The 99,989-nt window shown below is 69.4% G+C and carries 103 protein-coding genes and 1 pseudogene (1 of these 104 running past the window's edge); 55 read left to right on the plus strand and 49 right to left on the minus strand.

The features are described 5' to 3' along the window. Positions 1–251 carry the start of an NUDIX hydrolase gene (locus H483_RS39935; protein ID WP_017835154.1) on the minus strand. 403 nt of this gene lie to the left of the window's left edge, so the window shows 251 of its 654 coding nt (coding positions 1–251); it begins with the start codon at positions 249–251; the stop codon falls past the left edge of the window. Between the two features lie 190 nt (positions 252–441). On the opposite strand from H483_RS39935, the gene H483_RS39940 reads away from it, so the two are divergent. The 5 genes from H483_RS39940 to H483_RS40440 all read left to right on the plus strand — a co-directional run bounded on the left by H483_RS39940 (position 442) and on the right by H483_RS40440 (position 5,465). Next, positions 442–708, plus strand: a complete 267-nt coding sequence (locus H483_RS39940) for a hypothetical protein (protein ID WP_152427816.1) — start codon at positions 442–444, stop codon at positions 706–708. A gap of 418 nt (positions 709–1,126) precedes the next feature. Beyond that, the gene (locus H483_RS20780) at positions 1,127–1,459 is read left to right on the plus strand and encodes a putative quinol monooxygenase (RefSeq protein WP_031264354.1); all 333 of its coding nucleotides are present in this window, start codon (positions 1,127–1,129) and stop codon (positions 1,457–1,459) included. 71 nt (positions 1,460–1,530) lie between these two features. Further along, positions 1,531–3,069, plus strand: a complete 1,539-nt coding sequence (locus tag H483_RS20785) for a CCA tRNA nucleotidyltransferase (protein ID WP_017835156.1) — start codon at positions 1,531–1,533, stop codon at positions 3,067–3,069. Then, positions 3,066–4,346: a glycosyltransferase 87 family protein gene (locus H483_RS20790; RefSeq protein WP_017835157.1), complete on the plus strand. Its 1,281-nt coding sequence runs from the start codon at positions 3,066–3,068 to the stop codon at positions 4,344–4,346. Before H483_RS20785 ends, H483_RS20790 begins: the two co-directional genes overlap by 4 nt. 105 nt (positions 4,347–4,451) lie before the next feature. Next, the gene (locus H483_RS40440; RefSeq protein WP_052308358.1) at positions 4,452–5,465 is read left to right on the plus strand and encodes a hypothetical protein; all 1,014 of its coding nucleotides are present in this window, start codon (positions 4,452–4,454) and stop codon (positions 5,463–5,465) included. Here the strand turns inward: H483_RS40440 and H483_RS20795 are convergent. Next, positions 5,355–6,800 carry an MFS transporter gene (locus H483_RS20795; protein WP_017835158.1) on the minus strand — a complete coding sequence of 482 codons (1,446 nt, stop codon included), beginning with the start codon at positions 6,798–6,800 and terminating at the stop codon, positions 5,355–5,357. The two genes, H483_RS40440 and H483_RS20795, sit on opposite strands and share 111 nt — an antisense overlap. A gap of 73 nt (positions 6,801–6,873) precedes the next feature. On the opposite strand from H483_RS20795, the gene H483_RS20800 reads away from it, so the two are divergent. Then, positions 6,874–7,506 carry a YqgE/AlgH family protein gene (locus tag H483_RS20800; RefSeq protein WP_017835159.1) on the plus strand — a complete coding sequence of 211 codons (633 nt, stop codon included), beginning with the start codon at positions 6,874–6,876 and terminating at the stop codon, positions 7,504–7,506. Here the strand turns inward: H483_RS20800 and H483_RS20805 are convergent. Further along, the gene (locus tag H483_RS20805; protein WP_017835160.1) at positions 7,484–8,062 is read right to left on the minus strand and encodes a DUF4188 domain-containing protein; all 579 of its coding nucleotides are present in this window, start codon (positions 8,060–8,062) and stop codon (positions 7,484–7,486) included. The genes H483_RS20800 and H483_RS20805 overlap by 23 nt on opposite strands. Positions 8,063–8,152: 90 nt before the next feature. Between H483_RS20805 and H483_RS20810 the strand changes: the two genes are divergently transcribed. Further along, on the plus strand, positions 8,153–8,818 hold the full coding sequence (locus H483_RS20810) for a MerR family transcriptional regulator (protein WP_202959085.1): 666 nt from the start codon (positions 8,153–8,155) through the stop codon (positions 8,816–8,818). A 43-nt stretch (positions 8,819–8,861) separates the two neighbouring features. Continuing rightward, complete coding sequence (locus H483_RS20815; protein WP_238556189.1) at positions 8,862–10,067, plus strand: MFS transporter; 1,206 nt, start codon at positions 8,862–8,864, stop codon at positions 10,065–10,067. A 31-nt stretch (positions 10,068–10,098) separates the two neighbouring features. Here H483_RS20815 and H483_RS20820 read toward each other — a convergent pair whose 3' ends face one another. Genes H483_RS20820 through H483_RS20830 form a run of 3 tightly spaced genes read right to left on the minus strand, consistent with a single transcriptional unit; the run spans position 10,099 to position 11,794 of the window. Then, complete coding sequence (locus tag H483_RS20820; protein WP_017835163.1) at positions 10,099–10,494, minus strand: VOC family protein; 396 nt, start codon at positions 10,492–10,494, stop codon at positions 10,099–10,101. Beyond that, positions 10,491–10,922 carry a VOC family protein gene (locus H483_RS20825; protein WP_017835164.1) on the minus strand — a complete coding sequence of 144 codons (432 nt, stop codon included), beginning with the start codon at positions 10,920–10,922 and terminating at the stop codon, positions 10,491–10,493. The genes H483_RS20820 and H483_RS20825 overlap by 4 nt, the downstream gene beginning before the upstream one ends. Beyond that, positions 10,919–11,794 (minus strand): AraC family transcriptional regulator, encoded by an 876-nt coding sequence (locus tag H483_RS20830; protein ID WP_141244267.1) that lies wholly within the window; start codon positions 11,792–11,794, stop codon positions 10,919–10,921. The genes H483_RS20825 and H483_RS20830 overlap by 4 nt, the downstream gene beginning before the upstream one ends. A 64-nt stretch (positions 11,795–11,858) precedes the next feature. Here H483_RS20830 and H483_RS20835 point away from each other — a divergent pair, with 64 nt between their 5' ends. Both H483_RS20835 and H483_RS20840 read left to right on the plus strand, forming a co-directional pair. After that, positions 11,859–12,563, plus strand: coding sequence for an AzlC family ABC transporter permease (locus H483_RS20835; protein WP_031264360.1), 705 nt, complete (start codon positions 11,859–11,861; stop codon positions 12,561–12,563). Then, positions 12,560–12,910: a branched-chain amino acid transporter permease gene (locus tag H483_RS20840; protein ID WP_238556190.1), complete on the plus strand. Its 351-nt coding sequence runs from the start codon at positions 12,560–12,562 to the stop codon at positions 12,908–12,910. The genes H483_RS20835 and H483_RS20840 overlap by 4 nt, the downstream gene beginning before the upstream one ends. Positions 12,911–12,969: 59 nt before the next feature. Here H483_RS20840 and H483_RS20845 read toward each other — a convergent pair whose 3' ends face one another. Continuing rightward, entirely contained in the window at positions 12,970–14,214 is a 1,245-nt protein-coding gene (locus H483_RS20845; RefSeq protein WP_017835168.1) for a cytochrome P450, read from the minus strand. Between the two features lie 85 nt (positions 14,215–14,299). Here H483_RS20845 and H483_RS20850 point away from each other — a divergent pair, with 85 nt between their 5' ends. Further along, positions 14,300–14,740, plus strand: coding sequence for a MarR family winged helix-turn-helix transcriptional regulator (locus tag H483_RS20850; protein ID WP_017835169.1), 441 nt, complete (start codon positions 14,300–14,302; stop codon positions 14,738–14,740). Positions 14,741–14,875: 135 nt separating this feature from the next. Here the strand turns inward: H483_RS20850 and H483_RS20855 are convergent, their stop codons facing one another. Then, complete coding sequence (locus tag H483_RS20855; RefSeq protein ID WP_017835170.1) at positions 14,876–15,301, minus strand: hypothetical protein; 426 nt, start codon at positions 15,299–15,301, stop codon at positions 14,876–14,878. Between the two features lie 76 nt (positions 15,302–15,377). Next, positions 15,378–15,668 carry a hypothetical protein gene (locus H483_RS20860; protein WP_017835171.1) on the minus strand — a complete coding sequence of 97 codons (291 nt, stop codon included), beginning with the start codon at positions 15,666–15,668 and terminating at the stop codon, positions 15,378–15,380. 88 nt (positions 15,669–15,756) lie between these two features. On the opposite strand from H483_RS20860, the gene H483_RS39470 reads away from it, so the two are divergent. The 3 genes from H483_RS39470 (at position 15,757) to H483_RS0118910 (ending at position 18,229) form a co-directional block, all read left to right on the plus strand. After that, complete coding sequence (locus H483_RS39470; protein ID WP_193746827.1) at positions 15,757–16,110, plus strand: hypothetical protein; 354 nt, start codon at positions 15,757–15,759, stop codon at positions 16,108–16,110. A gap of 468 nt (positions 16,111–16,578) precedes the next feature. Beyond that, a complete protein-coding gene (locus tag H483_RS20865; protein ID WP_031264362.1) occupies positions 16,579–17,280 on the plus strand; it encodes a type 1 glutamine amidotransferase domain-containing protein in 702 nt (233 codons plus the stop codon). Positions 17,281–17,284: 4 nt separating this feature from the next. Then, positions 17,285–18,229 (plus strand): alpha/beta fold hydrolase, encoded by a 945-nt coding sequence (locus H483_RS0118910; RefSeq protein WP_017835175.1) that lies wholly within the window; start codon positions 17,285–17,287, stop codon positions 18,227–18,229. Here H483_RS0118910 and H483_RS20870 read toward each other — a convergent pair. Then, entirely contained in the window at positions 18,162–19,145 is a 984-nt protein-coding gene (locus tag H483_RS20870; RefSeq protein ID WP_017835176.1) for a bile acid:sodium symporter family protein, read from the minus strand. The two genes, H483_RS0118910 and H483_RS20870, sit on opposite strands and share 68 nt — an antisense overlap. 106 nt (positions 19,146–19,251) lie before the next feature. Here H483_RS20870 and H483_RS20875 point away from each other — a divergent pair, with 106 nt between their 5' ends. Next, the gene (locus H483_RS20875; protein WP_017835177.1) at positions 19,252–19,635 is read left to right on the plus strand and encodes a YidH family protein; all 384 of its coding nucleotides are present in this window, start codon (positions 19,252–19,254) and stop codon (positions 19,633–19,635) included. Then, positions 19,632–20,000, plus strand: coding sequence for a DUF202 domain-containing protein (locus H483_RS20880; RefSeq protein ID WP_017835178.1), 369 nt, complete (start codon positions 19,632–19,634; stop codon positions 19,998–20,000). The genes H483_RS20875 and H483_RS20880 overlap by 4 nt, the downstream gene beginning before the upstream one ends. Before the next feature lie 87 nt (positions 20,001–20,087). Here H483_RS20880 and H483_RS20885 read toward each other — a convergent pair whose 3' ends face one another. The 3 genes from H483_RS20885 to H483_RS20895 all read right to left on the minus strand — a co-directional run bounded on the left by H483_RS20885 (position 20,088) and on the right by H483_RS20895 (position 21,897). Beyond that, a complete protein-coding gene (locus H483_RS20885) occupies positions 20,088–20,666 on the minus strand; it encodes a hemerythrin domain-containing protein (protein ID WP_031264364.1) in 579 nt (192 codons plus the stop codon). Positions 20,667–20,824: 158 nt separating this feature from the next. Beyond that, a complete protein-coding gene (locus H483_RS20890) occupies positions 20,825–21,370 on the minus strand; it encodes an SdpI family protein (protein ID WP_031264365.1) in 546 nt (181 codons plus the stop codon). After that, positions 21,367–21,897 (minus strand): MarR family winged helix-turn-helix transcriptional regulator, encoded by a 531-nt coding sequence (locus H483_RS20895; RefSeq protein ID WP_017835181.1) that lies wholly within the window; start codon positions 21,895–21,897, stop codon positions 21,367–21,369. Before H483_RS20895 ends, H483_RS20890 begins: the two co-directional genes overlap by 4 nt. 96 nt (positions 21,898–21,993) lie before the next feature. On the opposite strand from H483_RS20895, the gene H483_RS20900 reads away from it, so the two are divergent. Then, a complete protein-coding gene (locus H483_RS20900; RefSeq protein WP_017835182.1) occupies positions 21,994–22,482 on the plus strand; it encodes a DoxX family protein in 489 nt (162 codons plus the stop codon). A gap of 269 nt (positions 22,483–22,751) precedes the next feature. Beyond that, on the plus strand, positions 22,752–25,778 hold the full coding sequence (locus H483_RS20905; protein ID WP_031264367.1) for a leucine--tRNA ligase: 3,027 nt from the start codon (positions 22,752–22,754) through the stop codon (positions 25,776–25,778). A gap of 220 nt (positions 25,779–25,998) precedes the next feature. Here the strand turns inward: H483_RS20905 and H483_RS20910 are convergent, their stop codons facing one another. Genes H483_RS20910 through H483_RS20920 form a run of 3 tightly spaced genes read right to left on the minus strand, consistent with a single transcriptional unit; the run spans position 25,999 to position 27,826 of the window. Next, on the minus strand, positions 25,999–26,388 hold the full coding sequence (locus tag H483_RS20910) for a hypothetical protein (RefSeq protein ID WP_017835184.1): 390 nt from the start codon (positions 26,386–26,388) through the stop codon (positions 25,999–26,001). 2 nt (positions 26,389–26,390) lie between these two features. Continuing rightward, on the minus strand, positions 26,391–27,287 hold the full coding sequence (locus H483_RS20915) for an SDR family NAD(P)-dependent oxidoreductase (protein ID WP_017835185.1): 897 nt from the start codon (positions 27,285–27,287) through the stop codon (positions 26,391–26,393). After that, a complete protein-coding gene (locus tag H483_RS20920) occupies positions 27,284–27,826 on the minus strand; it encodes a nuclear transport factor 2 family protein (protein ID WP_017835186.1) in 543 nt (180 codons plus the stop codon). The genes H483_RS20915 and H483_RS20920 overlap by 4 nt, the downstream gene beginning before the upstream one ends. A gap of 24 nt (positions 27,827–27,850) precedes the next feature. On the opposite strand from H483_RS20920, the gene H483_RS20925 reads away from it, so the two are divergent. Beyond that, positions 27,851–28,285: a nuclear transport factor 2 family protein gene (locus H483_RS20925; RefSeq protein ID WP_017835187.1), complete on the plus strand. Its 435-nt coding sequence runs from the start codon at positions 27,851–27,853 to the stop codon at positions 28,283–28,285. A gap of 7 nt (positions 28,286–28,292) precedes the next feature. Here H483_RS20925 and H483_RS20930 read toward each other — a convergent pair whose 3' ends face one another. Continuing rightward, complete coding sequence (locus H483_RS20930) at positions 28,293–29,669, minus strand: lipase family protein (RefSeq protein WP_017835188.1); 1,377 nt, start codon at positions 29,667–29,669, stop codon at positions 28,293–28,295. 394 nt (positions 29,670–30,063) lie between these two features. On the opposite strand from H483_RS20930, the gene H483_RS20935 reads away from it, so the two are divergent. Further along, on the plus strand, positions 30,064–30,786 hold the full coding sequence (locus H483_RS20935) for a hypothetical protein (protein ID WP_052308359.1): 723 nt from the start codon (positions 30,064–30,066) through the stop codon (positions 30,784–30,786). Positions 30,787–30,801: 15 nt separating this feature from the next. On the opposite strand, the gene H483_RS20940 is transcribed toward H483_RS20935, so the two are convergent. From H483_RS20940 to H483_RS20950, 3 genes are all read right to left on the minus strand, one after another. Continuing rightward, positions 30,802–31,710: a hypothetical protein gene (locus H483_RS20940; RefSeq protein WP_017835190.1), complete on the minus strand. Its 909-nt coding sequence runs from the start codon at positions 31,708–31,710 to the stop codon at positions 30,802–30,804. An 18-nt stretch (positions 31,711–31,728) separates the two neighbouring features. After that, complete coding sequence (locus H483_RS20945; protein ID WP_017835191.1) at positions 31,729–32,598, minus strand: alpha/beta fold hydrolase; 870 nt, start codon at positions 32,596–32,598, stop codon at positions 31,729–31,731. A gap of 279 nt (positions 32,599–32,877) precedes the next feature. Beyond that, positions 32,878–34,095 (minus strand): S9 family peptidase, encoded by a 1,218-nt coding sequence (locus tag H483_RS20950; RefSeq protein ID WP_017835192.1) that lies wholly within the window; start codon positions 34,093–34,095, stop codon positions 32,878–32,880. Positions 34,096–34,205: 110 nt separating this feature from the next. On the opposite strand from H483_RS20950, the gene H483_RS20955 reads away from it, so the two are divergent. After that, positions 34,206–35,099, plus strand: a complete 894-nt coding sequence (locus H483_RS20955; RefSeq protein ID WP_017835193.1) for an SDR family NAD(P)-dependent oxidoreductase — start codon at positions 34,206–34,208, stop codon at positions 35,097–35,099. 36 nt (positions 35,100–35,135) lie between these two features. Here H483_RS20955 and H483_RS20960 read toward each other — a convergent pair whose 3' ends face one another. The 5 genes from H483_RS20960 to H483_RS20975 form a co-directional block, all read right to left on the minus strand. Next, positions 35,136–35,711 (minus strand): hypothetical protein, encoded by a 576-nt coding sequence (locus H483_RS20960; RefSeq protein WP_052308361.1) that lies wholly within the window; start codon positions 35,709–35,711, stop codon positions 35,136–35,138. Beyond that, entirely contained in the window at positions 35,708–35,851 is a 144-nt protein-coding gene (locus tag H483_RS39475; protein WP_017835195.1) for a hypothetical protein, read from the minus strand. The genes H483_RS20960 and H483_RS39475 overlap by 4 nt, the downstream gene beginning before the upstream one ends. A gap of 52 nt (positions 35,852–35,903) precedes the next feature. Next, on the minus strand, positions 35,904–36,794 hold the full coding sequence (locus H483_RS20965; RefSeq protein WP_017835196.1) for an alpha/beta fold hydrolase: 891 nt from the start codon (positions 36,792–36,794) through the stop codon (positions 35,904–35,906). A 65-nt stretch (positions 36,795–36,859) separates the two neighbouring features. Then, positions 36,860–37,708: a hydrolase gene (locus H483_RS20970; RefSeq protein ID WP_017835197.1), complete on the minus strand. Its 849-nt coding sequence runs from the start codon at positions 37,706–37,708 to the stop codon at positions 36,860–36,862. After that, positions 37,705–37,887 (minus strand): hypothetical protein, encoded by a 183-nt coding sequence (locus tag H483_RS20975; protein ID WP_017835198.1) that lies wholly within the window; start codon positions 37,885–37,887, stop codon positions 37,705–37,707. The genes H483_RS20970 and H483_RS20975 overlap by 4 nt, the downstream gene beginning before the upstream one ends. Positions 37,888–38,034: 147 nt before the next feature. On the opposite strand from H483_RS20975, the gene H483_RS20980 reads away from it, so the two are divergent. Continuing rightward, positions 38,035–38,637, plus strand: a complete 603-nt coding sequence (locus H483_RS20980; protein ID WP_017835199.1) for a GyrI-like domain-containing protein — start codon at positions 38,035–38,037, stop codon at positions 38,635–38,637. Between the two features lie 17 nt (positions 38,638–38,654). On the opposite strand, the gene H483_RS20985 is transcribed toward H483_RS20980, so the two are convergent. Beyond that, positions 38,655–40,088, minus strand: a complete 1,434-nt coding sequence (locus H483_RS20985; RefSeq protein ID WP_017835200.1) for a sugar porter family MFS transporter — start codon at positions 40,086–40,088, stop codon at positions 38,655–38,657. A gap of 177 nt (positions 40,089–40,265) precedes the next feature. Here H483_RS20985 and H483_RS20990 point away from each other — a divergent pair, with 177 nt between their 5' ends. Both H483_RS20990 and H483_RS20995 read left to right on the plus strand, forming a co-directional pair. Further along, the gene (locus H483_RS20990; protein WP_017835201.1) at positions 40,266–40,640 is read left to right on the plus strand and encodes an SgcJ/EcaC family oxidoreductase; all 375 of its coding nucleotides are present in this window, start codon (positions 40,266–40,268) and stop codon (positions 40,638–40,640) included. 191 nt (positions 40,641–40,831) lie between these two features. Further along, positions 40,832–41,113, plus strand: coding sequence for an Lrp/AsnC family transcriptional regulator (locus H483_RS20995; RefSeq protein WP_017835202.1), 282 nt, complete (start codon positions 40,832–40,834; stop codon positions 41,111–41,113). A gap of 49 nt (positions 41,114–41,162) precedes the next feature. On the opposite strand, the gene H483_RS21000 is transcribed toward H483_RS20995, so the two are convergent. The 3 genes from H483_RS21000 to H483_RS21010 all read right to left on the minus strand — a co-directional run bounded on the left by H483_RS21000 (position 41,163) and on the right by H483_RS21010 (position 43,615). After that, the gene (locus H483_RS21000) at positions 41,163–42,236 is read right to left on the minus strand and encodes a 2-dehydropantoate 2-reductase (protein WP_017835203.1); all 1,074 of its coding nucleotides are present in this window, start codon (positions 42,234–42,236) and stop codon (positions 41,163–41,165) included. Between the two features lie 72 nt (positions 42,237–42,308). Then, positions 42,309–42,983: an SDR family oxidoreductase gene (locus H483_RS21005; protein ID WP_017835204.1), complete on the minus strand. Its 675-nt coding sequence runs from the start codon at positions 42,981–42,983 to the stop codon at positions 42,309–42,311. Positions 42,984–43,048: 65 nt separating this feature from the next. Further along, entirely contained in the window at positions 43,049–43,615 is a 567-nt protein-coding gene (locus tag H483_RS21010) for a MarR family winged helix-turn-helix transcriptional regulator (RefSeq protein WP_238556191.1), read from the minus strand. A 103-nt stretch (positions 43,616–43,718) separates the two neighbouring features. On the opposite strand from H483_RS21010, the gene H483_RS21015 reads away from it, so the two are divergent. Beyond that, a complete protein-coding gene (locus H483_RS21015; protein WP_017835206.1) occupies positions 43,719–44,531 on the plus strand; it encodes an alpha/beta fold hydrolase in 813 nt (270 codons plus the stop codon). Between the two features lie 72 nt (positions 44,532–44,603). Here the strand turns inward: H483_RS21015 and H483_RS21020 are convergent, their stop codons facing one another. Next, positions 44,604–46,739, minus strand: coding sequence for a PhoX family phosphatase (locus H483_RS21020; RefSeq protein WP_017835207.1), 2,136 nt, complete (start codon positions 46,737–46,739; stop codon positions 44,604–44,606). A gap of 216 nt (positions 46,740–46,955) precedes the next feature. Here H483_RS21020 and H483_RS21025 point away from each other — a divergent pair, with 216 nt between their 5' ends. From H483_RS21025 to H483_RS21045, 5 genes are all read left to right on the plus strand, one after another. After that, positions 46,956–48,011 carry an ABC transporter ATP-binding protein gene (locus tag H483_RS21025; protein WP_031264370.1) on the plus strand — a complete coding sequence of 352 codons (1,056 nt, stop codon included), beginning with the start codon at positions 46,956–46,958 and terminating at the stop codon, positions 48,009–48,011. 250 nt (positions 48,012–48,261) lie between these two features. After that, positions 48,262–49,536 carry an ABC transporter substrate-binding protein gene (locus H483_RS21030; protein ID WP_017835209.1) on the plus strand — a complete coding sequence of 425 codons (1,275 nt, stop codon included), beginning with the start codon at positions 48,262–48,264 and terminating at the stop codon, positions 49,534–49,536. Positions 49,537–49,653: 117 nt separating this feature from the next. Beyond that, positions 49,654–50,643, plus strand: a complete 990-nt coding sequence (locus H483_RS21035) for a carbohydrate ABC transporter permease (RefSeq protein ID WP_017835210.1) — start codon at positions 49,654–49,656, stop codon at positions 50,641–50,643. Between the two features lie 128 nt (positions 50,644–50,771). After that, a complete protein-coding gene (locus H483_RS21040; RefSeq protein ID WP_081615063.1) occupies positions 50,772–51,617 on the plus strand; it encodes a carbohydrate ABC transporter permease in 846 nt (281 codons plus the stop codon). Positions 51,618–51,624: 7 nt separating this feature from the next. After that, positions 51,625–51,849 (plus strand): hypothetical protein, encoded by a 225-nt coding sequence (locus H483_RS21045; protein WP_017835212.1) that lies wholly within the window; start codon positions 51,625–51,627, stop codon positions 51,847–51,849. 288 nt (positions 51,850–52,137) lie between these two features. On the opposite strand, the gene H483_RS21050 is transcribed toward H483_RS21045, so the two are convergent. The 3 genes from H483_RS21050 to H483_RS21060 form a co-directional block, all read right to left on the minus strand. Continuing rightward, complete coding sequence (locus H483_RS21050; protein ID WP_017835214.1) at positions 52,138–52,938, minus strand: LLM class F420-dependent oxidoreductase; 801 nt, start codon at positions 52,936–52,938, stop codon at positions 52,138–52,140. Positions 52,939–53,056: 118 nt separating this feature from the next. Next, positions 53,057–53,527 carry a DUF4334 domain-containing protein gene (locus H483_RS21055; protein WP_017835215.1) on the minus strand — a complete coding sequence of 157 codons (471 nt, stop codon included), beginning with the start codon at positions 53,525–53,527 and terminating at the stop codon, positions 53,057–53,059. Next, positions 53,524–54,666 (minus strand): acyl-CoA dehydrogenase family protein, encoded by a 1,143-nt coding sequence (locus H483_RS21060; protein WP_017835216.1) that lies wholly within the window; start codon positions 54,664–54,666, stop codon positions 53,524–53,526. The genes H483_RS21055 and H483_RS21060 overlap by 4 nt, the downstream gene beginning before the upstream one ends. Before the next feature lie 114 nt (positions 54,667–54,780). On the opposite strand from H483_RS21060, the gene H483_RS21065 reads away from it, so the two are divergent. Both H483_RS21065 and H483_RS21070 read left to right on the plus strand, forming a co-directional pair. Further along, the gene (locus H483_RS21065) at positions 54,781–56,277 is read left to right on the plus strand and encodes an aldehyde dehydrogenase family protein (RefSeq protein ID WP_017835217.1); all 1,497 of its coding nucleotides are present in this window, start codon (positions 54,781–54,783) and stop codon (positions 56,275–56,277) included. Positions 56,278–56,284: 7 nt separating this feature from the next. After that, on the plus strand, positions 56,285–57,292 hold the full coding sequence (locus H483_RS21070; RefSeq protein ID WP_017835218.1) for an oxygenase MpaB family protein: 1,008 nt from the start codon (positions 56,285–56,287) through the stop codon (positions 57,290–57,292). Between the two features lie 34 nt (positions 57,293–57,326). Here H483_RS21070 and H483_RS21075 read toward each other — a convergent pair whose 3' ends face one another. Continuing rightward, positions 57,327–58,646 (minus strand): TetR/AcrR family transcriptional regulator, encoded by a 1,320-nt coding sequence (locus H483_RS21075; protein WP_017835219.1) that lies wholly within the window; start codon positions 58,644–58,646, stop codon positions 57,327–57,329. A 160-nt stretch (positions 58,647–58,806) separates the two neighbouring features. On the opposite strand from H483_RS21075, the gene H483_RS39480 reads away from it, so the two are divergent. From H483_RS39480 to H483_RS38360, 5 genes and pseudogenes are all read left to right on the plus strand, one after another. Next, a complete protein-coding gene (locus H483_RS39480; protein ID WP_017835220.1) occupies positions 58,807–58,968 on the plus strand; it encodes a hypothetical protein in 162 nt (53 codons plus the stop codon). Next, positions 58,965–59,954 carry a nitronate monooxygenase family protein gene (locus H483_RS21080; protein ID WP_017835221.1) on the plus strand — a complete coding sequence of 330 codons (990 nt, stop codon included), beginning with the start codon at positions 58,965–58,967 and terminating at the stop codon, positions 59,952–59,954. The genes H483_RS39480 and H483_RS21080 overlap by 4 nt, the downstream gene beginning before the upstream one ends. After that, the gene (locus H483_RS21085; RefSeq protein ID WP_017835222.1) at positions 59,951–60,742 is read left to right on the plus strand and encodes an enoyl-CoA hydratase; all 792 of its coding nucleotides are present in this window, start codon (positions 59,951–59,953) and stop codon (positions 60,740–60,742) included. Before H483_RS21080 ends, H483_RS21085 begins: the two co-directional genes overlap by 4 nt. A 39-nt stretch (positions 60,743–60,781) precedes the next feature. Beyond that, the gene (fadD5, locus tag H483_RS21090) at positions 60,782–62,377 is read left to right on the plus strand and encodes a fatty-acid--CoA ligase FadD5 (protein WP_017835223.1); all 1,596 of its coding nucleotides are present in this window, start codon (positions 60,782–60,784) and stop codon (positions 62,375–62,377) included. Between the two features lie 41 nt (positions 62,378–62,418). Continuing rightward, positions 62,419–62,976, plus strand: a pseudogene (locus H483_RS38360) (MlaE family ABC transporter permease); the annotation flags it as partial. A gap of 83 nt (positions 62,977–63,059) precedes the next feature. Here H483_RS38360 and H483_RS21100 read toward each other — a convergent pair. Continuing rightward, entirely contained in the window at positions 63,060–63,818 is a 759-nt protein-coding gene (locus H483_RS21100) for a GntR family transcriptional regulator (RefSeq protein WP_193746828.1), read from the minus strand. Between the two features lie 123 nt (positions 63,819–63,941). On the opposite strand from H483_RS21100, the gene H483_RS21105 reads away from it, so the two are divergent. Genes H483_RS21105 through H483_RS21130 form a run of 6 tightly spaced genes read left to right on the plus strand, consistent with a single transcriptional unit; the run spans position 63,942 to position 74,158 of the window. Further along, positions 63,942–64,742, plus strand: coding sequence for a crotonase/enoyl-CoA hydratase family protein (locus tag H483_RS21105; protein ID WP_031264374.1), 801 nt, complete (start codon positions 63,942–63,944; stop codon positions 64,740–64,742). A 58-nt stretch (positions 64,743–64,800) separates the two neighbouring features. Further along, the gene (locus H483_RS21110; protein ID WP_031264375.1) at positions 64,801–67,386 is read left to right on the plus strand and encodes a carboxylate--amine ligase/circularly permuted type 2 ATP-grasp protein; all 2,586 of its coding nucleotides are present in this window, start codon (positions 64,801–64,803) and stop codon (positions 67,384–67,386) included. Between the two features lie 58 nt (positions 67,387–67,444). Continuing rightward, on the plus strand, positions 67,445–70,063 hold the full coding sequence (locus H483_RS21115; RefSeq protein ID WP_017835228.1) for a carboxylate--amine ligase/circularly permuted type 2 ATP-grasp protein: 2,619 nt from the start codon (positions 67,445–67,447) through the stop codon (positions 70,061–70,063). After that, positions 70,056–71,933 (plus strand): prolyl oligopeptidase family serine peptidase, encoded by a 1,878-nt coding sequence (locus H483_RS21120; RefSeq protein ID WP_017835229.1) that lies wholly within the window; start codon positions 70,056–70,058, stop codon positions 71,931–71,933. Before H483_RS21115 ends, H483_RS21120 begins: the two co-directional genes overlap by 8 nt. Beyond that, complete coding sequence (locus H483_RS21125) at positions 71,911–73,101, plus strand: M20 family metallopeptidase (protein WP_017835230.1); 1,191 nt, start codon at positions 71,911–71,913, stop codon at positions 73,099–73,101. Before H483_RS21120 ends, H483_RS21125 begins: the two co-directional genes overlap by 23 nt. Before the next feature lie 52 nt (positions 73,102–73,153). Beyond that, complete coding sequence (locus tag H483_RS21130) at positions 73,154–74,158, plus strand: iron-containing redox enzyme family protein (protein ID WP_017835231.1); 1,005 nt, start codon at positions 73,154–73,156, stop codon at positions 74,156–74,158. A 323-nt stretch (positions 74,159–74,481) separates the two neighbouring features. Here H483_RS21130 and H483_RS21135 read toward each other — a convergent pair whose 3' ends face one another. The 5 genes from H483_RS21135 to H483_RS21155 form a co-directional block, all read right to left on the minus strand. After that, positions 74,482–74,730, minus strand: coding sequence for a CDGSH iron-sulfur domain-containing protein (locus H483_RS21135; protein WP_305809406.1), 249 nt, complete (start codon positions 74,728–74,730; stop codon positions 74,482–74,484). Further along, on the minus strand, positions 74,714–75,382 hold the full coding sequence (locus H483_RS21140) for a HemK2/MTQ2 family protein methyltransferase (RefSeq protein ID WP_017835233.1): 669 nt from the start codon (positions 75,380–75,382) through the stop codon (positions 74,714–74,716). Before H483_RS21140 ends, H483_RS21135 begins: the two co-directional genes overlap by 17 nt. 97 nt (positions 75,383–75,479) lie before the next feature. Further along, complete coding sequence (locus H483_RS39485; RefSeq protein WP_031264376.1) at positions 75,480–76,037, minus strand: hypothetical protein; 558 nt, start codon at positions 76,035–76,037, stop codon at positions 75,480–75,482. 23 nt (positions 76,038–76,060) lie between these two features. Further along, positions 76,061–77,149, minus strand: a complete 1,089-nt coding sequence (locus H483_RS21150; protein ID WP_017835234.1) for an inositol-3-phosphate synthase — start codon at positions 77,147–77,149, stop codon at positions 76,061–76,063. Next, positions 77,146–77,697 carry a PadR family transcriptional regulator gene (locus H483_RS21155; RefSeq protein WP_017835235.1) on the minus strand — a complete coding sequence of 184 codons (552 nt, stop codon included), beginning with the start codon at positions 77,695–77,697 and terminating at the stop codon, positions 77,146–77,148. Before H483_RS21155 ends, H483_RS21150 begins: the two co-directional genes overlap by 4 nt. Before the next feature lie 330 nt (positions 77,698–78,027). Here H483_RS21155 and H483_RS21160 point away from each other — a divergent pair, with 330 nt between their 5' ends. The 12 genes from H483_RS21160 to dnaB all read left to right on the plus strand — a co-directional run bounded on the left by H483_RS21160 (position 78,028) and on the right by dnaB (position 90,100). Then, a complete protein-coding gene (locus H483_RS21160; RefSeq protein WP_017835236.1) occupies positions 78,028–78,426 on the plus strand; it encodes a DUF5318 family protein in 399 nt (132 codons plus the stop codon). A gap of 142 nt (positions 78,427–78,568) precedes the next feature. After that, on the plus strand, positions 78,569–80,827 hold the full coding sequence (locus tag H483_RS21165) for a transglycosylase domain-containing protein (protein ID WP_017835237.1): 2,259 nt from the start codon (positions 78,569–78,571) through the stop codon (positions 80,825–80,827). Between the two features lie 28 nt (positions 80,828–80,855). Then, positions 80,856–82,457, plus strand: a complete 1,602-nt coding sequence (locus tag H483_RS21170) for a glycosyltransferase family 87 protein (RefSeq protein ID WP_238556192.1) — start codon at positions 80,856–80,858, stop codon at positions 82,455–82,457. After that, complete coding sequence (locus H483_RS21175) at positions 82,454–82,645, plus strand: hypothetical protein (RefSeq protein ID WP_017835239.1); 192 nt, start codon at positions 82,454–82,456, stop codon at positions 82,643–82,645. The genes H483_RS21170 and H483_RS21175 overlap by 4 nt, the downstream gene beginning before the upstream one ends. A 156-nt stretch (positions 82,646–82,801) precedes the next feature. Continuing rightward, positions 82,802–83,389 carry a LuxR C-terminal-related transcriptional regulator gene (locus tag H483_RS21180; protein ID WP_193746829.1) on the plus strand — a complete coding sequence of 196 codons (588 nt, stop codon included), beginning with the start codon at positions 82,802–82,804 and terminating at the stop codon, positions 83,387–83,389. Continuing rightward, positions 83,386–84,579 carry a hypothetical protein gene (locus tag H483_RS21185; protein WP_017835241.1) on the plus strand — a complete coding sequence of 398 codons (1,194 nt, stop codon included), beginning with the start codon at positions 83,386–83,388 and terminating at the stop codon, positions 84,577–84,579. Before H483_RS21180 ends, H483_RS21185 begins: the two co-directional genes overlap by 4 nt. Beyond that, on the plus strand, positions 84,576–85,604 hold the full coding sequence (locus tag H483_RS21190; RefSeq protein ID WP_031264378.1) for a hypothetical protein: 1,029 nt from the start codon (positions 84,576–84,578) through the stop codon (positions 85,602–85,604). Before H483_RS21185 ends, H483_RS21190 begins: the two co-directional genes overlap by 4 nt. Before the next feature lie 207 nt (positions 85,605–85,811). Then, positions 85,812–86,105, plus strand: coding sequence for a LuxR C-terminal-related transcriptional regulator (locus tag H483_RS21195; RefSeq protein WP_238556193.1), 294 nt, complete (start codon positions 85,812–85,814; stop codon positions 86,103–86,105). Between the two features lie 190 nt (positions 86,106–86,295). Beyond that, positions 86,296–86,583 (plus strand): 30S ribosomal protein S6, encoded by a 288-nt coding sequence (gene rpsF / locus H483_RS21200; RefSeq protein ID WP_031264380.1) that lies wholly within the window; start codon positions 86,296–86,298, stop codon positions 86,581–86,583. An 89-nt stretch (positions 86,584–86,672) separates the two neighbouring features. Continuing rightward, a complete protein-coding gene (locus H483_RS21205) occupies positions 86,673–87,233 on the plus strand; it encodes a single-stranded DNA-binding protein (RefSeq protein ID WP_017835245.1) in 561 nt (186 codons plus the stop codon). 116 nt (positions 87,234–87,349) lie between these two features. Then, positions 87,350–87,802 carry a 50S ribosomal protein L9 gene (gene rplI, locus H483_RS21210; protein ID WP_017835246.1) on the plus strand — a complete coding sequence of 151 codons (453 nt, stop codon included), beginning with the start codon at positions 87,350–87,352 and terminating at the stop codon, positions 87,800–87,802. A gap of 507 nt (positions 87,803–88,309) precedes the next feature. Further along, a complete protein-coding gene (dnaB, locus tag H483_RS21215) occupies positions 88,310–90,100 on the plus strand; it encodes a replicative DNA helicase (protein ID WP_193746830.1) in 1,791 nt (596 codons plus the stop codon). A 281-nt stretch (positions 90,101–90,381) separates the two neighbouring features. On the opposite strand, the gene H483_RS21220 is transcribed toward dnaB, so the two are convergent. The 9 genes from H483_RS21220 to H483_RS21255 all read right to left on the minus strand — a co-directional run. After that, positions 90,382–91,965, minus strand: a complete 1,584-nt coding sequence (locus tag H483_RS21220; protein ID WP_031264381.1) for an NAD(P)/FAD-dependent oxidoreductase — start codon at positions 91,963–91,965, stop codon at positions 90,382–90,384. 541 nt (positions 91,966–92,506) lie between these two features. Continuing rightward, complete coding sequence (locus tag H483_RS21225) at positions 92,507–92,824, minus strand: multidrug efflux SMR transporter (RefSeq protein WP_017835249.1); 318 nt, start codon at positions 92,822–92,824, stop codon at positions 92,507–92,509. Continuing rightward, the gene (locus H483_RS21230; protein WP_017835250.1) at positions 92,821–93,186 is read right to left on the minus strand and encodes a multidrug efflux SMR transporter; all 366 of its coding nucleotides are present in this window, start codon (positions 93,184–93,186) and stop codon (positions 92,821–92,823) included. The genes H483_RS21225 and H483_RS21230 overlap by 4 nt, the downstream gene beginning before the upstream one ends. Further along, positions 93,183–93,710, minus strand: a complete 528-nt coding sequence (locus tag H483_RS21235; RefSeq protein WP_017835251.1) for a TetR/AcrR family transcriptional regulator — start codon at positions 93,708–93,710, stop codon at positions 93,183–93,185. Before H483_RS21235 ends, H483_RS21230 begins: the two co-directional genes overlap by 4 nt. Before the next feature lie 148 nt (positions 93,711–93,858). Then, positions 93,859–94,863, minus strand: a complete 1,005-nt coding sequence (locus H483_RS38070) for an AraC family transcriptional regulator (RefSeq protein ID WP_017835252.1) — start codon at positions 94,861–94,863, stop codon at positions 93,859–93,861. A gap of 122 nt (positions 94,864–94,985) precedes the next feature. Beyond that, entirely contained in the window at positions 94,986–96,614 is a 1,629-nt protein-coding gene (locus tag H483_RS21240; protein ID WP_017835253.1) for an NAD(P)/FAD-dependent oxidoreductase, read from the minus strand. 106 nt (positions 96,615–96,720) lie between these two features. Next, positions 96,721–97,581, minus strand: coding sequence for an NmrA family NAD(P)-binding protein (locus H483_RS21245; protein WP_061917307.1), 861 nt, complete (start codon positions 97,579–97,581; stop codon positions 96,721–96,723). A gap of 119 nt (positions 97,582–97,700) precedes the next feature. After that, a complete protein-coding gene (locus H483_RS21250; RefSeq protein ID WP_017835255.1) occupies positions 97,701–99,194 on the minus strand; it encodes an FAD-dependent monooxygenase in 1,494 nt (497 codons plus the stop codon). A gap of 82 nt (positions 99,195–99,276) precedes the next feature. Beyond that, positions 99,277–99,989: AMP-binding protein (locus H483_RS21255; RefSeq protein ID WP_031264386.1), on the minus strand; the 713-nt coding region annotated here is incomplete at its 5' end.

The following is a 99,989-nucleotide window of genomic DNA, read 5'->3' on the forward strand; positions in this document are numbered from 1 at the left end:
TCGATGGTGCCGAGCGGGGCCAGCACGGTGCCGTCCACGCCGGTCTCCTCCAGGACCTCGCGACGCGCTGTCTCCTCCACGGTCTCACCCGGTTCGATGTGTCCCTTGGGCATCGACCACAGCATGCGCCCCCGCCGGTCGAGGCGACCGATCAGAGCGACCTCGAGACGGGAGAGGTCCGGTTCCGCGCCGGCCGCGGCCGCCTGTCCGAGACCACGCACCACGAGGCCGCCGGCGGAGGTCTCGAGCACCGTCCGCAGTCGTTGACCGTTCCGGGGGTGTCGTCCTCCCCCGCGACCTCCCCGGGGGTTCTTGGTCCCTGTTCCCTTCGTCGCTGTTCCCTTCGCGCCTGTCCCCTTCGATGCGGGCATCTTCGACCCGGGCTTCCCACCCGGTGTGGAACCGGGTCGGGCAGTGCCTTTCGTGCCTTTTGCGCCCTTCGTGCCCGTCTTGGCCGGGGTCGCGGAGCGGGAGGGGTTCGCGGGCGCGGACTGGGCGGATCCGGATCTGGGCCGGTTCTGGCCGCGGGGAGTGCGCGAGGACGGTCGCGCCGAGGTCGCGCCTGCGGCGCCGTCACCGGACCTCACCGTCTGGGTCGACTGCGCGGGAGCGCCGCCCTCCGTGCCGGGGGTGGTGCGCTGGGCCTCGGGCGTCCTGCCCTGCCCGCCCCGCCGTCCCCGGCCACCGCGGCGTCGGCGCCGACCCTGACGGGGTTGCCCGCCGCCGGACTGCTCGCCATCGGACCGCCCGCCGTCCGAGTGCGCGTGGTGGCCGGCGTGCGCGGGGTGGCCGGATCTGCCGGACTGCTGTCCCTTGCCGCCGTGGGCGTCCCGGTTCTCCTGGCTCTTGTCATGCCCCTGCGCTGGCCGCTGTCTGTCCGAACGCTGGCCAGCGCCCCGCTGAGAACCCTGACCAGCGGGTTCGGCCGCTGGTGTTCCCGATCCGGCGGGCCGACGAGCACGCCGACGCCGCGGCGGGTTGGCGCGCGGTTCGTCGGGGCGTTCGGCTTCGGACACCCATCGATGCTACCGGCCGGTGTCGTGTGTTCCGTAAATCGTCGGCGTGCCGCCCGTGGATCGGCTCAGGCCCCGCGGCCACGGCGGGGGCCACGGATAGAGTCCGCATCATGAGCTCCGGATCCGCTGGCCACGCCCTGATCCTCCGCCACCGGGCAAGACCTGAGCGTCGTGACGAGCTGGTCGAGGTGTGGCGACGGCACATGCCGGACGCGGTGCAGGCGAACGACGGGCACCGGGCGTATGTGATCTGCGCGTCCCACGCCGACCCCGACGTCCTGGTGGTGTTCCAGCACTTCCGCGACGCCGCCGCAGCACAGGAGTTCCTGGGCAACCCCGCCTACCTGGCGTACCTCGAGGAGGCGGGGGACCTGCTCAGCGGCCCCCCGGAGGTCGAGGCAGTGGAGCCGCTGTGGTCCAAGGCGGGCGGACCGACTCGGTAAGGTCTTTCGCTGTGACAGCCCGCAACCCCCACCCAGATCCGCGCGCCTCATCGGACCGACACGACGCGGCGGTGTTCTCGGGGCTGCAGGACGGCCCGGGCACCCCGCCCGACCCCACCGACTCCGAGGAGCGGCGGGTTCGGCTCCTGGCGGGCGCCCAGACCACTCTCAACGATCACGCGGACGTGCTGGCCCCTCTCGCGTCGGCGTTCGCCGAGGCCGGTCACGAGCTCTTCCTCGTCGGCGGGAGTGTGCGCGACGCCGTTCTCGGCCGACTCGGCACGGACCTGGACTTCACCACGGACGCGCGGCCCGAGACGGTCCGCGGAATCCTCGAGACCTACGCGGACACGGTGTGGGACACCGGGATCGAGTTCGGCACCCTGTCGGCGGTCAAGCACGACGTTTCCGGTGTCGAGCAGCAGATCGAGATCACCACGTTCCGAGCGGACTCCTACGACGGGGTGACCCGCAACCCCGACGTGGTCTTCGGGGACAGCCTGGAGGGAGACCTGGTCCGTCGCGACTTCACGGTCAACGCCATGGCGGTGCGGCTGCACCCGGACGGGCGTCACGAGTTCTGTGACCCCCTGGACGGGATGGAGGCCCTTCTCGCGGGTGTCCTGGACACCCCAGCGGCCCCGGAGCAGTCGTTCTCGGACGATCCGCTGCGCATGCTCCGGGCCTGCCGGTTCGTCTCACAGCTGGGTTTCTCCCTCGCGCCCCGGGTGTTCCGGGCGATGTCGGAGATGACCGCCGAGATCGACAGGATCACCGTCGAGCGGGTCCGCGCGGAGTTGGACAAGACCATCCTGGGTGACTATCCGATCGACGGGATCAACATGCTCTGTGAGGCCGGGTTGGCCGACCGCGTGTTGCCCGAGGTGCCGGGGATGAAGCTGGAACGCGACGAGCACATGCAGCACAAGGACGTGTACTGGCATTCGCTCACCGTGCTCAAACAGGCCATCGACCTCGAGCCGGAGGGGCCGGACCTCGTGTTGCGCTGGGCCGCGCTGCTGCACGACGTGGGCAAGCCGGCCACGCGCGCGGCCAAACCCGGCGGCGGTGTGACGTTCCACCACCATGAGGTGGTGGGCGCCAAGATGGTGCGCAAGCGCATGCGTGCGCTCAAGTACTCCAAGCAGATGATCGAGGACGTCTCGGGGCTGGTGTTCCTCCACCTGCGCTTCCACGGGTACGGCGAGGGGCAGTGGTCCGACTCCGCCGTGCGCCGCTACGTCTCCGACGCGGGCCACCTGCTCCCCCGACTCCACCGGCTGGTGCGCGCGGACTGCACCACGAGGAACAAGCGCCGCGCGGCCAGGCTCCAGGCCAGCTACGACTCCCTCGAGCACCGCATCGCCGAGATCGCGGAGAAGGAGGATCTGGCCCGCGTCCGGCCGGACCTCGACGGCAACGAGATCATGCGGTTGCTCGATCTCAAGCCCGGGCCGGACGTCGGCCGGGCCTGGGCCTTTCTCAAGGAGCTGCGCCTGGACCGCGGCCCACTGGACCGCGACGAGGCGGAGGCCGAACTCCTCCGGTGGTGGGCCGAGCGGAACAGAGGCCCGCGGAATGAAGGCCCGCAGAACGGCGACCCGGCGTGATCGGCGGCGCGGTCGATCGCTATCTCCACTCGACCGCGGGCAGGGCCGTGGCCGCCGTCCTGGCCACGGTCGGCACGGTCCTCCACACGGTCGGCATCCCGGGCCTCCAGCAACTCCCCCCGTACCGCATCGACCTGGACGTCTACCGGGTCGGCGGGCAGGTCTTCCGGGACGGCGGCGATCTCTACGGCGAACTGCCCCGGTTGGCGGAGGGGGCGCACCTGCCCTTCACCTATCCCCCGCTCGCGGCCCAGATCTTCGCCCTGTTCACGCTGGTCCCCCTGGCGGTGGCCTCGGTCATCATCACGCTGGCCACCATCGCGGTGCTCGCCTTGGTGGTGCAGCTGGTCCTCAGCCGCACCTGTGATCGTCCGGTCCGCGAGTTGTGGTGGCTCACGGTCGCGGTGATGGCCGTGGCGTTGTGGTTCGGACCGGTTCGCGAGACGATCGGGTTCGGGCAGATCAACGTCTTCCTCATGGCGTTGGTGCTGGTGGACGTGATCCGTGGCCGGGGTCGCTGGTGGGGCGGGGTACTCACCGGCCTGGCGATGGCGATCAAGCTCACCCCCGCGGTGTTCCTGCTGTACTTCGTGCTGCGTCGCGACTGGAGGGGTCTGGGGACCGCGGTCCTCGCCGCGCTCGCCTTCACCGGCATCGGTCACCTGATGACCCCGGCCGACTCGGCCCGCTACTGGTCGTTCGCGATCCGCGATCCCGCCCGAATCGGCGCACTGTCGTTCTCCTCCAATCAGTCGGTCAACGGGTTCGTGCACCGCCTCGGACTCGAGGGTTCGGCGGCATCGGTGGCGTGGTTCGCGGTGTCCGCGCTGGTGGGCCTGGGTATCGCCTGGGTGGCGTGGCGGCTTCTGCGCCACGGGCACGAGGTCGCCGCCGCGGTCGCGGTGGGGTTCGTCGCCCTGTTCTGCTCGCCGGTGTCGTGGGGGCACCACTGGGTCTGGTCGGTGCCGGCCGTCGTTCTCACGGTGGTGTGGGCGGCGCGCGCGGCCGAGAGGGACGACGACGACGAGCGTGGCTGGCTCGTCCTGGCGGGCACCGGCCTCGTGGTCTTCCTAAGCACACCACAGTGGTGGTTCCCCCATGACGAGGGGCGTGAACTCGCGTGGGGCCCGATCCAGCACCTCGTGGGCGACGCCTACCTCCTCTGGGCGTTGGTCTTTCTCGTGGTCGTCGGCCTCCGGGCCGCGCGGCTCGGAGCTCCCGACCTGCACGGGGACCCGGACAGGCCGGTGCTCCTCGTGCGCCGCGGCTCCCGCTGAACGATCGGTCAAGAGCCTCGACCCCTCTGTGGAAGGAGGCCGGGTTGTCCACAGATCGCCGCTCGGTACTGGCCCGGGCCACCTGGCCGCGACACCATTTCGGCCATGGACTACTTCTTCGGAGACGGCGTCGGTGAGCCGACGCACTGGCAGGGCACGCCCGACCTCACCCTCGGGACCGGTGCCGCGGACGCGTTGTGGCTGGACTTCGACGGCGACGGGCACGCCGACGACGCCCTATGGGACTCGACCGGCGACGGGATCGCCGACCGCGTGGTGACCGACGTGGGCACCGGCGCCCAGGAGGTCTACTCGGACGCGGGGGGCCGCGGGGTGTGGGACGTCTTCGCGGGCGGGGCCGGTGCGCTGGCCGCGGGATCCGTGGGTGCGGGCTCTGCGGGTGTGGGCTCTGTGGGCGGCGGTTCCGTCGGCGCGGGTTCTGTCGGCGGGGGTTCGGTGGCCGGTGGTTCTGTCGGCGGTGGTTCTGTCGGTGGGGGTTCGCTGGCGGCCGGGTCGCTCGTGGCCGGCGCCGCGGGAGCGGGTGCGCTCGTCGACGGCGCGGTGGCGGCCGGTGCGGACGCCCTCGGCGCGCTCCCGGACTGGGGCGCTCTGCTCGCGGACGCGGTCGGATCCCTCGATCACGGTTCGCTTGAGTCGGAATGGGCCAGATGGACGGCTCCCCCGGTCATCGAACCGGCTCCGGGGCCACCGCCCGCACCCGCCGATCAGGTCCCGCCTCCCGCTCCGGCGCATCCGGGCCCCGTGCAGGGCGGAACTACTCCGGATCCCGCTCCCCCGATCGTCGAAGCAGATGGTTCGCTGACGGTGGACACCGGCAGTGGGCTGATGTCGGTCATGGACGCGAGCGGAGACGGCCACCTGGATGTCGCACTCCCCCACGGTTCGGTCCATGTGGGCTCCATCGACGCCGGCGCGCTGGGCGCGGGATCCGTGGCGGCCGGGTCCGCCGCGGCGGGGTCGGCCACCGCCGGCTCGGTGGGGGCAGGGTCAGTCGGCGGAGGCTCGATCGGGACGGGTTCTGCGGGTGTGGGCTCTGTGGGAATGGGCTCTGTCGGTGGCGGCTCGGTGGCGGCCGGGTCGCTCGGCTTCGGCTCCTGATCGGAGGCCCATCGCGACGGCGATCATCGCCGCCACGCTGTAGAGGGCGACCGGAACCAGCATCAGGAGCACCGAGCGGCCGTCGGCGGGGACAAAGGGCAGGACGACGACCATCCCCACGACGAACGCTGAGTTGAACAGCGCGTCCTGCAGTGCGAACACCCCGCCCCGACGGGCGTCCGGGACGTCGGTCTGCATGGCGTTGTCGGCGACCAACTTGACCACTTGCGCGCCCAGGCCCAGTGCCAGGGCCCCGGCCACCAGGGCGGTGGGGTCGAGTGTGGGCCCCACCGCCAGCTGGGCCACCCCGGACACGGCGGCGCCGGCCGCGACGACCAGGATCCGGCGGGCGCGGGCGATGGCCCACGGGGTCACCACCGCGGCCAGTCCCATCCCGGCGGCGACAGCCGCGGACAGGAGCCCGAAGCCGCCCATCCCGGCGACCACCGGGCCCCCTCCCCCCTCGGACTCCACATTGCGCAGTAGCAGGACCGCGAGCATGGTGGTGATACCGAAGGCGGCCCGACCGAGCGTCACGCCGGCCAGCGCGGCCCAGACCAGGGTGGTGGAGCGGGCGGCGCGAACGCCCTCGGCCAGTCCCCGGGCGAACAGCCCCAGTGCATCCCGGGCCACGCCGTCACCGGAATCCGTGGTGATTTCCTCGTCGTCGGGCCCGAGGTGCCGCGGGGGCAGCGCCAGGATGGCCCACACCCCCAGGACGGCGGTGATCACGGCGGGCACGAGCGTCCACGAGACGGCTGCGTCGCCGGCGCCGAGCACCGCGAGCACCGCGAACGCCGCGACCGCACCGACCGCGGTCACCACCGATCCGACTGTGACGAGAATCGAGTTCGTGGCCGCGAGGATCCGCTCCGGCACCACCCGGGGCATCGACGCGGTCATCCCGGTGTTGATGAGCCGGCCGAGTCCGATCGCCACCAGAGACAGGCCGAACAGAGCGGCGAGCCCTGCACCCGAATGCACGGCGCCGACGGCGATCAGCGCGATCGTGGCGATGATCGCGACCGTCCTGATCAGCGCGGCCACCGCCACCACGACCCGTCTGTCCCAGCGGTCGAGGGCGGCGGCGGCGAACGGGCCGACGATCGAGTACGGCAGCAGCATCACGGCGAACCCGCCCGCGATCGCGGCCGGGGTCGTGGCGGACTCGGGGCTGAAGAGCACGATCCCGCCGAGCGCGGCCTGGTGGATCCCCTCACTGAGCAGGGCGGCCAGGCGCGCGGTGGACAGGCGGCCGAGACCATCGGACTCCCGCAACGCGGCGATCAGGCGACCGCGCGTCGTGTCGGCCGGTCCTGCGGTCGGAGAGGTCACGGGAGCCACCGTAGCGAGACCTGATCGAGGGGACGTGGATGTGGGCGAGCGGCGGCGCGGGCATCATGGTCGCATGGACACGGGACCGGACGATCTGAGCGGCGGGGGCCTCTTCGGTGACCGCCTCTACGACGCGATGGACAAGCGCGATCCCGTCGCCGGTTCGCTGCTCATCGCGGCGCCCGACATGCCGGACCCCAACTTCAAGCGGGCGATCATCTACGTGATCGAACACGACCATTCCGGTTCTCTGGGAGTGGTGATCACCCGACGGAGCGAGACGCCGGTCGAGACGATCCTGCCCGCGTGGGCGGAGATGTGTGCGCCACCAGCGGTGTTCCACATCGGGGGGCCGGTCAAACCGGACACCGGCATCGCCCTGGTGGTGCTCGGGTCGGGGGTCGACGCCGAGACCTCCTCGGGTCTGCAGCAGATCGAGGGACGGGTCCACGTGGTGGATCTCGACAGCGATCCCGACCAGCTGCGGGACAACGTCGAGGGGATGCGGGTCTTCGTCGGCTACACCGGATGGGCGCCCGGGCAGCTGCAGGGGGAACTGGATCGTGGCGACTGGTACGTGGCCCCCAGCCTCCCGAGTGATCTGCTCGCGCCGTCGCACGTGGACGTCTGGGGCACCGTGCTGCGCCGGCAGGAGATGCCTCTCCCCCTCTACGCCACCTTCGTCAGCGACGGGGACGTGAACTGATCTGTCGGGCTTCGGTCGTCGGGACTCTCCTCCCGTTCAACCGCTCGCGCGCGGAGGTGCCGCGCCGATCGAGTGGGATGGTCCCCGTCGCGGCGGCGAGCCCCACCCGAGCGCCATCTCCGTAGAAGGTCTCGATGCCCCCCTCATCCACGACGTAGGTCTCGTGCCAGATCCCCACGGCGCCGGGGTTTCTCCGGGCCCTGGCGTTGAAGTCGCGCCACGCAGGCATGTGCGCTCTATCTGTGTCTCGTGCGTACGAATAGAGCTGGTCGACGGAATCCCAGTACTGGACGACCCAGGGGCCGTTCGCGCCGAGCAGGGTCTGAGCCCCGAGGAACCCCAGGTCCTCGGCCTCTCCCCGGTCGGCCGACACGCGATTGCGATCGAGTTCGGCGAGCATCCTGGGCATCGCGCGGAACACGGGCAGCCACAGGTCGGGGCGGAAGGGGCGATGAATTGTCATGCCGATGTGAAAGACGACGAGGCCGCCGTCACGGGCGTGGGTCACGGGCCGTGGCCGCTCTGGGGTCGTGCGGGTGGACGATCGCGTGGTCATGACAACTCCTCCCGATGCTGTCTCGGCGCCGTGCCGATGACAGTTGGATACTTCGAGTATCCATTGTTGGATACTGCTACTATCCAGTAGTTGAACGTCGTTGTCGAGAGGGGCGGAGTGAGGATCTCGGAACTCGCCGAGGTCACGGGGAGCACCGTGACGACCCTGAAGTTCTACCTGCGACGGGGTCTGCTCCAGCCCGGGCATTCGGTTACTCGCACCCAGGCCGAGTACGGCGCCGAGCACGTCGAGCGGGTGCGGTTGGTCAGGGCGCTATCCGAGGTGGGCGGCTTGGACCTGGCCGCGGTGGGTCGAGTATTGGAGGCTATCGGGGCCCCCGATGTCGGACGGTTGGACGTGATGGCCACCGCCCAACACGCGCTGTCGGGAGAACGTGGGCACGAGAGCGCGGGTGAGGGTGACGACGCGCCCCGCGGTGATGAGCGCACGCGCGCCTGGATCGCCGCCCGCAAGTGGCAGGTAGATCTCCGCGATGCCACTGTCGATCGACTCTCCGAGGCGTGGGGTGCCTGTGACGACGCCGGGATCGGGTTGGACGAGGGTCGACTGGACGCCTATGCCGACGCCGCCGAGCGGATCGCCCGCATCGATGTCGCCTCGGTCCCGCCTGAGCCGGCGGCGGCGGTGCGACAGGTTGTGCTCGGAACCGTGCTCGTCGAGCCCGTCCTCGCCGCGTTGCGCTTGCTCGCCCAGCAGCACATGGCAATCACCGGCGGCGCTGATCCCACCAAGTGAGATCCGATAGTCATATAGTAGGACGGAGCGTACCGTCGTCCTGGTGAGAACCGGACCCGCTGACGTCAATAGTGTGGCACCCCGCCACTGGGCGATCCTCGCGGTCGGTACTCTCGCCGCCTCCTCGGCGTCGGTGTTCGTGGCGGGTGTGGCGTTCCTCCTGCCCTTCCTGCACACGGAGGTCGGCCTGTCGCTCCCCGCGGCGGGTGCGCTCGTGGCGCTGCCCTCGGTGGGGACCGCGCTGACCCTGGTGGCGTGGGGGTGGCTCGTCGATCGGACCGGAGAGCGGCTCGTGCTCGTGAGTGGGTCCGTCCTCACCACGGCCGCCCTCGCAGGCGCCCTTGTCACCCCGTCACTGGGCCTGCTCGCGGCGTGCTTCCTGCTCGCGGGCGCGGCCTCGGCCTCGGCCTCCTCCGCGAGTGGTCGACTCGTGGTGGGGTGGTTCCCCGCGCGACGACGGGGCATGGCGATGGGCGTCCGCCAGATGTCTCAACCCCTCGGGGCGGCGATTGCAGCGATGTCGATGCCCGCGCTGGCAGCCTCGCACGGTCTGCGTGCAGCCCTGGCGGTCCCCCTGGTCATGGCGGGGGTCTCGGCGATCGCCGCCCTCGTCGTCGTCACCGATCCTCCCCGACCGGACCGCGACGATCCGGAGTCCGCCCCACTCGCCACCTCGCCCTACCGGGCCGCCTGGTACCTGCAGCGGATCCATGGTGTCTCGGTGTTGCTCGTTCTCCCCCAGGCGCTCATGCAGTCATTCATGCTCGCGTGGCTGGTCCTCGGGCACGGGTGGTCCCCCGTCTCGGCGGGCGCGGTGGTGACGGTCGCGCAACTCCTGGGGGCGGTCGGGCGGATCGTCGCAGGCGTGATCTCCGACCGCGTGGGCTCGCGACTGACACCGCTTCGCGCAGTCGCCGTATCGGTCTCCGCGGGCCTGTTCGCCCTGGCGGCCGCAGAGGTCGCCGGCGCACCCGGAGCCGTCGCCGTGGCCCTCGCCGTCGTTGCCGCGGTGCTGGCCGTGGCCGACAACGGCCTCGCCTTCACCGCGGTCGCCGAGCACGCCGGTCCGCACTGGAGTGGGCGCGCCCTCGGCGTTCAGAACACCGCGCAGTTCCTCGCCATCTCCGCGGTCACCCCGGTGTTCGCGGCTGGGATCGACCGGTGGGGTTACGGGCCGGTCTTCGCCGGAGCCGCGGTGGTCGCCGCTCTGGCGGTGCCCATCGTGCCACGCGTCGATCGGTCCCGGTGAGATCGACCGGAAATCGCGGTGGCCGCGCTGGTCACCCGGTGTGTGCGTGGTCCTCTCCCGCGAGGACCACGCGATAGCCGTCCGGATCCCGCAACCAGATCTCGTGGTGACCGGCGTCGGGATTGAACCGGAAAGGATGGTCGACCTCGACCGTCGAGTCCTCGATCCTCGTCAGTGCAGCGTTTAAATCGGTGACCTCAAACCACACCACCACCCCGTTCCCTACCGGCACGGATGGGTCGGCGAGCGGGCCGTGGTTCCGGTCACCGGCGCGGGAGTGGAGCTGAAGAACAACGCGACCGCCCGCGACGATCTGCTCGTAGGCGACGCCACCGTGGCCGCTCTCGGCACCCAGGACCCGCTGGTACCAGCGACTCGAGGTCGGAACGTCGGCCACCACCAGTAGAGGCCGCGGCCGGACGTTCACGTGCTCGCGTCCGGTGCCGGCTGCCCCCGGTACTGCCCCACCGACCACACGTTTCCCTCGGGGTCGCGCGCGGAGAAGGTGTGGTCGCCGTAGTCGGTGTCGTGCAATTCCATGACGAGCTCGGCCCCCGCCGCCAGGGCGCGCTGGTAGACGGCGTCGGAATCGGCCGTCACCACGTACGCGAGACCCGTCCCTGGTGGTGTGGCGTGTGGGTCGTCGTCCGCTCTCCCGCCGTCCCCGAGCATGACGCCTCCGCCCTCCGGCCAAAGCAGTTCGGCGTGGACGATGCGGCCGTCGTCGGTGTGCGAGACGGTCTCGACGAAGCCGAGTGTGGTGACGAGCCAGTCGATGACGAGGCGGGAGTCGGTGCAGCGGAAGCAGTGCCAGACGGTGGGCGCGGGTTCGGCGCCGGGTTCGTGAGTAGTCATGCCGGTGAGTCTCCTCCGTGGACCGGTGGCCAGGCTTGGATGTTTCGGAACTCCTCGGCGATCCAGTTGGTCGGTGATGTGCCCGCGTAGCGGCGGTAGGCGGCGTCGAGGTGGGCGTGGTCGGCGTACCCGTGGTCGTGGGCGAGGTCGGCCAGTCGGAGCCCGTCCGGCCGTGGCCCCGAGGCCCGACGAACAACCTTTCTCAAGGCGGAGTGGGCTGCCTCGAACCGCAGCAGATCGGCGAGCTCCTTGGTCCCGATTCCCAGCTCAGCCCTGCAGAGCGTCGACAGATGCCGGGGCGTGACCCCGACCTCGGAAGCGACGTCTGCCACCCGCATCCGGCCACCGGACCGCTCGAGCAGGCGCCACGCGCCCACCACCTCGCGGCGCGGCCCGGGCACGCGTTCGTGCCTGCCCGCCGCCGAGGCCAATCCCGCGGCCACAAGCTCCGCCCGGTCACGGGGATGAGCGGACGCGACCCGCGAGTGCAGTGCCCGGATCCGCGACCCGAGGACGTCCTCGCCGTCGTGGGTGAGCTCGGAGAGGGCTGCCGCAGGTACCCCGAGCAGGCGCCGGGCGGCGAGGGGGTGCACCTCGACCTGGACCCCTTCCTCGCGGTCCGGTCGTTGCAGATAGACGGGCCGGGTGTGAAACCCGCCGATGCACACGTCGTGGCGCACCCCCTCCTGACGAGCCCACTCGGCGTAGGAATACGAGCACAACAGCGGAGAATCCGTGGCGACGACCAGGGTCAGAGACGAGGACGGCAGTCCTCGGTGGGGAGGCCGTTGCGGCCGCGGGCCGATCCCCTCCACGGCATAGGGGATCAGCCGCCTGACCCCGGGCGGCGGAGTGGCCTCGCGCACGCTCACGGCACCCAGTGTGCCGCCTCCCGTCGGGGGTGGCCAGACCCTCGCGGTCGCTACACTGCTCGGCGTGCCGTCCGCCCCCTCTACCAGTGCAGAGATCCGCAAGGGTCTGGCTGACTGCTCGACCGTTGGGCTGGGTCTGGTCCCGCTGGGGCTGGCGTTCGGGGTGCTGCTCACCCAGGCGGGATTCGCGTGGTGGTGGGCGCCGGTGTTCTCGGTGGTGATCTACGCCGGCTCCATGGAGTTCCTGGCGATCGGATTGCTCGCGGCCGTCACTCCCCTGTACTCGCTGGCGGCGGCGGCGTTCCTCGTGAACTTCCGTCACGTGTTCTACGGGCTCAGCTTCCCGTTGGAGGCGATCCGCTCGCGACTCGGTCGGCTCTACTCGGTGTACGCGCTCACGGACGAGGTCTACGCGATCACCGCCACCAAGAGGCGCAGCGAGATGACCGGGCCGCGGACGCTGACCATCGCGATCACCTGCCAGACCCTGTGGGTGGTGCCCGGCGTCGTCGGCGCGCTGATCGGCACAGCCCTGCCGGAGGGGTTGGATGGTCTGCAGTTCGCGTTGACCGCGCTGTTCGCCGTTCTCGCGGTGGACGCGTGGCGCGCCTCGGGAGATCTACCGGCGCCTGTGATCGGGCTGGTGTGCGGTCTGGTGGCGGCGTGGCTCGCGCCGGACCAGATGCTGATCGTCGGGTTGTGCGCCTTCGTGGTGGTGTTGATCGCGCGGTACGCGTGGGCGGCCCGCGAGGGGCGGGAACCGACGTGAACTCTGCGGTGACCGACGTCCCCGTGCCGGGTGCCGGCTACCTGCTCGCCGGGTTGGGCGTGATATTCGTCGTGACGGTGGCACTGCGCGCCGCTCCGTTCGTCGCGCTGACCAGGCTCCGCGACTCGCGTCTCGTGCGCTATCTGGGTCGCACGATGCCAGCCGGTGTGATGGCCGTGCTGGTGGTCTACACCCTTCGCGACACCACTGTCGAGCTCGGTTCCTGGCTGCCCGCCGCCGCGGCGCTGACACTCACGCTGACCGCGCACCTCGCATTTCGGCGCGCAGCGGTGAGCATCATCCTGGGAACGGCGACCTACATGGTCCTTTTGGCCGCGCTCGGGTGAGCGTGGCCCGGCCTGTCCCCCGCCGCCAGTGCCACCGCCAGCGTTCGGCGAGTCGCTGCTCAGTGGGCCACGGGGCAGGCGCCCAGCTCCACCTTCCACTCGGTGAGGCCGTTGAGCCACCCGGACCGCAGCCGGGTGGGTTCGCCGAGTGAGGTCAGGTCGGGGAAGAAGTCGGCGACGGCGTTGAAGATCAGCTCGAGCTGCATCCGCGCGAGATTGGCGCCGAGGCAGTAGTGGGGACCCTGCCCACCGAAGGTCACGTGCGGGTTCGGGTCGCGCAGGATGTCGAACGTGAACGGGTCCTCAAACACGTCCTCGTCGAAGTTGGCCGAGCCGTAGCAGATCAGCACGCGGTCGCCCTTGGCGATGGACACGCCGCCGATCTCGACGTCCTCCATGGCGGTGCGCTGGAACTGGGTGATCGGAGACGCCCACCGGAGGATCTCGTCATACGCCGTCTCGGGCCGGTCGCGCTTGAACAGCTCCCACTGGTCGGGGTTCTCGAGCATGGCCACCATCCCGTGGGTGGTGGCGTTGCGGGTGGTTTCGTTTCCGGCCACCGCCAGGAGCGTGACAAACCAGCCGAACTCGTCGGCAGAGAGGTGCTCGCCGTCGACGTCGGCCTGGACGAGCTTCGTCACGATGTCGTCTCGCGGATTGGCGGCCCGGTCCTCGGCCATGGCGTTCGCGTACCCGATGAGTTCCATGGACGCGATGGCGGGAGCGTCCGGGTCGCCGCCGGCGTCGTAGCTGGTCATGATGTTGGACCACTCGAAGATCTTGTGGCGGTCCTCCTGCGGCACGCCCAGCAGATCCGCGATCGCCTGCAGCGGGAGCTCGGAGGCGATCGCGGTGACGAAGTCGTCGGCGTTCGACTCGGCGGCGGCCGTGACGATCTGACGCGCCCTGTCAGCGAGCTCGTCCCGCATCCCGGCTACGCCGCGGGGGGTGAACCCGCGGGAGATGATGCGCCGGTGCTTCTTGTGGATCTCGCCGTCCTCGTTGACGAGCATCTCCCGCTGGGCCTCGATGATCGAGCGGTCGGTGCCCTCGGAGAACCGCGGGATCATCGTGTTCTCCCCCGCGGAGAACAATTCTCCGGTGAGGCGCGAGATCTCCTTGACGTCGGCGTGCCTGGTCACCAGCCAGTAGTGGTCGTCATCGAAACCGTCTGAGCCGGGTCGCTTGTCGACGCGGCGGATCGGCTCGGACTGCCGGAGCTGGCGCCACTCCTCATGTGGGAGCCGCTTCTCGAACAGGTCCGGGTTGGTGAAGTCGAATCCCGCCGGGATAGTCACGTTCACGGTGTCTCCTGCGCCTCGTCCCCCGCCGGGGTCGGCAGGTGTGGGAAAGGTGAATAGTGGTAACTATATACACGTGGCGCTATCCGTGAGTGAGATTCTCGACCGCGCGTTGATGCTGGCCGAGGAGATGTCGGGCTCGATCGAGCGCGCCGCGGCGAACTATGGACTCACCGTTCCTCGGCTCGAGTTGCTGTTCGTGCTGGGCCTCGAAGGCGAGTGCAAACAGGTGGAGCTGGCGACCTTCCTCGACTGTTCTCCGCGGCAGGTCACCGCACTCGTCGACGGTCTGGTCGCGAGCGGCCACGTGGTCCGGACCATGCCGGCGGACGACCGGCGGGTCCGCCTGGTCAACCTCACCGACGAATCGCGACGGATCGTGGATGAGGTCGTGTCGGCGCGCGTCGCCCTGGCGGAGTGGCTGTTCGAGGGGCTCGACGACGACGATCTGCAGACGTTCGGCGCCGTCTCGGAGAGGCTGGTGTCCCGGATGGGTGGGCGGGCCCTGAGTCGGCTCTCAGCCCAGTAGTCAGGGCTGCCGAGTCAGTGCTGTGCAGGCCGTGCAGCCGGTGGCCTCCCGGGCGTATTCGACGAAACCGCGGGACAGGTAGTTCGGCATCGCGGCAGGGGAGTCGTCCACGCAGGTGTGCAGCCAGACCCTGCGTCACCCCTGGACCTGCCACGCGATCCGGGTGACCTCGGAGAGGAACCACCCGCCCAGACCTAGGCCGGCGAATCGGGGGAGCAGCCCGAAGTAGACGATCTCGACATCAACGCCGTCCCCAAGGTCGTCGAGGTCTGCACCCGGTTCGTCCCCGCACGGGCTCATGCGCAGTTCAGCGAATCCGGCTGTCTCGCCACCCCGGCGCGCTCGGAAGGTGGTGACGCAGGGGTCAGCGCAGTAGGAGGCCCAGCGTCCGTCCGACCAGTCGAGTCTGTCGTTCCACTGCCAGTCGGCGCCGATCTCGTGGTACATCTGCGAGTTGAAGGCGGGCTCGGCCGGGAAGACCCGGGAGATCGTCAGGTCCGCGCGGCGAGCCGGGCGCAGCCACGAAGCGTCCGTCTGCTGCAGGTAGGTCACGCTGCTCATCGCGCTAGTCAAACACCGCAGCCCTGCGGCCACCCAACCGGAGTCGGAGGCCGCAGGGCGCGGGTGGTGCTGGAGTTCAGTTGACGGTGAGGTGTACTCCCGGGATGTTGAGGCCGTTGACCGCTCCCGCAACAGCGGCCGCGCCATTGTTGAAACCATCCGCACTCGCACTCTGGAGACCTGCTCCGGTGAATGGATTGGCCGCGGCGGCGCCACCGAGCCCGACAGCTGAGACTGCGCTACCGGTGCCGAGTCCTGCGGCGCCGATCCCAGCAGCGAGCGGTGAGACACCGAGCGCCGCAGCGGGACCGAGATACGGCAGTATCGCCGCTCCGAGGGCGATGAGTGCGGTGATGGGGTCCATCATGGTTCCTTTCGTTGATGTGGTGGAACGTCAGCCGATGGTCACGTGCCTCGGCTGAACAACTGGGGGCGGCTGAACCGGGAGCAGCGGGATGTTGATGGCCGGAGGTGCGGGCGCAGGCGCTGGAGGGGGCGCCGGAGCGGGCGGCGGCGCAGGCGGGATAGGAGGGGCGGGCCGGTACGGCTGCCTCACCGGGGCCGGTGCGGGAGCCGGAGCCACCCGGGCGGGTACGGGCTCTGCTGCGGGCGCCACCGCGGGTGCCGCGCCCGTCACCGGAGGTGCGCCACTAGCACTGGCTGACGCTGTCGAGTTCCGCGTGACCGGGGCGGTGGACGTCGCGGCCGTGGCCGCGGTAGGGCGGTTTGCGGGGATGGGTGACGATGCCGGGCGAGCGGAGGTGGTCAGACCCGCTTGCGAGACCCGGGACTCCGACGAGACCGCCTGAATGCCGGAGTTCGTTGCTCCCGCCGAAAGGATCGCGGCGACCGCGCCTCCGGTGATGCCCACCAGGGCGAGCCCGGTGAGGACGACCGCCGCCGCAGCCGAACGGCGTGTGGTCGGCGAAGCGCCGTCGTCCATGCCCACCCTCCCGTGATGTCGCGTCTGTTTCTTGCGTCTCGTGGTCCCCTGGTGGATGCCACTGTGCTGACGCGGCGAGAACGTTAAGGCGAGGGCTAACGGTGCTCAATTGCTTCGTTGGCTAAGCACGAGAGTCGAGGCTCGGTGCTCTGACCTGCTGATACATCGTCAACATTCAGTCGTCGGCGTCGGCCCAGGTAGCGGCCTAAAATCGGGTCGCGAGGGCATGCGGGAGGACCAAGGTGTGAATTGCTTAATCTGTGACCCAGCGTGATGCAGTTCACTCCTGGAATGTTCAGTTGCGGTTCAGCCCGGCCTCCGTAGGCTCGCGCCCATGACCAGCGTTCTCATGATCCTGTCCGCCGCCGACCACTGGACCCTCAAGGACGGTTCCGCGCACCCCACCGGATTCTGGGCCGAGGAGTTCGTCACCCCCTACGAGGTCTTCACGGGAGCCGGTTGGGAGGTCACGGTGGCCACTCCCGGTGGCCGCGCTCCGACGGTCGACCAGGCCAGCCTCGCCGACGGGGCCGGCGACCCGGAGACCCTCGAGAAGGTCAAGGCCTCGCTCGACCGTCTCGACCCGGTTCTCACGGCACCCGTCGATCTCGCCTCCGTGACTCACGCAGACTTCGACCTGGTCTTCTACCCCGGAGGCCACGGACCGCTCGAGGACCTGGCCGTGGACAGCACCTCCGGGGCCATCCTCTCCGAGCGCGTGAGCGCCGGGTCGCCCCTGGCCCTGCTCTGCCACGCCCCGGCGGCACTGCTCGCAGCGTCCGAGACCCCGGCGTCCTCACCGTTCGCCGGATACCGGGTCACCGGCTTCTCCAACGTCGAGGAGGAGCAGGTCGGCCTGGCCGCCAACGCCCCCTGGCTCCTGGAGGACAAACTGGTGGAGCTGGGTGCCGACTACTCCAAGGCCGCCGAACCCTGGGGCTCGTACGTCGTGGTGGACCGGAACCTCTACACCGGCCAGAACCCGCAGTCCTCCGCCGAACTGGCCGAGCGGCTCGTCGCGGATCTCGCCGGCTGAGCCGATGGATCAGGTCGTCGACCAGCACGCGATCATCAACGGCCACCGCGTCGCCCACGGTGTCCACGGGGCCGGCGAACCTGTGGTGCTGGTGCACGGCACCCCGTCGTCGTCATATATCTGGCGGAACGTCGTGCCACGGCTCGTCGACGCCGGGTACCGCGTCCACGTCTTCGACCTACTGGGCTACGGCCTGTCGGAGAGGCCGCGGGACCCGGCCGTGGACACGTCGATCACCGGTCAGGTCGCCGTTCTGGCGGAACTGCTCGACCTGTGGAGGTTGGACACGTTCCACCTGGTCGCACACGACATCGGAGGCGGCGTCGCCCAACGGTTCGGGGTCCGCTCGATCAAGCGCCTGCGCACGCTGACGCTGATCGACGTCGTGAGCTTCGACTCCTACCCCTCCGAGCGCACCCGGCAGCAGATGGCCGACGGGCTGGAGGTGCTGGCGAAGAAGCCCGACGACGAGCACCGCGAGCATTTCCGCAAGTGGCTGCTGTCCACCCACAGCGACCCCTCGGGCTTCGACCCGGAGGCCCTGCGCATCTACGTGGACCTCATCAGCGGACCGATCGGCCAGCCGAGCCTCTTCCAGCACCAGGTGGCGCACTACGAGCCCGTCCACACCATGGAGATCAGCGACCAACTGGACACGCTGGGCCGGGTCCCGGTCCAGATGATCTGGGGTGCCGATGACACCTGGCAGGTCATCGAGCACGCCCACCGCCTGCAGCGGGCGATCCCGGGCAGCGGGCTCCACGTGATCGAGGAGTGTGGCCACTTCGCCCCGGAGGAACGCCCGCGGAGGTGGCGGCCGCAGTGCTCGAGTTCCTGGAGCAGAACCGCTCCTAGCTGTGGTGTCCAGGGGCGTCGGCGCCTCACGCGGCGGGCGCGGCAGACCCCTCCGCCCGGCCGTAGTGCCCCGCCAACCACGCACACACGATGAGCTGGATCTGGTGGAACAGCATCAGGGGGAGCACCAGGAGCCCGACCGGCTGGCCGACGAACAGCACCGCGGCCATGGGCAGCCCGGTCGCCAGAGACTTCTTGGACCCGCAGAACTGCACGACCCTCTTGTCCCGATCGGCGAATCCGAGCGCACGGGAGATCAGCTCGGTCAACCCCAGCACCACCGCGAGCAGGACGCAGCACGCGGCGATCAGCCACGCCAGCTGGGCCGGTCCGACTCTCGACCAGATGCCGTCGGCGACGCCCTCGGAGAACGCCGCGTAGACGATCAGGACGATCACCGACTTGTCGAACAGCGCCAGCCGTCTGATCCTGGAGATGACCGGCAGAACCCAGCGTCGCAGCAGCTGGCCCAGCACGAACGGCAACAGCAGCTGCAGGGCGATCTTCCCGACCGAGTCCCACGTGATCACCACCGCTCCGTCCCGGGTCATGAGGGCGAAGACCAGCAGGGGAGTGAGGACCACCCCGAGGAGGTTCGACACGGACGCCGAGACCACGGCAGCGCTGACGTGGCCGCGGGCGATCGCCACGAACGTGATCGAGGACTGCACGGTCGACGGCACGAGCGTGAGGAAGAGGAATCCGGCGGCCAGCGGCTCGCCGAGCACCGGCGTGAGGGCCCAGCTGCCCAGCAGGCCGAGTGCCGGGAACAGCAGGAACGTCGCGGCCAGCACCACGGAGTGCAGCCGCCAGTGCCTGACACCGGCCAGGAGCTCGCGGGGCTCCAGCCGCGCGCCGTAGAGGAAGAACAACACGGCGATCCCGATGGTCGTGACCCAGCCCAACGCGGTCGCGGCCCCGCCGGTGGCAGGCAGCACCGCCGCCACCACGACGGCGGCCAGGATCGCCAGGATGAACGGCTCGATCCGGAGGCGACGCAGGAATCTCATCGGCCCATCTCACCACTCCGCGGCGCAGGAGGTCCGCGCGAGGCCCCGGGACGGGTGAGGTCCCGGCAGGCGCGGGACCCCTGGTGCAGCCCGATAGGCTCGGGGCATGACAGAGAGCGCCCGCCAGGGATGGCGGCCCAGGTCGTTACGCGACGGAGAGGAACCGGACCCGCGGTTCACGCTCGCCAACGAGCGGACCTTCCTGGCGTGGATCCGCACGAGCCTCGGCCTGATGGCCGGAGCCGTGGCGATGGAGGCCTTCGCCGGGGACGAGATTCCGGAGATCATCCGCACTCCGCTGGCCTGTGTCCTGCTGGTGATGGCGGCCCTGTTGGCCACCGTGTCGTTCCGACGGTGGATCCGCATCGAGGCCTCGATGCGCCACAACAAGCCACTTCCCGTCCCGCAGGCGTCGATCCTCCTGGTGCTGGGTATCGCGATCGGCGCGATCCTGCTGGTCCTCGCGATCCTCGGTGGCACCATCGCATGAGCGTTCCGCGGCGGCGCATCGGCGTGCGCCCAGAGGCCGTGCCGCCCGACGTCGGCCTGCAGGCCGAGCGCACCAGCCTGTCGTGGGCGCGGACCTGGGCCGTGGTGACCGTCAACATCATCCTCGTGGCGAAGTTGATCGCGGAGACCGCGTGGGTCTGGGCGGCCGTCTTCGCGACCCTCCTGGTGGTCCCGCTGCTCGCGCTGCTCAGGGTGCAGCGGCACCACGAGCAGCGGGTGGGGCGGTTCGTCCGGGCGGGTGAGGTCCAGCAGACCCAGGCCCGCTACAACATCGGGCTGGTGGCGATGGTGCTGGTGATGGCCGGGTGCGGCCTCGCCGCCGTCCTGGTGAGGGTGCTCTCGTAACAGCAGCACACGGCTCCGAGGGCATCCGCACCCGCGCCCGCACCTGCGCCCGCGCCCGGCCTGGGACGACCGGCCGGGGCAGACGGATCAGGTGTTCTTCAGGCGCCCGCTCAGGGCGTCACGGAGCCGGTCAACCATGCCGACACCGGGCCCCAGCGTCATGTGGAACAGCTCGGAGTGCGGCGACCCGGGGTGCGGCCGGGTGGGGGCGATCTTCTTGGCCGCCTCGACCTTGCGGCCCAGATCGAGCAGGTCCTCTGCGGAGACGGCTGCCCGGAGCTTGGGGAACTGGTCGGTCTCTTCGTCGTCGGCGTGGTGATCGAGGAGTTCCTTGAAACGCTTAACGGTGGCGATGAACTCGGCGCTCTCGGAGTCCAGGCCCTCGAGCTCCTTCATCACCTCTTCGATCTCCTGGTGCTCCTTCTTGTCGTGCTCGACCTCGTCGCCGCCGTCCGGAATCTCGCGCTCGTAAACGGGGTAGACGAACAGCTCCTCGGCCACCGAGTGGCGGGTCACCTCGGCGATCACGGAATCGGCCAGCGCACGGCGCTCGGAGGGGTCGGTGGTCTCCTCGATCATCTCGATCAGCCCGATCATCTCGCGATGGTCGGCGGTGAGGATGTCGACGACATCCTGGTGGGATTCGGTCGCGGATGTCTGGGCCATGGCGAACTCCTTCACGTGTGGGCCGGATGGATATCCGACCGTAGGCAGCGCGAGGCCAGTGGGCCACCGGTCGAGGTCGGCTGCGCGCCCGGATGCGCGGCCCAGTGGGTGCCCGCGCGCGCCACCGCGGCGCCGTACACCGGGCGTGAATACCGGGACTACCGGGTGGAGGTGCCCTCGGGTTCGCACATGCCCTGCAGGGCGCACGAACCGCACCCGCCGGTCACGCTGCAGTCGGTGGCCGGGTCGGCGGGATCGGCGGGATCGTCGGAGGGGTCACCGGAACCGGAGGCGTGCCCGCCGCACCCGCCCTCGGAGCCGCACCCGCACCCGCTCTCGTCCTGATCCGGGTCCTGCGCGGCGTCCCACAGCGCGGCCGCGCGTGATCCGGCGAGGCCGGCGGCGCTGAGCAGCGCGAGGGAACCCAGAAGGGCGACGACGACGACGAGGCCACCGACCCAGCCCCCGATCAACCCCACGCCGAGCGCGCCGAGCAGAAGCGTCAGACCCGAGCCGATGAGGGCGGGTCCGGCGGCGCGGTTGGCGAGCGTCCAGGCCTCGGGGGAGCGTCGGGTCTCCGGGGTGCGCACACCCAGGACGCCGTTGCCCGGCAGCCGGCCGAGCGACCCCAGCAGGCCGGTGACGCCGACCACGAGGGCGAGACCCGCCAGCACCACCACGACCACCATGAGCACTGCGTTCACGCTTCCGAGGGTACGCCCGCGGCGGCGTAATTCCGATTCGCCTCGTCCCCTGTCGGATCGTTCCCGGCAGTGCCCTCGATCAGTGCCAACAGGCGCGCGAGCTCGCGCTTGCCCTGCTCGTCGAGGCGGTCCAGGAACTCCCGGCGCACGGTGGCGACGTGGTCGGGTGCGGCCCGGGCGATCTCGCGCATCCCCTCGGAGGTGGCGGAGACGAAGGCGCCCCGGCCATCGGTGGGGCAACTCGTCCGCTGAACCAGCCCCCGCCGGACCATCCGGGTGACCTGGTGGGAGAGCCGGCTCCGCTCCCATTGCAGGACATCGGACAGCGCGGTCATGCGAAGCGGCCCGTCGGCCTCGCTCAGGTACACGAGCACCTCGAACTCCGGCTCCGTCAGACTGGACGTGGCCTTGAGGTCTCTCTGGATGGCCAGGTGGAGGCGCCCCTGGATAGCCAGGTAGTCGCGCCAGAGGGCCTTCTCCTCGTCGGTCAGCCATCTGACGTCGTCGGTCACCGGGGATTCGCTCATGGGCCCAGTCTACGCCCATAGTTGACACGACACCTAGTGCGGCGCTAAAAGTGTGTGACGCATCATCCGGATGCGTGACCCGAAAGGACTGAACACTTGAGCGCCTCAGAACTCGCCACCCCGACGGCCGCCGCCCGTACCGCGGCGGCCGACACCCTCGTCCCCGTGCCCGGACTCGTCCGCGACATCGGCCTCCTGCTCACCCGGGTCCTGCTCGGCGTCGTGCTGATCGCCCACGGTTGGGAGAAGCTCGTCACCAACGGCGCGGGCGCCACCGGCGAGTTCTTTGACTCCGTCGGCGTCCCGGCCGCCCAGGCCGCCGCGGTGTTCGCGGGAGTGGTCGAGCTGGCCGGAGGAATCCTGCTGGTGGTGGGCCTGCTCACCCAGGTGGTGGCGGCGCTCGTCGTCGTCGTCATGTTGGGCGCCTACCTGTTCGTCCACCAGGGCGCCGGCATCTTCGCCACGAACGGCGGCTGGGAGCTCGTCGCCGTGATCGCGCTGGCCGCCGTCGTCTTCGGCCTGGTCGGCCCCGGGCGGTACAGCCTCGACGCGCTGATCGCCGGACGTCGCGCCACCAGGTCCTGACTCGACGCCCGCCGCCCCCGCCGACCCCGGCACCCTAGGCACCCCGCCGCCCCCGTCGCCCCCGCCGTCCCCACATCGAGAAGAGCGTTCCGCACACCGCCTCTCGCGCGATGTGTTCGGGACGCTCTTCTCGACGGGGCGGGGACTCGATGGGGCGGGGCCTCGGCCCAGCGGTGTCCACACGCTGAGGAGGCCCGGCCTACTCCAGGGTTTAGGCTGGACACGGCCTGCGTGTGGGCACCGGCGAGGATCAGGGAGAGCAGACAACCGTGAGCAGTAGCGACGAGACCGTCACCGCAGATCAGTCCGTCCCCGGGGCGCAGGCGGACCAGGCGGGGCCCGCCCACCGCTACGGCGCCGATCTCGCCGGCCGGATCGAGTCCCGCTGGCAGCGCGAGTGGTCCGAGCGCGGGACGTTCGAGGCCCCCAATCCCGTCGGCCCGCTCGCGCCCGCCGACGGCTCGGCGCCGCCCGAGGACAAGCTCTTCGTGCAGGACATGTTCCCGTATCCGTCCGGCGCCGGCCTGCACGTGGGGCACCCGCTGGGGTACATCGCCACCGACGTCTTCGCCCGCTACCACCGCATGCTCGGGACCAACGTCCTGCACACCCTGGGGTACGACGCGTTCGGACTCCCGGCCGAGCAGTACGCCGTGCAGACGGGCCAGCACCCGCGGGTCACCACCGAGGCCAACATCGTCAACATGGAGCGTCAGCTCGGGCGACTGGGTCTGGGCCACGACCGCCGGCGCGTGGTGGCCACTACGGACACCGAGTTCTACCGCTGGACGCAGTGGATCTTCCTGCAGATCCACGGCGCCTGGTACGACCCGGACGCTCCCGCCCGCACCACCGACGGCGGCGCGCATCCCACCCGCACCGGCCGCGCCCGGCCGATCTCCGAGCTGCGCGAGCAGTTCGCCTCCGGTGCCCGCCCGCTGCCCGAGGGGTTCGCCGGCCGGGACTGGTCCGACCTCACCGCGGCCGAGCAGGAAAAGGTCCTCGACTCCCACCGGCTGGTGTACCTGTCCGACTCCCAGGTCAACTGGTGTCCCGGGCTGGGCACCGTGCTGGCCAACGAGGAGGTCACCGCCGAGGGCCGCTCCGAGCGCGGCAACTTCCCGGTGTTCCGCAAGAACCTCTCCCAGTGGATGATGCGGATCACCGCCTACGCCGATCGGCTGGTCGACGACCTGGACAGACTGGACTGGACGGACAAGGTCAAGTCCATGCAGCGCAACTGGATCGGCCGCTCGCAGGGCGCCCGCGTGCGCTTCGCGGTGGCCGACAAGTCCATCGAGGTCTTCACCACCCGCCCCGACACGCTGTTCGGCGCCACCTACATGGTGCTCTCGCCCGAGCACCCGCTGGTCGACGAGCTGGCCGGGCCGTTCTGGCCGGACACGGCCGGCGGCGTCGGCGCCGGGGCGGCCGGCGACGCGGGCACAGGGGGGCTCGACGAGCGGTGGACCGGCGGGCACTCCTCCCCGGCCGAGGCCGTGCAGGAGTACCGCCGCCGGGCCGCCACCAAGTCCGATCTGGAGCGCCAGGAGAACAAGGACAAGACCGGCGTCTTCACCGGCGCCTACGCCGTCAATCCGGTCAACGGACAGCAGGTCCCGGTGTTCGTCGCGGACTACGTGCTCATGGGCTACGGCACCGGGGCGATCATGGCGGTGCCCGCCCACGACTCCCGCGACCACGAGTTCGCCACGGCCTTCGGTCTGCCGATCGTCCAGGTGGTCGCCCCGGCCGACGGGAGCGAGCTCGACGTGGCGGCCGAGGCGTACTCGGGCGACGGCGTCGCCGTGAACTCGACCAACGAGCTGGGGCTGTCGCTCGACGGACTCGGCGTCGACGAGGCCAAGGCCGCGACCATCGCCTGGCTCGAGGGTGAGGGCACCGGCGAGGGGACCGTCCAGTACAAGCTGCGCGACTGGCTGTTCGCCCGCCAGCGCTACTGGGGCGAGCCGTTCCCCGTGGTCTACGACGCCGACGGTGTCCCGCACGCACTGCCCGACGAGATGTTGCCCGTCGAGCTGCCCGAGGTCGAGGACTACAAGCCCGTCTCCTTCGACCCCGACGACGCGGACTCGATGCCCTCCCCGCCGCTGGCCAAGGCCACCGAGTGGATGACCGTAGAGTTGGACCTCGGCGACGGCGTGCAGACCTACACCCGCGACGCCAACGTGATGCCCAACTGGGCCGGTTCCAGCTGGTACCAGCTTCGCTACATCGATCCCACGAACTCCGACGAGCTGTGCGCGCTGGAGAACGAGCGCTACTGGACAGGGCCGCGGCCCGAGATCCACGGTGAGGGCGACCCCGGGGGAGTGGACCTCTACGTCGGTGGAGTCGAGCACGCGGTGCTGCACCTGCTCTATTCGCGGTTCTGGCACAAGGTCCTGTTCGACCTCGGCCACGTGACCAGCGAGGAGCCCTACCGCAGGCTGTTCAACCAGGGGTATATCCAGGCGTTCGCCTACACCGATTCGCGCGGCGTCTACGTCCCCGCTGCGGATGTAGAGGAGCGAGACGGGAAGTTTTACCTGGACAGCTCCCCCGACGCGCCCGAGGTGTTCCAGGAGTACGGAAAGATGGGCAAGTCGCTCAAGAACTCCGTCTCGCCCGACGAGATCTGCGACGAGTACGGTGCCGACACCCTGCGCGTGTACGAGATGTCCATGGGGCCGCTCGACACCTCCCGGCCCTGGGCCACGAAGGACGTCGTGGGGGCGCATCGCTTCCTGCAGCGCCTGTGGCGCGTGGTGATCGAGGAGTCCACCGGGCAGGCCCGCGTGACCGGGGACGAGCCTCCGCAGGAGGTGCTCAAGGCGCTGCACAAGGCCATCGCCGGGGTGCGCGATGACTACGCCGGACTGCGGGACAACACCGCGATCGCCAAGCTCATCGAGTACGTCAACTTCCTGACCAAGGCCTACCCGACGGAGGGGCCGGGGGCACCGCGGTCGGTCGTCGAACCGCTGGTGCTCATGGTGGCGCCCGTCGCCCCGCACCTGGCCGAGGAGCTGTGGTCGCGGCTCGGGCACACCGGGTCGCTGGCCCACGGCCCGTTCCCCGAGCACGACGAGTCCTACCTGGTCGAGGACTCGGTCGAGTACCCGGTGCAGATCAAGGGCAAGGTGCGCTCGCGCATCACCGTGTCCGCGGACGCCTCACCGGCCGAGGTCGAGGTCGCGGCCCTGGCCGACGAGAAGGTGCAGGCGAACCTCGACGGGGCGGCCCCGAAGAAGGTCATCGTGGTCCCGGGCAAGATGGTCAACATCGTGCCCTGACGGGAATCGCCCCGGCCTGCTGTGGGCGCGCGCTGCTTGCGGTGGGCCCGCGCGCCGGCGTGCTTTCGGCTTGCGCGCCCGGAATGGTCCCGTCCGGGCGCGCACCACGCCCGAATGCGTGCAGAGGGGCCGCGTAGGTCGGGGTGGGTGGGATGACGAATCAGTCCACCTGGAATCAGTCCACCCGGAACCAGCCCACCTGGAATCAGCCGACCTGGGATCAGCCCACCTGGACGAACACCGCCGAGGACGAGCCGATCAGGTAGGTGGTGGTGACAATCCACATGGCGTAGCTGGCGAAGAGCCACGGCCGCCACCTGATGTGCTGCTTCCACCGCCGGTACGTCTTGATGCCCGCCGTCACGGACAGGCCCACCGACAGCAGCAGCGGCAGAAGCACCACCTCGACGCGGTCCTGTGTCAGGCACGTGCCGCCGGGCTCCGTGCACCGCTCGCCGATACCTCCGCCGAACGCCACGAGCGCGACCGCGAAGAGGACGACGGCCGAGGCGGAGAGCAGGACGTAGCGAATGGCGTCGGTCGCCTGGCGCTCGTTGCGCTCAAGGCGCTCCAGTGGGTCGTCGGATTCGCCGATCGGCTGAAAAGTCATCGTCAGCCCCCCGCGAATCCGTTGTGCCCGCCTGCCTCGGCCACCTCGTCGACCGTCGCGATCCCCAGCTGCTGGTCTGTCACGGGTGGGAAGAGCGGACCCCCGCCGAAGGCACCCCGGTGCGACAGCGGCACCTCGCCGTCATCGTTCCTCAGGCCCTTCTCGCGACCGTATTCGGCGGTGATGATCGTGGACCCGCTCAACTCGGAGAGCGACGGGTCCTGGGCCAGCGCCGCGATCACGCGGCCGACGAAGGTCGGGTCCTCGGCGCGGTCCAGGGGGAAGCCGTTGAAGTCGTCCATCCCCAGAGACAGGATGAGCTCGGTGCGGATGAGCCCGAGCCACAGGGACAGGGTGGACACCCCGGTCCCGGCGAGTTCGTGCGCCATGTCCGAGGCCATCTTGTCGAGGGCGGTCTTGCTCATCCCGTAGAGCACGGTGTGGAACGGCGAGCGCGACCCGAAGGACGAGATGTTGACCATCAGACCCGACCCCTGCGGGACCATCACCTTGGCGGCCTCGCAGCACGCCACGTAGTGCGCGCGCAGGCCCACTCCCATGAGCGCGTCCCAGTCGCCGGCGGGCCGCTCCCAGAACTTGCCGTTGAAGCCCATGAAGCCCTTGGGGTTGGTCCAGACGTTGTTGACCAGCAGGTTGAGGCGGCCGGTCTCGGCGACGATGCGAGCGACGACGGCGACGATCTGCCCGTCGACGGAGTGATCGCACTCGAGCGGCCGAACCTGCCCGGGTGCTCCGTGCGCGGCCTCGACCGTGCCACGGAGCCGATCGGCCGAGCGCCCGGTGACGTACACGGTCCACCCGGCCTCGGCGAGAGCGGTGGCCACCCCCCGGCCCACGCCGCGGCTGCCGCCGGTGACCAGGGCCACGCGCGCGCTCACGAGTCGACTCCGGCGGCTGCGGGAGCCGAGTCGTCACTCCGGACGGTCTGGAGCTCAGGGAACGTCACCGTGGCGCTGTCGAGCGAGCGGGTGATCGACCAGCCCGGTGAGAACAGGCACTCGGCCACCACCCAGCGGCCACTCTCCACCACATAGACATCGGAGTACTCCCCGGTGGAGAGCGTCTCGGTGCCGTTCTCCCGGTCCACCTGTCGTAACTGCAGCGTCCAGGTGCCGGTGGCGCGCTGGGGTGCGTCCCCGTCCCCGGGGTCCTCGACAGCGATGGAGGGCATGAGGCCGTGGTGCATGTCGAGGATGCGGGGGCCGCCGTCGGAGGCGGTGGCCAGGGCGATCTGCCGGAAGATGCCGACCATCGTGTCCGGGTCGGTGCGGCCGAGCGGGCCGAAGTCCAGGACTCCGCCCTCGGCCACGAAGCAGTCCCGGAACCCCTGTGGGTCCTTGGCATCGCAGGCCCGCCAGTAACGGTGCTTGAGCTGCTCGATCGCCTGGCGGGCGCGGAATTCCTGCTCGAACTGCATGCGGGCCACGTTAGCCTAGGAAGCATGAGTCGAACACTGGTCGAGCTGTCCGATCGCTGGGACCTGCAGGACCTGGTGACCAGGTACGCGACCTGTATCGATGCCCGCGACTTCGAGGGGCTGGACAGGGTGTTCACCCCGGACGCCCGGGTAAGTTTCGAGGCCTCGGGAGGCCCCGCGGACGAGTATCCGGCGGTGCGGGCGTGGTTGGCGGAGATGCTCCCGATCTTCGCCTCGACCCAGCACCTCATGGGCAATCTCGCGGTGACCCTGGACGGGGACTGCGCGACCGGTCGTTGCATGTGCTTCAACCCGATGGCACTCAAGCCCGTGGAGGAGAAGGACCAGCAGGTGTTCTTCTACGGGCTCTGGTACGTGCTGGATTTCGTCCGCACCACCGAGGGCTGGCGGATCGACAGCCTCGCGCAGGAGCAGGCCTTCCACCACAACCTGCCCTGACCGCGCGTCAGACGGTGCCGCAGGAGTTCGGCGCCGGCACCCCGTGCACCCGGTCCATGAGATAGCGCGCGTTGGTGGCGCGTTCGGCCAGCATCGGCAGGGCGTGGTCGATCACCAGGCCCGGCGCCACAGCGGGGATCTCGGCGGTGCGCAGCTCGACGGTGGTGCCCTGGGCGCACCAGTCGCGGACCAGGTCGACCGCGGTGTGGTGCGGGACCACGTCGTCGTTCCGACCGATCAGGACCAGCGCGGGGACCGTGGGGGCCACCCGGCCGAGGTTGTAGCTCTCCAGGACCCGCAGGATCTCCGGCTCGGACCGGGCGGCGTCGGCCAGCGAGTTGCCGCTCACGGTGAACTCGCTGGTGCGACGAAGTCCGTACGCGAAGGCGGTCTCGGCGACACACTGCGTCGAGGTCACCTCGAGCATGCGGCGGCCCTCGTCGTTGAGCTGGCGGTCGAACGCAGGGCGCAGCTCGGGGTGCACCTGCAGGATCCCGTTGATGGCGTAGCCGACGGCTCCGGTGAGGACGCCGCCGTCGACGCGGTCGAGCGTGCCGAGCATGTCCGACGGTGGGGCTCCGGCCGCGACGCCCACGAGGTTGAGGTCCGGCGCGTACTCCCGGTGCATCTCGCCAGCGGCCGCCGCCGCGCCACCGCCCTGGGAGTACCCGCTCACCACCGTGGGGGAGTCGGGGGCGAGATCCGTTCCCGGCAGCCACACGGCGGCGCGGGCGGCGTCCAGGGCCGAGCGTCCCTGGGAGTCGCGGTTGACGTAGGGATGGTGGCCCGGGGTGCCCAGACCCTCGTAGTCGGTGACGACGACGGCGAAGCCCTCGGCGAGCATCGAGTAGGCGTCGATCAGCGAGTACCCGGCGGCCATGGAGATCGGGGCCGTCCCGACGCCGAGCCCCACCTCCATGGACTTCGAGGGCGCACACTGGTCCCCCTGTCCCTGTGTGCCGGGCGTGACCACGGCGAGCGGGCGCGGGCCGGGTCCGCTCCACGGGGCCCGGGGTTGGAGGTAGGTGCCGGTGACGGCGACGGGCCCACCCGCCGCACCGGTCGAGCGGTACATGATCCGCTGGGCGTCGGCGGTGAGAGTGCCGCCCGCGACGAGATCCGGAACGCTCGGCGTGATGGTCATGGGTTCACTGCGGATGACGGTGCCGGGGACCGCGGGTAGATCCGCCGGCGGGGTGTAGAACGCGGTCCGGTCGGGTGCGTTGGAGGAGCCCTGGCCGCCCGCCACGGGCTGCGCTGCGACCACCGGCACCGGGCCGATGACCAGCACCGGCGCCAGGGCCGCCGCCAGTCCGATCGCGAGCGCCCCGGCCAGGGTGGCCACGCCGCGGGTCGAGGTCCGGTCGGATGACGGTGATCTCACATGGTCTCCAGGGGTGTCGGCGCCGCGGGGACGACTGGGGCGCGTCCTGCGTTACTCGGAACTATAACCGGTGTCTGTTTTGCTCGTGGTCCAGGTCACAGGCGGGGAGCGCCTCGCGGGTTCGGTTCAACAGGAAACAATCGGTGGCCGGTGCCCGCGCTCATTGCTACGGTGGCGCCGTGCAGAACGACGTGTTGATGTGCTGGCGGAGCGACCCCGAGTGGATCCGCGCCGCCCATGCCGCCTTGGCGTAGCAGGCGCCTCACGGGCCCACCGGGAACGGGTGGGCCGAACGACAGTCGGGCAGGCGGACCACTCAGGGCCACGGGCCATCGCCGAACACCCACCGCGGCCGAGTCAGGCCGAGCCCGACCTGATCGAGGAGAACGACCAGGTGACCGCTAGCCCCCGCACTATCCACCTTCCCCTGTCGGAGTCGGATGTCCTGGTGAGCGCCCGCTCGCTGGACGAGTACACGGACATGTTCGAGCTGGATGCCGCGGACCTGGGCGGCCGGATCGTCGACTGCCCGGGCGGAGCGGCCAGCGCCGTCGCGGAGATCTGCGCCGCGGGTGGCGACGCGGTCGCGGTGGATCCGCAATACGCGCTCGGTGGTCGTGATCTGAGGGAACGGGTCCTGGCGGATCTGGATCGGTCGCTCCACCACTTCCACTCCCGGGATCTCGAGTACGACTGGGACGTCCGGGGAGGGGTCGTCGGTCACGAATCCGTCCGCCGGGCCGCGGCCGAGTCGATGCTCGCCGACCTCGAGGCCGCTCCCGGCCGGTACATCGCCGGGGCGCTGCCCGACCTGCCTCTGGCCTCCGACTCCGCGGACCTCGTCCTGTGCTCCCACCTGCTGTTCACCTACGCGGACCGGATGAGCACGGCCGACCATGTCGACGCGATCGTCGAGATGGCGCGGGTGGCGCCGGAGGTCCGCATCTACCCGCTGGTCGACCATTCGGGAAACCCCCTGCCCGAACTGGTCCGCAGCGTGATCGCCAAGCTGAAGAAGGAGCGGTTGACCAGCCGCATCGAACCGGTCGTCCGGCCGTTCCAGCTCGCGGCCACCACGAGGTTGGTGGTCGAGCGCATGACCCACCGGCGACCGTGATGCGACAGTCGGGGCTCAGCCGGACGTGAGGCGCAGGACCTGCTGTCCGGTGAACGGGGAGGCCTCCAGGCTGGTGAGCAGCGGCTGGGACCCGCCCACCTCCAAGGCCTGACCGGGCTGGAAGATGGTCCCCGAGCCCAGCGTGTACGCGACCAGGTCACACATCTGCCCGTAGAGGGCGCCGGGAGGCCCGGGGACGTCGAGCCGCTCGAGGTCGAGCCGACCGAAACGCCCGAGTCCGGTGGTGTACACGCACGACGTGGTCTCGGATTGCATACCCGCGCGCACTCCGACGAGCGCCGGGACGGGGAGCGGGTTGCCGGCGACGAGATCGCGGTAGGGGCCGGCGGGAAGGGTGGTGGCCGCGCCGCCGATGCTCACCGCGATCGCACCGGGGAGCGCGGTCAGCGCGGCGGTCACCGTGGCCACCGCGAGTTCGCACCGGAGCGTGTCGAGCCTGGGGTCCAGGTACTCGGGCTCGGCCGGCTCGCCGTCGTCCCCCACCGGTCCGAGACGGAAGGCGGCCACGACGACCTGCGACCGGTGTGAGTCCACCACACCCTGACCGCCGTTCCAGATGGCCAGGTTCTCGGTGTACCGGGACGCCTCGCCGTCGGCCACGGGCAGGTCGAGCGGGGTCACGACCACCGTGACGTCCTCGACGGACACGGCGGTCGCGGGGTCCTCGTCAGTTCCCGGATCGACGTCGTAGGAACCCTCGAAGATCTCGGCGAGCAGCTCGGTGACGTCGCGGTGGCCGGGCGCGGGGCGGTCGAGCAGGACAATCGCGACCGGGGTGCTCTTCCAGGACAGGTCCTCGCCGGTCTGCGGGTCCACCGCGCCCCCGGACCCGGCCCCGTCTCCGCTCTGGTGGTCGGAGCGCGTGTCGGCGGCGGGCTGGTCGGACTGCGGCGACTCGCTCATGTCCCCGAGGCTAGCGGGTCAGTTGAGTAGGAAGTCGATCACCAGGCGCTCGAACTTGTCCTTCTGCTCGATCATCGCCCAGTGGCCGCAGCGTGAGAACGCGTGGAGCTCGGCGCGGGGGAGCTGCCGGAACGCGAAATGCGCCTGCTCATAGGGCAGCATGCGGTCGTCGCGACCCCAGATGAGCAGGGTCTCCTGGCGGATCTGGGAGGCCCGGGCGTACAGCGGGGTGTAGGCGTTCTCGGGCTTGAGGATCGAGCCGAAGATGGCGTACATCCGCTCGACCGCGCCGGGGGCGGTCGCCGCCTCGGTCCTGGTCCGGATGAGCTCGTCGGACACGACCTTCTTGTTGCCCACCATCGTGTCCACCCAGGCGGCCATGGACTCGTCGGAGGGCGAGGCGAGGAAGTCGAACAGGCGCCGGGAGCCCTCACTGGGTTCGGGGGTGAACAGCGGCGCCGCCAGGCCGCCCGGGCCCATGAGCGCCATCTTGCGGACGCGGCCGGGGTAGGCCAGCGCGGTCTCGCAGGCCACGTTGCCGCCCATCGAGTTGCCGATGATGTCGACCTTCTCGATCCCCTTGGCCTCGCAGAAAGCGTCGATCGCCTCGGCGGCGATCAGGGGATAGGCCTTCTCCCAGTCGAGGTCCGAGCTCTTCCCGAAACCGGGCATGTCGAGCAGGATCGTGTGGAATCGCTCGGCGAAGACCGGGAGGTTGCCCGCGAAGTTGGACCACGCGGTGACGCCCGGGCCGGAGCCGTGGAGGAAGAGCACGGGCACGGCGCTCTCGGGCTCCGCGACACTCTGCTCTCCCGCCTCGTGGAAGTGCAGCTCGAAGCGGCCGGCGGTGAGGGTCTTGCTGGTGGACTCGAAGTCGAGGGCGCTCATGGGGGCCACGATACTGGAACAGGTTCTAGAACCGGCCGCCTCGCGGGAAATGGGGCCCGGTCGGGGATGGGCCGGAGATCGGCCGGAGATAAGTCAGCCGCGCGGGGAGTCCCAGAACATCCCCGCGCGGCGATGGCGAGGACTTTACTCGGAAATTCTCATGTGACAAGTAGATAACGATTGTGGTGTCGGTCACATATATGACGCGACCTCGACCGACCGCTGCCGCGCACGATGGCCGGCCACATGTTGACGGCGTGTCCAGATTCCGCTCGGCCGTCAGCGCATCACCCGATTCAGGAACGCGGTGGCGTCCGGAGTCGCCGCGTAGACCGTCCCGCTGTGGTCCCTGTCCGGATAGACGTGGAGTTCGAATGGTTGGCGGTTCAGCGTCATCTCCGCCGCGAGCGACAGCGCGGAGGGTGCGGGCACGTCCAGGTCGAGCAGACCCTGGCCCAGGAAGACCGGGCGGTCGTATCCGGTGGCCGGGGTCCCCATGTACCGCTGGAGAAGTCCGAAGACGTCCGGGATGTCCCTGACCGGTCTGGTCAGGGCCTGGGATATCTGGAAATCGCCCACCGCGGCCCGCATGTCCTCGTAGCAGAGGTGTTCGGCGGCGTCGACCATCTCGCGGCCGCGAGGGGTGAGGAAGTCATCGAGGCCGACCTCGGGGTGCTGGTCCCGGAGGCCGGCGAGGATGTAGAGGGCGTAGAGGTTCAGGCCCGTGGGCAGCGACACCGGAGGGAAGCCGGGCCCGCCCCACTGGAAGAGGTGCTCGAGGTTGGCCGGTGCACCCGTGGCCACGACGCCCCGGTAGTCCAGCCCCGACGGCGTGCCCAGTTCGGTGGCCCGGGTGGCGGTGACCAGGGCGGCGCCTGCTCCCTGCGACTGGCCCACCGCGGCCCACGTCGGGGAGAGCGGGAGGCCGTCTGCGCGTGCGGCGATCACCGCGTCGACGATCCCGTGGGCCGCGACCTGCCCGTTGAGGTAGCTGAGCAGGCCCGGCGTCCCGAGCCCCACATAGTCGGCCGCCACGACCGCGTACCCCTGCCGCAGCCAGTGGCCGAGGTACTCGGCGTCGCGCTCGGAGCGCGGGTGCGTAGAGGGGGCGCAGTCGTCGCCGAGACCGGTGGTCCCGTGTGCCCAGGCCACTACCGGCCACCCGCCCGGCGGGGGAGCGCCGTGCGGCAGGAACACCGCCGAGGTCGCGATCGCGGGGTTCCCGTGCTGGTCGATCGTGCCGTACGCCGAGCGCACCGCCCGCCCGGCCTCGGGTAGCGAGAGCGAGGGGTCCAGTGGCACGGTCGCGGAGGTGACGCCGGGCGCGGGGATCGGTCGGTCCCACTGGCGGGTGTCCAGGCCCGACCACCGCGGTGCTGGTTGGGCGGAGGTTGCCGGTGCGGCGCTGGCGGTGGGAGCGGTGAGGGAGGTGACGACGACGAGGGCGGCGACCGCTGCGGCCAGCGGACGGCGGGGGCGGGAGGCGAAGGGGCGCATGAGCGGAGACTAACCGCCGTGCTCAGTGGGTTTCCGTCTTCCGGTCCAATCCGAAATGCTCGCCCAACCGCGTCCCGGCTCTGCTTCCTGCGATCAGTAACGTGGGATCCGTGGCGCACAGAGGCATAGACATCCCCGACCTCACCGGTCAGACATGGCTCATCACGGGGGCGACCAGCGGCGTCGGCCTGGAGACCGCCCGCGCCGCGTCGGATCGCGGCGCGCGGGTGATCCTCGCCGTCCGGGACACCGGGCGGGGACGCGATGTCGCGACCGCGCTGCCGGGCCCGTCTCGGATTGTCGAGCTGGATCTGGCCTCGCTGGAGAGCGTGAGAAACGCCGCGGACGAGCTGAACGGGGCGGAGTCCGAACCGATCGACATGCTGGTCAACAACGCCGGTGCCATCACACCCCGTCGCCGCGAGACCACAGACGGATTAGAGATGCTGCTCGGCGTCAACGTGCTCGGACCGTTCCTCTTCACTAACCTCGTCCTCCCGAGTGTGCGGCGTCGTGTGGTGATCGTTGGGTCCAACGCCCACAAGGCCGGGACCTTCGATTTCGATGACCCGCACTTCGAGCGACGTCGGTGGACCCCCGCGGCGGCCTACGCCCAGTCCAAGCTCGGGGACATGCTGTGGGGGCTCGCGCTGGACCAGCGGTTGCGGGACCGACGCTCGGAGGCGGCGGCGCCGGGGGTGGACGTGCAGATCACGCACCCCGGCTGGGCGGCGACCGGCATCTCCAATGCCAGTGGTAACGCCGTGGTCGACCGAGTGCTCACCGGCGTCTGCTCGGTGTTCGCGCAACCCGCGGACCAGGCGGCGCTCACCACGATGGCCGCCGCCACCCGGCCGCTCCCGTCGTGCAGCTACACCGGGCCGGACGGGCTGCGGAACCTCAGGGGGATGCCCACCCTCATCGGCCGGAGTGCCGAGGCCTCGGATCCGGAGATCGCCGAGCGGTTGTGGCGGTTCGCGGAGTCCTCGGTCGCCCGGGCCTGAGCGGAGGTCTCGGCACCCCGGCGGTCTTGGCACCCCTCATCGCGGGGCCTGCTCAGCGGCCACGATGCCCGACGCCCACCCCGGTGCCGACCCGTGGTCCGGCGGGCCCAGTGCCGCCGCGTCGATCCCCGAGGTCTGCAGAAGCCAGGAGATCAGCGAGTTGGAGTTCCACATTTCGCCCGTTCCCGTCGCATCACGTCCCCAGGTATGCCGCGGGACTTCCGCGACACGCCCCAGCAGCGCGTCGGCCTCGACCGCGGACAGCGCGATCAGAGTGGGCGGCTGCGGTGCCCAGGCGAGATCCGGGATCCGGCCGTCGACCTGGCAGCGGACCTCGTACCGGAACAAGCGCGATCGGCCCAGCCAGTGCAGGCCGACGGGTCCGGTCGCCACGACCCCGTCCGACCCGCTGAGCGGCCCCCACGCCGGCGCCATCTCGATGGCACATCGGCCGTGCCCGGTGAACACCTCGAGCGCGGCGTGGAACAGCGGCCGGCTGGGGCGGTGTTCGCGACGCGCGTGGAACTCCTCCCACCAGCGGCTGGTGTGGACCACCACGTGGCCGCCGGCTCCGACCGGCAGCCACCACAGCGCCACGCCCGTCTCCCTCACACCGTCCACTTCACGCCCCACCGCGCCGGGGCCGGCGCCACGGACGTGGGCGCGGGATCGCGCGGCGGGAAGCGCCACAGCAGGAGACCGGGAGCGAGCACGGCGATGCTCACGCCCAGGCCCGCCAGGTGGATCTCCACGTCAGGAACGTTAGTCGCCGGAGCACCACACCCACCGGCGTCGACGACATGATCAGCGCGCGCCGACGAAATCCACGATCAGTCGTGTGACCAGGTCGGGGCGCTCCACCTGGAGGAAATGGCCGGCGTCCGGCACGGTCTCCACCCGGCTCCCGTCAGGGAGAACGGACGCCGCGAGCGTGGCCCACTCCGCGAGCATGCACCCGTCGTCTCGTCCGTGCAGGTAGAGCATCGGGACGGTGGTGGGGCTTAATATCGCCCGCTGGACGGCGGTGCACTCCGGCGGCACCGTCCACGGACGCGCCGCGTGACGGTAATAGCGGAGGACCTCGGTGCGCCGGGGTTCGATCGCCGACCACGCCGCGTCGAGGTGGGGGCCGGCCTCGAGACCGGGCGACCACCGGCGCCACAGCAGGGGAACCACGGTGGGCAGTGACCGTTCCGCGAGCACCGGCAGCTGCTGGAAAGCGATGTACCAGCTCAGCCTCGCCTGCCTGAGCAGCCGGGCGACGGAGGCGAGGATGCCACCCTCCCGCGATAAGAACGCGGCCGGCGGGGGCACGGCCATCGTCACGACGCGCCGATAGGGCTGGTCGGCGAGCCCGGCGACGGCGTGCGCGGCGACCGCACCCCAGTCGTGTCCGACGAGGACCGCCCGGTCATCACCGCCGAGCAATGCGTGCAACTCGATCGCGTCGTGGGCCAGGCTGCCGATGTGATACGACCCGTCTGTGGGAACGCCGGAGGGCGCATACCCCCGCGTGAACGGGGCGACCACCCGGTAGCCCGCGTCCACGAGTCCCGGGGCCACCCCCTGCCAGGAATGGGGCGAATCGGGGTATCCGTGCAGCAGGACCGCGAGGGGAGCGTTCTCGGGGCCCCAGGAGAGTGCGACGAAATTGACGTGGCGACCCGCGAGCCGGATGGTTCGGTGCTCCTCCATGGGTGCCCACCTTATGGCCCGCCGGGCCTCCCGACGCGGGTCCTGACGTATCCGGCACCGGCCTGCTATGTGAGGTGGTCGTGCTCGCCGTCGACCCACTCGGCATAGCGCTCCGCCGAGCGCTGTACGGCGTCGCCGGCGTCATGGGGGACGCAGCCGCCGAAGTTCGCGTAGATCCGGTCGACGTCATAGCGCGAGACGTGGTCGGCGATGCGCCGGACCACCGCTCCGGACAGTGGCATCCAATTGGGGAACGAGCGCATGAACGTGACCCAGCGGGGATCGGCGACGGTGCCGATGGTGTCGCCGGTGAACAGCACCCCCCGGCCGTCGCGCGCGGTCCAGTGGACCACCGCGCTGCCCGGGAAGTGGCCCCCGGGTTGCGAGGCGCGGACACCCGGCAGGATCTCGATCTCGTCGCCCCGGTGACCTCCGCCCCAGACCACGGTGTTGCGGGGCCGAAGTCCCAGCCAGTGTTGGTCCGGGGCCGAGACGTAGACCGGGGCGTCGTCGAACGCCGCGGACCACAGGGACTGGACGCCGTACATGTGCGGATGGGAGGCGATGATGGCCGAGACCCCACCCCACCCGCGTACCGCGGTGACGGCCTCCTCGGTGATGTGGTTCGGCGCCTCGACCATCACGTTCCCGTGGTCCGTGCGGATGAGCGCCGGCTTCTGTCCGATCCCGGGACAGTCCCGGTGGACCAGGTTGATCACGTCCGCTTCGCGCTCGGCGAACTCGATCCGCCCGCCACGCGCCGAGGACTCCCCCGGGTGGGTCCAGCGTTGGCCGCCGGCCGGGACGTACTGCCGATCGTCGGCGCAGATCGGACACGTCTCGGGCAAAGGTTCGGCGCGCTCGACCCCGCAGGTGGCGCACTGCGTGACGGACCCCGCGGCGGCGGGGGTCATGAGATGTCGCCCTCCGTGGCCACGGAATGCCATTCAACGCCGACCAGCACCTCGAGGTCGCCGTTGACCGGACGCGCTTCGGGCTGGAGTGTCACGGCGTGCTCGAGCGCCTCCTGGGCGTTGTCGAACTCGCCCAGATCGATGGTGCGGTCCGGAGTGCGGAGGCGGAAAGTCGACATGTGCTCCAGTGTCCCCGTGCGGCCGCGAGGGTGCATCCGTCGTGCCCCCACTCGGCCGGACCCGCCGCCGTCACTGCCCGGAGACTCTTCCCGGGCGCCGACGACAGGAGCACAATGTGCAGCAGTGTCGCTGCCCGAGGAGGATTCATGATGTCGTCGTCGTCCCCGGTCCCGCCCCGGGACCAGCCGCACGGTCCGCCCCCCGGCTACCCCGACCTCGGCCCGGAGCCCCTGGTCGGCGTCCGCGTGTTCACCGCGCCCGCGGTGCCCACGGCGGTGGTCCGGGCGACGGCCGTGCCCATGGCCACCATCGCTGAGTTCTTCGATTCGGCGTTCGGCACGGCGCTTCCCGCGTTGTTCGCCGCAGGGGTGACGCCTGCCGCCGCCCCGTTCGCGTCGTACACCAGGATTACCGAGGAGCCGGAACCCCAGGCAGACCTGGAGATCGGATTCCCCCTGGCCGAGCCGCTGCCCGATGGGGTCGTCGCAGAGCCGGAGGGAGAGGGCGGGATGCGCGTGGTGGCATCCGAACTCCCAGCCGGGCAGGTCGCCGCGATGAGTTACCTCGGGTCCTACGACGGGCTGGGTGAGGCGTGGCAGGAGTTCATGGGTGAGATCGGCTCCCTGGGGCGAGCCCCGGGAACTCCGTTCTGGGAGGCGTACGTGACCGAACCGTCGCCGGACATCGATCCCGCGACCCTGCGCACCGACCTGTTCTGCCCGGTGCGCACGCCCGACGACGCGGCCTGATCGGCTCGGGGGCCCGTCTACTCCATGTCCTCGAGCGAGCGGCCGGTGGTCTCGGGGATGAACCTGGCCACGAACAGCAACGACAGCAGCGCCGACACCGCGTAGAAGCCGTAGGTGAACGTCAGGCTGAACTCGGCCATCGGCGGGAACGCGGTGGAGACCGCGAAGTTCGCCAACCACTGGGCGGCCGCGGCCAGACCGAGCGCCGCCGTGCGGATACGGTTGTTGAACATCTCGCCGAGCAGCACCCACACCGCCGGGCCCCAGGACATACCGAAGAACACGACGAAGCCGTTGGCGGCGATCAGCGCGACGAGCCCCTGGGTGTCCCCGAGTTGGGGTGCGAGTTCGCCGTCGGCCCCCGGACCCATCGTGGCGGTGCTGAACATCAGGGCCATCACCGCGAGCGAGACGGTCATCCCCACAGACCCCGTCATGAGCAGTCTGCGGCGGCCGATCTTGTCGATCAGCGCGATGGCCACGATCGTCACGACGATGTTCGTCACCGAGGTGATGACGGTCTGGGTGAGCGCGTCCGCCTCGGTGAAGCCGACCGACTGCCACAGGGAGGTGGAGTAGTAGAAGATCACGTTGATGCCCACGGCCTGCTGGAAGACCGACAGGATGATGCCGATCCACACGATCGGCAGGAGGTTCCTTCCGCCCGGGGTGAGCATGTCCTGCCAGGACCGCTTCCTGTCCTCGCGGACCGTCGCCCGGATCTCGGTGATCCGGTTGTCGACACCACTGGACTGGATGGTGCGCAGCACGTCCCGCGCCTCGCTGACCAGACCCTTGGCCAGCAGATAGCGGGGGGACTCGGGGATCATGAGTGCCAGCACCCCGTAGGTGAGGGCGGGAACGAGTTCGGTGAGGAACATCCAGCGCCAGGCCTGGATCCCCATCCACAGCTCCTCGATCGCGCCGCCGGCCACGGACGCCAGCCAGGCATCGGAGAGCAGGGCCACGAAGATGCCGGAGACGATCGCGAGCTGTTGCAGGGAACCGAGGCGACCGCGGATCGAGGGCGGGGCCACCTCCGCGATGTACGCCGGCGCGATGACGGAGGCCGCCCCCACGCCCAGTCCACCGACCACCCGCCAGAGGATGAGATCCCACGGACCGAAGGCCAGGCCTGACCCGAGTGCACTGGCGGTGAACAGCGCCGATGCCAGGACCATGACTCGGGTGCGTCCCCAGCGGTCGGCCAGACGGCCCGCGAGATACGCACCTACGATGCAGCCGAGTAGCGCCGAGGAGACCACGAACCCGGTGAGGCCGGCGTTCATCCCGAACGACTCCTGGACGGCGTCGACCGCGCCGTTGATGACCGCGGTGTCGAACCCGAACAGGAACCCGCCGAGGGCCGCGACCAGGGAGATGATCACCACCCGGCCGGTGTGGAAGGACTCCTCGTCCGAGCTCTTGGCCGAAATGTTCGGTGTGGACATGGCGTACCCCGTTCCCGGGCCGGATGGACGTCCAGTTCTCTGGTGAACGGAGCGTAGGCCCGCGACGAGTGTGGTGCAAGTCACACTTTTTTCACCTGTTGTGCGGTAACGATCCTCTCGACGAGAACACGTTCTAGGCTTTGGTGGTCTCGTCGTCACACCGAAAGGGCCATCGCCGTGAGTGCCTCCCCCGAGCAGATCCGTGCCACCGCAGACTCGTACATCGCCGCGCTCGTCGCGGGCGACCTCGAGGCTGTGCTCGACCTCTACGCCGAGAACGCCACGGTCGAGGATCCGGTCGGCAACGGCACGGTGCACGAGGGAAAGGCGGCCATCCGCGAGTTCTACTCGTCCGTGGTGGCCCTGAAGATCGAGGGCGAGGTGATCGAGGCGCGGGTGTGTGGGGACGATCTGCTGTTCAACTTCGAGATCACCACGCACTTCGACGAGAACTCCAAAGCCACGATCAACGTCTGGGACCTGATGACCCACGACGAGCAGGGCAAGGTCGCCTCGATGCGCGCCTACTGGACCCCGGAGAACATGCGCTGAGCTGAGGCGGGGTGAGGCGGGCGTCGCCTGCTCGATCCGGCGAGTTCTGTGACGCATCGGTCGAGAGCGGGCCGCCGAGAACGCGACGGGTATTCACAGAACGCGCTCGATCAGCACAGGGCTCAGGCGCCGGGCGCAGGACGCAGAACGCGAGACGCGGGGCGGCGTCAGCTGGACTAGCCTTGGATCCCATGATCACCGCCATCGTCTTTGTCCACGCCGAGACGGCGCGCATCCCCGAGGTCGCCGAAGAGATCGCCGAGATCGACGGCGTCTCCGAGGTGTACTCGGTCACGGGCACCATCGACCTCATCGTGTTGGTGCGGGCCCGCCGTAACGAGGACGTGGCCGACATCGTCTCCGACCGCCTGAACAAGGTCCCGGGTGTGGTCGACACCGAGACGCACATCGCCTTTCGCGCGTTGTCCAAGCACGACCTCGAGGCGGCGTTCTCCCTGGGGTACGACGAGTAACCACCTGCCGTCTGACCACCTGCGGCGGTCGACAGGTGAGTCGGCTCAACTATCCGAACTGCATCCGCGCGAGCCGTCGTGCCCGTCGCCGCGCCCGCTGCAACTCCGCGAGCAGCGCCTTGCCTGTCCACTGGAGTCGGTCGGGTCCGGCCCGCTCGGCCTCGTGCACCAACTCGACAATGTGAGCGCACGCGGGCGTCGCGACCCCGAGCCGCCGGCCCATCCGGACGACCTCGCCCTGGAGGATGTCGATCTCGGTAGGTCGTCCGCGGATCAGGTCATCGTTCATCGACGAGGTCCCGTCCGCATCGACCCGCATGACGGTCCTGGCGAGTCTGCGGAACACAGGCGTCGGCAGCCGCATGACGGACGGAAGCATCCCGGCCGGCACGGCGATGGGTACCCGGGGCACCACCCCGGCCGCGGTGAAGACCCGGATGGCCTCGCCCTGGCAGAGCGCGACGCATCTGCGTAGGTCACGATCGACGAGTTCGTCTCGCAGAGGAAGTCCGGACAACGCCTGGACCGCATTGTTGAGGTTCAACAGGACCTTGCCGTGCAGCACCGCCTGGATGTCGTCGGTCGCCCGCACCGGGAGATCGGCCTCGTCCATCACCCGGAGGAGTGGGGCGGCGAGCGGGTGTTCGGCGATCCGGATCTCACCGGTGCTGGTCCGCCGGTAGGTGGAGGGCCCGGTGCGGGCCACATTGAAGGGGATGATCCCGGCGATCACGGGGTTCGTGCCCACGCCGTCGCGGATGGAATCGGCCGAGTGCAGTCCGTTCTGGAGGCCCACCACCAGGGTCCCGGGACGTAGGAACGGGACGAATTCGGCGGTGGCTGCCGCGGAGGACCCCGCCTTGGTGCACACGAGTACCACGTCAGAGCGGCGGACGGACTCCGGCGTCTCGGAGAGCGTGAGCGCCTCGGACGGCACGTGGATGCGGTCGTCCACGCCCTTCCCGGCCTCCACGGTGAGCCCGACCGCACGGATCGGGTCGAGGACATGGGGGCGCCCGACCAGGGTCACGTCGGCGTGGCGCGCGAGTCTTCCGCCCAGGTAACACCCGACGACGCCGGCACCGATGACGGTGATGCGCAAGGGGGTGTCGGAGCCGACCATGGTGCTGGACGATACGACATTCGCGCCGGTCCGGGGAGGGATCGCGCGTGGGCCCACCGGGCGGAGGGGAACTCAGTGACGTCGAGGTCGCACGACGATTTCGGTGGGGTGGGCGTCGGGCGTCGACTCGAGAGCGTGACGCACCGCGGTCGCCACGGAGTCCGGGTTGAGGTGGACCGACGGGTCGTAGGTCCCGCCCTCGGCGGCGACGATCGCCCTCTGCATGTCCGTGTCCACCCGGCCGGGATGGATCGAGGTGACGCGGAGGCCCGGCTCCTCCCCGCGGAGCGTGTCGGTGACGGCGCGGAGTGCGAACTTGGAGGCGCTGTAGGAGCCCCAGCCCGGCTTGGCGGTGGTCCCCGCGCCGGAGTTGATGACGACGACGTGGCCGCGGGCCGCGCGCAGGACCGGGAGCAACACCCTGGTGAGCTCGACCACGGCGAGGACGTTGACCTCGAACGCGCGACGCCACTGGGCGGCGTCGGTCTCGTCGATCCGCCCCAGTTCCGCCACCCCGGCGCAGTGGATCACCCCGTCGAGGGTGGAGATGCCGTCGGCCACCGCCGAGACACCATCGGGCGTCGTCAGGTCCGCTGTCACAACCCGGGCGGACCGACACGTGCGTGCCACGGATGCCAGGGCGTCGGCGTCGCGGCCCACCAGGATCAGCTCGTGATCGGCGTCGAGCGCCCTGGCCGTGGCCGCGCCGATCCCACGGGAGGCGCCGGTGATCATGACTGTGCCCATGCCCGGTGAGGGTAGACGCCCCACCGGCCCGGTGGGAGGTCCCGATGGAGTCGACGACGGCTGGATCAGTGCGGGGTCGCGGTGCTGTCGATGGCGTCGAGCAGCGCGTTGAGGGCGGGGACCGCGGCGGACAGCGACTCCCGGTGTTCCGAGGACAACATCGACAGGTGGGCGGCGAAGTCCTGGTCGCGCTCCTCGAGCACCTGGTCGATCCGTGTCCGTCCGAGGTCGGTGAGTTGCACACAGACGCCCCGGCCGTCGGACTCGTCCCGCACGCGCTCCACGTAACCCATGCCCTCCACCACGTTCACCGAATTGCTGGTGGTGGGGACCCTGACGTTCTCCAACCGGGCCAGGTCGCTCATGCGCAACCGTCCATGGCTGGCGAGGGTGTGGAGGATGGAGGTCTGGGCGCGGCTGAGGGCGTACTGAGTGTTCTGCCGCCGTACCAGCAGGTCCAGTCGGAGGAGGATGGGACGGAACTGCGTTGCCAGCCCCGAGTTCGCCGACCCCGAGTTCGCCGACCCTGAGTTCGCCGACCCGGACGGCAGCTGCGCTCTCGCCGCCCCGGACCGCCCCGGCCCCCGCGGCGCCGGATGCCGCGCCGTCATTTCGCCTGCCACAGTGTCCACGTCGTGCCCCCTGACCAGTGGTCCCCTCCGTCGCATGGGAGATAAAAGCACGATCCCGAGCGGTTGTGGGACGTCATCTATTGCTGTGAGGGATACTGCTGGCATGGATTTGTATCACCAGGTGACCGGTTCCGGACCGACGATCATCCTCATGCACGGTGTCTGCCACCGTGCCCATGCGTGGGACCCGGTCGTTCCGCTGCTCGCGGACCGGTACCGCGTGGTCGTGGTGGACCTGCCCGGGCACGGGAAGTCCGCGGATCTCCCCGAGGCGGGTGACGCGCTCGAGTACATGATCGACCAACTGACCGAACTCCTCGCGGAGCTCATGCCCGCCGGGGAGCGCCCCCACGTCGCCGGGAACTCGCTCGGCGGATTCATCGCGCTCGAGTTGGGTGCCCGCGGCCTGGTGGACAGTGTCACCGCGCTCTCCCCGGCCGGGTTCTTCCGCTCCAACGCCGAGTGGCGCTACACGATCACCGTGTTCCGGGGTCTGCGCCGGGGAGCCGCGAAGCTGGGACGGCACATCCCCGTCGTGACCGAGAGGGCCGCGGGCCGTGCGGTGATGATGGCGGCGTTCTGCGCCCGGCCGTGGCGGTATCCGGCCGAGGCGGCGGCGATCGACGGGGAGGCGATCGTCAGCAACACAGTGCTGGACCGCGCGGACCGCGGCACCTTCGTGTTCTCCGCGCCGGTGGATGAGGACCTTGCGATCACCATCCGGTGGGGGCGGTTCGACCTGGTCCTGCCGGTCCGTCAGGTCTCACTGGCGTCGAGGCTGTTCCCCCAGGCCAGAGTGGAGATCTCGGCAGACGGGCACGTTCCGATGTCGGACGATCCGGAGGGCGTCGCCGCCTCGATCGCCGCGACGGTTGAGCGCGGGTTGGCGCATGCGGGGTCGGCGAGTCGGGTCTGACGGCGCGCGACCGACGGCGCGGGATCGACCTCTCATCCCTGCCGACCCCGCGCCGACCCCGCACACGAACGGTCAGGAGCCGAGCGACCCCGCCGGCAGGGAGCCCCCGGACAGGGAACCCCCGGACAGTGAGCCCCCTGACAGCGATCCCGTCCCGCCGGTGAACCCGTCCTTCCACGCCACGACCGTCGAGGGCCGCGGTTGGCTGGTGCCGCCGTCCGGCCAGTGGGAGGCGGGGTTCTCGATCGAGGCCCCGTCCTTCTCCCCGGGGTGCTGGACGTTGACGATCGCCCGGTCGGAGAAGACGAGCGGGCCGCAGGTCTCCGCACCCACGGGCACGGTGAGGAACAGCTTGGTCTCCCCCCGGTTCGGCCCCTCGGTGGCCACGGAGTACAGCCCGTCGTTGAATCCGAGCGCGTTGCCGTCCGTCGACACCCACAGCCCACCGGCGGGGTCGAAGGCCACGTTGTCCGGGCAGGAGATCGGGCTGACCTTGGACTTGTCGAAGCCGCCGAAGTAGGTGTCGGCGGCGGCGGGGTCGCCGCAGACCAGGAGCAGGTTCCAGCCGAACGTCGTCCCGGCGTGGTCGTCGGTGATCTCGACTACCTGACCGTGCTTGTTGTCATGCCGGGGGTTGGCCTCGTCGACCTGACCGGCGGTGCGGCGGGTGTTGTTGGTCAGCGCCATGTAGACCTTGCCGGTCGTGGGGCTGGGCTCGACGTCCTCCGGACGGTCCATCTTCGTGGCCCCGACCGCGTCACCCGCCATCCGGGTGTACACGGCGACCTCCTCGGCGCTCATGCCGGGGACGTGGGAGACGGCGTTGCCGGCGGAGTCGACGGTCAGGAGCGGGATCCAGGCACCCGTGCCGTCGAATGCGCCGTCCGAGGGGAGGGCGCCCGACCCGTCGATCTCGGACGCCGGGGAGTTGCCGGTGAAGGTGGCCACGTAGAGGGTCCCCTCGTCGAGGATCCTCATGTTCTGTTCCCGGGCCGCCGGGGTCCGCCCCGGCACGATGGTCCGGCTGGAGATGAACTTGTAGAGGTAGTCGAATCGCTCGTCGTCGCCCGAATAGATGACGACGGTCCCGTCCGCCGTCACGTGGACCGTTCCGCCCTCGTGCTTGAACCGGCCGAGCGCCGAGTGCTTGACGGGCGTGGAATCCGGGTTCCACGGATCGACCTCGACGACGTAGCCGAAGCGGTTGACCTCGTGGGGTTCGACGGCCAGGTCGAAGCGGCTGTCGAAACGCTCCCACTTGCGCCCGGACTCGCCGACCGACACACCGTAGCGCCGGAGGGCCTCCACTCGCGCCGGGTCGGTGACGGAGCCGGTGGTGCCGAAGTACTGGTTGAAGTTCTCCTCGCCGGACAGGACCGTCCCCCAGGGGGTGTGGCCGCCGGCGCAGTTGTTGAGCGTGCCCAGCACGCGGGTCCCGGTGGGGTCGGCGGTGGTCCGGGTGAGCGCACCGACGGCGGGGCCACGCAACTCGAACGGCGTCGTCGCGGTGATGCGGCGGTTGTACGAGCCCATCACGGGATCGAGCCCGCCATCGGACGGCCTGCTGGCGAGTTCGACCACCGTCATACCGTGTGCGGCCCAGGCGATCTCGACCTGCTCGCGGGTGGGGGCCGCGGAGTCGTACCCGCGGAACATCATCGGCTCGGTGGTGTACTCGTGGTTGACCGTGAGCAGGAACCTCTCGTCCCGATCGTCCATGGGGAACAGGACCGCCAGGTCGCAGTTGAAGCCGTACTGCACCGCCTGCGCGGCGGCCGACTGGTTCTCGAAGTCGAAGGCGGGGCCTCCGGGGATCACCGGATCTCCCCAGCGGATCACCACGTCGCTGGAGTGCCCGGCCGGCACCGTGACGGCGTCCGCGGTGTTGGGGGACACGGGGAGGAAACCGGTGTCGAGAGTGCCCCCACCCGACGATCCGAGAGCGCCCGCCGACCCGGTGCCGAGGGAGCCCTGCGCGGCGGCGGTGGCCGGTAGAACCTGCGTGGCCCCGACGGCGAGCGCGATCACGCCGGCCGCCTTGAGGGCCCCGCGCCGGCTGATCTCGGCGGCGACGTCGCCGAAGTACGGATTCCCGCTGGCGTTGGGGGCGGGTGACGCACACTGGTCGCCGCACTTGTACAGGCAGGTCAGGTGCTGGCGGTTGGAGATGCCGGGCGTGGCGATGGGAAGCAGAGTGCGGACTGACAACGGTTCTCCCTGAGGGTGTGTGGGTCGCGCACGGGCGCACGAGGACGGTGTGACCCTAGGGAGCGCGGGCGACGGCACGGGCGAGGTGAGGACACGTGCGGATGAACTGTGGGCGCAGTGCCGGTGAACACCGGTGTCGTGGCGCTACAGTCGTCGTGTCAACCCTCTACTCGGATCGTCCGGCACGTTCCTGCCGGTGAAGGGAAAGTGCTCGCCATGGCTTCGGTGACCTTCGAGAACGTGTCCATCGTCTATCCCGGCGCCGCACGGCGCAGTGTGGACCGGCTCGATCTGGAGATCGCCGACGGCGAGTTCCTGGTCCTCGTCGGCCCGTCCGGTTGCGGCAAGTCGACCACCCTCCGTGCGCTCGCCGGGTTGGAGGACGTCTCGGCCGGTCGCATCCTCATCGGTGACAAGGACGTGACCGGGATGGAGCCCAAGGACCGGGACATCGCGATGGTGTTCCAGAACTACGCGCTCTACCCGCACTACACGGTGCGCGAGAACATGGGTTTCGCGCTCAAGCTGGCCAAGGCCTCCAAGAAGGAGATCGCCGAACGGGTGGACCGTGCTGCGGAGATGCTCGATCTCACCGCCTACCTCGATCGGAAGCCCAAGGAGCTCTCCGGTGGTCAGCGCCAGCGGGTCGCCATGGGCCGGGCGATCGTGCGCAACCCGCAGGTGTTCCTGATGGACGAACCGCTGTCGAACCTGGACGCCAAGCTCCGGGTGGCCACGCGCGCCCAGATCGCCAAACTGCAGCGTGACCTGCGCACCACCATGATCTACGTGACCCACGACCAGGTCGAGGCCATGACGATGGGGGACCGGGTGGCGGTGCTCAAGGACGGCGTCCTCCAGCAGGTCGACACGCCTCGGGAGCTCTACCACAACCCGGTCAACGCCTTTGTCGCCGGTTTCATCGGATCGCCGTCGATGAATCTCTTCGACGCCCCCGTCGCCGACGGCAGGGTCGCGCTGGAGGGGTTCGGAGAGCAGGTCCCGGCCGGCGCCGGGGCGACGGTCACGGTGGGCGTGCGGCCCGAGCACCTGCGGATGGCCGACGACGGGGACGGGTTGAGGGTGACCGTCGACCTCGTCGAGGAACTGGGTGCCGACAGCTACCTGCACTGCTCCACGGGGGACGGCCACCCGGTGGTCTACCGCGCCGAGTCGGGCGACCACCCGGGGAAGGGCGAGACCATGTTCCTGGCCGCGCTCGATGGCGAGGTCCGCTTCTTCGACGTGGAGACCGGTCTGCGACTGCGGTGACCGGGGACCGCGGTGGCCTATCGCAACACTTGTTGTTGTTAGAGTGTCCCCTGTGATCTGAGTCTCGTCGCCCCGAGGGCGACGGGATGACGGTGAGTCGGTGAGGTGACCGCTCGTGGTCCTACGTACAGGCCCCCGGTGGGTTACGCTCAGCGGGACCTCAGAGAGACCGGCGTCACAGTGAGACCGGGATCACCCGACCGTCGGCACACGTCGGCGGTAGGCGAGACACGACAGTAGGAGAGAGCGCATGGCCGTTCACGGCAGGTTCCTCAAGGCGGCGGCGGCCGCATCGATGGTCGCGATGGTATCCGCGGCCTGCACCAACGGTGGTGGTGGAGAGTCCGACGAGCAGACGGAGGCCGGCACCTCGGGCGTCGGTCCGATCACTTTCGCGATGGGCAGCAACGACACGGACAAGCTCCGTCCCGTGATCGACCAGTGGAACGCGGAGAACCCCGACCAGGAGGTCACCCTCCGCGAGCTCCCCGCCGAGCAGGACGGGCAGCGCGACACGCTCACGCAGTCCCTCCAGACCGAGAGCGGCGAGTACGACGTGTTCGCGCTCGACGTCACGGACACCGCCTACTTCGCGGCCAACGGGTGGCTGCAGCCGATCGAGGGCGACACCGAGATCGACACCTCCGGCCTGATCGAGGCCGCCGTGGACTCGGCGACCTACAACGGCACGCTCTACGGAATCCCGCAGAACACCAACGCGCAGCTGTTGTACTACCGCACCGACCTCCAGCCCGAGGCCCCCGCCGACTGGGACGCGCTGGTCGCCTCCTGTGAGGCCGCCGAGGGAGCCGACGTCGACTGCCTGCAGACGCAACTCAGCCTCTACGAGGGCCTCACCGTCGCCGCGACCCAGTTCATCCACAGCTGGGGCGGCCGGGTCGTGGGCGACGACGGGCAGACGCCGGAGCTCGACACCGATCAGGCGCGCGCCGGCCTCACCGCGCTGGTCGACGCCTACCAGAACGGCGTGATCCCCCCGCAGACCGACGCGTTCACGGAGGAGGAGACCGCGCAGGGCTTCCTCGCCGGCGAGACCATGTACTCCTACAACTGGCCGTACATGTACGAGTCGGGCCAGTCCGATCCCACCTCGCAGGTCCAGGGTCGGTTCGAGGTCGCGCCGATCGTCGGTCAGGACGGCGCGGGCCGGTCGACTCTCGGTGGCTACAACAACGCCATCAACGTGTTCTCGGAGAACAAGGCCACCGCTCAGGCGTTCCTCGAGTACATCATCTCGGAGGACGTCCAGATGAGCTTCGCCGAGCAGTCGTTCCCGCCGGTCCTGTCCTCGATCTACGACGACGAGGCGCTTCAGCAGCAGTTCCCGTACATGCCGGCCCTCAAGGCGGCACTCGAGAACGCCGAGCCGCGTCCGGTCACGCCGTACTACCCGGCCGTGTCCAAGGCGATCCAGGACAACACGTTCGCCGCGCTGCGTGGCCAGAAGAACGTCGAGCAGGCACTCACCGACATGAGCGCCGCGATCGACCAAGCGGCTCAGTGATACCAGAGTCCGGTCAGCAGTGATGACGACACCGCGCTGATGGGCCCCGGGGTACTATCCCGGGGCCCATCGGCCGTCGTGGTGAGGGCGGGTGCGATCCGATGAGGAGCTGCAGCGATGACGACGACTGAGAAGTCCCCGGCGCCACTGGTCGAGAAGAGATTCGACTGGCGCCCGGTATGGATGGTGGGCCCCGCGCTCGCGATCCTCGCGGTGGTGATCGGCTACCCCGTCGTCCGTGCCGTGTACCTGTCCTTCCGGGCCGACCGTGGCCTGGACCCCGCCACCGGCATGTTCTCCGACGGCGGGTTCGCGGGATTCCAGCACTATCTCTACTGGCTCACCCAGGCGTGTCCGGCCAGGGGCGGCGACGGGACCATCCCGTGTCCGCCCGGCGTCTCGGCCGTCGACTTCTGGCCCGCGATGGGCAACACGCTGTTCTTCACCGTCACCACCGTCTCCCTCGAGACGGTCCTCGGCTTCGCGATGGCCGTGGTCATGGGCAAGAGCATCTGGGGCCGGTCGCTCCTCCGCGCGGCCGTCCTCGTCCCGTGGGCCATCCCCACGGCGGTCACCGCCAAGCTGTGGGCGTTCATCTTCGCGCCCAACGGCATCGCCAACACGATGCTGGGCACCAACATCGCCTGGACCACCGATCCGTTCTACGCGCGCATGGCCATCATCGTGGCCGACGTGTGGAAGACCGCGCCCTTCATGGCTCTACTTATCCTCGCCGGGCTGCAGATGATCCCCGGGGACGTCTACGAGGCCGCCCGGGTCGACGGCGCCTCTCGCTGGCAGCAGTTCACCAGGATCACCCTGCCGCTCGTGCGGCCGGCGCTCATGGTGGCGATCCTGTTCCGGACCCTCGACGCCCTGCGCATGTACGACCTGCCCGTGATCCTCGTGTCGGCCAACTCCGGGTCGCCCACCGCGACGGTGTCCATGTTGGTGGTCAACGAGATGCGGATGGGCAACTTCAACAGCGCGTCCGCGATCTCGACACTGGTGTTCCTGCTGATCTTCGCCGTCGCGTACGTCATGGTGAAGTTCCTCGGCGCGAATGTCGTCGATGACCGCACCGGCAAGAAGGAGGAGATCCGGTGAGTCACCGAGCGCCCGACCACTCCGGGCCGGCCCACGCACGGTCGGCCACCACGCGGTCGACCACCACGCGACCGCCCACCTCGTCGTCGTCACGACCCGGCCCCCACGATCGGGACGACACCGACGACCTGCGCCCACCCCGTAAGCCGCTCGGGCCCAGGATCGGCACCTATGTCGGTGCCCTGCTCATCCTGATCTGGGGCCTGGCGCCGTTCTACTGGATGCTCGTCACCGCGTTCCGCGACAACCGGTTCGTGTTCTCCGCGAGCCCCGTGCCCTCGCACCTCACCCTGGACAACTTCCGCGAGGCACTGGCGACGGACGCGGGCAACAACTTTCTCGGCGCCATCATCAACTCGGTGATCATCAGCTCCATCACGACCGCGCTGGCGCTGCTCTTCGGCGTGTTCACCGCCTACGCGCTCGCACGCGTGGACTTCCGCGGGAAGTTCCTCGTCACCGGCGTGATCCTGGCGGCCTCGATGTTCCCGGGCGTCGCACTGGTCACGCCGCTGTTCCAGCTGTTCACCGACATCGGCTGGATCGGCACGTATCAGGCGCTCATCATCCCCAACATCTCGTTCGCGCTGCCCCTGACCATCTACACACTCACGTCGTTCTTCAACGATCTGCCGTGGGAACTGGAGGAGGCCGCGCGCGTCGACGGCGCCACGCGTGGGCAGGCGTTCGTCAAGATCATCCTGCCGCTCGCCGCGCCGGCGCTCTTCACCACCGCGATCCTGGCGTTCATCATCACGTGGAACGAATTCCTGCTGTCACAACAGCTGTCCAACTCCTCGACCGAACCGGTCACCGTGGCGATCGCCCGCTTCTCGGGGGTCAATCCCTACATCCCGCCGCACGCCGCGATCATGGCGGCGGGCGCGCTCGTCACCGTCCCGCTCGTGATCATGGTGTTGATCTTCCAGCGGCGGATCATCTCCGGCCTCACCGCCGGCGGCCTGAAGAGCTGACCCGGTCGTGGCTCGGAGCGGCGGTGATGCCCTCGGGACCCGGCAGCGCCTGGAGGTCCTGGGCGGCTTCGTCGGGTTCTTCACCGTGCTCGCGCTGGTCAACGCGGTCGGGCTGATCGTGGCCGGACGCCCGTCGATCCTCGCCTCGTTCGTGCTGGTGCTGATGCTCACGGCATCGTGGTACACCTTCCGAGTGTGGCGCCGCGCCGACCGCGCCGTGGGCCGCGGCTGACCCGGTCGTCGCGCAGGGTCGTCAGCGACCGTCGAGCCAGGCCGTCAGCGGCCGTCGCGCCAGGCCACCAACGACTCGACCAGGTCCAGCGGGTACTCGGGTCCGTTGAGGCCCACGGTGAACAGCGTGACGCCCTCGGCCACCAGCGCGTCGGCCGAGCGCCGCGCTGGTGCTGATGCTCACGGCATCGTGGTACACCTTCCGAGTGTGGCGCCGCGCCGACCGCGCCGTGGGCCGCGGCTGACCCGGTCGTCGCGCAGGGTCGTCAGCGACCGTCGAGCCAGGCCGTCAGCGGCCGTCGCGCCAGGCCACCAACGACTCGACCAGGTCCAGCGGGTACTCGGGTCCGTTGAGGCCCACGGTGAACAGCGTGACGCCCTCGGCCACCAGCGCGTCGGCCGAGCGCCGCGCCTCGTGGGCGGAGGAGGCGCCGCCGATCTCGGTGGAACGCTCGATCTCACCGGGGTCCCGGCCCACGTCGGCGCAGTGCCGGGCCAGCACCGCGGACTTGTGTCGATAGGTCTCCACGTCCACGAAAGAGTGCCAGATGTCCGCATGGCGGGCGACGTGCCTGAGCGTCTTGCGCTCGCCCCCTCCGCCCAGCAGCACCGGGATGTGACGGGTCGGGGCAGGGGTGAGCCGGGCGAGGCGCCGCTCGATCCGCTCGAGGGAGTCCCCGAGGTCGTCCAACCGGGAACCCTTGGTCCCGAAGTCGTATCCGTACTCGGCGTAGTCCCGCTCGAACCACCCGCTGCCCAGGCCCAGGATCAGCCGCCCGCCCGAGATGTGGTCGACGGTACGGGCCATATCGGCCAGCAGGTCCGGGTTGCGGTAGCTGTTGCAGGTGACCAGGGCGCCGATCTCGACCCGCTCGGTCTGCTCGGCCCAGGCCGCGAGCATGGTCCAGCACTCGAAGTGCGCGCCGTCGGGGTCTCCGTAGAGGGGATAGAAGTGGTCCCAGTTGAAGACGACGTCGACGCCCGCGTCCTCCGACCGTCGGACGGCATCGCGCAGGAGGTCGTAGTCGGGCGCGTGCTGCGGTTGGAGCTGGACGGCGATGCGGACCGGGCGTTCGGTGTTGGGGGTCATGCACCCAGTGTGGTCCGTTCCGCCGCCCCGCGCACCCGACCCCGCCGCGCCGCGCACCCGACCCCGCCGCGCACCCGACCAGGCCCCGCGTGTGCGGTCGCTACCGTTCGCGCGTCCGCTACCGCTCGCGCTCGAGGAGGAACCAGAAGTGCTCGCCCTCGTGGACGGTGCCGCGGCCGTTCATCACGGCCAGGAGGGTGTCGGGATCGACGACGGCGAAGTGGTCGATCACCGGCAACCGGTCGTACACCATGGACGCGCACGGACGGCCGCGGAACGAGACCTGCCACAGCGACGCCCCGCCCCCGCCCGTGGCGGAGGTGTCCGGCACGACGGACCCCGAGTCGTCGGTGACGAGGATCGGGTCCACCTTCCGCGGGTCGGTGAAGTCCTTTCCCCACCAGCGCATCTGCCCGAGCATCGCGAACATCGGGTGCCCGGTGTCGAGGCCGGTGCCCTTCCACCGGCTGCCGCCGATGTCCTCGATCCGGGCGGGCTCGAGTGAGTCCCACAGCGCCGAGACCCGCTCGGGCGACACCGTCTCCCCTGCGCGGATCGCCTCCAGCTCGTCGGCGTGCGGCGCGCTCACAGCCCGTACGTCTTCCCGATGATGTCCCGCTGGATCTCGTTGGTGCCGCCGTAGATGGTGGAGACGACGGCCTGGCGCACCAGTCGTTCCATCCCGTACTCGGTCGCGTAGCCGTAGCCGCCCATCGACTGCATGCATTCGAGCGTCACGCGCTTGCTCAGCTCGGAGGCCTTGAGCTTGGCCATGGAGGCCTCGCGGGGGAGCAGGGCCGCGGGGTCCGACTCGTCGACCTTCCTGGCCACGGCGTAGACCAGCAGCCGAGTGGCCTCGATCTCGGTGGCCAGGTCGGCCATGCGGTGGCGGATCACCTGAAAGGATCCGACGGGCCGGCCGAATTGTTCGCGCTCACGGATGAACGTCAGGCAGTCGTCAAAGGCCCGCTGCGCCACCCCGAGCTGCATGGCGGCCAGGATGAGCCGCTCGATGTTGAGTCCCGCCATCAGCTGCTTCCACCCGCCACCGACCTCGCCGATCACGGAGTCGGCGGACAGGCGTACGTCGGTGAAGTAGAGGTCGTTGACCTCTTTGCCGCCCATGGTCTCGATACCGCTCATCTGCAGCCCCTCGACATCGGCGGGGACGTCGAACATCGTGATGCCCTCATGCTTGGCGCCGGTCGAGTCGGTGCGCGCCACCAGCAGGATGCGGTCGGCGAAGTGGGCGTTGGAGCACCAGGTCTTCTGTCCGGTGATCACCCAGTCGTCACCGTCGCGGACGGCCTTGCAGCGCAGCGCGGCCACGTCGGACCCGGCGCCGGGCTCGGACATGGAGATGGCCAGGGTGCCGCCCGCGACGACCAGTTCGAGGGCCCGCCTGCGCTGCTCCTCGGTGCCGAACTTCTGGATCGCCGCCGCGGTGATGAGGGTGGGGCCGATGCCTCCGATCGGGGCGAGACCGCGCAACGAGCGTTCGAGCAGGAGGCAGAGTTCCACGGCCCCCGCGTCGGCGCCCCCGTACTCCTCGGGCACGGTCAGGCCCAGCCAGCCCAGCTCGGCCATCTTGGCGTAGATCTCGGGGGAGTGGGTGCCGCCCTCGGTGGTGAGTTCACGCCTCTTCTCGACGCTTCCGACCTCGCGGGCGCAGAAGTCGTCGATGGACTTGGCGAAGTCGCGTTGCTCTTCGGTGAGGATGTCGAACACGTCTGGCCTCGGCTTTCTGTCATGGGGTGACGGTGCCAGGCAGTGTGGACTACTGTGGCCCGTATCACGGTAGGCTACATCAAATATATGTGATCGAAACCGGAGGGAATTCGAATGACCACCACCGAACCGAGCAAGACCGGCCCCGCGTTCGCGAGCCTGGACCCCCGCGACGGCACGGTCCTCGCGGAGTACCCGATCGCCGGACCGGAGGAGGTGGCCCTCGCGGTCGAGCGTGCGCGCGCGGCCGCCCGCTGGTGGGCCGCCCAGGGCCCGCGCGGCCGTCGGGAGTGGCTGCTGGAGTACAAGCGGGCCATAGCCTCCCGCGCCGAGGAACTGGCCTCGCTGATCTCCGCCGAGACCGGCAAGCCGGACGAGGACGCCACGCTCGAGGTCATGCTCACGGTGAGCCACCTCGAGTGGGCCGCCAAGAACGCGGACAAGGTGCTGCGCCGCCGCTCGGTGTCGGCCGGACTGCTCATGAGCAACCAGGCGGCCTACGTCGAGTACCAGCCGTACGGCGTCGTCGGCGCGATCGGTCCTTGGAACTACCCCGCGTTCACCCCGATGGGCACTCTCTCCTACGCCATGGCCGCGGGCAACGCGGTGGTGTTCAAGCCCAGTGAGCTGACGCCCGGCGTCGGCGTCTGGCTCGCCGAGGTGTGGGATTCGCTCGGCGCCTCGCAGCCGCTGTTCCAGACCATCACGGGCGACGGTTCGACCGGCGCGGCGCTCTGCCGGGCGGGCGTGGACAAGCTCGCGTTCACCGGGTCGGCCGCGACGGGCCGCAAGGTCATGGCCGCCTGCGCGGAGACGCTCACCCCCGTCGTCATCGAGGGTGGGGGCAAGGACGCGTTCCTGGTCGACGCGGACGCCGACCTCGATTCGGCGGCCGACCAGGCGGTCTTCGGCGCGATGGGCAATGCGGGGCAGACGTGCGCCGGGGTCGAACGAATCTATGTCCACCGGGACGTCCGCGACGCCTTCGTCCACAAGTTCGCCGCGAAGGTCCGGGCTCTGACCCCCGGCACCTCGGTGACCTCCAGCTACGGCCCCATGACGCTGCCGGCCCAGATCGATATCGTCCGTCGACACGTCGAGGACGCGCTGGCCCGGGGCGGCAAGGCCGTCATCGGGGGCGAGGGGTCGGTCGGGGAGAGGGTGGTCGAGCCCGTGGTCCTGGTCGACGTCCCCGAGGACTCGACGGCCATCACCGAGGAGACGTTCGGGCCGACCGTCGTGATCAACTCGGTCGCGGACCTGGAGGAGGCGGTCGAGAAGGCCAACGCCAGCAGCTACGGCCTCGGTGGCGCGATCTTCACCGGCAACCGCAAGCGGGGTCTGGCGCTGGCGGAGAAGCTCGACGTCGGCATGGTGTCGGTCAATTCCTTCCTGGCCTTCGCCGGGATCCCGTCGCTGCCGTTCGGTGGCTCGGGCGACTCGGGCTTCGGCCGCATCCACGGGGCCGACGGGCTGCGTGAGTTCGCCCGGCCCAAGGCGATCACGGCCCAGAAGTTCGCCGCCCCGCTCAACCTCATGACCATGACCCGCAAGCCGAGGGACATCAAGGTGGTCAAGTGGATGCTCGGCAACGTCATGGGAAAGCTGTGAGGTCAGCATGACCGCCACCGTCCCCGGGGTGTTCGGACCGATCCCGTCCGAGTTGGTGGCCGACGCCGCCGTCGAGCACCCGCTCACGGCGTCGCTGCCGCTCAAGCCGGGCCGCTGGTACTGGCGTGACCTCATCGCGTCTCTCGACCCGGTCGCCGACGCGGCGGAGATCCACCGCATCACCTCCGCCTACGAGTTCCCCTGGGACTATCAGAGGGCGCTCGAGCTGGCCCTGTACCGGACGTACTGCGTGCCTTCGGTGTCGGCGGTCCTCGAGCAGGCCGGCCAGTTCCGCGATGCACCGCAGAAGCGATACGACGACACGGCGCTGCTGATGGTGGAGCTGGTCGAGCACGGCTACGACTCCCCGAGGGGCAGGGAGGCGCTGCGGGTGATCAATCGCCAGCACGCGCGGTACGAGATCTCCAACGACGACATGCTGTACGTCCTGTCGACCTTCATCTACGAGCCACTGGAGTGGATCGACGCGATCGGGTGGCGGCGGCTGCACCCTCACGAGCGGCTTGCGGCGTTCCACTTCTATCGCGGGGTGGGCCAGCGGATGAAGATCGCCGACATCCCGGACGACATCGGGGAGTTCCGCCGGTGGCGCGACGACTACGAGGCCCGCACCTTCCGCTACGACCGCAGCAACGAGCTCATCGGCACCTACACGCTCGATCTCATGTGCTCCTGGTACCCGGAGGCGATCCGCCCCGCCGTCCGCACGGCGGTCCTGTCACTCGTGGATGACGACATGACCCGGGCCTTCGGTTTCCCGTGGCAGCCGCCGGGCAGACGCAAAGCCGCGTACGCCGCGCTGCGGGCCCGGTCCGCCGTGGTGAGGTGGCTCCCGGTCCGTCGCCGGGCACTGGGGTCGCGGGGCACCGAGAACAGGACCTATCCGGGGTACCCGAACGGTTACCGCCCCGCCGACCTGGGGGCCTGCCCCATCCAGCCGAGGGACCGCGTGGAGGGGTGCCCGGTGATTACCGCGGGTGGCGACGGCCGGTGACCCGCCGGCGGATGCCCCGTGCGGCGTCCCGGTCTCACCGGCAGCGCCGGACCTGGCGTTCCGGGGGCAGGAGTACGGTCCGGGCCAGCGCGGCGAAGGTCTCCGCGGCTCCGGGATGGAAGCCCGTGCCCTGTCCGCCGTCCAACACCACCGACAGTGCGGCGTGGACCCGGATCCGGGCCGTGGCGTCGTCCACGGTGGACCCCGCCGGCGCGGCCTCGCGGACCAGCCCGGCCCATCGTTCGAGCTGCCGCAGTTGGGATCGGCGGACCCGCCTCCTGTCCTGGTGACCCAGTGTGCCGAGCTCGGAGTGGTAGAGCATGAGCTCGGGTCCGTGGGAGAAGGCGATGGCGACGTATTGGTCGAGCAGGTCGGCCAGCGCCCGGACCGGTTCGTCCTCGTGGCCCCGGTGGGCCTCGTGGCGGTCGAGAAGCTCGGAGACCAGTGTCGCGGTCCGGTCGACGGCTGCCGTGAGCAGCGCGGACTTGCCGGGGAAGTGTCGATACAGTGCCGAGGCGGCGACCCCCACGTCGGCGCCGATCGCCTCCATGGTCACCTCGTCGTAGGTGTAGGAGTGGAACCGCGCTATCGCCGCGGTGATCGCGCTCTCCCGGGTGGCCGCGCCGCCGCGTAGCCGGCCCGTCGATAGTCGGCCCGTCGGCCCCGCACCGGGCGCCGGCCGGTCTCCCGCGGACCGGTCTCCCGCCGACACGTCTTTCCTCCGTGGGCGCGGTACCACCCGGACAGTCGTGGTGACGGATTCGGCCAGGTCTGCCGCGATCGACTGCATCAGGGGGACCGCCGCGTCGGAGGCCTCGATGCGGTGGTGGCCGAGCGAGGCGATGCACGCGAGGATCGCCCCGGCCCCGGCCCCGGCCCCGGCCCCGGCCCCGGCCCCGGCCCCGGCCCCGGCTGACGAGGCCGCGTCGTCTCCCCGGATCGCCTCGGCGAACCGTTGCCGGATCCGGACCTCCGCCGCCGCGACCGCCGCTCGGTCCTGCGGGGTGAGATAGCGGATCTGCCAGCGGTACAGCGCCGCGCGGGAGCGGTGGGTCAACGTCGCCCGGGTGACCGAGGCGACCAGTTCGTCCAGCTCGTCGAGGCCGGTCGTGGCGATGTCGAGTTCGGCGACGAGTGTGGCGACCGCGTCGCGGAACATCGCGTACTTGCCCGGAACATGGCGGTACAGCGCACCGGGGGTCACGGCGAGGCGGTTCGCGATGTGTTCCACGCGGGTCGCGTGGTAGCCGCGCCGCGTGAACTCCTCGGCTGCGACCAGTGCGATCTCGGCACGTCGCGACCCCGGCGGAGGTACGTCCGGGAACCACGTGGGCAGAGCGGGAGGAGACGTCATGGCCTCTCGGATCTCATGTTGGCGGTTCGGGGTGTGATCTTGACAACAAGGAATACAGTGGAGATAGTAAACCCGAATTCACAGATATATGTGATCGAATCCATGTGAGTGAGCGGAGTCGATCGTGAGGATCGACCGACCCGAGAGGGGACACCCCGCCATGTCAGTTGCACTTGACGGTCTCGAGCGCCTCGGCCTCGACGAGGGCGTGCCGAAGACGACCACCGAACCCAACGTCGGCTCGATCCTCGGGATCGGCTCCCCGGGCTGGACCGGCTTCGTCGCCCGCGCCGACGAGCTCGCCGAGGAGGTCCGGCCATGATCCGCACCAGGTTCACCGAGGTGTTCGGCGTCCGTCATCCGATCGTCCAGGGCGGCATGATGTGGGTCGGCCGCGCCGAACTCGCGGCCGCCGTGTCCGAGGCCGGGGCGCTGGGCATCATCACCGGGCTCACCCAGCCCACCCCCGAGGACCTGGTCAGGGAGATCGCCCGCTGCCGCGAGCTGACCGACCAACCGTTCGGGGTCAACCTCACGATCCTCCCGTCGATCACGCCGCCGCCGTACGCGGAGTACCGGCAGGCGATCGTCGAGTCGGGGGTGAAGATCGTCGAGACCGCCGGATCCAATCCCAAGGACCACCTCCCGGTCTTCCACGCCGCCGGGGTCAAGGTCATCCACAAGTGCACCTCCGTGCGGCACGCGATCAAGGCCGAGAAGCTCGGTGTGGATGCCGTCTCCATCGACGGCTTCGAGTGCGCCGGACATCCCGGTGAGGACGACGTCCCCGGTCTGGTGCTCATCCCCGCCGCGGCGTCCCGGCTGACGATCCCGATGTTGGCGTCCGGAGGCATCGCCGACGCCCGCGGCCTCGTGGCCGCACTGGCCCTGGGGGCCGACGGGGCCAATATGGGGACCCGCTTCATGTGTACGGCCGAGTCGCCGGTGGACGAGGCGGTCAAGCAGCAGATCGTGGCGAACTCCGAACTCGACACGACGCTCATCTTCCGCACGCTCCACAACACGGCCCGGGTCGCCGCCAACGCGATCTCCGCGGAGGTGGTGGCTAGGGAGGCCGAGGGTTGCGAGTTCTCCGACATCCAGCACCTGGTCGCCGGAGCCCGGGGACGGAAGGTCTTCGAGGACGGCGACCTGGACGCCGGCATCTGGTCCGCCGGACAGTGCCAGGGACTGATCAACGATGTGCCCACCGCGGCCGAGCTGGTCGATCGCATGATGTCCGAGGCCGAGGCGATCATCACCGACCGATTGTCCGGCATGGTCGCCGCCGCGGAGACGGTCCGGTGACCGCCACCGGACGGGACGCCGTCAAGGTGGAGACCGACGATCTCGGCGTGACGACCATCAGCATCAACCGGCCCGACCGGATGAACGCGCTCGACCACCACACGGTCGGCGCTCTGATCGGGCTCATCACCGAGCACGGTGCGGATCCGGGGACCCGTGTCATCGTGCTCGCCGGCGAGGGTGCGGCGTTCACCACCGGGGCGGACCTGCAGTCCATCCGGGAAGGCGCCGTCGACGCTCCCAGCCCCGACGTCACCATGGACAATGCCGCGGCTCTGGTCCGCGCGGTGCTGACCGCCCCGGTCCCGGTGATCGCCGCGGTCAACGGTCCGGCGGCGGGGGTGGGCGTGTCGTTGGCGCTGGCCTCCGACCTCGTTCTCATGGCCGACGACGCGTACCTCCTCTTCGCGTTCACGAACATCGGGCTCATGCCTGACGGCGGGGCCAGCGTGCTCCTGCCCGCGGCGGTCGGCCGCTCGGTCGCCTCCCGGATGCTGCTGCGCGGGGACGCCGTGTCGGCCGGGGAGGCCCGGGAGGTGGGGTTGGCCACGGACGTCCTGCCCTCCGCGGACCTACGACCCGGCGCCGCCAAGGTGGCCCGCCGACTGGCCCGGGGCCCGCGCCGCGCGTTGGAACTGACCAAGCGCGCCGTCACCGGGGCCACGCTCGCCGAGCTGGATGCCGCGCTGGCGCGCGAGCACGAGGGGCAGTGCGAACTACTGGTGTCCGCCGACTTCGCAGAGGGGGTGGCCTCGATTCTCGAGAAGAGACGCCCCGACTTCTCCTGACCTGGTTCACCCGCACCGTTCCCCACGAAAGGCCGGATCATGACCACCACCACGATGGACCCCGTCGCCGAACTCCACGCCGCCCGTCGCAACCACTGGAACTCCTGGGTGGCCACCCACGCCGAGATGAACCCCGACGGCGAGGCACTGCGCTACCTGGGGCAGACGACCACCTGGTCGCAACTGCACGAGCGCAGCGGCCTGTTCGCCGACGCACTGGCCCGTCGCGGGGTCGCGGAGGGTGACCGCGTCATGCTCATCACCCTCAACAACCCGGAGTTCGTCGAGGCGGTTCTCGGCATCAACGAGCTGGGAGCCATCGCGGTGCCGGTGAACTTCCGTCTCACCCCACCGGAGCTGGCCTACCTCGTGAGTGACTGCGCGCCGAAGGTCGTCGTCACCGACGCGATGCTCGCCCCGCTCGTCGGGGCCATCCGCGCCCAGGGAGAGGACCCCGGAGACCACATCGTCATCGGCGGCGACTCCGGCACGGAGGGCCAGACCGCCTACGCCGACGCGCTCGCCGAGGAGGGCGACAGCCATCCGCCGGTCGACGTCCCTGAGGACGCGACCGCTCTCATCATGTACACCTCGGGCACCACCGGCCGCCCCAAGGGGGCGATGCTCTCCTATGAGAACCTCACCGCCCAGTCGCTGACGTGCATCCGGGTCTTCCGGCTCTTCGACGAGGAGGGCCGCGCCCTGTGCGCGGCCCCGATGTTCCACATCGCGGCGCTCGGGTCGATCGCCCCGAGTCTCCAGCTCGGCGGTGTCACGGTGGTCCATCCGCTGCAGGCCTTCGACCCCGCGGCGGTCCTGGACACCCTCGAGGCCGAGCAGATCACCAGCGTCTTCCTGGTCCCCGTGCAGTGGCAGGCCGTGTGCGCCGAGCAGCAGGCCCGCCCGCGGACGCTGGTGCTGCGCAACATCTCGTGGGGTGCGGCCCCGTCCACGGACACGATCCTGCGCGCCATGTCCGAGACGTTCCCGGACGCACTGAACTGCGCGGTGTTCGGCCAGACCGAGATGAGCCCCATCACCTGCGCGCTCGACGGCGACGACGCGATCCGTAAGCTCGGGTCCGTCGGCAAGGTCATCCCCACACTCCAGGCCCGTGTCATCGACGCTTTCGGGGAGCCGGTCGGGCCCGGCGAGGTGGGCGAGATCGTCTATCGCGGGCCCACCACCATGTCCGGGTACTGGAACAAGCCCGAGGAGACCGCGGAGGCCTTCGAGGGCGGGTGGTTCCACTCCGGTGACCTGGTCCGGATGGACGACGAGGGCTTCGTCTACGTCGTGGACCGCAAGAAGGACATGATCATCTCGGGCGGCGAGAACATCTACTGCGCCGAGGTCGAGAACGTGATCGCGGGCCACCCGCGGATCCGCGAGGTCGCGGTGATCGGCCGGAGTGACGACACGTGGGGCGAGGTCCCGGTCGCGGTCGTCGCCCAGCACGAGGGGGAAGGTGCCCCGGACCTCACCCTCGACGAGCTGACCGGGTGGCTGCGCGACAGGCTCGCCGGTTTCAAACTGCCCAAGCACCTCGTTCACGTGGACGAGCTGCCGCGCAACGCCAGCGGCAAGGTGGTCAAGGGGGCCCTGCGTTCGGCGCACGGCACCATCGGCGTCTGACCCGCCGGCCGAGCCGACTGCGACGCCCGGACACCGCTGACATGGTCTTCCACCTCCCCGCGGGCCGGGGTCCGGTACGCGACCTGGCGGGTCAGGTCGGGTCCCTGGTCGGGTACTCGGTCTTCACCCTGCTGAGCTGCGTGCGCACGGTCGTCACGGGACGTCTCTCGCTCGCCGAGACCCGCGACCAGGCCCTGTTCGTCGCCCGCGTGTGCTTGGTACCCGCGCTGTTGCTGATGCTGCCGGTCGGCGTGCTCGTCGCCGTGTCGGTGGGGGAGTTGGCGGGCCGGCTGGGTGCGGCCGGGTACGCGGGCGCCGTCGTGGCCTTCGTCGTGGTGGGGCAGGCCTCGGCGCTGGTCTGCGCGCTCATGCTGGCCGGGGTCGGCGGCTCGGCCATCTGCGCGGACCTGGGCTCCCGCACCATCCGCGAGGAGGTCGAGGCCATGGAGGTGATGGGGCTCGACGTGATCGAGCGACTGGTGGTGCCCCGCGTCATCGCCACCGTGCTGGTCTCCATGGTGTTGTGCGCCCTGGTCACCGCGATGGGCGTGACCGCGTGCCTGATCTACCAGGTATACGGCCAGGGGGAGTCGGCCGGGGTTTCTGGAGGTCACCGCGGCGGCCAATCGACTGGTGCCGTGGCCGGTGCGCACGCTCACCTACCGCGTCCTGCTGCTCGAGCTCAAGTGGCGCCTGCGGACCGGGCGTCCGTTGATGTGATGCTCTCGACCCGGTTGTCGTCACCGTCCGTCACCCCGTCACCGTCGCGGTCCTCGTCCCACACACCGGCGCGCTGGAGATGGGCGATGAGCAGATCGGCCCCGTTGCTGAACTCCGCGTCGATCACCGCATGGGCCGTCTCCACATCCCCGGTGCGCAGCGCCTCGAGCATCCGCCGGTTGTCGATGAGTGCGTCCGCCCGCCAGGCGGGATCATCCGCGTAGAGGCGGTAGGGCATGTAGCGGGCGGCGTTGTTGAGGAAGCGCGACAGTTTGTCCGATCGGGACGCCCGGTTGATCGAGCGGTGGAGCGCATACTGCGCACTCACCACGCGGTCCGGGTCACCCGCCGCGGCCGCCGCCTCGAACTCCTCCACCAGGCGGGCGTGCTGCCCGAGGGCCGCCTCGTCGAACCGCGTGATCGCCCGGTCGACGATCCGCCTGGACAGCTCCGCCTGCAGCCAGAAGATGTCCTCGACGTCCCGCCTGCTCATCGGGGAGACCAGGTACCCGCGTCGGGGCACGAGGTCCACCAGCCCCTCTCCGCGGAGCGTGAGGAGGGCCTCGCGCACCGGGGTCACGCTCACCCCGAGGGCGGCTGCGGTCTCGTCCAACCGGATGAAGTCCCCGGGGCGCACCTCGCCGCTCATGATCCGGGTCCGCACGTGGTCGGCGACCTCCTCGGACAGCTGTGGGCGCTGCGCGAGTCGCGTTGCGGCCATCTCCGACACCCCATCTCCGGTGAAGAGGACTGGCCGGAGGGCCCGGCCGTGAATCGAAATCAAATATATCGAACGAACGCGGAAAAACCCCCGGTGGTTCGCGCGTCCGGTCAGACTGACCTCATGACCTCCTCCGAGACCCGGCCCGCCGTCCGCACCGAGCGCCGCGATCACGTTCTGCTCGTCACCCTCGACCGCCCCGAGGCGCGCAACGCCGTCAACGGCGAGGTGAGCACCCTGCTGGGCCGGGCTCTGCACGAGGCCGACACGGACCCGGAGATCAGGGTGGTGGTGATCACAGGATCGGGTGAGCAGTCGTTCTGCGCGGGTGCGGACCTCAAGGCGCTCTCCCGGGGAGAGGACATCTTCCCCGCGGAGAACCGCGAGTGGGGGTTCGCGGGGATGATGCAGCACCCCGTTTCGGTGCCGGTGATCGCCGCGGTCAACGGCACCGCGCTGGGTGGTGGGTGCGAGATCGCGCTGGCGTGCGATCTCGTGGTGGCCGCCGACCACGCGGTCTTCGGGTTGCCGGAGGTCAGGCGCGGCCTCGTCGCGGCCGCGGGCGGAGCGTTCCGGCTGCCGGCCCAGGTCCCTCACCGGGTGGCCATGGAGATGATCCTCACCGGGGAACCGGTCACCGCCGAGCGGGCCCTGGACCTGCACCTGATCAACCGCGTGGTCCCGGCCGGCGACCTGATCGACTCGGCCCTCGGGTTGGCCGGGGTGATCGCCGCCAACGCCCCGCTGGCCGTGCAGGCCAGTAAGCGCATCGCGCTGGGGATCATCGACGGGACCCGCCCCGAGGAGGACGGGCGATGGAAGGTCAGTGACACGGAGATGATCACCGTCATGACGTCGGAGGACGCCGCGGAGGGCCCGAGGGCGTTCGCAGAGAAGCGGACACCCGTCTGGAAGGCCCGCTGAGACCGACCCCACACCCGGACCGGGTGTGTACGCCGTCTCCCCGCACTACATTTCCTTCATGGAAGCCGAGTTCAGGTCCGCGGTGATCGAGGAGGACCTCCAGGTCCTCGACACGGAGAGTCGGGAGCTGGCGCCCAGGGCGTCGGAACTACTGGCCCACCGGCCCGGTGACGTGGTCGCCGAGGAGGTACGGAACTGCGTGATCCGGACGCGCACCCGTCCGGCTCACACCGCCTCCGCCCTCCGCTCCGGGCTCCTCGCGGTACGCGAGGGGCTTCGCCGAAGTGGGGAGCCCCGCGGACTCACCGTCGCCGCCGCGGGTGCGGTGCCGCTCGTCCCCCCGGGGTCGTCCCCGGTGGACGAGAGCCCACAGATGCGGCGACTGCTGGCCGACTACGAGTTCCTGGCCCGGGGCCAGATCTACTGCGGAACCCGGATCAGGGTGGACGCCGAGGACACCGACGAGGCGGTCGCCCTGGCGTGCCGGATCGCTCCGCACCTGCCCGTCTTCCTTGCGCTCACCGCGAGCTCGCCCTATCTCCGCAACGGATCGGACTCCGGGTACGCCAGCTGCCGCTCGGTCTCCGCCTCGCAGTGGCCGGCCACCGCGCCGGTGGCGGGCGTCTGCTCGGCGCAGGACTATCACGCACTCGTCGACGACCTCGTGGGCAGCGGGGTCATCAACGACCGCTCGATGGTCGGTTTCGGGATCCAGCCGGGCGCGGACGGGCGCTCGGTGGAGATCCTGGTGTGCGACGCCTGCCCCTCCGCCGACGCCACGGTGCTCGTGGCCGCGCTGTTCCGCGCGCTGGTCCAACGCGAGGCCGCCGCCCTGGCCCAGGGTGCGGAGCCCGCCGCACCGGTGGAGACCAGGCTCCGGGCGGCACTGTGGCGCGCCGCGCGTTCCGGGCTCGAGGGCTCCCTCGTGGATCCGGTCAGCGTCCGGCCACGTCCCGCGGCCGACGTCATCACCGATCTGGTCGACTCCCTGACCGAGCAGCTCGAGGCCACGGGTGACCTGGACATGGTGCGGGAGCTGGTCCACGACGCCCTGTACAACGGCAGCAGCGCGTTCCGTCAGCGACAGACGCTGCGTCGCCGCGGCCACGTCCAGGACATCGTGGACCTGCTCGTGGTGGAGACCGGCGGCACCAGCGGCTCCCGGTCGCCGGTGCCCGACGCGCACGCGAGGCTGTTCGGTGTCTACCTGCCCATCGAGGGACTCGACTCGGATCCGAGCTGGGACGAGGCGGTCGAGGTGGGCGGGCGACCGCGGGCCCCGTACGACCCGGTCCTGACCGCCCTGCAGAGGATCGGCACCGTGAGGCTCCGCGCCCGGCAGGTGAGGGCGGAACAGGAGGCCTCGGCCGCCGGGGTCACGTTCCGGGTCACCGGCCAGGAACGGCCCCACGCGTTCCCGATGGACTTCGTCCCCCGGATCATCACCGCAGAGGTCTGGGAGAGGCTCGCCGCGGGGATCGAGCAGCGCGCCCGAGCCCTCGACGCGTTCCTCGAGGACGTCTACGGCGAGCAGGAGTTCGTGGCGGCCGGGCACCTCACCCCCGAGGCCCTGGACCGCGCGCCGGGGTTCCGGACCGGCACCGGGCAGGCACCGGGGGCGGGCCGGGTCCGGGCCCATATCTGCGGCATCGACCTGGTGTGCGCTGACGACGGTCGGTGGCTGGTTCTCGAGGACAACGTCCGCGTTCCCTCGGGCATCGCCTTCTCCACCGCCCACCGCGAGATGACGGCGACCCTGTTCGGAGATCTGGTGGACGAGTTCGATCTCCACTCCCCCGACCAGGCGTTCCCCATGATCCGCGAAACCCTGTACGCCGCGGCCCCACCGGCGGCGGGTGACACCCCGAACGTGGTGGTGATGTCGTCCGGTCCCGCGGACTCGGCGTGGTTCGAGCACCGCCTCATCGCCGACCGGACCGGCCTGCCCCTCGTCACTCCCGACGAGGTGGTCTTCCGCGACGGGATCCTGCACCGCAGAGCCGGGGACGAGCTGGTCAGGGTCGACGTGGTGTACGCGCGGATCGACGAGGACATGCTGCTCAGCTCACCGGGACTCGACGGCGAGCCCCTCCGGGACGGTCTGCTGGACGCCCTGGCCGGAGGGCGGTTGACGCTGGCCAACGCCCTCGGGAACGGGGTGGCGGACGACAAGGCCGTCTACGCCTCGGTTCCGGCGATGATCGACTTCTACCTGGGAGAGACCCCGGTCCTCGACCAGGTCCCGACCTATCTGTGTGCGGACCGCACCCAACGCGACCTGGTACTGGACCGGCTGGGGGAGCTGGTGGTCAAGCCGATCGACGGGTACGGGGGACTGGGGATCACCATCGGGCCCGAGAGCTCCGATGCGGAGCTCGCGGCACGACGCGAGGAGCTGCTCACCCGCCCCGAGGGCTTCATCGCCCAGGAGGTGGTGGCCCTGTCCACACTGCCGACCTTCGACGGCACCCACATGCAGCGCCGACACGTCGATCTGCGTGCTTTCGCGCACCTGCGGCGCGAGGGGGGCCGGACGACGGCGCACGCGGTCCCGGCCGGTCTCACCCGGGTGGCGCCCGCCGGATCGTTGATCGTCAACTCCTCGCGCGGGGGCGGCGGCAAGGACACGTGGATCATGCGCTGACCCCGGGCGCCCCTCGGCGCGGGTGCGGACCCGGACCGGTTCCCCTACCGTGTCCCCGATGACCGACGAACAGCGATGGATCAGGATCGAAGAGGAACTCCACCTCGTCGATCTGCGGACACGGCGACCGGTACGACGCGCACCGCAGGTGCTCGAGGCCGCCGACGAGACGGACGGGGGCGGCCGGGGCGGTGGCCCGGCCGGTGAGATCGACGGCGCCCGGGTCGCCTCCGCCCGGCACGGCGCGCTCCTCATGTCGGATGTCGGCGCCCACACCGGACTCGCCGAGCTCGGAGAGGCGCTCCGCGGGACCCGATCGCGACTGGCCAGGGCGGGACGCGGGATCCGGACCGGGGTGGTGGCGGCGGGATCGCTCGCCTCCCCGGGGGTCGAGTTCGACCCCACCCCCGAGGAACCCCACCCCGCTCCGGGCCGCGAATCGCAGACCCGGGCGGCGGCGCGATTCCGGGTGGTGGTCCAGGTCGCGGATGCGGACGAGGCCCAGTACGTCGCGCGACGTGCCGTCACCGTCGCACCCGTGTTGCTGGCGATGGCCGCCAGTTCGCCCTACTGGGCGGATGGCTCGGACTCCGGGTACGCCTCCACGCGCACCTTCGAGGCACGGTGGTCGCCCGCGCACGTCACCGCCGTCGCCACCGACACCGCCGACGGGGTGCAGGCGGCGGAGGACGAGCTGCTCGACACCGGTGTGGTGGTGGGCCGGGAGTCGATCGAGGTCGACATCCGGCCCTCCCGGGACGGGTCGGGCGTGGAACTGGGGGTGTGCGATTCCTGCAGCACGGTGGACACCCTCGTCGTCGTCGCCGCCCTGTTCCGCGCGACGGTCGACCGCATCCTCTCGGGACGGGGCGCCGACGACGCGTGGGAGGACCCCTCGTCCGCGGTCCTCGACGCGGCGTGCTGGCGAGCCGCGCGATCGGGGATGGAGGGCGATCTGGTGGACGTGACCACCGGTCTGCCGCGCCCCGCCTCCGAGCTCCTCACCGACGTGGTGGAGGAGGTGGCCGAGCAGCTGCGCGCCGGTGGCGAGTCCGACCTGGTCCACGACCTCCTCGACGGCATCCGCGGGGCCGGTACCTCGGCGGCACGCCAACGCGCCGCCCACCGCCGTCGGGGTCGGCGCGGTGACGTGGTGGCGGTCCTGCTGGCGGAGACCGTCGACCGGATCCGGCCGCGCGACGTGGCGGACGACCGTGACATGCGGTCCATGCTCGCCGCCTACTCACCGCTGGGAGAGGCCGTCACCGAGGAGGTGCACGACGAGGCGATCACCGAGGACGGCGTTCCACGCCCCGAGTACGTGGACGTGCTCAAGGCCGTGTCCGACCTGGGCCCCGAGACCCTGTGCGACCGCAAGGAGCAGGTCGACGACACTCTGCGCGACCTCGGCGTGACGCTGAAGGTCTACGGCAGGGACGAGCCGCAGGTGTTCCCGCTGGACGCGGTGCCGCGAGTCATCCCGGCCGACCAGTGGTCCCGGATCTCGGCGGGAATAGAACAACGGGCCCGGGCGATGGAGCTGTTCCTCCGGGACATCTACGGTCCCGGCGAGATCATCCGCGCCGGAATCGTCCCCGCCGAGGCCCTCGATCGCGCCCCGGGCTTCCGGCCCACCGGCCGATCGGTCCCGGAGGGGAGGTTGCACGCGCCGGTGTGCGGCGTCGACCTCGTCTCCACGGCGCCAGGGGAGTGGGTCGTCCTCGAGGACAACCTGCGGATGGCGGGGGGTCTTGCCATGGCGGTGGCCCTGCGCGACCGGATCAGTGAGGGCTTCCCCGAGTTCGGTGCGCGGTCCGAGGTCCACGATCCCCGGGTCGGCCTGGAGATGCTGTCGGAGACCCTGCGTGCGGCCGCACCGGACGGCGTCGACGATCCCGCCCTCGCGGTGGTGATCGCCGAGGACGAGCGCGAGGCCTTCGACCTCAATCACGCCGCCACGGCGATCGGCGGCGAGATCGTCACCCCCGACCAGTTGACGGTCGACGACGGCCGCCTCTGGCGTGCCGACGGTGACGACCGCGCCGCCGTCGACGTGCTCTACGTCCGTATGGACGAGGAGATGCTGCTGTCGTCGGCGGGCGCGGACGGCACAGTGCTGCGGCGCGGACTCCTCAGCGCGATGGCGGAGGGCGGCGTGGCCGTGGTGAACGCACCCGGGAACGGCGCCGGGGACGACAAGGCGATCTACGCCCGCGTGCCGCAGATCATCGACTTCTACCTGGGTGAGAAGCCCCTCATCGGCCAGGTCGACACGTATGTCTGTTCGGACCCCGAGCAGCGCAGGCAGGTTCTCGACCGCCTGGGAGAGCTGGTGGTCAAACCGATCGACGGGTACGGGGGCTCCGGCATCACCGTGGGCCCGGAGTGCTCTCCCCGCGAGCTCGACGAGCGGCGGGACGAGTTGCGGCGGCACGGTGAGAGATTCGTCGCCCAGGAGGTCCAGTCCCTGTCCACACTGCCCACGTTCAACGGTCACGAACTCCAGCGCAGGCACGTCGACATGCGGGCGTTCGTCATGCTCCGCAGCGGGGCCTCGGGTGAGATCCTCGCCTCCGCCCCGCCCGTCGCACTGACACGCGTGGCCCCGGCGGGCACGATGGTCGTCAACGCCTCGAGCGGGGGCGGGGGAAAGGACACCTGGATCCACCGTGCATGACACGACCGAGATCACCGAGGAAGCGGAATCGCTGGATACGGCCGGCCCGCCCGACGACGCCGCCGGGGGGCCGGGGGAGATCCGGCACACCACCTCGCCGTGCCTGTCCCCGGACGGGTCGATGCTGGCGTGCGTGGTCACCGAGCGCACCGGTTACCCGCGGGCGGTCCAACGGCCGCTCGGCCTCGGCGGCCTGGATGGCGCCGGGCCGGAGCGCGATGTCGTCCTGCCCGTCAACGGACCGGTCCGACGCGTCGCGTACTCGCCCAACGGCAGGTGGCTGGCCTGCGAGGTTGCCCCCGACGGTGGTGAGCGCGAACGGATCTGGCTGGTCACGACCGACCCCGCGGACCGGGACGTCTACCCGATCGACACCCACGACGACGCCACCGAGCAGATCGTCTGCTGGGACGGCGATCTGCTGGCCCTGACCGCCTTCGACTCCGAGGGTATGGCCGAGGGCAGGCTGGTGGACCCGGAGACGGGTGAGAGCACCGTGGTCGACCGCCGGATGGGGGGCGCTCTCGTTCACGCCCGGGACGGGGCGGCTCTGTTCCGGGTGGGTGCCCGCGGTCACCGCGAGTTGCTCCGCATCGTCCCGGACGGTCGGTGGTGGCCGCTCCTGCCCGTCGACACCGGGTCGACCACCGACGCCGGCGTGATCCTCGACGCGGGGGGCGAGAACCGGCCGATGAAGATGCTCGTGCGCAGCGACCACTCCGCGGAGCGCATGGGTCTGCTCGCCGTGGAGGCGGACGAGGAGAGCACCGAGTCCTGGACGGTGGCGTACCGGGAGGATGCGGACCTGGACCGGGTGGAGGTGAGTCTGGACCGCTCGACGGCGGTGCTGCTGTGGAACGTGCGGGGCGGGCTGTCCGAGCTGGAGGTGTTGGACCTGCGCAAGAGTCGTCCCCGGACGATCGCCCGACCTCCGCTCCCCGAGGTGGTCGCGACCTCGCCCACGCTCACCGCCGACGGCCGTCTGCTGGCACTCACCGTGCAGAGCCTCGATCAGCCGCCGCGCATCGTCATGTACGACGTGGAGCGACGGAGGTGGACGGGGGAGCCGCCGAGGCAACCGGATCCGGCGCCGCTGCTGGTCCACTTCGCGGCCCGGGACGGTCTGGAACTGTCGGGCTGGCTGTACCGCGCGGATCCCGCCGACGAACCGACCCCCACGGTCGTCCACCTCCACGGTGGGCCCGAGGGACAGTCCCGGCCGGGGTACAACGACCTCGTGCGCCGATACCTCGACATCGGCGTGACCTACTTCGCGCCCAACGTGCGCGGATCCACGGGGTCCGGACGCTTCTTCAGCCACGCCGACGATCGCTACGGCCGCTTCGCGGGCATCGACGACGTCGAGGACGCGCTGCTGCATCTCGTCGAGGAGGGCATCGCCGACCCGGACCGGGCGGTGGTGTCCGGCCGCTCGTACGGCGGGTACCTGGTCAACGCGACCCTGGTGCGGCATCCGGGGCGATGGCGCGGGGGCATCGCGGCGTGCGGCATGAGTGATCTGCAGACCTTTTATCGCACCACTGAGCCGTGGATCGCCGCCGCCGCGTACCCCAAGTACGGCAACCCACTTCAGGAGCGTGAACTGCTCAGGGAGGCCTCGCCTCTGCACCTGTACCACCACGTGGACGTGCCCGTGCTCTTCGTCCACGGCGCTCACGACACCAACGTGCCGCTCAGCGAGACGGAGCAGGCGGTGGAGGCCTTGCGACGCCGCGGTGTACCGGTGGACGTGTTGCTCTTCGAGGACGAGGGTCACGAGTTCGTGAAATTGGCCAACAGGCAGCTGCTCGGGGACCGGGTGGTGGACTTCTGTCAGGAGGTGTTCGGTGTTCGGACGAAAGAAGAGTGACACCGCCGACGCGGGCGGGTTCGAGGGACGACTGATCGGGTGGCGGCGCCACATCCACGCGCACCCGGAGTTGTCCTACGAGGAGACCGAGACCACCGACTACATCGAGGGAGAGCTCCGGTCGATGGGGCTGCGACCGCAGCGGTTCCGGATCGGCACCGGCCTGTGGTGCGACGTCCCGGCCGCCGAGGGCGCCACCGAGACGGACGTCGTGGCCCTGCGCGCGGACATCGACGCGCTCGCGATGAGCGAGGACTCCGGCGAGTCCTTCGCCTCGGAGGTCGACGGGGTGGCCCACACGTGTGGACACGACGGCCACACCGCGATGCTGCTGGGCGCGGCCGAGATGCTGGTCGCCGACCCGCCGCCGCGCCCCGTGCGCCTGATCTTCCAGCCGGCCGAGGAGACCATGCCGGGCGGCGCCAAGGAGTGTGTCGAGGAGGGCGTGGTCGAAGGCGTGGACCGCATCCTCGCGCTGCACTGCGATCCGCACCGGCGCGTCGGCGAGGTGGGGGTGACGGGCGGCGCCATCACGTCGTCCAACGCCAAGATCGGCATCACGGTGCACTCGAACGGAGGCCACACGGCCCGTCCACACGAGACCCAGGACACGGTCTTCGCGCTGGCGCAGATCATCACGGGGGTGACCGCCGTGGTGGACCGGACCATCGACCCGCGCTCGGGCACGGTCCTGACCTGGGCATCCGTCAAGGCCGGGGGAACGGCGCCCAACGTCATCCCCGACTCCGGTCAGCTGTGGGGCACCCTGCGCAGCGCCGACCGCGACGTCTGGGCCACAGCGGAACCCGTCGTCCGCGGGGCCGTCGAGTCGATCGCCGCGACGTACGGGGTCCGCGCCGAGGTGGAGTACGTCCAGGGCGTGCCACCGGTGGTCAACGACCAGGCCTGCGCCGACCTCGCGGCGTCCGCCGTCGAGAAGGTACTCGGACCGGACGGGGTGGGGACGGCCGTGCAGTCCAGCGGCGGCGAGGACTTCGCCTGGTACACCGAGGAGATCCCCGGCGTCTACCTGCGGTTGGGGGTGTGGGACGGGGAGTCCGAGGAGACCGACCTGCACCACCCCGGGTTCGTCCTGGACGAGGCGGCACTGCCCCACGGTGCCCGGATCTTCGACGCGTTCGCGCGGCTGGACCGGCCTGAGGAGTGAGCGGGCGACCGCGCCGGTGGAGGACCAGCGAGATCGCGGGTAGACAGGTCACATGACAGCCGCCCCGACCCAGATCGCGTCCCCGGCCTCCGCCCCCGCTCTGCCCGTCGGCAGCGGGCCGCTCTCGGAGGCCGTGGTCACGGCGCTGGCGACGGGCCGGACTGATGGGCTCCCGGACGTCTCGGCGGACACGGATCCGATGGGTCGCGACCTCCAGCTCGCGCTCTACACGCTTTATGAGCTCCACTACCGGGGCTTCGCGGGCGTGGACTCCGACCTGGAGTGGGACCCCGAACTCCTGCGCCTCCGGCGCGCGCTGGAGACCCTGTTCCTCGATCACCTCCGGGGAGCGGTCGAGCCGGGTGACGATCCCGTGGCCGAGATGGACGCACTGTCCGTCGAGGCGACCTCCGGAACGGGCCCGTCCTGGTACTTCAAGGACGAGGGCACCTGGGACCAGCTGCGCGAGTACTTCGCCCACCGGTCGCTCTATCACCTGAAGGAGGGCGATCCCCACGCGTTCGCCATCCCGCGGCTGGAGGGACAGGCCAAGGCCTCGTTCGTCGCCGTGGAGTTCGATGAGTTCGGCGGCGGGCGCGGGGAGCGGGTCCACCAGCAGCTCTGGGCCGATCTCATGCGCGCCGCGGATCTGGACCCCGGCTACCTGGGGTACCTCGACCGGGTGTCGGCGGCGACGCTGTCGACCGTCAACCTGATGTCACTCTTCGGGTTGCACCGGTCCCTCCGCGGCGCCGCGATCGGGCATTTCGCCGCCATCGAGATCACCTCGTCCCCCGGGTCCGCGCGATTGGTCGCAGGCCTGCGCAGGCTGGGGGCGCCGGAGGAGTGCGTGCACTTCTACGCCGAACACGTGGAGGCCGACGCGGTCCACGAGCAGGTGATGCGCCACGACGTCGTGGGGGATCTGGTGAACCGGGAGCCGCATCTCGCGGCGGACGTGGTGTTCGGGATGCGTGCTCTGGACCACCTCGACGAGGTGGCGGCAGGTGAGATGCTCGCCGCGTGGGGCCGCGGGGAGTCCTCGCTGCTGCCCTGACGCAGCGTTCGTTTCCCGCTCACACCGACTCCGCTGCACCGCCTCGCGCCCCTCCGCGCGGCATCCGCTCGCGCGCCTGCACACCCCACTGGGCATCCGCTCGCGCGCCTGTACGCCTGACACCCAGCCGCCCGCCGCGATGCACTCTGGCGCGCACAGAGGGGCAGGCGCGCGTTCATCGAGGGGAGCGGATGCGGAAAGGGGGGAGCGGTTGCAGAAAGGTGGGAGCGGACGCGGAAAGGGGGGAGGGGAGCGGCGGAACGGTGAGGGCACGACCCGGCCCAGGCTCAGTTGTGGTCGCCGGCTCGGTCGTGGTCGCAGGCTCAGTCGTCGGCGCCGGCTGAGGTGTCGGCAGGGGATTCGGTAGACGTGGCCCGGATCTTGCGACGATGGCTGGTGTCACACAGCGGGTAGGTCTTGCTGCGCCGGCAGGTGCACACGGCCACCATGAAGCGGTCGGAGCAGACACGGGCGCCGTCGTCGGTGACCAGGTCGACCGGCCCCTCTACCAACATGGGGCCGCCGGGGACGATCCGGACCACCCGCGCATCGCGATTACCTCCGGTCGACACGGATCACCACCAGTTCCTCCACCCGCCGTCCGGGCTCGAGCAGGCCGGCGGCCTCGAGCCGCGCGGCGTATCGGAGCATCACCGGACCGAACTCCACGACCTGACTCGCGACCTCGCGGGCGTCGAACCCGGCCCGCTCGAGCCGGGCGATGGTCTGGGGCGGGTCGGAGAACTCGGAATGCACGATGAGCATGCTCCCGCCCGGGGCCACGAGGTCGGGCGCGAGGTCGCACAGCTCGTCCAGGACCACCCGCCCGTCGGCGCCGGCGTCCCAGGCGCGGTTGGGTCCGGTCCCGCTCAGCGGCGTGTCCGAGGGGACGTAGGGCGGGTTCGACACCACCACGTCGAACGGCCCGGCCAGTCGGGCGTCGGCGAGTGTTCCCACGCGCGCGTCCACCCGCACCCCGGCTCGTTCGGCGTTGCGTGTCGCGCACGCGACGGCGGCGGGGGAGATGTCAAAGGCGACGACCTCCCGCGCACCGCGCAGTGCGGTCTCGACGGCGAGGATCCCGCTTCCTGTACAGATGTCGAGGACCCGCTTGCCGGTGGCCAGGTCGGCCTGATCGAGCGCCTCGCAGAGCAGCCACGAGTCGGCCTGCGGCGCGTAGACGCCGTCGTCGACCTCGATATGCGCTAACCGTGTCTGGGTCATCGGGGCCTCCGGTGGGGGTCGTCGGATGAGAGCGGTCGGGGATCGACTGATGTGAGCAGTCAATCCCCGGACCGGGGCCCCTGCAACCGCTAGACCCCTAGCGCTGCCAGTACAGTCCGCCGGGAACGTCGCCGCCCCCGGTGAGGCGGCAGGTCAGCACGGTGCCCTCCGGCGTGGTCACCGCCAGGCCCTCCTGCATACAGGGCCGGTCGAGCAGGGCGGGGCCGGTGCCGTCGGGGCCCGTCCCCTCCGGCTGCGGCAGCCACAGCGGGCCGGCCCCGCCCGGATCCTCCAGGCAGAACAGGGGTGAGCCGTCCTCCGCCTGGGCCAGTTCGCCGACCAGGTGGCAGGGGCCGCCGGCGCCCACGACGTTCGCGGGTAGTTGGGTCGAACCCGGCGACACCGGTGCGGCGGGGGCCGCGGGCACCGTGGCCGCGGGGACGGGATCGACGGTCTCCGCCACGGGCGACGGGGACGGGGGAGCCGACGACGACGACGTGGTCACCTGCGAGGTCGGCGAGGCGGGGGCTGCGACCTCCTCCGTGCCCGAACAGCCGGTGAGTGCGACTCCGGCCGCCGTCGCGAGTGCGAGGGCGGCCGGGACACGGCGACGTCCGGTGGTCGAGAGTGGGCGATCCGTCGCGGTGGGAGTCATGCGTTCCTGTTCTTCCTGCTGTGTCAGGCCCCGATGATGAAGGCCTCGAGTTCGGCGCGCGCCTTGTCGTCGGCCATCTGCTCCGGCGGGGACTTCATGAGGTACGCCGACGCCGGCAGGATCGGCCCGCCGATGCCGCGGTCCTTGGCGATCTTGGCCGCCCGGACGGCGTCGATGATGATGCCGGCCGAGTTGGGCGAGTCCCACACCTCGAGCTTGTACTCCAGGTTGATGGGCGCGTCGCCGAAGGCGCGTCCCTCGAGCCGAACGTACGCCCACTTGCGGTCGTCGAGCCACTCCACGTAGTCGGAGGGGCCGATGTGCACGTTGCGGTCGTGGATCTTGCCGGCGAGGGAGCCCTCGAGGTTGGAGGTCACGGCCTGGGTCTTGGAGACCTTCTTGGACTCCAGGCGCTCGCGCTCGAGCATGTTCTTGAAGTCCATGTTGCCGCCCACGTTGAGCTGGTAGGTGCGGTCCAGCGCGACACCGCGGTCCTCGAACAGCTTGGCCATCACGCGGTGGGTGATGGTGGCGCCGACCTGCGACTTGATGTCGTCACCGACGATCGGTACGCCGGCGGAGCGGAACTTCTCCGCCCACTCGGGGTCGGAGGCGATGAAGACGGGAAGGGCGTTGACAAAGGCGACACCGGCGTCGATGCAGCACTGGGCGTAGAACTTGTCGGCCTCCTCGGAGCCCACCGGCAGGTAGCTGACCACCACGTCGACCTCGGCGTCCCGAAGGGCCTGCACCACGTCCACCGGCTCGGCGTCGGACTCCTCGATGGTCTGCCGGTAGTACTTGCCCAGGCCGTCGAGGGTGGGTCCGCGCTGGACGCTGATCCCGGTCGGCGGCACGTCGCAGAGCGCGAGGGTGTTGTTCTGAGAGGCGGTGATCGCCTCCGCGAGGTCCATGCCGACCTTCTTGCCGTCGACGTCGAACGCGGCGACGAACTCGACGTCCCGGACGTGGTAGTCGCCGAACTTGACGTGCATCAGGCCCGGGACGGTCTGGTCGATCGCCGCGTCCTTGTAGTACTCGACGCCCTGCACGAGCGAGGACGCGCAGTTGCCGACGCCGACGATCGCGACGCGCACCTTCTGGTCGGTCATTGGGGTTCTCCTTGTGATGGGTTCTCTGTCCGGATGAGTTCGTTGATCCAGCGCAGCTCGCGCTCGCTGGTCTCGAGGCCGAGCAGGGTGAGCTGCCGGGCGTAGCGCAGTTCGGACGGACCGGCGCGTGTCGCTGCGTCCCGTTGACCCTCGCGGCGCTCCTCGAGGACGCGCCGCCTGCCCTCCAGCAGCCGCACCCGGGCGGGGCCGGGGGTGCGGTCGAAGAAGGCCAGGTGGACGCCGAAGCCGTCGTCGGTGAACGAGGAGGCCCCGGGCGAGTCGAGCAGGGCGGCCAACGTCGCCTTGCCGCCGGTGGTGATGCGGTAGGTCTTGCGACCGCGCCGTGCGGTGGCCGGTGGACGCGTGGCGGTGGCGGCCGTGGCGTCCTCGACGATGTCCCCCTGGTGCCGGAGGCGACGCAGGGTGGGGTAGAGCGAACCGAAGGACACGGTTCGCACCGTCCCCAGCATCTCGGAGAGGCGCTTGCGCAGTTCGTATCCGTGCATGGGGCGCTCGTCGAGCAGCCCCAGGATCGCCAGATCGAGCACTCCACCCCCTCACCTCGACACCTCATGCCTGCGGGTTTCCGCGACGGTCACCGAGAGTACACCCTCTGATGTATCGGCCCGATATACCTATTCGCGACATCGGACGACACTCACCCTGAACCACACCGGGGACCCACCCTGGGCCCACACCCTGGACACCCGCCCCGGACTCAAACCGGACTCGCCCCTTACTCGCCCCGGACGCATACCGGGACCGCGCCGGGGTCGTAGGCTGGCCCCGTGGACCAGGCCGACTCCCGCTACCGGCGACCCGGCCCCCCGCCGGGGCCGGAGGACCCCACCGGCCGAGAGGCGCTCAGGCGTCGACGGGTGGTGGACTTCGCCCTGCGGCGCCGAGGGGTGTTGGCGGATCTCCGCGAGGGCGTCTCGGCACTGCGGGAGGTGTGCGACGCGGATGTCTATCTGCTGCGTGCGGCCGGTTTCCACGGCGTGGAGACCGAGACCATGTGCCCGGTCTGCCGCAAGGAGAACCTCACCGAGGTGTCGTGGGTGTTCGGCGACGACCTGGGTGCCGCCTCCGGTTCGGCGCGGAGCGCGGACGAGATCGAACAGCTGGCGCTGACCCACGACGCGTTCACCGTCCACGTGGTGGAGGTGTGCCGCAGCTGCTCGTGGAACCACCTGGTGGAGTCGTATGAGGTGGGTCTCGCCTCGGGGGAGGGCAGGCGCGTCCGTCGGGCCGTCAGGGAGCTACGCCGCCACCGCTGATCGCCCACCGTGAGCGCCGCCGGGCGCCGTACCCGGGTGCACTGGATTCCGGGTGGAGCGCGATTTCGTACACAATGGACCCCGATGCACCGTCAGCGGGGGTCGCCCGTGTCGGTCGTAGCTGTTCGCAGGAGGGTGGAAGATGTCGCAGAGTGACAGGACGCGCGGGGGATCCGACGGGGGTCGGGACGACTCCGCGCACCGGCGCGGCTGGTTTCGACGCCACCCGGCCTGGACGACGCTGATCCTCGTCGTCGTCGTCCTCCTGGTGATCCCGCTCGTGATCGTCGGGGTGGTCTACAACCGCACCGAGATCCCCCGCCCGGGCAGCGTGGCCACCAACCAGATCTCCGAGATCTACACCAACGACGGGTCGACCATGATCGGGCGCATCGTCCCACCGGAGGGCAACCGGACCCTGGTGGAGGTCGATGCGATCCCCGTGCACGTGCGCAACGCGGTGATCGCCGCGGAGGACCGCAGCTTCTACACCAACGAGGGGTACGACCCCACGGGCATCGGGCGCGCGGTGATCGGGCAGATCACCGGCGAGTCGAGCGCCGGCGGTGGCTCGACCATCACCCAGCAGTACGTCAAGAACACCATGGTCGGTGATGCTCCCACCTACGAGCGCAAGGCCCGGGAGATCATCATCGCGGCCAAGATGACCAACGAGTGGTCCAAGGACCAGATCCTCGGCGCCTACCTCAACACCATCTACTTCGGCCGCGGTGCCTACGGCATCGCCGCCGCGTCCACCGCGTACTTCAACAAGCCGGTCGAGAACCTCACCGTCGAGGAGGGCGCGCTGCTCGCCGGTGTCATCCAGTCCCCCTCGGCCCTGGACCCGCTCAACAACGCCGTTGCCTCCGAGAACCGCTGGAACTACGTCATGGACGGCATGCGGGACATGGGGGCCATCGACGCCCAGCAGCGTGGCGCCGCGGTGTTCCCCCAGGTCGTGGAGGATCCCCAGGCGGTGGACCAGAACGTGGGCGACCCCACCAACGGTGCCATCAGGCGCCAGGTGTTGGCGGAGCTCGCGATGGCCGGCCTCGACGAGCAGATGCTCAACACCCGCGGGCTCAGGATCACCACCACGATCGACCCCGCGACCCAGGAGGCGGTGGTCCAGGCCGCCCGCAGCAACATGCAGGGCGAGCGGCCGGAGAACCGCACCGCGGTGGTCTCGATCAACCCCCGCACGGGCGGCGTGATCGGCTACTACGGCGGAGAGGACGCCGAGGGCTGGGACTACGCCAACGCCCCGCTGCAGACCGGCTCGACCTTCAAGATCTTCGGCGTGGCCGCCGCCCTCGAGCAGGGCATCGGGCTGGGCACCCAGATCTCCTCGGCTCCGGTGACCACCGGAAACGTCACCGTCACCAACGTCGACGGTCAGTCCTGCGGGTCGTGCTCGGTGTCGCTGGCGCTCAAGATGTCCCTCAACACCTCGTTCATCCGCCTGCAGAGGATGCTCGACAACGGGGCCAACGACGTCCGGGACATGGCCCACCGCGCGGGCGTCGCCAAGGAGATCCCCGGTCTGCCGTGGGAGACGCTCACCGAGCAGGGCGAGGACCCCTATGACGGCCTGATCCTGGGCCAGTACCCGATCCGGGTCCGCGACATGGCCACCGGCCTGGCCACGTTCGCGGCCGAGGGCGTGCACCGGCCCACCCACTTCATCGAGAAGGTCGAGACGGCCGACGGCGAGGTCCTGCTGGACAACACGGAGACCGAGGGGGAGCGGGTGGTCGACGCCGACGTGGCCAACAACCTCACCTCCGCGATGGAGCCGATCGCCGCGTACTCCAACGGCAAGTCGCTTGCCGGAGGCCGCCCCTCCGCCGCCAAGTCCGGCACCACCCAGCTCGGCGACACCGGCTACAACAAGGACGCCTGGTTCGTGGGTTACACCCCGTCCATCGCCACCGCGGTGTGGGTGGGGACCGACGACAACGAGCCCCTGCTCAACGCGTGGGGCGGGACGATGTACGGGTCCGGGCTCCCCGCGGACATCTGGAAGTCCGCGATGGACGGCGCCCTGTCCGGCACCGACTGGGAGAGCTTCCCGACCCCCGGGTACATCGGCGGTCAGGCCGGCGCGTCCCAGTGGGAGTCGGCCGGATCGGGGACCGGCACCACCGGGGGCACCGCCGGCACCCAGCAGGCCGTTCCCCAACCCAGCGCCGAGCCCGCTCCGGTGGAGCCCGCGCCGGCGCCCGGGGCCCCGGGTCCGCTCACACTCAACGTCCCGGGGCTGCCGGAGATCGTGATCCCGGGCGCCGGAGCTCCCGCCCCGGCTCCCGCTCCCGCCCCGGCCCCGGTCCCCGGCGGGGGAGGCAACGGCGGAGGTACGGGCGATGGGGCCGATGACGCGGGAGACGGCGGGGCCTGACCCGGATACCGTGCACTAGGGTGTGGTCGTGCAGAGCAACGGCTACCACTCCCCGCTGCCGCTGGACGAGGACCCCCGCTCGCTGAGCCCGCAGGACCGGGTACGACCTGGTGACGGGGCCGGCAGGACGGTGCTGGACGCGTGGGGTGGCCCGGTCGGCAGGCACGCGGTCGTGGGACGGCAGCGGTTCTGGACACCACTGCGCGTGATCATGCTGTTCGCGGTGCTGTTCCTGTCGCTCGGGTTCTTCTCCAAGGCCGCCTGCCTGGTCACCACCACCCCTACCGACGGGTCCGCGCCGGGACTCAACTGGACCGGGCAGCAGTACTACAAGGCCTGCTACGCCGATCCGCTCCCGCTCTACGCGGTCCAGGGCCTGGCCGCGGGCGAGCTGCCCTACCGGTACATGTGGGTGGACGACGACGGCGGCGCCCGCTACATGGAGTACCCGGTGCTGTCCGGGATGTTCCAGTACGTCACCGCCCAGGCCGCGCAGGCCTGGCACTCCCTCGCCCCCGGTGGCCCCATCGAGGTGGTCAAGTACTTCGTGCTCGGATGCGTGATCCTGGCGTTCCTATGGATGGTCGCCGTGTGGGCCACCTACCTGTCGGCCGGGCGCAGGCCGTGGGACACGCTGCTCATGGCGGCCAGCCCTCTGATCATCTTCCAGGCCTTCACCAACTACGACCTCATGGCGGTCGCGTTCGCGTCCGTGGCGTTGCTCCTGTGGGCGCGCAGCAGACCGGTGTGGGCGGGCGTCGTCCTGGGTCTTGGCGTGGCGGCCAAACTCTATCCGTTGTTCCTGTTCGGGGCGTTGCTGGTGGTGGCGCTCCGGCGGCGACGATTCGTCGAGTTGGGCAAGGCGGTCGCCGCCGCGGTGGCGGCGTGGCTGGCGGTGAACCTGCCCGTCATGATCCCGTTCCCGGAGGGCTGGAGGGAGTTCTTCCGGCTCAACTCGGACCGGCCCGCCAACCCCGAGAGCATCTACGCCGTCATGCAGACCCTGACGGGCTGGGCGGGCTTCGACGCCGGACGCGCCGCGGGCGAGGCCCCCGCCACACTCAACGCGGTGTCCCTGGCCCTGTTCGCCCTGGGGTGCGTGGCGGTGCTGGTCATCGGCCTCACCGCGCCCACCACCCCGCGGATCGCCCAGTTGGCGTTCCTCATCGTGGCGGTCTTCCTGCTCACCAACAAGGTGTGGAGCCCGCAGTACTCGCTGTGGCTGGTCCCGCTCGCGGTACTGGCGGTGCCGCGGGCCAGGCTGCTGGTGCCGTGGATGGCCGTCGACGCCCTGTTGTGGGTGGCACACATGTCCTATTTCCACGGGGTCGCCGAGAAGGGGATCGGGGCGGAGACGTTCCACCCGCTCGTGCTGGTGCGCGACCTGCTGGTGGTGGCCGTCTGCGTGGTGGTGATCCGCGAGATCTACCGGCCGCACCTGGACCTGGTCCGGCTGGCGCACCAGGGCGCACCCGAGGGGCCGGACCCCCTGGCCGGGGTGCTCGCCGATCCTGGGGAACCGCTGGTCGGCCCACCGGCCGGTGCCGGCGGCCATGACGACGACGATGGCAACGACGATGACGACGACGGGTCCCGCCGGGTCCGTCAGAAGGAGGACACCACCGGATGAGCACCACCGCGATGATCTGGATGTTCCTGTGCATCCTCATCGGATTCGTCTGCATGGTCACCGCCGCCGGCGGTCATCGTGCGGGCTGGCGCCAACCCGTGTGGATCTCCTGGACCGTGGCGGCATTCCTCTTTCTCACGGTGATACCCGTGGCCCTGGCGTTGACGATCGGCCTGCGGCACGGGTGAAATGTCTGCGTTAACAGGTCTCCCCGGGGGCTGATGGGGTAGATCGGTTCCAGGGAATGTTCGGGTTGCCTGGATTCGGGGGAGATTACGAAGGTGGCTGTGAAACGGATCGGTGTCGTCGAGGACCATTCATCGGTGGTGCTGGGGCTCGAGGTGATGCTCTCCGGTCACCCGGGGCTGGCGGTGGCCGCGTCGGCGGCCACCGTCCCGGAACTGTTGGCCCAGGACGTCGAATTGGATCTTGTGCTGTTGGACCTGCGTCTGTCCGATGGTTCGTCGCCGACGGTGAACGTCGAACAGCTTCGCGCGGCAGGTCTCGAGGCCCTGGTGTTCACCGGGGCGGAGAACCCCCATCTGGTGCGGCTCGCCGCGAAGGCTGGGGTCTTGGGAGTCGTGCGGAAGTCCTCGCCCGACGACATGGTGATCGAGGCGATCGTGACAGCAGCGCAGGGGCGTCAGGTGGTGACGACCGAGTGGGCGGCGGCGATCGACGGTGACCCGGATCTGCCGGGTGTGGGGCTAAGTCCTCGGCAGCAGGAGGTGCTCGCGTTGTACGCGTCAGGCGAGAAGGCCGACAGGGTCGCCCGGCTGACCGGTCTGAGTCCGCACACGGTCAACGAGTACGTCGGAAAGATCCGGGGGAAGTACTCTGCTGCGGGACGCCCGGCAGACACCAAGATCGAGTTGTTCAAGCGGGCTGTCGAGGACGGTTATCTCCCGGTTCCGCAACGCGAGGACCGATGAACAGGGGCTCGGACCGGAGGCTGGATCCGGCCGTCGCGGGCCAGAATACTGAACGGATCTCGCGGATGTTCGCGAGGTTCATCAGTGTCGGCTACCTCGCGTATCTGGTGGTCCTGTCGCCGTCCATCACGCTGATGGCATCTCGTATGGATCCGTGGTGGACGCCGACGGCGGTGATCATGGTGTTCGGCAGTGGGTTGCTGCTCGCAGTGCTGTCGTTCCGGGCCGATATCCGCCTGGTGCGCCGGGCCGCGGCTGCAGCGGCACTGCTGTACTTCGCTGCTATGGCCTGCTGGCCTGCGGCGTGGAATGGGCCTGACCTCCCGGCCCATGAGGTCGTGTGGCTCGCGATTCCCGGACTGGCGGCCTTGGCCGCGGCCATCGCCTGGCCCGCATCGGTGGCGTTCGCATATCTGATGATCGCGTGTGTGGGTGTGCAGGCGATGAACACCGCCGCTCGGGAGGAAGCGCAGGTGGCGATGTTCATCCCGGACACCATGTTCGCGTTCATCTACTCCACCCTGTTCGTCGGGGGCGCGGTGATGGCCCTGCGAACGGGGCGACTACTCGACGCCACCACGGAAGAGGCCCACACCGCGGCGGCCGACGCTGCGGCGGAGCGGGCCCGGGCGGTGGAGCGGGAGCGGTTCGACGCCCTCATCCACGACAACGTGATGTCGACGCTCCTCGCCGCCTCACGCGAACAGCCCCGGGAGCTCGTCAGCTCTCTCGCGGCATCGACGATCGCTCAGCTCGACGACTTCCGCCGGGGTGGAGGATCGAACGAGCCGTTCCCGCTCCAGCGTGCGCTGGCACACTTGCGGGCCTCGGCGGCTGATGCTGACGATCGCACGGATTTCATCGTCTATCGCAAGGGAGATCTGGAGTCGGTTCCTGCTGAGAGTGTCCGGGCGCTGGGTTCCGCACTGGCGGAGGCGGTCCGCAACAGCCGTCTGCATGCCGGCGCCGACGCCACTCGCACCGTGACCGTCACGGTGACGGACACCGGCATCAAAGTCCAGGCTCGGGACGACGGCGCCGGATTCGACCCCGCCACTGTGGCTCCGCACCGCCTCGGCATCGCGGTGAGCATCCTCGGACGCATGAACCGCCTTCCCGGTGGGTCCGCCGGTATCGACACCCGCCGCGGCGCCGGCACCACCGTGCACCTCGGGTGGCGGCAACCGTGACCCCACCCGATGACGTCCGAGATGTGCGCGAACTCCTGGGCATGCGCACCCACGCGGCAACCGCGATCGTGATCGCCTTCGTGGCGACGTTCGCGATCGTGGCCTGGGCGAACCGTCCCGCCGAGGGGGAATGGGCGGTAGCCGGAGCATGGCTGGTCATCTGCATCGGTGCGGTCGCGCTCATCAGGGTCCCCGGAGACCCGTTACCCGCGCCATGGACCGCCTACCTGACCGTGGTGGGCCCGATCGCCATCGCTCTGATCCTCATGGTCGTACCGGTCCCGATCATCGGGTTGTTACAGGTATGGCCGCTCGCTGCGGCAACCGCCGTCTACACCTACATGTGCGTTCGCGGCCGGACGCTCTGGGCATGGGTGGGGATGACGGTCATGATCGTGACCTGCATAGTGTGGGCCGAGATGACCGGGCAAGGCGCCGCCCACGGCCTGTCGATCTCTGCGATGAACCTCGCACCCGTGGCGATGGCGACCTACTTCGCCCTGACGATCCGGCCCGCCGCCCGCGACATTTACGCTCTCCGCCGCCAGACGCTCGCCCGTGCCGCCGCCGAAGCCGCCGACCTCGCGATATTGGAAGAACGGGACCGCCAACTCGCCCACCTGGACGATCTGGCCCGCCCGCTGCTCCACCGTCTCACCGAGAGCGAGCCGCTCGCCGACAACGACCATCGGGCGTGCGCGTTGTTGGAGGCCCACCTCCGGGACTCTCTCCGGGCGCCGGGCCTCGCCGGTCCCGAGCTCACCGCGGCCGCCCGCACCGCGCGCTCACGAGGTGTCGAGGTCGTCCTGCTCGATGACCACGGCCTTGACGCAGCCGAGGAAACGGCCCGTGAACGGATTCTCGCCGCTGCCTCTGACGCGATGGAGGGGGCGGTGAACGGAACGCTGACCATTCGCATCCTCCCACCGCGACGTGACGCCCTCGCGACCATCGTCCACACCACTCCCGGGGGGATCGCGCGACTGGAGTACGACCACGACGGCCACCCGGTAATCGTGAGCTAAGCAGCTCTTCATACCCCTGCTTCTGGGGGGTGGACCTGCCCCGCGTCGGCTCCTAGGGTTAGTGCCAAGGGCGCTGATCAGCAGTTTCCGGTAGCGCGAACGCTGCGAGAGGGCCTTGTACGGACTGTCGAACGCGCCTGGACCAGGGCGAAGCCGGATCTCGGTTTATCGGTACTATCAGGTCGCTCTCATCCGACGGAGGTCAATGTGACTGCCACCATTCCTTTTGAGCCCACGCGGGGGCCCGTGCGCCGGCCTGAGGTCCTACCCGGGCCCCGGCCCGAGCTCAGCGAGCGCGAGGTCGAGGTGCTCATCGCATGGCTCGCCTGCGACAGCAAGCGGGAGGTCACCGAGCGCCTGTTCCTCGCGGACTCCACCGTCAGCACCTACATCCAGCGGGTGCGGTCGAAGTACGACGCGGTTGGCCGTCCTGCCCGGACGAAGGTCCGATTACTGATCCGCGCGGTCGAAGACGGGTACATCGGGCTCGACGATCTCTGACGGCTCTCACGGGTCGGGCAGGCCGTCGGAGGGTCGCAGTGGCTTGAGAGGTCAGGCGGGGCCGCGGCCCCGGGGGATTTCGTTCGCCGAGCGCACGCGGGGTAGCCTTACCGGGTTGCTGACGCAACGACCCTCCTGCCACGGAGATCCCGTGGCCGAATCTGTAGTCCACAGGAGGTGATGAGGTCCCATGCGTCAATACGAAGTGATGGTCATCCTCGATCCGAGTCTCGACGAGCGCACCGTGGCGCCGTCGCTGGACACGTTCCTCAACGTGATCCGGCAAGAGGGCGGTTCGGTCGACAAGGTCGATGTCTGGGGCAAGCGCCGCTTCGCCTACGAGATCAACAAGCAGACCGAGGGCATCTACGCCGTCGTCCAGATCAAGTCCGACCCGGACGCGGTCAAGGAGCTGGATCGTCAGCTCGGTCTGAACGAGAACGTGCTCCGCACCAAGGTGCTCCGCGCCGACAAGTGACCCGGACTGTCCGGCTCGCCCGCTAACCTGGGCGTGGTCGGTCGAGCTCCGATCGCATCCACCTGAGCGTCAACACGGAGGACAAGCGCATGGCACAGGGCGACACCCCCATCACCGTGGTCGGGAACATCGTCGCGGACCCCGAGCTGCGGTTCACACCGTCGGGTGCCGCGGTGGCGAACTTCCGGATCGCCTCGACGCCGCGCCGCTTCAACTCCCAGACCAACCAGTGGGAGGACGGCGAAGGCCTGTTCCTCACCTGCAACGTGTGGCGTCAGGCCGCCGAGAACGTGGCGGAGTCCCTGCAGAAGGGGATGCGCGTCATCGTCAACGGTCGCCTGCGTCAACGGTCGTACGAGACCCGTGAGGGCGAGAAGCGCACGGTGTACGAGGTTGAGGTCGACGAGGTCGGCCCGTCGCTCAAGTACGCAACGGCCAAGGTCACCCGCACCAACCGCGACGGCGGCGGGGGCGGTTTCCAGGGCGGTGGCCAGCAGGGCGGCGGTCAACAGGGCGGCGGATACCAGTCCGGCGGCCAGTCGCAGGGTGGTTACGGCGGCGGCCAGCAGAACGACGACCCGTGGGGCAGTGCTCCGCGGGCCGGCGGTTCCGGTGGCTTCGGCGGCATGGACGACGAGCCCCCGTTCTGATCCCAGGGTCTTTTCCCTCGGGGCGCGGAGTGCGCCCCACCCCATATGCAAGAGACATGACCTCGCGAGAGTCCGGCCCCGGTCGGCTCGTCGGAGGAAAGAAAGGTAGACGGATCATGAAGCTGATCCTCACCGCCGACGTCGACAAGCTCGGTGCGCCGGGCGACATCGTCGAGGTCAAGGGCGGATACGGTCGTAACTTCCTGCTCCCGCGCGGGCTGGCCATCGTGGCCACCCCGGGCGCCGAGCGTCAGATCGAGTCGATCAAGCGGGTCCAGGAGGCCCGTGAGGTGCGCGACTCGGACCACGCCAACGAGCTCAAGCAGAAGCTCGAGTCGCTCGCGGACGTCAAGGTCGCGGTCAAGACCTCCGGCACCGGCAAGCTGTTCGGCTCGGTCACCGCGGGCGACGTCGCGTCCGCGATCAAGTCGGCCGGGGGGCCGGCGGTCGACAAGCGCGCCGTCCACATGCCCAAGGAGCACATCAAGTCGACCGGCGCCCAGAGCGTCGTCGTCGAACTGGGGCACGACACGACCGCCAAGGTCGCGTTCGAGGTCGTTCCCGCCTGATCTCCCACGAGGGGCCCCGGTCGTCGTCCGAGACGGCCGGGGCCTTCGTCATCAACGCCCGGGGGTTGTGGACCGCCTGTGGATAACGCCGGCGGCTAAATACAATGGTGTCGGTTCCGATACCGATAATGTTCATCTTTCGTTACCTATTGCGTCGACGAGGGGTTCGTGTTAACGGCAGCTCTCCACCGACCACCGGGGCGACAAAGTAGGGGATGACCAGCACGTTTGTTCATTCGCGACCGTGTACTCCACTGGTTGTCCACAGGTGGCCCGGCGTCGGCCCAGCGAATCGCACATTCATCCACAGTTGTCCACAGTCGGCCACCAACGATTGTGGAGAAACCTGTGGATAACTTGATGGGTGACTGCCGGGCGTGTCGCTCCGGTGGCCTACAGTGAACTGGTCACGCGGAGCAGGCGAGTCGGCTCGGGAGTACCGCACGCAAGGGCGTGAGGCGGAGAGGAGAGGTCATGGCGCAGGGGGTCTTCGACGGATCCGACGAGATGCCGCCTCCGCCTGACGAGGGTGGAGGCTCGGACTTCGGTCGCACACCGCCGCAGGATCTCACCGCGGAGCAATCGGTGCTCGGCGGGATGCTCCTCAGCAAGGACGCCATCGCGGACGTGGTGGAGGAGATCCAGCCGGGCGACTTCTACAAACCGTCGCACCAGGCCGTCTATGACGTGATCCTGGACCTCTACGCCCGCGGCGAGCCGGCGGACGCCGTCACCGTGGCCGCCGAGCTGGACCGTCGTGGCGATCTGCGGCGTGCCGGCGGCGCCACCTACCTCCACACCCTCATCTCCACGGTGCCCACGGCCGCCAACGCCGGGTATTACGCGCAGATCGTCTCGGAGAAGGCGATCCTGCGCCGTCTGGTCGACGCGGGCACGCGAATCGTGCAGTTCGGCTACTCGGGGTCCGAGGGCGCCGACGTGGCCGAGGTCGTGGACCGGGCGCAGGCGGAGATCTTCGAGGTGACCGAGCGCCGGACCACCGAGGACTACGTGATCATCGAGGAGCTCCTGCAGCCCACGATGGACGAGATCGACGCCATCCACACCGCCGGCGGGCTGAGCAACGGTGTCCCCACGGGCTTCGCCGACCTCGACGCCGTCACCAACGGCCTCCACGGCGGGCAGATGATCATCATCGCCGCCCGCCCCGGCGTCGGTAAGGCCCTCGCCCTGGACACCGTCCTCCCAACCCCGGACGGCGAGACGACCATGGGGGAGGTGGGCGTCGGCGACCGGGTGCTCGGCTCCGACGGGCAGCCGACCGAGGTGGTGGCCGTGACCGACGTGTGGGAGGACCGTCCGTGCTTCACGCTGCGGTTCAACGACGGCGCGGAGATCGTGGCCGACGCGGAGCACGAGTGGCGGATCGAGATGGGCGGCACCCACCAGACCGTCACCACCAAGTCCCTCGAGACGCTGATGCTGGTGAGCGACTTCGGGATCCTCGTGCCCGAGAGCGCCGGTTCGGGCCGAACTGACCGGCTGATCATCGACGTCCGGGGCGCGCACAGCGTGCCGGTGAGGTGCATCGAGGTGGCCGCCGACGATCACCTGTACCTGGCCGGCCCCACCGCGATCCCCACGCACAACTCCACCATCGGCCTGGACATCATGCGCTCGTGTTCCATCAAGAACGGGCTGTCCTCCGTGCTGTTCTCCCTCGAGATGAGCAAGACCGAGATCGTCATGCGCCTCATGAGCGCCGAGGCGCGGGTCAAGCTCTCCGACATGAAGTCGGGGAAGATGAGCGACGAGGACTGGACCCGCATGGCCCGGCGGATGGGCGAGATCTCCGAGGCGCCGCTGTTCATCGACGACTCGCCCAACCTCACCATGATGGAGATCCGGGCCAAGGCCCGCCGGCTCAAGCAGAAGCACGACCTGCGCCTGATCGTGGTGGACTACCTGCAGCTGATGTCCAGCGGCAAGAAGGTCGAGTCCCGCCAGCAGGAGGTCTCCGAGTTCTCCCGCCAGCTCAAGCTGCTGGCCAAGGAACTCGACGTTCCCCTGATTGCCATCTCCCAGCTGAACCGAGGCCCCGAGCAGCGCACCGACAAGCGGCCCCAGGTCTCCGACCTCCGCGAGTCCGGCTCGCTGGAGCAGGACGCCGACATCGTCATGCTGCTCCACCGCCCCGACTCAACCGAACGCGACGACCCCCGCGCCGGCGAGGCCGACCTGATCCTGGGCAAGCACCGCGGCGGCCCGACCTCCACCATCACCGTGGCGCACCAGCTGCACTACTCGCGGTTCGTCGACATGGCGCGGGGGTTGTAGTGCCTGTCGGTTGCCAAACAGTTTGTCAGTTTGCCAAACCGGTGTCAGCAGCGTGCCACGAGTTTGTCAGTGGTGGCTGCAAGTCTGGCAAGCAATACGGCGCGGATGTAGCGTCCCCGATCGAGCTAGCGACCTGTTGAGTTCGACGCAAGAGTCGGATCTGTCTTCCCCTGACCGCGCGATGCCCTCAATCTTCTTGACGAGCCGCCAATCCATTCCCTTTTCAGGATCGGTAGACGGATACGCGCCGCGCCTACGGAGAAAGGGCACGGCGGCCCTGGCTATTTCTTGACGCCGCTGAGGTTCTTCTTGATGAGAATCTGGGCTACAAGGTGTCCAGACCCGCCGTTGAGTCCGGCGCCGGGGTGCGTGGAGGCACCGACGTGCCAGACTCGGGGCACGTGCGTCTGGTGCGAGGCGTGCGGCAGTGGTCGCCATAGGAGGTTCTGGTCCAGCTCCGACGAACCGCTGTACGGGTCGCCCTTGACGGCATTGGGGTTAGCTGCGGCCAGCTCCGGTGGAGTGATGGTGTCGATTTTGAGGATGGTAGAGGTCAAGCCTGGCGCGTGCTCCTCGAGCCTGTTCAGGACGCGGTCAACATAGGCTGCGGTCGTTTCTTGTGACCAGGTGCCGTCGACATCGATGGTTCCTCCGGCGTCGCCACGCGGTTGCCAGGGTGCTTCCTGCAGTTGAAGCCAGAGGGCACCTTTGCCTTCGGGCACACGGTCCGGATCCAGGATCTGCTGGCGGCCGACAACGATTGTCGGTTCGGTGGGAAGGAGGCCGGCGTCAGCTTGCGCGCATGCGATTCCGGTGCTCGCCGAGCCATCGCTGACGTGAACGAGTGGAACGTCGGAAAGTCGTTCGTCCGCGAACTTCAGGGGCCGGTCCAGGGCGACATGAATTTGGATGGCCGCCCGACCGTACCGGTACTGCTGTGCTTCTCGCTGGATTCTCGGTGGGACGTCACTGAGCAGCGTCCCGTACAGTGCTTGCGGTGTGACGCTGGCGAGTACAGCGTGACGTGCGCTCACTAGCCCTTTGTCGGTAACGACTCCGGTAGCCTGCTGGTCGGCCACGGTGATGGATTCAGCAGTTCTGCCGGTCATCACCGTTACTCCGAGCTCGGCGAACAGGCTCTCGAAGGCGGCCACGAAGTTTCCTGCGCCGCCAGCCACGATGGGCAGACCAAATCCGTGCATCGTGGCGGCGAGGACCGGGATCATCATCCCGCCGGAAGCGTTGTCGGGCGACATCCCGGCGTGCAGTAGCCATGGCGCCCAGATTTGGTCCGCTTCGGTACCGTTGAACCGTGCCCTTGTGAATGACCGCCCGCTGGTCAGTGCGTCGCGGGCGAGCATTTCAACACCGTCGAGTTTCTGCTTGCGCAGTGCATCGAAACCCAGCTTCGCAAGGGTCTTCTTCGATCGCAGGTCTGACCCGAGGGCCCCGAACACTGTGCCTGAGCGTGCCCCCATCTCATCCAGCATCGCCACGTACGCATCTTGGTCGTGGGCTTCGGCGAACCCTTCGGCCGTGCGCTGGGGGTCTCGATAAGCGACCGAGGTAAGGTCGCGGGCGACGCTCCCAGTGAGGGCAGCGTCGGTGTTTCGATACTCGAGTCCGTGCGCATGGAGTTTGTCGCCGATTGCGGCGTAGGCGCCGCCGGAGACGAAAAGCGGATGCCAAGAAGAATAGATGTCATGTTCATATCCGGGCAGCGTTCGTTCGCCTGAGGCAATGAATCCACCTAGATTCTCATTGCGTTCAATGATCGCTACACGCCAGCCAGCCAAACCGAGCTCGGCGGCCGCGACGAGGCCATTTACGCCAGATCCGATCACAACTGCGTCAAAAGGTTCCATGATCTGTGCTCTCGCTTCCACTCGTTCCGCTGGCTCCAGGCTGCGTGTTGCAACCTCGGGCTGACTCTCCTTGGCGACGTCGGAGCGCCTGTTGAATCAGGCGGGCTGAGCACTCGACATGTGATGGGTACCGTTCAACCGCTCGTGCCCGACGCGTGTTCGATTGCTGATCGTCAAGTGCAGGAGTTCTGTGTTCAATGATCGGGCACCGGCGGCGTTCCCGCGGTCGATTTCGTGCATCGGGTCGGTCTTCGGCGGAAAGTGGCCGGAGCGCCGCGGAATTTGGCTGTGACGCGCATCTCCAGGGATCCTAACGTGAGATGCAGCGCACTGGCCTGCGGGTTTAAGAGGAGCCGAGTTCGGTCAGAAGAAGCTATTCCTGATTATGCAGACGGTGAAACACCGCATAGGAGGAATTGGCCATGGCAAAAGTGCCTACCGCACGCAGTGATCATCGCTCTCTGGCACCGAGGAACGGCAGTCGCTCGCGGCGTCGCGGTCGCGGACCACTTGGTGGACCGTCCGCTGTGTGCCTGGGTGCTCAGTAAGCGGCGCCGAGCTCAATTAGGAGTACGCCGCCGACAATGAGGATGACGCCGAGCCCCATCAACCAGGTAAGGGGCTCCCTGAACAGGAAACGGCTGATGATCGCCGTCAACGCCACCCCAGAGGCGGCCCAAATTCCGTAGGCGACACCGAGAGCCATGCCGGCGGCCAACGCCAACGACAGCATCGTGAACGCCAGTAAGTACCCGACGGCCACGCCCGCGTACCAGAGCTTTTTGTCCACAGCGATGCGCAGTGAGATAGTGCCGAACACCTCAAATGCGATGGCGGCGATGAGAAAGAGCCAGGTCATCGGGCCACCTCGCCCTTCTTGTTCTTGTGTCCCATCTGGGCGCCGAGTTCCACACACAGCACTCCACCGATTACGACGACGGTGCCGATACTCATCAGCGTGGTCAGCGGCTCATTGAAAAACACCATCGACAACAATGCCGTCAACGCGACCCCGGATGCGCCCCAAATACCGTAGGCGACACCAAGGGCCATTCCTGTGCGCAGTACCAGAGCCAGGAACACGAACGCCCCCACATAGCCGATCACGACGACCGCATAGAGAGCAGGCGCATTAAGCGCGGCCTTCAGTGACAGCGATCCCGCGACCTCCAATAGGATCGCGCCGACCAGCAACAGCCACCCCTTCGCTTGTCGGCTCACTTTGCCCCACCTTCGTCCAGCAATCTCATCGCAGCCGAATACACTGCGTCTTCCCCATCCCCGCGAACCGCCTGAATGCCAAGTCCTTTGTTGAACCACGCCCCGTCAGCCAGGAGCCTGGCGGCCCGCAGCGCACCACGCTGCCGGGGTGTCCCTGTGATCTCGGTCCCGAACCACGGGTCCATGCGTTGCGTCCACTGGGCTGCCAGCATTTCCCTCAGTCGGACGTCGACCAGCAGCGCAAGGTCGCTCTGGTCGAACTCTCCCGTCACCGCGTGCTCCACGTAGGCTCGCAATCTTTCGGCTGGGCTGCTGTCCTCTCCTGCCTGCTTGCGCAGCACTGTCAACCACCGATCTGCGATCCGGTCCACCACCGCCAGCACCAATGCCTCCTTAGTTTCAAAGTGGTGCACTACCCCTGGCTTCGTCAGGCCAGCCTCGCGCGCAACAGCATCGATCGTGAACGGCTCACCACGGCGCAGCACTTCGATCGCATCATCAAGAATCTCCGGTTTCGTGGCCATGCCACCACCCTACCGACCATATGGTAGGTCAGAGAGCTTCGACCGTCGTGGGCTCCAGATAGCCGGGTCGGAGTCGCTGTTGAGGATCGTCCAACGCGACAGCGATCCTCTGCTCGTGGACAGAAACGCGATCCGACAATGAGCCGACTCAGGTGCCGTTGTGAGTCTCCCCGGCGCGGAGGTTCTCGTGTGGGGTGGCGCCGAACTGGCGGCGGTAGTCCGCAGAGAATCTCCCGTAGTTGTAGAACCCCCAGCGAGCGGCGACGGCCGTAGCGGTTGTGTCATGTGGGGAGGACTGGATGAGTTCGTGGCGGGCTCGCTCCAGGCGGACCCGGTGTCGGTATCGCATTGGCGTTGTGCCGACATGGCGGGTGAACCCGTCTTGGAGTGCACGGACGCTCAACGCCACTTCGCGGGCGAGATCGGAGACGGATGCGTACTCGAGCGGATTCTCCTCCAGTGCCTCGACGGCCGCGCGGATCGGTCGGGGGCCGGTGAAGCCAGATGGCGCAGCGAGCGCTTCTGTGTAGTTGCTCGGGATGGAATGGATCAGACTGCTGACGGCCATTCGACTGAGGTGGTGTGCAGTTCGCGCGCGCTCCAGGACGCTGGCCTGTCCAAGTTCCATGCGGAGCAGGGTCATTATCGATTCCAACGCGCGAAAGGTGCCGACTGGGGGGTGGGGGTCGAACCGAATCGGTTTGAGCACTGTCCGCCCGAGGGTTTGTGCGATCTCGTCATGGACCAGCTGTGGGGCAAACCGCAGGGACGTCGCACTAGTGTCACTGAAGTAGTCGACGGCCGCGTCTTCCCCCGCAGAGACGACCACGCACTGGTGGCCCTCGGTGGCGATCTCCCGGCCGCCGAGTCGCGAGACAACCTGGCCGGTCGTGGAGATTAAGACGCTGTAGAAGGGGTTCTCTGGCAGGAGCATGGACGCGGTCGAGATGGAGAAGTTAGCGAACCACAGTCCAGGAAGCTGATGCTCTTGGAACCGGACATCAACGACCCTGTTCAGCGGCGGTGAGTCGACCCGCGCGTCTGGGTAGACCTGGCTGAGCCGGGTGGACAACTCCGCAGGATCGCTTGTGGTGACTGTCACTTCGGTCGGTGTGGGGGTGTTGTCGGCCGTCGAGGTCAGATGGGCATTCATGGTGCGCGTCACCCTTGATTGGAGTGATGAGTATCACGCATCAGTGTAGTCGCGGGTGTCGCCGCCATCAGGTGACTGGCCTCCCTTTGTTAAACGGGCAGGCCGCGGGACTGCCCGGGGTGTCACCGCGGCAGCCGTTTCCGGCGGGGGAGGGTAGTGCCTCGGACTAGTTGTTCCGCCGAGCGCTGGCCAGATACCGCGTTGACCCCTGCACCTGGCCACGTCGATGCGCCGGCGAGGTAGAGCCCGTCTATTGGCGTGCGGTAGCGCGACAGTGACATCGAGGGCCGCATGCCGATGAACTGGTCGAGGTGATGGCTGCCCGAGACCGAGTCCCCGCCGTGGAGGTTGGCGTTGCCGGATTGCAGGTCGCTAGGGCTCTCCGCCGCATGTCCGATGACTGACTCAGTGACTCCGGGAGCGTAACGTTCGAGTTTCTCCAGGATTCGCTGGACGAACGGCTCGGTCGCTTCGTCCCACGACCGGCCGGTGAGGTCGCCACCGGCGCCGTGCGGATTCGCGTCACCGGTGATCTCAGCGGGGACCATCCGGACTTGAATCCACACCGCGTGAAGCCGATCGTCCTCGCTGGTGTTGCGGCTCGGGTCGACGGTACTTGTTTGTCCGACCACTAACAGCGGTTCGTCAGGAAGAACCCCGGCGAGGGCCTGTTGGTAGGTGCGGGCCATGTCGTCGACGTAGGGCCCAAGATGCACGTAGGCCGAGTCCGCGAGACGACTGTCTTGCCATGGAATCGGACCCGAGAGTGCAAGGTGAAGCATGAAGGTCCCGGGCCCAAAGCGGAAGTTGTCGGCGGCGAGAGCCATCGAGGAAGGCACCGGCTGGTTGCGGAGCAGGCGGTGGACCACGGCCGGCAGCGTGGCAGTGGACAGGATGCCGTGACGGGCGGTGATGTGTTCCCCGTCTGCGAGTCGAACACCCTGGACACGCCCGCTTGCCACTTGGATCGACTCCACGGCCTTGCCGGTGTGGATAGGCACACCGCGGGTGGAGAGCATTGCGGCCAGCGCACGGGGAAGGTTGGAAGCCCCTCCTTTGACTACATTCATTCCGTGTTCGGCATCGGCGTACATCTCCAGCAGTGGGAAGATCGCCCCGGCCGCGACATCGGGAGCGAAATCGACGTGCATGCCCCATGCTGCGGCCATTGATCGGGCCTCTGGAGATGCGAAGTATCTCTCGCCCAGCGAGCGGGTAGTGGAGGTCATGACCTGCAGGAGTTCGGACACGCTGGTGTGCTGCCGTTTGAAGAGCACCGAACGGATCACTGACGCGGTGCTGCGCGACGGGAAGACGTTGCTGGATAGCGGGCCGTAACTGCTGGCAACGTCGGCGAATACCTCGCTCAGGCGACGCCAGCCCTTGGCATCCCCTGGATCGTGCTCCTCCCACATGCGCTGGTTCTCGTCGGCGTCGTCGGAGATCCGGATACTGGGTGCGTTGGGAAACGCCGAGGCATACGCGTGGCGACAGTGTGAGAACTCGAGACCGGCCGAGGACAGCTCATCACCGTAAGTGGCATAAAACGGTGAACCGAGGAAGAGGTTCATGTTCATGGCGTAGCGGTCGTGCACGAGACCGGGGCGCACTAGTTCACTGCTGCGGACCGCGCCGCCGATCTCGTCAGCCGCCTCCACCACAACGACCTTCAAACCCGCATCGGCGAGCGTGATGGCAGCGACAAGGCCCTGGTGGCCTGCACCGATGACGACGACGTCGGTTGTGGGCATCAAGATGTCTCTGTTCTGCGCTGGTGACCGCAGGGCGGTCGACGGTGGTGAATGTACTGGGTGCTCTGGCGTGGCTGCGCTGGGGCAGCCACGCCAGAGGCTGGTATCAACGCCAGTCGGCGAGATTGTCGGCGAGGTAGTCGGAGAAGGTTCGCGCCGGTCGTCCGGTGAAGCGTCGCACCGTATCAATGCGAGGGTTCAACAGGCCGGTGTCGTACATGAAATGCAGTCCGACCAATGAGTCGGCGACCCATCCGGGAACGCCGTCAGCAACGAAATTGGCGCGCGCTTCATCAACTGAGACCTTGCGATACTCAATGCTTGTGTCGAGCGCCTCGGCCACCTGGGCGGCGCACCCCGAGTAGGTGACTTCCTCGGGACCGGTGATGAGGATGGTCTCGTTCTGGTGGTTGTTCTCGAGCAGGACCTGGGCGGCAACTGCGCCGACGTCGCGAACATCAATCATGGTGATTCCGGCGTCAGGCCGCACGGCGGCCTCCATGATCCCGTTCGCTCGGATGCGACCGGCGAACTGCACGGCCATGCTCTGCATGAACGAATGTGGGTGCAGGATGGTGTAGTCCAGCCCGCTGGCGGCGATGTAGCGGTCGTTGACGACGTGCCAGCGGCTGAATCCGCAGGGCGAGTCGTCTGCGGCCGTGTAGACCGACAGCTTCACAATGCTGTCGACACCGGACTCTACGGCTGCGTCGACGAGTTTGTTCTGAACTTCGACCTGATCTTCGGCCGGCGGGGTCAACATGAACAAGCTGGTGACTCCCTGCATGAAGTCACGGACGTCCTCGTCGTTACGAACGTCGCCAATTACGACCTGCACGTTGTCGCCGCTCAGTTTCTGTGCCGATTCGGGACTGTGCGCGAGGGCCTTCACCGGGACATTAGCCGCGGTCAATACCTCCATCAATGGTGCGCCGACCTGACCTGTGGAACCGATAACCCCGATCATGGGATTCCTTTCGTTGCCGTGGCGGCTTGCCACGGATTGGTCCGCAGAATGCGAACCGCGTGTAGTGGATGAGTGTGCTTAGTTCGGTTAGAGGGCCGGCCGCTTTTTCCGGCCCGTGGTCACGTGACCGGTGCCGTTATCGCGTGCGCCGCCGACGGCCGCAGTGTATGAGAAAGCGCGTCGGCTGCTTCGGCGCCCGCACAGGTGGAGTCTTGGGTGTGAGTGGCCCAGGCGACGTAGCCGTCGGGGCGGACGAGCGCCGCGGTGACTGCCGTCCAGCCGGCTGTATCGATTGCGTCTGCATCAGCGGCTACCGTGTGCACATCCTCGAGACCTTCGAGTGTGAGGTCGTCGCGATGAAGCAGCACAAAGCGGGGACGATCGAGCTGATCGAAGAGGCTCTGTCCGGCAGGACTGGTGAGCTGCACGTCGGGAGCGCGGGTGCCAACGATGGGAAGAGAACCCTCGGGCGCCAGGTAGCGCACTGCCAGCCCCGACAAGCGTAGGGCGAGTTCGTAGTTCATCTCTGTCACCGAGCCAATGAGGTCGTTAGTCAGTGTGCGTAGACCTTGATCGCCCGGGGCGAAGGCTTTGATTACTGCGGTCTGAGCCTGACTGGTGGTCATCAGTGCTTGCCCGACAGGGTGGCGATCTGCGTGATAGCCCTCGAGGAGGTCTTCGTCGGCCGTTCCGTTGATGACGTGACCGAGCCGCCAGCCAAGGTTCAGCGCGTCCTGCAGGCCGATGTTGAGTCCGACTCCGCCAGCGGGGTAGTGAATGTGCGCTGAGTCGCCGGCCACGAAAACCCGCCCGTTTCGGTACTGCGACGCGAGCCGCGACGCGTCCCCGAACCGGGTCAACCAGACGGGGTCACGCATGCCGAAATCGTCTCCGGCCGTCCGGATCACCGTCTCTCGGAACTCGTCGAATTCGAGCGGGCCCTGTGGATCTTGGCGGGCAAGGTCGATGCCTGACACTCGATAGAAGCCACCGGGAACCGGTGCGACGAAGATGGCGCCGTGTTCACCGTGGCGAACGAAGCCGCGCTCGGGCGGAGAGTCGAGGTAGACCTCGCCGAGGAAGGACCAAAAGGTGACCTCTGAGCCGGGAAAGTCGATGCCGGCCGATTCGCGGACCACACTTCGGCCGCCATCACAGCCGACCAGGTACTCGACCTGTTCGGTGTAGTGCCCGTCGGGGCCATCGACCTCCAGCGTCACCTCATCGGCGGACTGACTGGCTGAGATGACTCGGTGCTCACGACGCAGTTCCGCGCCGGCCGAAAGGGCTGCGGATTCGAGCGTGTTCTCGGTGCCGACCTGCGGGTAGGCCAGCACGAATGCGTATGGGCTCGGCAGTTTGGAGTAGTCGATGCTGTTCGGCAGCATGGCGTAGTGGTGCCGGGGCAGCCTGATGCCGCCAGCGAGCATGTCGTCGGCCAATCCGCGCATGGTGAGGATCTCGATCGTCCGGGCGTGGATGCCGAGGGCCTTGGAATAGGGAGAGCGTTCAGCTGCTGCTTCCAGCACGACTGTGCGCACTCCCTGCATCTGCAGTTCCCGGGCGAGCATGAGCCCGACGGGGCCGGCTCCGGCGATGGCTACTGTGGTCACGGCGTTCTTCCTTTTCGCAGGACGCCTCACCCGACTGCGCCTCGTAGCGCGCAGTCGAGTAGAGGTGTGGCGGTGGGTCGCTTCAGGTAGTGGGAGAGACGGGGTCGCGGAGTTCTCGTTTGAGGAGTTTCCCGCTCTGGTTCCTGGGTAGGGCATTGACGAAGTGGATCGACTTGGGCACCTTGAACGGCGCCAGCAGGGTCTTCGCGTGCCCGGTGAGTTCGGTGTCGCTGACCTGCTGGTCGTCCCGGACCACGACGAAGGCGGTGACCGCTTCGATCCAGCGGTCATCGGGTATTCCAACGACCGCAACCTCGGCGACCGCGGGGTGCTCGTAGAGGGCCTCCTCGACCTCGCGGGGTGCAATCATCACGCCGCCGGAGTTGATGACGTCCGAGAGGCGATCGACGACAGTGATGTACCCGTCGGCATCTTTGGTGACCAGGTCGCCGGAGTGGAACCATCCGTCGCGGAAAGCTCGCTCGGTGGCTTCAGGGTTGTTCCAGTAGCCCAAGCACAACTGCGGCGACTGGTAGAGCACCTCCCCGGGCTCCCCGGGTTGGACGTCGTTCCCGGAGTCGTCGACGACCCGAGTGGTGACGAACAGGACCGATCGTCCGCACGATGCTGGCCGGGCGTCGTGTTCCTCAGGACGCAGCACGGAGGCCAGCGGGCCGATCTCGCTTTGGCCGAAGCAGTTGTAGAAGCCAGCGTTCGGCAGTGCCCGCCGCAGTTTCGCTAGCACTGGTGTGGGCATGATCGATGCGCCGTACTGTGTTAGGGACGTGCTTCGGA

Source organism: Dietzia sp. UCD-THP (genome assembly GCF_000349585.1).
Taxonomy (GTDB): domain Bacteria; phylum Actinomycetota; class Actinomycetes; order Mycobacteriales; family Mycobacteriaceae; genus Dietzia; species Dietzia natronolimnaea_A.

What these genes read in the sequence shown, in the direction of transcription:
- H483_RS39485 (WP_031264376.1), bottom strand. Translation starts at nt 76,037, where the DNA reads ATGACTCCCACCGCGACGGATCGCCCACTCTCGACCACCGGACGTCGC.
- H483_RS21050 (WP_017835214.1), bottom strand. Translation starts at nt 52,938, where the DNA reads ATGACCCCCAACACCGAACGCCCGGTCCGCATCGCCGTCCAGCTCCAA.
- H483_RS21220 (WP_031264381.1), bottom strand. Translation starts at nt 91,965, where the DNA reads ATGGAACCTTTTGACGCAGTTGTGATCGGATCTGGCGTAAATGGCCTC.
- H483_RS21080 (WP_017835221.1), top strand. Translation starts at nt 58,965, where the DNA reads ATGATCCGCACCAGGTTCACCGAGGTGTTCGGCGTCCGTCATCCGATC.
- H483_RS20975 (WP_017835198.1), bottom strand. Translation starts at nt 37,887, where the DNA reads ATGTCGACTTTCCGCCTCCGCACTCCGGACCGCACCATCGATCTGGGC.
- H483_RS21245 (WP_061917307.1), bottom strand. Translation starts at nt 97,581, where the DNA reads ATGATCGGGGTTATCGGTTCCACAGGTCAGGTCGGCGCACCATTGATG.
- H483_RS20940 (WP_017835190.1), bottom strand. Translation starts at nt 31,710, where the DNA reads ATGAGCGAGTCGCCGCAGTCCGACCAGCCCGCCGCCGACACGCGCTCC.
- H483_RS20870 (WP_017835176.1), bottom strand. Translation starts at nt 19,145, where the DNA reads ATGAGATTCCTGCGTCGCCTCCGGATCGAGCCGTTCATCCTGGCGATC.
- H483_RS20980 (WP_017835199.1), top strand. Translation starts at nt 38,035, where the DNA reads ATGATGTCGTCGTCGTCCCCGGTCCCGCCCCGGGACCAGCCGCACGGT.
- H483_RS21185 (WP_017835241.1), top strand. Translation starts at nt 83,386, where the DNA reads ATGAACAGGGGCTCGGACCGGAGGCTGGATCCGGCCGTCGCGGGCCAG.
- H483_RS21035 (WP_017835210.1), top strand. Translation starts at nt 49,654, where the DNA reads ATGACGACGACTGAGAAGTCCCCGGCGCCACTGGTCGAGAAGAGATTC.
- rpsF (WP_031264380.1), top strand. Translation starts at nt 86,296, where the DNA reads ATGCGTCAATACGAAGTGATGGTCATCCTCGATCCGAGTCTCGACGAG.
- H483_RS20885 (WP_031264364.1), bottom strand. Translation starts at nt 20,666, where the DNA reads ATGGCCCAGACATCCGCGACCGAATCCCACCAGGATGTCGTCGACATC.
- H483_RS20800 (WP_017835159.1), top strand. Translation starts at nt 6,874, where the DNA reads ATGGACACGGGACCGGACGATCTGAGCGGCGGGGGCCTCTTCGGTGAC.
- H483_RS21180 (WP_193746829.1), top strand. Translation starts at nt 82,802, where the DNA reads ATGCTCTCCGGTCACCCGGGGCTGGCGGTGGCCGCGTCGGCGGCCACC.
- H483_RS20805 (WP_017835160.1), bottom strand. Translation starts at nt 8,062, where the DNA reads ATGACCACGCGATCGTCCACCCGCACGACCCCAGAGCGGCCACGGCCC.
- H483_RS21070 (WP_017835218.1), top strand. Translation starts at nt 56,285, where the DNA reads ATGACCGCCACCGTCCCCGGGGTGTTCGGACCGATCCCGTCCGAGTTG.
- H483_RS20875 (WP_017835177.1), top strand. Translation starts at nt 19,252, where the DNA reads ATGACAGAGAGCGCCCGCCAGGGATGGCGGCCCAGGTCGTTACGCGAC.
- H483_RS21025 (WP_031264370.1), top strand. Translation starts at nt 46,956, where the DNA reads ATGGCTTCGGTGACCTTCGAGAACGTGTCCATCGTCTATCCCGGCGCC.
- H483_RS20855 (WP_017835170.1), bottom strand. Translation starts at nt 15,301, where the DNA reads ATGAGCAGCGTGACCTACCTGCAGCAGACGGACGCTTCGTGGCTGCGC.
- H483_RS21005 (WP_017835204.1), bottom strand. Translation starts at nt 42,983, where the DNA reads ATGGGCACAGTCATGATCACCGGCGCCTCCCGTGGGATCGGCGCGGCC.
- H483_RS21100 (WP_193746828.1), bottom strand. Translation starts at nt 63,818, where the DNA reads ATGGCCGCAACGCGACTCGCGCAGCGCCCACAGCTGTCCGAGGAGGTC.
- H483_RS39480 (WP_017835220.1), top strand. Translation starts at nt 58,807, where the DNA reads ATGTCAGTTGCACTTGACGGTCTCGAGCGCCTCGGCCTCGACGAGGGC.
- H483_RS21140 (WP_017835233.1), bottom strand. Translation starts at nt 75,382, where the DNA reads ATGACCCAGACACGGTTAGCGCATATCGAGGTCGACGACGGCGTCTAC.
- H483_RS21065 (WP_017835217.1), top strand. Translation starts at nt 54,781, where the DNA reads ATGACCACCACCGAACCGAGCAAGACCGGCCCCGCGTTCGCGAGCCTG.
- H483_RS20895 (WP_017835181.1), bottom strand. Translation starts at nt 21,897, where the DNA reads ATGAGCGAATCCCCGGTGACCGACGACGTCAGATGGCTGACCGACGAG.
- H483_RS20880 (WP_017835178.1), top strand. Translation starts at nt 19,632, where the DNA reads ATGAGCGTTCCGCGGCGGCGCATCGGCGTGCGCCCAGAGGCCGTGCCG.
- fadD5 (WP_017835223.1), top strand. Translation starts at nt 60,782, where the DNA reads ATGACCACCACCACGATGGACCCCGTCGCCGAACTCCACGCCGCCCGT.
- H483_RS20910 (WP_017835184.1), bottom strand. Translation starts at nt 26,388, where the DNA reads ATGACTTTTCAGCCGATCGGCGAATCCGACGACCCACTGGAGCGCCTT.
- H483_RS20865 (WP_031264362.1), top strand. Translation starts at nt 16,579, where the DNA reads ATGACCAGCGTTCTCATGATCCTGTCCGCCGCCGACCACTGGACCCTC.
- H483_RS21115 (WP_017835228.1), top strand. Translation starts at nt 67,445, where the DNA reads ATGACCGACGAACAGCGATGGATCAGGATCGAAGAGGAACTCCACCTC.
- H483_RS21030 (WP_017835209.1), top strand. Translation starts at nt 48,262, where the DNA reads ATGGCCGTTCACGGCAGGTTCCTCAAGGCGGCGGCGGCCGCATCGATG.
- H483_RS21000 (WP_017835203.1), bottom strand. Translation starts at nt 42,236, where the DNA reads ATGGTCGGCTCCGACACCCCCTTGCGCATCACCGTCATCGGTGCCGGC.
- H483_RS20995 (WP_017835202.1), top strand. Translation starts at nt 40,832, where the DNA reads ATGATCACCGCCATCGTCTTTGTCCACGCCGAGACGGCGCGCATCCCC.
- H483_RS21225 (WP_017835249.1), bottom strand. Translation starts at nt 92,824, where the DNA reads ATGACCTGGCTCTTTCTCATCGCCGCCATCGCATTTGAGGTGTTCGGC.
- H483_RS21205 (WP_017835245.1), top strand. Translation starts at nt 86,673, where the DNA reads ATGGCACAGGGCGACACCCCCATCACCGTGGTCGGGAACATCGTCGCG.
- H483_RS38070 (WP_017835252.1), bottom strand. Translation starts at nt 94,863, where the DNA reads ATGAATGCCCATCTGACCTCGACGGCCGACAACACCCCCACACCGACC.
- H483_RS21165 (WP_017835237.1), top strand. Translation starts at nt 78,569, where the DNA reads ATGTCGCAGAGTGACAGGACGCGCGGGGGATCCGACGGGGGTCGGGAC.
- H483_RS20920 (WP_017835186.1), bottom strand. Translation starts at nt 27,826, where the DNA reads ATGCAGTTCGAGCAGGAATTCCGCGCCCGCCAGGCGATCGAGCAGCTC.
- H483_RS40440 (WP_052308358.1), top strand. Translation starts at nt 4,452, where the DNA reads ATGGACTACTTCTTCGGAGACGGCGTCGGTGAGCCGACGCACTGGCAG.
- rplI (WP_017835246.1), top strand. Translation starts at nt 87,350, where the DNA reads ATGAAGCTGATCCTCACCGCCGACGTCGACAAGCTCGGTGCGCCGGGC.
- H483_RS20985 (WP_017835200.1), bottom strand. Translation starts at nt 40,088, where the DNA reads ATGTCCACACCGAACATTTCGGCCAAGAGCTCGGACGAGGAGTCCTTC.
- H483_RS20965 (WP_017835196.1), bottom strand. Translation starts at nt 36,794, where the DNA reads ATGGAGGAGCACCGAACCATCCGGCTCGCGGGTCGCCACGTCAATTTC.
- H483_RS21075 (WP_017835219.1), bottom strand. Translation starts at nt 58,646, where the DNA reads ATGACGTCTCCTCCCGCTCTGCCCACGTGGTTCCCGGACGTACCTCCG.
- H483_RS21015 (WP_017835206.1), top strand. Translation starts at nt 43,719, where the DNA reads ATGGATTTGTATCACCAGGTGACCGGTTCCGGACCGACGATCATCCTC.
- H483_RS21130 (WP_017835231.1), top strand. Translation starts at nt 73,154, where the DNA reads ATGACAGCCGCCCCGACCCAGATCGCGTCCCCGGCCTCCGCCCCCGCT.
- H483_RS21105 (WP_031264374.1), top strand. Translation starts at nt 63,942, where the DNA reads ATGACCTCCTCCGAGACCCGGCCCGCCGTCCGCACCGAGCGCCGCGAT.
- H483_RS21150 (WP_017835234.1), bottom strand. Translation starts at nt 77,149, where the DNA reads ATGACCGACCAGAAGGTGCGCGTCGCGATCGTCGGCGTCGGCAACTGC.
- H483_RS39470 (WP_193746827.1), top strand. Translation starts at nt 15,757, where the DNA reads ATGTTGATGGCCGGAGGTGCGGGCGCAGGCGCTGGAGGGGGCGCCGGA.
- H483_RS20825 (WP_017835164.1), bottom strand. Translation starts at nt 10,922, where the DNA reads ATGACTACTCACGAACCCGGCGCCGAACCCGCGCCCACCGTCTGGCAC.
- H483_RS20780 (WP_031264354.1), top strand. Translation starts at nt 1,127, where the DNA reads ATGAGCTCCGGATCCGCTGGCCACGCCCTGATCCTCCGCCACCGGGCA.
- H483_RS21240 (WP_017835253.1), bottom strand. Translation starts at nt 96,614, where the DNA reads ATGCCCACAACCGACGTCGTCGTCATCGGTGCAGGCCACCAGGGCCTT.
- H483_RS20950 (WP_017835192.1), bottom strand. Translation starts at nt 34,095, where the DNA reads ATGCGCCCCTTCGCCTCCCGCCCCCGCCGTCCGCTGGCCGCAGCGGTC.
- H483_RS20860 (WP_017835171.1), bottom strand. Translation starts at nt 15,668, where the DNA reads ATGATGGACCCCATCACCGCACTCATCGCCCTCGGAGCGGCGATACTG.
- H483_RS20925 (WP_017835187.1), top strand. Translation starts at nt 27,851, where the DNA reads ATGAGTCGAACACTGGTCGAGCTGTCCGATCGCTGGGACCTGCAGGAC.
- H483_RS20945 (WP_017835191.1), bottom strand. Translation starts at nt 32,598, where the DNA reads ATGAGCGCCCTCGACTTCGAGTCCACCAGCAAGACCCTCACCGCCGGC.
- H483_RS20970 (WP_017835197.1), bottom strand. Translation starts at nt 37,708, where the DNA reads ATGACCCCCGCCGCCGCGGGGTCCGTCACGCAGTGCGCCACCTGCGGG.
- H483_RS21175 (WP_017835239.1), top strand. Translation starts at nt 82,454, where the DNA reads ATGAGCACCACCGCGATGATCTGGATGTTCCTGTGCATCCTCATCGGA.
- H483_RS21110 (WP_031264375.1), top strand. Translation starts at nt 64,801, where the DNA reads ATGGAAGCCGAGTTCAGGTCCGCGGTGATCGAGGAGGACCTCCAGGTC.
- H483_RS21235 (WP_017835251.1), bottom strand. Translation starts at nt 93,710, where the DNA reads ATGGCCACGAAACCGGAGATTCTTGATGATGCGATCGAAGTGCTGCGC.
- H483_RS0118910 (WP_017835175.1), top strand. Translation starts at nt 17,285, where the DNA reads ATGGATCAGGTCGTCGACCAGCACGCGATCATCAACGGCCACCGCGTC.
- dnaB (WP_193746830.1), top strand. Translation starts at nt 88,310, where the DNA reads ATGCCGCCTCCGCCTGACGAGGGTGGAGGCTCGGACTTCGGTCGCACA.